The 86,989-nt window shown below is 47.5% G+C and carries 83 protein-coding genes, 3 tRNA genes and 8 pseudogenes; 34 read left to right on the top strand and 60 right to left on the bottom strand.

The window, feature by feature from the left end:
• Positions 1–110 precede the first annotated feature (110 nt).
• Positions 111–880, bottom strand: a pseudogene (locus HQ49_RS02175) (transposase); the annotation flags it as partial.
• Positions 881–1,096: 216 nt separating this feature from the next.
• Between HQ49_RS02175 and HQ49_RS02170 the strand changes: the two are divergent.
• Positions 1,097–2,650: an L-lactate permease gene (locus HQ49_RS02170; RefSeq protein ID WP_039418187.1), complete on the top strand. Its 1,554-nt coding sequence runs from the start codon at positions 1,097–1,099 to the stop codon at positions 2,648–2,650.
• Here the strand turns inward: HQ49_RS02170 and HQ49_RS02165 are convergent.
• From HQ49_RS02165 to HQ49_RS02155, 3 genes and pseudogenes are all read right to left on the bottom strand, one after another.
• Complete coding sequence (locus tag HQ49_RS02165) at positions 2,538–4,019, bottom strand: Y-family DNA polymerase (RefSeq protein ID WP_039418186.1); 1,482 nt, start codon at positions 4,017–4,019, stop codon at positions 2,538–2,540. The genes HQ49_RS02170 and HQ49_RS02165 overlap by 113 nt on opposite strands.
• Positions 4,020–4,032: 13 nt before the next feature.
• Positions 4,033–4,458, bottom strand: coding sequence for a LexA family protein (locus tag HQ49_RS02160; protein WP_018964559.1), 426 nt, complete (start codon positions 4,456–4,458; stop codon positions 4,033–4,035).
• 178 nt (positions 4,459–4,636) lie between these two features.
• Positions 4,637–5,397, bottom strand: a pseudogene (locus tag HQ49_RS02155) (DUF4300 family protein).
• A gap of 687 nt (positions 5,398–6,084) precedes the next feature.
• On the opposite strand from HQ49_RS02155, the gene topA reads away from it, so the two are divergent.
• The 10 genes from topA (at position 6,085) to HQ49_RS02105 (ending at position 16,130) form a co-directional block, all read left to right on the top strand.
• Positions 6,085–8,451 (top strand): type I DNA topoisomerase, encoded by a 2,367-nt coding sequence (gene topA / locus HQ49_RS02145; RefSeq protein ID WP_039418184.1) that lies wholly within the window; start codon positions 6,085–6,087, stop codon positions 8,449–8,451.
• Between the two features lie 3 nt (positions 8,452–8,454).
• On the top strand, positions 8,455–9,213 hold the full coding sequence (gene truA, locus HQ49_RS02140; RefSeq protein WP_039418183.1) for a tRNA pseudouridine(38-40) synthase TruA: 759 nt from the start codon (positions 8,455–8,457) through the stop codon (positions 9,211–9,213).
• A gap of 729 nt (positions 9,214–9,942) precedes the next feature.
• Positions 9,943–10,425, top strand: coding sequence for an HU family DNA-binding protein (locus tag HQ49_RS02135; RefSeq protein ID WP_012457775.1), 483 nt, complete (start codon positions 9,943–9,945; stop codon positions 10,423–10,425).
• Between the two features lie 35 nt (positions 10,426–10,460).
• Positions 10,461–11,903, top strand: a complete 1,443-nt coding sequence (locus HQ49_RS02130) for a hypothetical protein (RefSeq protein WP_235290034.1) — start codon at positions 10,461–10,463, stop codon at positions 11,901–11,903.
• 67 nt (positions 11,904–11,970) lie between these two features.
• A complete protein-coding gene (locus HQ49_RS02125; RefSeq protein WP_021662113.1) occupies positions 11,971–12,471 on the top strand; it encodes a hypothetical protein in 501 nt (166 codons plus the stop codon).
• A 216-nt stretch (positions 12,472–12,687) separates the two neighbouring features.
• Complete coding sequence (locus HQ49_RS02120) at positions 12,688–13,722, top strand: IS30 family transposase (protein WP_052073415.1); 1,035 nt, start codon at positions 12,688–12,690, stop codon at positions 13,720–13,722.
• Positions 13,723–13,829: 107 nt separating this feature from the next.
• Positions 13,830–13,904: transfer RNA gene (locus HQ49_RS02115), tRNA-Pro, on the top strand.
• Positions 13,905–14,029: 125 nt separating this feature from the next.
• A complete protein-coding gene (locus HQ49_RS02110) occupies positions 14,030–15,187 on the top strand; it encodes a tyrosine-type recombinase/integrase (RefSeq protein WP_039418199.1) in 1,158 nt (385 codons plus the stop codon).
• Positions 15,188–15,519: 332 nt separating this feature from the next.
• Positions 15,520–15,705 carry a type II toxin-antitoxin system HicA family toxin gene (locus tag HQ49_RS10545; protein ID WP_080745526.1) on the top strand — a complete coding sequence of 62 codons (186 nt, stop codon included), beginning with the start codon at positions 15,520–15,522 and terminating at the stop codon, positions 15,703–15,705.
• Positions 15,706–15,731: 26 nt separating this feature from the next.
• The gene (locus tag HQ49_RS02105) at positions 15,732–16,130 is read left to right on the top strand and encodes a helix-turn-helix domain-containing protein (protein ID WP_039418197.1); all 399 of its coding nucleotides are present in this window, start codon (positions 15,732–15,734) and stop codon (positions 16,128–16,130) included.
• A gap of 676 nt (positions 16,131–16,806) precedes the next feature.
• Here HQ49_RS02105 and HQ49_RS02095 read toward each other — a convergent pair.
• The 48 genes from HQ49_RS02095 to HQ49_RS01850 all read right to left on the bottom strand — a co-directional run bounded on the left by HQ49_RS02095 (position 16,807) and on the right by HQ49_RS01850 (position 59,012).
• Positions 16,807–17,052, bottom strand: a complete 246-nt coding sequence (locus HQ49_RS02095) for a DUF5053 domain-containing protein (protein WP_039418180.1) — start codon at positions 17,050–17,052, stop codon at positions 16,807–16,809.
• A gap of 87 nt (positions 17,053–17,139) precedes the next feature.
• Positions 17,140–17,388: a DUF5053 domain-containing protein gene (locus HQ49_RS02090; RefSeq protein ID WP_039418178.1), complete on the bottom strand. Its 249-nt coding sequence runs from the start codon at positions 17,386–17,388 to the stop codon at positions 17,140–17,142.
• Positions 17,389–17,660: 272 nt separating this feature from the next.
• Positions 17,661–18,002 (bottom strand): hypothetical protein, encoded by a 342-nt coding sequence (locus HQ49_RS02085; RefSeq protein ID WP_039418177.1) that lies wholly within the window; start codon positions 18,000–18,002, stop codon positions 17,661–17,663.
• Positions 18,003–18,727: 725 nt separating this feature from the next.
• Positions 18,728–19,204, bottom strand: a complete 477-nt coding sequence (locus tag HQ49_RS02075; protein WP_235290033.1) for a Panacea domain-containing protein — start codon at positions 19,202–19,204, stop codon at positions 18,728–18,730.
• 183 nt (positions 19,205–19,387) lie between these two features.
• A complete protein-coding gene (locus tag HQ49_RS02070; RefSeq protein WP_152569123.1) occupies positions 19,388–19,708 on the bottom strand; it encodes a hypothetical protein in 321 nt (106 codons plus the stop codon).
• The gene (locus tag HQ49_RS02065; RefSeq protein ID WP_039418171.1) at positions 19,690–20,310 is read right to left on the bottom strand and encodes a hypothetical protein; all 621 of its coding nucleotides are present in this window, start codon (positions 20,308–20,310) and stop codon (positions 19,690–19,692) included. Before HQ49_RS02065 ends, HQ49_RS02070 begins: the two co-directional genes overlap by 19 nt.
• Positions 20,307–20,951 carry an N-acetylmuramoyl-L-alanine amidase gene (locus HQ49_RS02060; RefSeq protein WP_039418170.1) on the bottom strand — a complete coding sequence of 215 codons (645 nt, stop codon included), beginning with the start codon at positions 20,949–20,951 and terminating at the stop codon, positions 20,307–20,309. The genes HQ49_RS02065 and HQ49_RS02060 overlap by 4 nt, the downstream gene beginning before the upstream one ends.
• Positions 20,948–21,238, bottom strand: coding sequence for a hypothetical protein (locus tag HQ49_RS02055; protein WP_052073413.1), 291 nt, complete (start codon positions 21,236–21,238; stop codon positions 20,948–20,950). Before HQ49_RS02055 ends, HQ49_RS02060 begins: the two co-directional genes overlap by 4 nt.
• A 14-nt stretch (positions 21,239–21,252) precedes the next feature.
• Positions 21,253–22,266, bottom strand: a complete 1,014-nt coding sequence (locus HQ49_RS02050) for a hypothetical protein (protein ID WP_039418168.1) — start codon at positions 22,264–22,266, stop codon at positions 21,253–21,255.
• Positions 22,266–23,714: a hypothetical protein gene (locus HQ49_RS02045; protein WP_039418167.1), complete on the bottom strand. Its 1,449-nt coding sequence runs from the start codon at positions 23,712–23,714 to the stop codon at positions 22,266–22,268. Before HQ49_RS02045 ends, HQ49_RS02050 begins: the two co-directional genes overlap by 1 nt.
• Entirely contained in the window at positions 23,711–25,771 is a 2,061-nt protein-coding gene (locus tag HQ49_RS02040) for a hypothetical protein (RefSeq protein ID WP_039418166.1), read from the bottom strand. Before HQ49_RS02040 ends, HQ49_RS02045 begins: the two co-directional genes overlap by 4 nt.
• 60 nt (positions 25,772–25,831) lie before the next feature.
• Positions 25,832–28,024 carry a hypothetical protein gene (locus tag HQ49_RS02035; protein WP_039418165.1) on the bottom strand — a complete coding sequence of 731 codons (2,193 nt, stop codon included), beginning with the start codon at positions 28,022–28,024 and terminating at the stop codon, positions 25,832–25,834.
• The gene (locus HQ49_RS02030; RefSeq protein ID WP_039418164.1) at positions 28,024–31,914 is read right to left on the bottom strand and encodes a hypothetical protein; all 3,891 of its coding nucleotides are present in this window, start codon (positions 31,912–31,914) and stop codon (positions 28,024–28,026) included. The genes HQ49_RS02035 and HQ49_RS02030 overlap by 1 nt, the downstream gene beginning before the upstream one ends.
• Positions 31,915–32,005: 91 nt before the next feature.
• The gene (locus tag HQ49_RS02025; protein ID WP_039418163.1) at positions 32,006–32,350 is read right to left on the bottom strand and encodes a hypothetical protein; all 345 of its coding nucleotides are present in this window, start codon (positions 32,348–32,350) and stop codon (positions 32,006–32,008) included.
• 20 nt (positions 32,351–32,370) lie between these two features.
• Entirely contained in the window at positions 32,371–32,757 is a 387-nt protein-coding gene (locus tag HQ49_RS02020; protein ID WP_152569122.1) for a hypothetical protein, read from the bottom strand.
• 15 nt (positions 32,758–32,772) lie between these two features.
• Positions 32,773–33,033 (bottom strand): hypothetical protein, encoded by a 261-nt coding sequence (locus HQ49_RS02015; protein ID WP_039418159.1) that lies wholly within the window; start codon positions 33,031–33,033, stop codon positions 32,773–32,775.
• Positions 33,026–33,268 (bottom strand): hypothetical protein, encoded by a 243-nt coding sequence (locus tag HQ49_RS02010; RefSeq protein WP_021664963.1) that lies wholly within the window; start codon positions 33,266–33,268, stop codon positions 33,026–33,028. Before HQ49_RS02010 ends, HQ49_RS02015 begins: the two co-directional genes overlap by 8 nt.
• A 247-nt stretch (positions 33,269–33,515) precedes the next feature.
• Positions 33,516–33,806 carry a hypothetical protein gene (locus HQ49_RS02000; protein WP_152569121.1) on the bottom strand — a complete coding sequence of 97 codons (291 nt, stop codon included), beginning with the start codon at positions 33,804–33,806 and terminating at the stop codon, positions 33,516–33,518.
• A gap of 295 nt (positions 33,807–34,101) precedes the next feature.
• A complete protein-coding gene (locus HQ49_RS01995) occupies positions 34,102–35,172 on the bottom strand; it encodes a type I restriction endonuclease (RefSeq protein ID WP_039418155.1) in 1,071 nt (356 codons plus the stop codon).
• Positions 35,173–35,317: 145 nt separating this feature from the next.
• On the bottom strand, positions 35,318–35,743 hold the full coding sequence (locus tag HQ49_RS01990; protein ID WP_052073412.1) for a hypothetical protein: 426 nt from the start codon (positions 35,741–35,743) through the stop codon (positions 35,318–35,320).
• Complete coding sequence (locus tag HQ49_RS01985; protein WP_039418154.1) at positions 35,736–35,972, bottom strand: hypothetical protein; 237 nt, start codon at positions 35,970–35,972, stop codon at positions 35,736–35,738. The genes HQ49_RS01990 and HQ49_RS01985 overlap by 8 nt, the downstream gene beginning before the upstream one ends.
• A gap of 242 nt (positions 35,973–36,214) precedes the next feature.
• Complete coding sequence (locus HQ49_RS01980) at positions 36,215–36,766, bottom strand: hypothetical protein (RefSeq protein ID WP_039418152.1); 552 nt, start codon at positions 36,764–36,766, stop codon at positions 36,215–36,217.
• Positions 36,766–37,659 carry a hypothetical protein gene (locus HQ49_RS01975; RefSeq protein ID WP_039418151.1) on the bottom strand — a complete coding sequence of 298 codons (894 nt, stop codon included), beginning with the start codon at positions 37,657–37,659 and terminating at the stop codon, positions 36,766–36,768. The genes HQ49_RS01980 and HQ49_RS01975 overlap by 1 nt, the downstream gene beginning before the upstream one ends.
• Entirely contained in the window at positions 37,656–38,540 is an 885-nt protein-coding gene (locus HQ49_RS01970; protein WP_039418150.1) for a hypothetical protein, read from the bottom strand. Before HQ49_RS01970 ends, HQ49_RS01975 begins: the two co-directional genes overlap by 4 nt.
• Complete coding sequence (locus tag HQ49_RS01965) at positions 38,540–40,000, bottom strand: hypothetical protein (protein WP_052073418.1); 1,461 nt, start codon at positions 39,998–40,000, stop codon at positions 38,540–38,542. Before HQ49_RS01965 ends, HQ49_RS01970 begins: the two co-directional genes overlap by 1 nt.
• A complete protein-coding gene (locus tag HQ49_RS01960) occupies positions 39,997–40,251 on the bottom strand; it encodes a hypothetical protein (protein WP_235290032.1) in 255 nt (84 codons plus the stop codon). Before HQ49_RS01960 ends, HQ49_RS01965 begins: the two co-directional genes overlap by 4 nt.
• 310 nt (positions 40,252–40,561) lie before the next feature.
• On the bottom strand, positions 40,562–42,331 hold the full coding sequence (locus tag HQ49_RS01955; protein WP_039418145.1) for a hypothetical protein: 1,770 nt from the start codon (positions 42,329–42,331) through the stop codon (positions 40,562–40,564).
• Positions 42,328–42,969 carry a hypothetical protein gene (locus HQ49_RS01950; RefSeq protein WP_021664950.1) on the bottom strand — a complete coding sequence of 214 codons (642 nt, stop codon included), beginning with the start codon at positions 42,967–42,969 and terminating at the stop codon, positions 42,328–42,330. The genes HQ49_RS01955 and HQ49_RS01950 overlap by 4 nt, the downstream gene beginning before the upstream one ends.
• Positions 42,966–43,289 carry a hypothetical protein gene (locus HQ49_RS01945; protein ID WP_021664949.1) on the bottom strand — a complete coding sequence of 108 codons (324 nt, stop codon included), beginning with the start codon at positions 43,287–43,289 and terminating at the stop codon, positions 42,966–42,968. The genes HQ49_RS01950 and HQ49_RS01945 overlap by 4 nt, the downstream gene beginning before the upstream one ends.
• The gene (locus HQ49_RS01940; RefSeq protein ID WP_039418144.1) at positions 43,252–44,556 is read right to left on the bottom strand and encodes a DNA-methyltransferase; all 1,305 of its coding nucleotides are present in this window, start codon (positions 44,554–44,556) and stop codon (positions 43,252–43,254) included. The genes HQ49_RS01945 and HQ49_RS01940 overlap by 38 nt, the downstream gene beginning before the upstream one ends.
• Positions 44,543–44,920: a hypothetical protein gene (locus tag HQ49_RS01935; RefSeq protein WP_021662592.1), complete on the bottom strand. Its 378-nt coding sequence runs from the start codon at positions 44,918–44,920 to the stop codon at positions 44,543–44,545. The genes HQ49_RS01940 and HQ49_RS01935 overlap by 14 nt, the downstream gene beginning before the upstream one ends.
• An 80-nt stretch (positions 44,921–45,000) precedes the next feature.
• Complete coding sequence (locus HQ49_RS01930; RefSeq protein ID WP_039418143.1) at positions 45,001–45,495, bottom strand: hypothetical protein; 495 nt, start codon at positions 45,493–45,495, stop codon at positions 45,001–45,003.
• Positions 45,495–46,148: a hypothetical protein gene (locus HQ49_RS01925; protein WP_152569120.1), complete on the bottom strand. Its 654-nt coding sequence runs from the start codon at positions 46,146–46,148 to the stop codon at positions 45,495–45,497. The genes HQ49_RS01930 and HQ49_RS01925 overlap by 1 nt, the downstream gene beginning before the upstream one ends.
• A gap of 56 nt (positions 46,149–46,204) precedes the next feature.
• Entirely contained in the window at positions 46,205–48,217 is a 2,013-nt protein-coding gene (locus tag HQ49_RS01920) for a hypothetical protein (protein ID WP_039418139.1), read from the bottom strand.
• 5 nt (positions 48,218–48,222) lie between these two features.
• Positions 48,223–49,170 (bottom strand): S49 family peptidase, encoded by a 948-nt coding sequence (locus HQ49_RS01915; RefSeq protein ID WP_052073411.1) that lies wholly within the window; start codon positions 49,168–49,170, stop codon positions 48,223–48,225.
• A 57-nt stretch (positions 49,171–49,227) separates the two neighbouring features.
• A complete protein-coding gene (locus tag HQ49_RS01910; RefSeq protein ID WP_152569119.1) occupies positions 49,228–49,617 on the bottom strand; it encodes a hypothetical protein in 390 nt (129 codons plus the stop codon).
• 65 nt (positions 49,618–49,682) lie between these two features.
• Positions 49,683–50,111, bottom strand: a complete 429-nt coding sequence (locus HQ49_RS01905) for a hypothetical protein (RefSeq protein ID WP_235290031.1) — start codon at positions 50,109–50,111, stop codon at positions 49,683–49,685.
• Positions 50,112–50,770: 659 nt separating this feature from the next.
• The gene (locus HQ49_RS01895) at positions 50,771–51,262 is read right to left on the bottom strand and encodes a hypothetical protein (RefSeq protein ID WP_039418132.1); all 492 of its coding nucleotides are present in this window, start codon (positions 51,260–51,262) and stop codon (positions 50,771–50,773) included.
• Between the two features lie 24 nt (positions 51,263–51,286).
• A complete protein-coding gene (locus tag HQ49_RS01890) occupies positions 51,287–52,090 on the bottom strand; it encodes a tyrosine-type recombinase/integrase (RefSeq protein WP_039418131.1) in 804 nt (267 codons plus the stop codon).
• Between the two features lie 57 nt (positions 52,091–52,147).
• Positions 52,148–56,146 (bottom strand): DNA primase, encoded by a 3,999-nt coding sequence (gene dnaG, locus HQ49_RS01885; RefSeq protein WP_039418130.1) that lies wholly within the window; start codon positions 56,144–56,146, stop codon positions 52,148–52,150.
• Positions 56,147–56,148: 2 nt separating this feature from the next.
• A complete protein-coding gene (locus tag HQ49_RS11635) occupies positions 56,149–56,301 on the bottom strand; it encodes a hypothetical protein (RefSeq protein WP_160224161.1) in 153 nt (50 codons plus the stop codon).
• Positions 56,298–56,513, bottom strand: a complete 216-nt coding sequence (locus HQ49_RS11630) for a hypothetical protein (RefSeq protein WP_160224158.1) — start codon at positions 56,511–56,513, stop codon at positions 56,298–56,300. The genes HQ49_RS11635 and HQ49_RS11630 overlap by 4 nt, the downstream gene beginning before the upstream one ends.
• A gap of 489 nt (positions 56,514–57,002) precedes the next feature.
• Complete coding sequence (locus HQ49_RS01875; RefSeq protein ID WP_039418127.1) at positions 57,003–57,182, bottom strand: hypothetical protein; 180 nt, start codon at positions 57,180–57,182, stop codon at positions 57,003–57,005.
• A complete protein-coding gene (locus HQ49_RS01870) occupies positions 57,179–57,619 on the bottom strand; it encodes a hypothetical protein (protein WP_039418126.1) in 441 nt (146 codons plus the stop codon). Before HQ49_RS01870 ends, HQ49_RS01875 begins: the two co-directional genes overlap by 4 nt.
• Before the next feature lie 277 nt (positions 57,620–57,896).
• Positions 57,897–58,103 carry a hypothetical protein gene (locus tag HQ49_RS01865; RefSeq protein WP_152569118.1) on the bottom strand — a complete coding sequence of 69 codons (207 nt, stop codon included), beginning with the start codon at positions 58,101–58,103 and terminating at the stop codon, positions 57,897–57,899.
• A gap of 5 nt (positions 58,104–58,108) precedes the next feature.
• Positions 58,109–58,288, bottom strand: coding sequence for a hypothetical protein (locus HQ49_RS01860; RefSeq protein WP_039418122.1), 180 nt, complete (start codon positions 58,286–58,288; stop codon positions 58,109–58,111).
• On the bottom strand, positions 58,278–58,559 hold the full coding sequence (locus HQ49_RS01855; RefSeq protein WP_039418120.1) for a hypothetical protein: 282 nt from the start codon (positions 58,557–58,559) through the stop codon (positions 58,278–58,280). The genes HQ49_RS01860 and HQ49_RS01855 overlap by 11 nt, the downstream gene beginning before the upstream one ends.
• A 240-nt stretch (positions 58,560–58,799) precedes the next feature.
• Positions 58,800–59,012: a hypothetical protein gene (locus HQ49_RS01850; RefSeq protein ID WP_039418118.1), complete on the bottom strand. Its 213-nt coding sequence runs from the start codon at positions 59,010–59,012 to the stop codon at positions 58,800–58,802.
• Positions 59,013–59,165: 153 nt separating this feature from the next.
• Here HQ49_RS01850 and HQ49_RS01845 point away from each other — a divergent pair, with 153 nt between their 5' ends.
• The 3 genes and pseudogenes from HQ49_RS01845 to HQ49_RS12495 all read left to right on the top strand — a co-directional run bounded on the left by HQ49_RS01845 (position 59,166) and on the right by HQ49_RS12495 (position 60,756).
• The gene (locus HQ49_RS01845; RefSeq protein WP_152569117.1) at positions 59,166–59,519 is read left to right on the top strand and encodes a helix-turn-helix domain-containing protein; all 354 of its coding nucleotides are present in this window, start codon (positions 59,166–59,168) and stop codon (positions 59,517–59,519) included.
• Between the two features lie 5 nt (positions 59,520–59,524).
• Positions 59,525–59,764 (top strand): hypothetical protein, encoded by a 240-nt coding sequence (locus HQ49_RS01840; RefSeq protein WP_039418116.1) that lies wholly within the window; start codon positions 59,525–59,527, stop codon positions 59,762–59,764.
• 273 nt (positions 59,765–60,037) lie between these two features.
• Positions 60,038–60,756, top strand: a pseudogene (locus HQ49_RS12495) (transposase).
• A 145-nt stretch (positions 60,757–60,901) separates the two neighbouring features.
• On the opposite strand, the pseudogene HQ49_RS11960 reads toward HQ49_RS12495, so the two are convergent.
• Positions 60,902–61,033, bottom strand: a pseudogene (locus tag HQ49_RS11960) (tyrosine-type recombinase/integrase); the annotation flags it as partial.
• A 285-nt stretch (positions 61,034–61,318) separates the two neighbouring features.
• On the opposite strand from HQ49_RS11960, the gene HQ49_RS01825 reads away from it, so the two are divergent.
• The 4 genes from HQ49_RS01825 (at position 61,319) to HQ49_RS01810 (ending at position 65,376) form a co-directional block, all read left to right on the top strand.
• Positions 61,319–62,548 (top strand): site-specific integrase, encoded by a 1,230-nt coding sequence (locus HQ49_RS01825; RefSeq protein ID WP_039418114.1) that lies wholly within the window; start codon positions 61,319–61,321, stop codon positions 62,546–62,548.
• 25 nt (positions 62,549–62,573) lie between these two features.
• Positions 62,574–63,776, top strand: a complete 1,203-nt coding sequence (locus HQ49_RS01820) for a site-specific integrase (protein ID WP_039418113.1) — start codon at positions 62,574–62,576, stop codon at positions 63,774–63,776.
• A gap of 6 nt (positions 63,777–63,782) precedes the next feature.
• Positions 63,783–64,145 carry a hypothetical protein gene (locus HQ49_RS01815; protein WP_006951737.1) on the top strand — a complete coding sequence of 121 codons (363 nt, stop codon included), beginning with the start codon at positions 63,783–63,785 and terminating at the stop codon, positions 64,143–64,145.
• 79 nt (positions 64,146–64,224) lie between these two features.
• A complete protein-coding gene (locus tag HQ49_RS01810) occupies positions 64,225–65,376 on the top strand; it encodes an IS256 family transposase (protein ID WP_039418112.1) in 1,152 nt (383 codons plus the stop codon).
• Positions 65,377–65,535: 159 nt separating this feature from the next.
• Here HQ49_RS01810 and HQ49_RS01805 read toward each other — a convergent pair whose 3' ends face one another.
• On the bottom strand, positions 65,536–67,233 hold the full coding sequence (locus tag HQ49_RS01805; RefSeq protein WP_039418110.1) for an ABC transporter ATP-binding protein: 1,698 nt from the start codon (positions 67,231–67,233) through the stop codon (positions 65,536–65,538).
• Between the two features lie 2 nt (positions 67,234–67,235).
• Complete coding sequence (locus tag HQ49_RS01800) at positions 67,236–68,981, bottom strand: ABC transporter ATP-binding protein (RefSeq protein WP_039418109.1); 1,746 nt, start codon at positions 68,979–68,981, stop codon at positions 67,236–67,238.
• 199 nt (positions 68,982–69,180) lie between these two features.
• Here HQ49_RS01800 and HQ49_RS01795 point away from each other — a divergent pair, with 199 nt between their 5' ends.
• From HQ49_RS01795 to HQ49_RS01775, 5 genes are all read left to right on the top strand, one after another.
• Positions 69,181–71,556 (top strand): TonB-dependent receptor, encoded by a 2,376-nt coding sequence (locus HQ49_RS01795; RefSeq protein ID WP_039418108.1) that lies wholly within the window; start codon positions 69,181–69,183, stop codon positions 71,554–71,556.
• A gap of 18 nt (positions 71,557–71,574) precedes the next feature.
• The gene (locus HQ49_RS01790; protein WP_039418106.1) at positions 71,575–72,756 is read left to right on the top strand and encodes a hypothetical protein; all 1,182 of its coding nucleotides are present in this window, start codon (positions 71,575–71,577) and stop codon (positions 72,754–72,756) included.
• A gap of 139 nt (positions 72,757–72,895) precedes the next feature.
• Positions 72,896–73,876, top strand: a complete 981-nt coding sequence (locus HQ49_RS01785) for a helix-turn-helix domain-containing protein (RefSeq protein ID WP_039418105.1) — start codon at positions 72,896–72,898, stop codon at positions 73,874–73,876.
• 91 nt (positions 73,877–73,967) lie between these two features.
• The gene (locus tag HQ49_RS01780; RefSeq protein WP_004371347.1) at positions 73,968–74,201 is read left to right on the top strand and encodes a hypothetical protein; all 234 of its coding nucleotides are present in this window, start codon (positions 73,968–73,970) and stop codon (positions 74,199–74,201) included.
• A 22-nt stretch (positions 74,202–74,223) separates the two neighbouring features.
• The gene (locus HQ49_RS01775) at positions 74,224–74,550 is read left to right on the top strand and encodes an RteC domain-containing protein (protein WP_080745524.1); all 327 of its coding nucleotides are present in this window, start codon (positions 74,224–74,226) and stop codon (positions 74,548–74,550) included.
• A gap of 87 nt (positions 74,551–74,637) precedes the next feature.
• On the opposite strand, the gene mobA is transcribed toward HQ49_RS01775, so the two are convergent.
• Positions 74,638–75,054 (bottom strand): conjugal transfer protein MobA, encoded by a 417-nt coding sequence (mobA, locus tag HQ49_RS01770; RefSeq protein WP_004371349.1) that lies wholly within the window; start codon positions 75,052–75,054, stop codon positions 74,638–74,640.
• Between the two features lie 696 nt (positions 75,055–75,750).
• On the opposite strand from mobA, the gene HQ49_RS01760 reads away from it, so the two are divergent.
• The 9 genes and pseudogenes from HQ49_RS01760 to HQ49_RS01725 all read left to right on the top strand — a co-directional run bounded on the left by HQ49_RS01760 (position 75,751) and on the right by HQ49_RS01725 (position 82,735).
• Positions 75,751–76,179: a DUF3408 domain-containing protein gene (locus HQ49_RS01760; RefSeq protein WP_015546404.1), complete on the top strand. Its 429-nt coding sequence runs from the start codon at positions 75,751–75,753 to the stop codon at positions 76,177–76,179.
• A gap of 34 nt (positions 76,180–76,213) precedes the next feature.
• Positions 76,214–76,390, top strand: a pseudogene (locus HQ49_RS11955) (glycoside hydrolase family protein); the annotation flags it as partial.
• A gap of 376 nt (positions 76,391–76,766) precedes the next feature.
• A complete protein-coding gene (locus HQ49_RS01755; protein WP_004371354.1) occupies positions 76,767–77,786 on the top strand; it encodes an SIR2 family protein in 1,020 nt (339 codons plus the stop codon).
• A 5-nt stretch (positions 77,787–77,791) separates the two neighbouring features.
• On the top strand, positions 77,792–79,540 hold the full coding sequence (locus HQ49_RS01750) for an ATP-binding protein (RefSeq protein ID WP_039418099.1): 1,749 nt from the start codon (positions 77,792–77,794) through the stop codon (positions 79,538–79,540).
• A gap of 95 nt (positions 79,541–79,635) precedes the next feature.
• The gene (gene dinD / locus HQ49_RS01745) at positions 79,636–80,505 is read left to right on the top strand and encodes a DNA damage-inducible protein D (RefSeq protein WP_015546407.1); all 870 of its coding nucleotides are present in this window, start codon (positions 79,636–79,638) and stop codon (positions 80,503–80,505) included.
• A 7-nt stretch (positions 80,506–80,512) separates the two neighbouring features.
• The gene (locus tag HQ49_RS01740) at positions 80,513–81,022 is read left to right on the top strand and encodes a hypothetical protein (RefSeq protein WP_036864955.1); all 510 of its coding nucleotides are present in this window, start codon (positions 80,513–80,515) and stop codon (positions 81,020–81,022) included.
• Between the two features lie 7 nt (positions 81,023–81,029).
• On the top strand, positions 81,030–81,623 hold the full coding sequence (locus HQ49_RS01735) for a DJ-1/PfpI family protein (RefSeq protein ID WP_394331879.1): 594 nt from the start codon (positions 81,030–81,032) through the stop codon (positions 81,621–81,623).
• Between the two features lie 13 nt (positions 81,624–81,636).
• Positions 81,637–82,362 carry a class I SAM-dependent methyltransferase gene (locus HQ49_RS01730; protein WP_004371360.1) on the top strand — a complete coding sequence of 242 codons (726 nt, stop codon included), beginning with the start codon at positions 81,637–81,639 and terminating at the stop codon, positions 82,360–82,362.
• A 10-nt stretch (positions 82,363–82,372) separates the two neighbouring features.
• The gene (locus HQ49_RS01725; RefSeq protein WP_004371362.1) at positions 82,373–82,735 is read left to right on the top strand and encodes a VOC family protein; all 363 of its coding nucleotides are present in this window, start codon (positions 82,373–82,375) and stop codon (positions 82,733–82,735) included.
• Positions 82,736–83,468: 733 nt separating this feature from the next.
• Here HQ49_RS01725 and HQ49_RS01720 read toward each other — a convergent pair.
• The 3 genes from HQ49_RS01720 to HQ49_RS01710 form a co-directional block, all read right to left on the bottom strand.
• Positions 83,469–84,545 (bottom strand): site-specific integrase, encoded by a 1,077-nt coding sequence (locus HQ49_RS01720; protein ID WP_039418095.1) that lies wholly within the window; start codon positions 84,543–84,545, stop codon positions 83,469–83,471.
• Positions 84,546–84,855: 310 nt separating this feature from the next.
• Positions 84,856–84,929: transfer RNA gene (locus HQ49_RS01715), tRNA-Asp, on the bottom strand.
• Positions 84,930–84,945: 16 nt separating this feature from the next.
• Positions 84,946–85,020, bottom strand: a tRNA-Asp gene (locus tag HQ49_RS01710).
• A gap of 457 nt (positions 85,021–85,477) precedes the next feature.
• Between HQ49_RS01710 and HQ49_RS10500 the strand changes: the two are divergent.
• Positions 85,478–85,696, top strand: a pseudogene (locus HQ49_RS10500) (transposase family protein); the annotation flags it as partial.
• A 131-nt stretch (positions 85,697–85,827) separates the two neighbouring features.
• Here HQ49_RS10500 and HQ49_RS01705 read toward each other — a convergent pair.
• Positions 85,828–86,261, bottom strand: a pseudogene (locus HQ49_RS01705) (transposase); the annotation flags it as partial.
• Positions 86,262–86,352: 91 nt separating this feature from the next.
• On the opposite strand from HQ49_RS01705, the pseudogene HQ49_RS10495 reads away from it, so the two are divergent.
• Positions 86,353–86,989, top strand: a pseudogene (locus HQ49_RS10495) (hypothetical protein); the annotation flags it as partial.

Here is an 86,989-nt window from a genome sequence, read left to right as displayed (position 1 = left end):
GCTCTTTTGCACCTGCTCAAAATAATAAGCGAAAAGCTAAGCGAGAGACCATCGATGAATGACTTCTCACTTGCAAATGCTTTTTAAGGGATGACTAATGACAATTCTGGGATAATGCCATCTTGAAGGTGATGAGTTTGCAGGTACGAACGATTTTCCCCGGAAGCATATCCTTTGTCCACCAAGACGACTGTGCCTTGAGGTATGTTGCTTTTTGTATCCGTAGTGATAATGCTTTTGCTTGTACACCCAACGGGCTTCTTCATCCGTCCCTTTACGTTTACGGACAACCTGTTTTTGATAATCCTCCTCTGCCTCTTTTTCCTCCTCGCTCCGATTGTCTTCCCTGTCGTCTGCGACTTCAATCGTAATGCTTCCATTGGGTTTATATGGCGTCTCCACAAGGCTTGCATCGACAAGCACCCTTTCCCTTACCGAAATGTGATGGCGGGAAAGTTGTTTGTTAAACTGCACCAATAGTTTGTCCATCAGGCCCGGCTCGGTCAGTGCCGAACGAAATCGACTGATGGTGCTGTGGTCGGGAGAAACCTCTTCCATTTTCAACCCCAAGAATCGGGAAAAGGTCATTGAATCATTGAATCATTGAATCATTGATGCGCTCCTCCGGAGCACAATCACTGAGGTTGTACCATGTCTCCGGAAGCAACATTTTGAATAAGAGAATCACGTCATAAGCCGGGTCACCGATGGCATTTTGTCGCTTCCTGTATTTCTTGTTGATTGGCGTCCGAATCGGACGCCAATCAATAAGCCTGTCAATCTGACTGAGGAAGTCGTTTTGTGCTTTGCGACAACGCTTTGAAAAGAGTGCGTCTGCAAACGTTACATGCTCATCGGTGTTCTTGGATTGGTATGCCATGGGAAGAATATTATTCTGTTTTTGACACTCAAATACACAAAAAACTTCCTATTACACAATGAATTAATAAATAAAATGCAGGCCAATTGCCGTGCAAAGGTCTCATTATACCGTCGTAAGGACTTTATTGTATGTCATTAATGGTGCAAGAGCAGAGCTTTTTTATTTTCTTTGTGTAGATATCAATTCAGAATACACGCTAAAAAACGATCGATTATGGACATTATTCTCTCAATTCTTCCCATCGTTCTTCTTATCGTTTTGATGCTCGGACTCAGAATGGCAGGCCACAAGAGTGCTGTCCTGGCTCTCGTCTGTGCAGCTCTGGTAGCCTTGTTCGCTGCTCCGGCGTTGGGATTCGCTCCTGCAGATTTTACCCGTGCCGGTGTCGGTTGGGCTTTTGTGGAAGGAGCCCTCAAAGCTATCTTCCCCATTTTGATTATCATCTTGATGGCTATCTACAGCTACAATGTGCTGCTGGAATCGGGTAGAATCGAGATTATCAAGAAGCAGTTTACCGGTATCAGCCGGGATAAGAGTATCCAAGTCTTATTGCTTGTATGGGGATTCGGTGGGTTGCTCGAAGGAATGGCCGGTTTTGGAACAGCAGTAGCGATACCGGCTGCTATCCTTATCAGTCTGGGATTCAAACCGGGATTCTCCGCATTGGTCAGTCTGATAGCCAATAGCGTGGCTACCGGCTTCGGCGCGGTAGGAGTACCTGTAACCACGCTGGCCAATGAGGTCGCAGCCAACGGTGTGGCGACAGCGGGAGAGATTCAGATCATCAGTGCGCATGTGGTCCTCCAGCTTTCGGTGTTGATGTTCATTATCCCGTATATCATTCTTTTCCTGACGGACAGGAGTGCTAAGAGTCAGCCCAAAAACATTATTCTTGCCTTGCTGGTCGGAGGTGTTTCATTGGCCGTACAGTATGCTTCGGCTCGTTATCTGGGAGCAGAAACGCCGGCCATATTCGGTAGTATTGCAGCCATTATCGTCATTATCGCTTTTGCGAAATTGACTGCCAAGAAAGATGACGAAGCAGCTGCAACTTCTCATGAGAAATATAGCCGCAAACAGATTTTCGAAGCATGGAGTGTCTATCTCTTCATCCTTTTCTTTATTGTGCTGGCCAGTCCGGTGAGTGGTCCCATAAGCGACTTCCTTAAGTCCAATCTGGTATCCAAAATAGCTTTGCCCATCTACCAAGAAGGCAAGACGTTCAATTTCGGCTGGCTTAGCAATGCCGGTCTTATGCTCTTCCTCGGAGCCTTTATCGGAGGTTTGGTGCAGGGCGTTTCGGCCCGAAAGTTATTTAGCATTTTGGGAAAGACTGTTGTCGGCCTGAGAAAAAGCGGTGTCACCATTATCAGTCTTGTCGCTATGAGCGCGATCATGACTTATAGCGGCATGATACTGGTTATCGCTACGGCATTGGCCGAGGCTACCGGTACGCTGTACCCTCTATTCGCTCCCCTCATAGGTGCTGTAGGTACATTTGTTACGGGTAGCGATACTTCGTCCAATATCCTGTTCGGTAAGTTGCAGGCAGGAGTAGCCAATCAGATAGGCGTGGATACACAGTGGTTAGCTGCGGCCAATACGGCAGGAGCCACTGGAGGAAAGATTATTTCTCCGCAGAGTATCGCCATTGCTACTGCTTCTTGTAACCAACAGGGCGAGGAAGGCAGCATCCTGCGCTCTGCCATCCCCTATGCTCTCTTCTATGTAGTGGTGGTAGGACTGATGGTTTACTTCCTGGCGTGAGGCTATAATTGTTCGTATAATCGGCGATTTGCAGTGGGTATTTGCATGAGGTCTCTCGATTGGTCTCTTCTTGCCGGCTGCTGATCGTCGATTCCTTTTCTCCGCTTTTCCGCTGATCGGGTAGAACGATGTCTATGACCTCATTTATATTGGTCGTATATCTGCGTGAACGATGCTTGACCGAAGAGATGCATGCTATGGCTTCTGCTTCCTGAGTGGCAATGGTCAGGCTCTCTTTCCCGAAGCGTCGGCGAATGGTATCCACAGAAGTCAGAAAACGCTCCTGCCGTATGCGATCGATTGGGTCGAAAAGATTGAGTTGATAAGCATCCGTGACCAAGTCGGACAAGATTACGCCCGCCTGTTTATAGGGTGTATTCGGCCGATAAATCTCTTGCAGTAGGGTGCGAATCTTCGGGAGTAGCTCTGATGGGTCGGCCGTAGCTACGGGGAGGAGCATTTCATTTTGGGCCGAATAATCGTTCTTCTGATCGAATCGGCTACAACTTATGAAGATGCTCAATCGGCGTGCTCGACTCTTCTCTTCGCGCATCTTCATACAGCAGCTATCGGCGAAGACAACCAAGTGTTTAAGAAGAGAGTCGAAATCTCGGCATGGTTGCCCGAAAGAGCGCGTGGTGCAGATACTTTGGCGGGGTTGAGGCAGTTTCATCTCTATACAGGCTTCGCCTCTAAGTTCCTGCCATGTCCTAACGCCCGGAGTGCCGGCCAAGCGATACACCTGACCTTCTCTCATCGAGGCAAAGTCTGCTGCCGTATTGATGCCATAATAGTATAGCTTGCGTGATAGTCTACGCCCAATTCCCCATACATCGCTTACGTCGAATGCTTGCAGAGCCTTTGCCCTCTTCTCTTCCGAATCTATGGCGCATACACCTCTGTAGCCTGCATACTTCTTGGCGTATTTGTCAGCTACTTTGGACAGGGTCATCGTATTGGCTACACCTATGCTCACCGGTATGCCCGTACATTGGTGGACCCTATCCGCTATGGTGTGGCATAGGGACATATAATCCTCCACCCCGTTTAGATCCATGAAGCACTCATCTATCGAATAGATAGACATCCGAGGTACAAGCTCCGATACAAGCGACATGATGCGTCGGGACATATCGCCGTAGAGAATGAAATTCGAGCTGAAGAAAGCCACATTGTGCCGACGAATCAAGTCCTGTACCTTGAAAAGAGGTTGTCCCATACCTATCCCCAAAGCTTTGGCTTCATTGCTGCGAGCTATGATACAGCCGTCATTATTGGAGAGGACGACTACCGGCCTGTTTCGGAGCGAGGGGTCGAATACCCTTTCGCAACTGACGAAGAAGTTGTTGCAGTCTAAGAGAGCATACACAACGGGGGGCTGATTATCTTCTTGTTTTATGGATACAGTAGGTTACGATCCCCCAGATAACGAAGTCGTTGTCTGCTGATACATGTATGGTAGGGTAGTCGGGATTGGCCGGTTCGAGGAGGATCTCCTCCGATTTGATGCGAATAGTTTTCAGTGTAAACTCGCCATCCAGAAAGCATACGGCCATATCGCCGTCTCGTGGTGCAAGCGACTTGTCTATGACGAGAATATCGCCATCGAATACATGCGCATCTTCCATCGAATTGCCCTTTACCCTTCCGTAGAACGTGCTGTATGGGTGCGTGATCAGTTCATGGTTCAGGTCTATGGCAATATCCATATAGTCCTGTGCGGGCGAAGGAAAGCCTGCGCGAATACCTTCGTCCGCAAATGGCAGAAGCAGAGAAGATCCGGTATCGGTTTGGAATAAATCAATCATCTATGAGCAAAGATAGCACAGAATATCTTTTCCCTTTTATCACGATACTGACAGCTTTGCACAGAGCTGTTTCCCTACGATTGGAGACGAAGGGAAAAAACTTTTGTGTGTCAGCTTAGAGGAATGAAAAAAACAGGAGACTATTAATTGAAAGAAAGGATCGTAATGAAAAAAGCAGCTAATCAGCTGCTTTCTTATCAGGATTGGGACGGTAGCCCTCCAGCAATTCGTCATTTTCCATCAGGAAAGGCGATGCTGTAGGTTGTCCCCATTCTACATCGTATAGCCTCATCAGGTAATCGTTCAGCTCAGTGCGATTACTGAACCGGATAGCCTGATAGGGTGCTTGAAACGTCAGCTTCTCGACGAAAAGTAGTTGGTCGCCCATCGGGATCAGTACACCCACATGTCCGACGAAGAGATAGCTCTCATCCGGTGTGATCGCCGAGTGCATCATCACGGAAATCAGCGATGCTTTGGCCTTGTCATCTTTGTGGATGAAACGGATACCGTGGCTCTGCCAATAGGCTTTCACGTTTTGCAGATGCTTGTCGATGTCCTTATCGTAAGGTGTCGGTATCGGAGCATAAAGGGTTCGGAATCCTGTCGCTCTATCGGGGAGAAAAGGGTGCGACCGCAGTTGTCGAGCGTTTCCTCGTCAAAGTTCAATATGGTCGAACGTTCATCGATCGGTTGGTCTATGGCGATAAAGTCGTGCAATAGATCGTAAGAGGTGATACGGCAATTGTATCCGAAGAAATTCGGATATTTCTTTTCCCACCGTGCTTCGATGGCCAGTTTGTCATAATGCGGCAGTATGGTATCCAGCACTACGAACCCCCTTTCTACAAGGCTTTGGCCTTCGATGGCTTCGTTGAACTGGTTCACGTTTTGCAGAAAAGAAGCAATGTTTTCCGGGGATATACCGGCGTCGATCATTGCTTTTTCCACTTCTTCCTGCGTCGGCTTGTCCAGCAGGTTCGAATAGGTAATTGTGTGGGTGGGTTGCGTAATTTCCGAGGCGTTGTTTTTTTGCTTGTCGCTTCGGCATCCCGAACTTACTGCCATTACAATCGCTATGGCAGCAGCTACGATACTCGTGCGAAAAGATGTGTAGCGCATAATCTTATAAGATAATGTGAGTACTACTTGACGATCTCAATTTCCTTCCGTTGCAATAATTCTTTCAAATTATCATTGGTAAATCCCTTGAAATGATGAGAAATATAGAAGCCTGATCTTCTGATTTCGGCTCTTGTCTTTTTCTGTTCGTCCCGACTTTCTTCCAGCCTTCTTTTAAGTAGCAAGGAAATCCTGTCGAATTGTTCTTGGGTGAATTTGTATTTTGCCATAAGTTGAGTCATTAGTTAGAGCTGATCATATTTCTTGATTGAGGAGGATAATTATGCAATAGCATCTGCCTGTAAAGATACGTTTTTTTAAGCGCTCAAGAACCGATCCATTGTATTGCCCTGTTGTATTGCATTTATGAAAGGAAAATAAATTCTCCTTTCTCAAACGTACTTTTATTATGATCCGGAGCGAGAAGAGAGTATCTCATTCATTTGTATTGCGATACGAATACATTACCTTTGCGCCCAAAATCACACCCCAGCAAGCAGAAGGATGAAAAACTTAGTCATCGTAGAGTCTCCGGCAAAAGCCAAAACGATAGGGCGTTTCCTCGGTTCGGATTATACAGTACTCTCGAGTTACGGACACATCCGCGACCTCAAGCCCAATAAATTCAGTGTAGATATACAAAACAACTACGAGCCGGAATACGAGATCCCTGCCGACAAACGGACAGTGGTCAAGGAACTGAAGTCCCAGGCCGACCAATCGGATTTCATCTGGCTGGCTTCCGATGAGGACCGCGAAGGAGAGGCCATCGCATGGCATTTGTACGAGGCGTTAGGGCTAAAAAACAAGCAAACGAAACGAATCGTATTTCACGAAATTACCGAGACGGCTATTAAAGCTGCCATCGAAAATCCACGAGATATAGACATCAATCTGGTCGATGCCCAACAGGCGAGGCGTGTCCTCGACCGTATCGTTGGCTTCGAACTTTCTCCCGTTTTGTGGAGACGCATTCGTCCTTCTCTTTCGGCAGGGCGTGTACAGTCCGTTGCACTGCGTCTTATCGTGGAGAGAGAGCGTGAGATAAATGCTTTCGTGTCGGAAGCATCCTTCCGCTGTACGGTAGAGTTTGTCCTTCCCGATGGCAAAATGCTGACGGCAGAATTGCAGAAACGCTTTAAGACGAAAGAAGAAGCCCGATATTTCTTGGAGCAATGTGTGGATGCCGACTTTCATATAACGGACGTTACGAAGCGTCCGGGCAAACGATCTCCGGCCACCCCTTTTACTACCTCGACGCTCCAGCAGGAAGCAGCCCGAAAGCTCGGCTACGGTGTAGCACAGACCATGCGCATCGCTCAGAAGCTGTACGAAGAGGGGCTTATCACCTATATGCGTACAGACTCTGTGAACCTGTCGGACATGGCCCTCGGTGCGCTCAAGAAGGAAATAACCGAACATTGGGGTGAGCAGTACTACCAATTCCGCAGATACAAGACCAAAACCAAAGGAGCACAAGAAGCCCACGAAGCCATCCGTCCTACCTATATACACAGGGCAGAGATAGACGGCACCCCCCAAGAGCAAAAGCTCTATCAACTGATCCGCCGCAGAACCATTGCCTCCCAGATGGCAGATGCCATCCTCGAAAAAACAACGATAACCATCGGAACCGACAAGTTTGCAGAGACTCTTAGCTCGCAAGGAGAGGTGATCGTATTCGACGGATTCCTCGGCGTCTATCGTGAGGATTCGGACGAAGAACATGGCACTGCAAATACCGAAGAGCAGCTATTGCCCTCTGTCAAAGCCGGCGATACGCTCTCTCTGCATCATGCAAAAGCAACGGAGAGCTTCACACAGCGTCCGGCACGCTATACCGAAGCAAGCCTTGTTCGCAAAATGGAGGAGTTGGGTATCGGCAGACCATCTACTTATGCCCCCACCATCCAAACCATACAGAATCGCGAATACGTAGTACGCGGCGACAAACCGGGCAAAACACGCGAATACATCCTGCTGGAATACCACAAGGGGAAAGCCATAACGGAAACGATCAAAACGGAACTGAACGGACAAGACCGGAACAAGCTCCTCCCCACCGATATGGGGCTTGTGGTGAACGACTTCCTCGTGGCCTCGTTCCCTCAGGTGATCGATTACAACTTCACGGCCAAAGTAGAAAAAGAGTTCGACCAAATAGCCGAAGGAAAACTCCAGTGGCAGAAGCAGATAGGCCGGTTCTACAATAAATTCCACCCATTGGTGGAAGAAGCGTGCGAGTTCGATCCCGACCAGAAGATCGGCGAAAGAATGCTGGGTACGGATCCTGTGACCGGAGAACCTGTGGTGGCAAAAATGGGACGCTACGGAGCGATGGTGCAGAAAGGTCACACGGATAAGGAAAACGGTGTCAAGGCCCAGTTTGCCTCGCTCCAGCCGGGACAGTCCATCGAATCCATCACACTGGAGGAAGCTTTGGAGCTATTCCTCCTGCCCAAGAAATTGGGACAATATGAGGATGCGGATGTAACGGTAGCCGTAGGACGCTTCGGCCCTTATATCAAGCATGCAGGCAAATTTGTAGGGCTGCCAAAAGATACGGATCCCCTTTCCGTTTCGCTCGACGATGCCATCAGGTATATCGCCGACAAACGCGAGAAGGAAGAGAAAAGCCTGATCAAAGGATTTGTGGAAGATCGGGAGATGGAGATCCGCACAGGGCGTTTCGGGGTTTATATCAAGTACAAAGGGAAAAACTACAAAGTCCCCAAGACGGTCGAAGATCCTGCGAGACTCACCCTCGAAGAATGTCTGAAATACGTGGAAGAGGGCGAGACGAAACCCACCAAGGGCAAGAAAAAAGCTCCGGCCAAAAAGACATCGGCCAAGAAGACTGCCAAGAAGTAACAAATGGCGCGCTTCTTCATCTATCTGGCATACAACGGCACCCGCTACAGTGGCTGGCAAACGCAGCCTAATGCCCCCAGTGTGCAGCAGACCGTAGAGGAAGCCATATCCACCATCGTACGCCAACCTGTCGGTATCGTCGGAGCAGGACGAACCGATGCAGGAGTTCACGCCCACGAGATGGTCGCACACGCCGATCTTCCCTGCGATACGCCGGAGGAAGCGGCCAATCTGACAGAAAGGTTCAATAAACTCCTCCCACGCGACATCGTCATATACCGAATGCTTCCTGTCAAAGCCGATGCCCACGCACGCTTCGATGCCGTCTCCCGGACTTACCACTACTATCTGACCGAGCAGAAAGATCCTTTTATGGAAGGCTTGATGCTAAAGACCTATCGCAAGCTCGACTTCGAACGCATGAATGAAGCGGCAGCTCTTCTTCCCCTATATATCGACTTCACGAGCTTCAGCAAACTGCATACCGACGTCAAAACGAACAACTGCCGTATAACGGAAGCCCGATGGATGCCGCTTGCGCAGACAGGCCAATGGGTCTTTTCCATCACGGCGGACAGATTCCTGCGCAATATGGTACGAGCCATAGTCGGCACGCTCTTCCATGTGGGGACGGGCAAGCTATCCATCACAGACTTTCGGGACATCATCGAATCGCAGGATCGTAGCCGTGCCGGCTCTTCGGCTCCGGCTCACGCCCTCTATCTGGAGAGGGTAGTCTACCCGCCGGATCTGTTTCTCTGACAGCATCCTTTCCCCGACTGACCATTTTTTTTCAGTACGCCCCATAGAGGTGAAGAATAAATGAAAGAATAGGACAGATTATATGGGATAAATCTTCTACCTTTGCTCGCAACGTAAATATATTCTTAATAAGAAATGACAAGTAAATATTTTCATACCGGACATGGGCGTTTTATGTCGACGATGTCCTTACTACGTATCCCTGCTTGTTTCGACCGCACTTCCCCAAATACCCCCCCCCCCCATATTTGTTAAAAACGGTATAATCCGTTTCGCTTTCGACAGTCGGCTTAAGGCTATATCGGCCTCTGCCCCTTGTCGAAATTTTTTCTTATCCATCCTTTTTCGATCGCATTTTACATCCTTTCGGAGCATACTTCGGAGGGGGTCGAGCTACGCCGTACAGCGACTCGGGCTACGCCGTAGAGTGTACCGAGCTGCGCTCTACGGCTTTTCGAGCTACGCTCTACGGCTTGTCGCGCCGGGCTCTACGGCCCGGCTCGGCCGTCTATACGGCTCCCGGAGCGGAACTCTACGGTTCGGCTCGCTACGCTGTAGAGCGTACCTCGCCGAGCCCTACAGCGTAGCTCGAAGAGCTGTACCGTACAGCTCGTCATCCCCTACGGCATACCGCCATGCTCCCTATGGTATAGCCCGTTATCCTCTTCGGACTGAGATATTCGGACAAAAGCCAATCCAATTTTTACTAACATAAAAAATAGAATTACTATGAAGTATTCAGTATCCAAACGAGTAGTTCGCTTAGGCAAAGATGCCGGCAAAGAACTCTACTATGCCAATCCCGTCTCCGTAAAGACTGCCACAATGAAAGATCTCTGCGACTTGATGGCCAAGAACACGACGGTCGGTCGTGCCGATATTTATGCCGTCTTGGAACAGCTGTCGGATTCGATCCGCTACCTCGTCGGTCTTGGGATGAATGTCGATCTCGCCGGGTTGGCCACTTTCCGTGGCACGTTCAAAAGCCAAGGCGTGGAGAACAAGGAGGACTTCAATCCTCGCATGCACATCAGCAAACCGGCCATCGGCTGCATCCTCAAGCGTTCGTTCAAAGAACTGAACGGCGTAACCTATGAGCAGGTGGAAGTGGCAAACAAAACCAATAGCAATACCCCAACGCCTTCGCAGCCCTCAAATACGGGTGATAATAGCGGCGGCGGCGAACAAGGCTCCACCGGAGGCGGGCTATAAACTATGGTAATAAATTTTCTAAATAAGTATAATGGATGAATAATTTGAAAAATAATATGAAACAACTACTCTCTCTTATTCTTTTCTCTATCCTTAGTTTTTATCCGAGTTCATTAGAGTCACAAACACGCTATGTAAGAGAAAATTCCATCACAACGATACAAGCGAGATTAGACACAGTATGTTATTTCCCTGATAGAGGAGACCTTTTCCCCATAACCGAGAACTCAGCTATCTTGGAATTTCAGTATCCGAAAAATGTTAACTCGCATGTCCTTATTCAGCTTAAAAGGATTTTTTTGCGAAATCCATGGGAAGTGACCGAAGAGAGTATTCCTAACTCGATCCTACAATTATCTCCCGAGCAAATCGTCAAATATAGATTACAAGAATCGAACGTTCTTAAATATGCTCCTTCCGGCGATTATAGCGATTTGTTGGACTTAAGTGTATTGACTGTACAGCATGACGGAGCGGATATGCTGACGGTAAGGCACCACATTAATATCAATCAAGCTCTTTACGATGCAGCTACATGGAATCATCGAACAGAAACCGAGAGTTGCGTGAGTATTGATAAAAAGACAGGTAAGATTCTGGATATATGGGATGTTTTCGATGTCAGGCAAAAGGAGAATATAATTGGCTGTATCAAAAGACATATTTCTTCTTCACAAGAAGCACAAGAAGCACAAGAAGCGATACAGTACTTATGCTTTCATAGAGCAGGAGGGCCTGTTTTGTCCCCATCAGATCCGTTTTATCAAAATCCTGAACTCGATCTATGTTTGAAATATCTTTTAAACGAACCTTTTAATCACAGCTTTAGTGTTGGTTATGGATATGAGGGTGTGATACTGACTCTTTCGGCCAGACTTTATACTCCCGATAGTGATTCTTCATACAAGATTGTGATTCCGTGGTATGCTTTTGAGATCCATACCGATCGTACGTCGAGGGACTTGTGCTCTTTTCTGACAGAGAAAGGGAAAAAATATATTGCTCCTCTCTTCAAGTTTTGTGCTGATGCCAGTATTGGACAAATACAAAAAGACGAGAGATATTCAAATCAAAGTAAAGGGCAAACTATAAGTCAAGAACAACTTCGTCGTACATATCGCGGACAATTGGAAGCTGCAGCATCGCAGATGACCCAAAAGCTTATGAGAGATATTTCACCACAAAGTGGAAAAGAAGCACGTTACGTCTTGGATTTAGAGAGTATCCACTATGACGAAGAAACCAATATGGTTTCAAGCAAAGTATTATTGATATGGCAAGCAAGAGAATTTATCGCAAATATCTCTTATGGAGAGTGTCAAGTATCAGGTACCCTTCAGGTATATATGCCTATTCGCACGATTGATTCTACAAAAGCAATCCTCAGAGTCGATAAATACAATGAACATTTGAAGAAAGTGTCCATGGAAAAAGACCGTGCCAAGTTAAATCGAGGAATAGTAATCGTTCTGAATTGATTTTGTAATCATTAAAAGAGTGGTAACATAGCAAATTTGTAAAAACGATAATTGACAATATCCGGATATGAAAAGATTTTATCTAATCACAGCCCTATCAGTTTTTTTTGTGATAGCGTTTACTTTCAATAGTTGTGATGTCCCCAATACTGTACAGAAAGGTCAGGGAACTTGGATTTCAAAGCAGGAACAACTTCGTCGCACATATCGGGGAATCTTGGAAACAGCGTCATCGCAGATGCTTAAAACTTTGATAAAAGAATTTTCGCCACAAAGTGGAAAAGATGCTCAATATCTCCTTGACCTAAACAATATATCCTATGACGACCAGAACAATATGGTTTCAGCAAAAGTATTATTGACATGGCAAGCAAGGGAATTTTTAGCTGGTATTCCTTATGGAGAATGCCAAGTGTCAGGTACAATTTATGTATACATGCCTATTCGTACTTTTGATTCTACCGAAGTTATTCTTATCCCTGATAGATACAATGCACATCTAAGAGATGTATCGACCAATGCCAAGTGTGCCAAGTTAGAGCGAGGAATAAGAATAATTCTGAATTAGTTGATACTTCTCTGGGGTATTCTGTTTTTTGAGAGCTTGGATGTTGTATTCAGGCTCTCTTTTTATTGAAAAAGCAATGGAGATGGACGGTTGGCATTATATCCCGGAGTGCGTCATTCATCGGCAAGGCGGGCTTCTTTGAACTTTGCTTTCTACCTCAAGAAGGAATGTGTACAGCCTGTGCATATTGTACTTTCCATTTTCTAACGCAACACTATGGTTATAAGAACGACAGGTGGCGGGCTAGCCCGCCACCTGTCAAAAATCGTTCATAGCTTTGATGTTGAAATGGAAAGAACAAAGTACAAACGACTCACTCTGGACAATAGAAAGACCATTGCTAATTGCATTGGACTCGGCAAATCTGTCACTGAAATTGCCCAAATTCTTAGTGTGCACAAAAGTACGATTTCTCGGGAGATACGTCGCTTAGGAGAGCTTCAGGACTACCGCCCCTTAAAGGCTCATAAACACGCTCTCGAAGCAGGTAGCTTCCGAAAGAGGAAGATTAAATTCACCCCCGAAATACGCAAGAAGGTCAATTTCTATATCGCCGTGGAGCAATGGTCTCCCGAACAAATCTCCGGGTATTGCACTCAAAATAGGATCCCTATGATAGGGAAGTCTCGTATCTATGAGTATATCCATGAGGACAAGAATATGGGAGGAGATCTATGGAAGCATACGCGACATGCTCTAAAAAAACGTAAGACCCCTAAACTTGTTACAAGCCCCAAGCGGCTCAATAAAAAGAGCATTGAGCAGAGAGATCCTATTGTGCAAAATAAGGGAAGAATAGGAGACTGGGAGATGGATCTTATTGTTGGGGCACATAATCAAGATGTCATACTGACAATGGTAGAAAGAGTGACCGGATACGGGATGATTCGAAAGCTCAAGCATGGCAAGAATGCCAAGAAACTAGCCATACTTGTCAGCAAAGAAATGAAGGGGGTAGCAAGAAGAGGGCTACTGAAGACCATTACCACGGACAACGGGACCGAATTCTCTATTTATGAAATCATTGAGAAGGCACTCAAAGTACCTGTATACTTTGCCCACCCCTACTGCTCTACAGATAAACCTCATGTCGAATTATTCAATAAACTCGTAAGACAATACATCCCTAAGAAGATGGATTTCAGGCAAATAAGTCAAGATATGTGTATCAAAATACAACACAAAATTAATCGAAGATCCAGAAAAGGGCTAGGATACCTAACGCCAAGCCAAGTTTTAGGACTAACTTAGATCAACAATGTTGCGATGGAAGGGGGAATGTGCAAATTCAAAATAATTTGTGAGGTTTTGAAAAAGATGCTACTTTTGCATCTGAAATCTGTGAGGAAGCAGTTTCTCGGGGTGTAGCGCAGTCCGGTTAGCGCACCTGCTTTGGGAGCAGGGGGTCGTGGGTTCGAATCCCGCTACCCCGACAAAAGAAAGCGTAACGGCCTTTAAGCCAATCCGTTACGCTTGTTTTAATGAAAAAGGACGGGACAAAATCAAGCCAGCGTCCCGGACAGTCGAGAGCGGCCGATGTCACAATATTTTTGAGGACATGGCTAACATAGATGAAATAATATCCTACACACCCGCAGAGTTGCGAGTGGGGAAGGAGACGTATGTGTCTCTATACGCATACGATCCGACAGCGGGCAAGCTGCGGAGGAAACGTTACAAATTGAATCATATCAAATCTGCAGCCGAGCGCAAGCGATATGGGCGCGACCTTTGTGTACGACTGAACGAGCAACTTCGAAATGGATGGAATCCTTTCCTCGAGGTGGAATCTGTCAAAGGGTATGCAAAGTTCGAAGAGGCAGTAACAGACTGGATCCGCCGGCAGCAACGTATGCTGAAGGATGATGTGATAAGAGAGGCAACATACGTAGAATACGAATCAAAGGTTCGGAACCTATTGCGCTACAACTCTAAGCGGAAGTTACCGATTACGTATGTCTATCAAATGGATGCACGATTCTTGTCCGAATTCTTAGAGCATATTTATATAGACAGGGGGAATACGGCAAAGACTTATAACAACTACCTGCGCGTGATCAGCGTAATGTGTAAGTATTTCCTCGAGCGAGGATACCTGAACAACGACCCGTCAGTTAAGATAAAAGCGATCAGCAAAAATAAGCTGCCGCCCAAAGGGCGCAACCAGATCAGTGTGTCGGCACTCAAGTGCATATATGAGTATTTAGTCGTTCGAAACAAACATTACCTGTTAGCTTGCTACCTGGAGTATTACTGCTTTATACGGCCGAAGGAGTTGAGCATGCTGCGCGTAGGCGATCTATTCTACAAAGACCGCGTGATAGTCATACGTCGTGAGGTCGCGAAGAACAGGAAAGAGCAATTCTCGACAATGCCGGATGCGGTACTGAAGCTGATGCTTGAGCTGGAAATACACAAGCATCCAAGCTGCTACTATATTTTCTCGGATGGATTCGCTCCAGGCCCGACACAGCGCAGCGAGAAAAAGTTCCGCGATGAATGGATAAAAATGCGACGGGCACTGATGTTGCCGGAGTCGTACCAGTTCTACTCGTTGAAAGATTCTGGCGTTACAGACATGTTAGATAAAAACGTCCCGACCATCGCCGTGCGTGACCAGGCACGCCACTCAAGTGTAGCGATAACGGAGATATACGCACAAAAGAGGAGGCTTCAAGCGAATGCGGATATAAAAAACTTCGAAGGGGAGTTTTAATGTGATTTTCGTAGTCGTCATTTTGTAACTTATTGATTTATAGCGAAATGTCATTTTTTTTCGCAACCATGCCGAGTTTTTGTGTTTTTGCCTACCCCTACCTCATTTTTTTCGTCCAACCGTCCAACCGTCCAACAAACTTGCCTATCGAAATTTGTAAGAGATTGATAATTAGGCGCTTACAAAATCCAGCATGTAGGACGGTGCGGATACGGCTGTTGGTTCTGTTGGACGGGCGTTGGAAAGCGCATGTGCTACAAAAAAATCTTGCGCCACCCTTTTGCTATTCAAAAAAATAGCATTATATTTGTAGTGTCAAAAGGGAAACAAATATGAAATACAGCGAACTACACAGAAAGCTTAAAAAAAAAGGGTGCTACCCCACAGGGAAAGAGATGGCTAAGCACCCACAATGGTACAGCCCGATAACCGGCAAAACGTTTTACACAAGCCATCACGAAAAAGAGGAAATCCCGACAGGGACACTAAGAAAAATAATCAGGGAGGCGGGGCTTTAAGTCCCCTCCCACAAACGAACAAAGGTATGAAAGAGGTTATAGCACACATCGAAAGCAATAAGAAAGGTTTCTTTTCTATTTATGTAGAAGAAGATTTACCTTATGGCATCATTGGCGATGGTTATTCAGTAGAGGAAGCAAAGGAAGATTTTCTTGCTGTATATGAAGCCAGCAGGGCGGATTACAAAGACAGGACAGGAGAGGACATTGAGTTCTCCTTCAGATTTGTAATGGATGCTTCGGCATTCTTACGACACTATAAAGGAGTGTTGTCATTAGCCGGACTCTCGCACGTTGTCGGTATCAATAAAGCTCAATTGTCACAATACGTTTGTGGCACTCGGAATCCATCGCCCAAAACACAGGAGAAGATAAAGCAGGCGATAACCGCCTTTGCTGAAGAATTGAGCCACATGTTCGCTTGACCTTTTGACAATTCTAAGTGACCGGCTCGCCCCCTCTGCGTCTTTGCGCAGAGGGGGTTTCTCTTTGAATCGAGTACAAAAAAACTCCCTCTCGACCTGCGAGAGGGAGTACCGGATTCGACCGTTATGTGTCCGGATACTATCCGTGCACTGCACAGTGCCGGGTCGCCATGTCTTCCATACGCTCGACAAGGCCGGGAAGAGAGGATGCACTACAGCGCAACCAGATACCGGCAGAGCGCAAGCTTACGCGATAAGTGGTACGCTGGGCGCTTGGACTATGCTGTATCTTGCAGCGGACTTTCTTTGAGTCGGGAAAGAGCTCGACGGTCTTGCATTCCATCCATTCGAGGATCGAGACCCGCAGGGCTGGCAACAGAAAAGCGGCTGCCATATACGCTGTTCACAGATGGTAGTACTCTACTCCGAAGAGAAAGCCTTTTTATCTTACGTATAGGCAACCGCCGTTATCATAAGGGCATAAAAAAATGCCCAAACGTTGTTGAGCAAATTGACCGCTTGCCCTGCGAAGTAGGTACAACTACTATCTGTGAACACCACAAACGTAAGTATAAAAACGTTAGGTTCCAAATGAAACGGAAAAAAGCCCCATGCCGAAGCTCTCAGTCGGCATGGGGCGGAGGTGTGATAAGGGCGGAGAGTTACCGCCCGAGAGCTATAGTTTATCTGCAGCGCAGCGGATACGCTCGGAGAGGTCGCACAGTGCTCCTCTAAGCTGTTCCTTCTCGGCGTCATTAAAGCCATTGGGTTTGCCGTTCACATCGATCCCATCCATCTTGTGGTATAGCCATGATGCGGACTTCCCAAAATAACGGTGAGCAATGCCCCTCCATGAGATGTCGACCAGTATGTCTTGCATCTGATCTTTTACTCGAATGTCTGTTGTTTGTTCTGTTTCCATATTTATAAAGAACCTCGCCCGATCTCTCCTATGTTTGTCGGGCGAGGTGGTGTCAATAAAACGATGCCTATGGGCCTGGAGAGTTAGTTATTCTATATTGTCAGACGCTCGGCGGATCCTATCAGCCAAGTCGCATAATGCACCTCGAAGTTGCTCTTTTTCTTCCAGCGTGAAGTCGCTAGCTCCACCATTACTATCACGACCGTTCAGTTTATGATGCAGCCATGAGCGAGATTTATTGAAGTACCGCCGAGATATTGAGGCAAATGACACGTCAAGAAGAATATCCGAGAGTTGCTGCTTGACTGTTGTTTTTTTTACGATTACCGTTTCCATTGTTCTTTTTGTTAGCCCCTCCGCCTTTCGGCAGAGGGGGAGTGTGACTGTTTAACGTTCGAGGAGTTCTTGTAGTAGGGTGTCGATGTACCACTCTAATTCTTGCGCCCCATTCGGGTATGCTCTGTGGTAGTTCCTGATTGCGTTGATTAACTCTTCTTCTTTTTCCGTTAGTTTCATAAGCTCTTTGTTTTATTGACACTACAAAGATAATCAACATTTGTATATTATGCAAGTTTTCAGCATTTTTTGTGGGTGTGAAAAAAAAGACATTAGCGAATAGCATGCTCTCTATGATGCCGGACGGACAAGGCTTCCATACGCTCGACAAGGCCGGGAAGAGAGGATGCACTACAGCGCAGCCAAATACCGGCAGAGCGCAAGCTTACGCGATAAGTGGTACGATAGGCACTTGGACTATGCTGTATCTTGCAGCGGACTTTCTTTGAGTCGGGAAAGAGCTCGACGGTCTTGCATTCCATCCATTCGAGGATCGAGACCCGCAGGGCTGTTAGCCGCCGATGGGCCAGAGCTGCATCGTTAGAAGGTGTGAGAGAATCGCGCAGGACTTGCTGCGCAATGCGGATGACGGGGGTGGGGTTTTTAGTTGCCATTTTCTTTAGCTTTTTATGACTTAGGCGAACAAAAAGAAGCGGTCGCCATATTACGCTGCTAAAGAAAATGGTCTACCCCGAAGAGCAAATTATTTCACGTAATAGGCAACCGCCGTTATCACAAGGGCATAAAAAATGCCCAAACGTTGTTGAGCAAATTGACCGCTTGCTCTGCGAAGTAGATTACTACCATTTTCCTTAGCACCACAAACATAAGCATAAAAACGTTAGGTTCCAAATGAAACGGAAAAAAGCCCCATGCCGAAGGCAAATTATACGTCCAAACCATATTCTTTAAGGACTGCAGGTCTGGCGAACTTGGATGAACGTATGGTCTCGATGATCATTTCAGTGGTTGTGGAATCCAACGTGTGCTTATGGTTACATGTTAGCAACTTCCTGGTTGACACAATGCATAAAGTAGAGCAATCGACGAAACTATCATGTTCAAGGAAGTGGTGTCCGTCTTCCTTGCGAAGAGGCATATGCAAATCCTTTTTTTCTGAAGGGATATGCGAATTGATCCGAGAATTGATAATTACCCCGACACTCCTTTCTTCGCAAGTACTTAGGCCGAGAAAAATATAAAATTTCTGAGGGTCTTTCTCTTCGGGTTTTACCACCATACCCGACACCTCCTCTTTGGGAACCAAGTACACCTTTCCCCGCATCAAAGACAACGAGGCAACCTCAAAAGGCATTGCCTCAGACAGTTTCGTCATATATTACGATAGAGCCAGCTCTACGGCCATGTGTTCTTCCAAATACTCAATCATCCCTTCCGAAGCCTTTGCGGAGCGAGCAATATCAATAAGTGGCATAACTTTTGATTTTCCCTCAGATGCTCGTTTCCAATATTCATCATGGCTCTTTTGTTTGAGAACCTCAAAAGGTAAGGAAGCATACTTTTTGATTACCTCATCGAGAGTCTCTCTATCCGCTTCGGATAGATAGTTTCTGTCAGCATTCCTCTTCCCAAACAAAATGCATTGAGCATCCTGAATGCCTTTTTTAATCACATTTTGGAAGTCATGATCTCCCTTTTTGAAGAAATCGTACAGATTGGTAGGAACCGGACCGTATGGTAGCGCATGAAAGTCATCTGCGACCAAAGGAATACCATATGTAGCAAGATGACGACGCTGCCCAAAGTACAATACCTTGCACAAGTGGTATATATCGACGCCTCCTGTAATCTCCAAGATGTACAAAGCCATCTCTATGAGGATTTTCTTGTCCAAACGATCCATATCAAGAGTAAGAGTAACTACATCAAAAAAAAGATATCCTCCACAAAACTATAAACTATTTCTCGTTTCTATGCGAAACTAACAAAAAAAACGGGGCTTTCTCTTAAGAACGCCCCGTAATAACGACAGAAAAATTTATCCCTTGCAGCCCCACACGCTGAAGGGTAAGAGTGTGAGGCGAACGCCCTCACAGTAGAGGAACTTGATGCCTCCTCTGCCTGTCACTTCTCGAACGTGCTGCTTCTTCAGAGCAGACGTATCCCCATCTTGACAGATAGCGTTGAGCTGCTTGATGATCTTTTCTTTCTGCAAAAGAGAAATACCCTTGAAATTAAGCCCATAGGCGAACGAAAAGACCTCGTTAAAATGCTTACGCGAGGCTTTAGATGCCTTGTGCATCTCGCTGACTGTGACAAAGTGTACGATCTCCGTCATGTCTACTTGCTTTTGCTCCATAGCTTTTTGAATTTATTGATTATTGTAACGCCCCAGCCCAAACGGGTGAGGATGATAAATAACAGGATGCTACTGACAACGATAAGCGAAACGGGGAAAGCATTAGCAGAGCGCGAACTACGCTTTCGAGTGTCGGAATGTTCTTTTCGGGTGTCCACAATCCGTTTGCGCTCGACCGACATAGCACTATCGATGCGGATCTGCAGGATACTGTCGAGGAACAACAGCGTAAGTTCCGACTTGTAGCCGGATTCGCTCGACTCTCTGCGCTTGAGTGTTGATTCAGCCGCGAGGTAAGTACCGAGGCTATCCCTATTGTACTGCCTCGTTACCAGCTCTAAGTCTACCGACCCGGCAATCCACGAGTGTACTGCAGATGCAGCACTGGAGGTCGTGACGCGCTGCTCTTGCGTTTTCTGCACCTCAACCTCGCCTCGAGACACATCGCTCACGAGGCTCTCCGTCCTGTCCAACTTTATGCGCTGCGAGGAACTACTCTTAACCTTACACCCCACCAGACAGAATGCGACAAAGACGGTCGCGCAAACGGCGACGAATGTCAAAAAAGCAACGAGATCGTGCTTGCGCTTCCTGCTGCTCATAATGATGACAAATAGTTAACGATCCCCTCTACATGCAAGCTCACGATCGCTCTTCGCCCTGAAGGTGACAGAAGGAATTCTACATCTGAACGGTTATCCTGAAAGAGATTCTCCGTGAGGACGGCAGCGCAGATCGTATTCTTCAGTATGTAGAAATTGGCCTCCTTGTCCTTATCCCCGTCCGTCAAGTCTATGCGAATCGGGGTTTGCTTGAGCGAGTATAAGCCCTGCTCCTTACCGGCGGCCTGTATCTTAGCGTATTCATGTAGATGCCTGCTCGCCGCATCGTACAGACACTCCGCCAGCCGGTCAGACTTGGTGCGTCCGGGAGTCGTGTAAGCACTCCACCCGCCGGCTTGCATCCACTGGCTGCCGTCTCCTGCGGCATCGACGTGTATCGACACGAGCAAGACATTTGCGGAGCCCAGCTCCTTGCACACGTCATTGACACGCCGCACACGAGTAGCAAGCGATACGTCTATATTCTCTCGCACAATACGATCGGCCTCGTATCCCCGTCGACGCAGCTCTGCAACCACCTCTTCCGCGATCTCACGCGTGTAGAGATACTCACGGAGTCGGCCGTTCGGAGATCGCTTACCCGGCGTATTTTCGCCGTGTCCGTTGTCAATCAAAATCATGCCTCTTTTTCCTCCTCTCCTGTTTCTCGCACGATTTCATCGCGAACCATCTCACGAAGGCTGGATCGCAACTGCAACAGCTTATATCTGTACGTATAGTCAATACCTATGAGCGCGCCGGAAAACGTCAAAATTTCCCCGAATGCAACAAGGATACTCTCGTGAATGATTCCGAGAGGCGGCACCCAAAAGGCGCTGAACAACAGCACAACACCGACGAAAATAAGACCGCACGCGAGGTAAAACTTCACGGTTCCGGAGGGTCTTCTGTTTGTTGTCTTTTTCATTTTGTTTGTATCAATTACAGACCTGTCGAACTGTCAAGATTCGACAGGATGGGATAAATAATTATCGATCCATTATCTTTTCTCACCTCGTAAATGCTTCTTCGGGGAATGGAACGAATACCTCCCACGACAGAAGCTCCTCGCAGGAGGATACTGCTCTGGGAATTGTTCTGTATGCGAAACTCAAATCCATCGGGTAGGGACGAAGGGACGTTCATATATATCGTTCTGCCTGTCCCATTGTATGTTATCCGAGCCATCTCCTCCGTCACGCTAAAATTATTCGAGGTAATATAGGTGCGAGGGATAATGACACCGTTAATCTTCGCCACCCAGGCAGTCGCGCCGGACACTTTCTTTTCCGCGAGGAGCAAGCCAGAAGCTTCTTCGTGCGACAGTTTCGCAGCGGCTTCCGACTGATTGACAACCAGCCAGTAGTGTTTGCCGCGAATTGCGACCGCGCGAAATGTCAAAACGATCTGCTCTCCACACGCAATCTCCTTGAGCGCATGTGTGCCGTTCGTGGACCGCGGGAAATACGCGGTACAGCCGGAGATGGACGAATGTGCAATCCCTCCACCGGGAGCAGTCGTTGTTGTAGTCTGCAGTATATCATGACTCCCGCCGAAGACGACCCCTCCACGGACAGAAGATGCCGTATTGCCATGATAATGTACATACACACAGCGATCGTATCCTCCGCAGTAGGTATTTGCGTAAGACTTGAATAGCGATAACTCGCGCCCTTCCATCACAGCCGGATCAGGCAGGATGAAAGGGCTATTTGCAAACGCAATATCGATTGTGTCGCAGACGTACGAGTTACCATTCTTTTGCATCGCCTTCGCCTCTATTTGCGAGATGAGAGAGAGGTATGCTCCCAGGGAAGGAACCTTTTGAGATAAGTGAGGAGTTCCAAAGCTATCCCACAGATCGTTGACTGACTGCCCGACCTGTACGAGCTGCTGAGCCTGCACAGCGTCAAGCTCAGCTACCAAATCCAATACGTTCGCCTGCTCGCTATGCATTATACATTCAAATCAAAATAGTAAGTACCCATTTCACCATCTCCCAGCAGGAGACGGACGTCTACAGACCCGGTCGCCGTCACGGTTTTTTTCAACGTATCCGGGCCGGACGTATTTTTTTTATACCACTTGATTGTTTTACCGGAGCCTTGCACTTGTTTTTCGACTCCTCCGATAGCCCAGCGAGGGACCAACGCCACGTACCCCCCAACGCCGTCCACGACCTTGCCGTTCCGAAAGTCGCCAACGCGGTCGACGAAAAGACGGACGTTGGAAAACTCACCGGCCTCTTTGGCATTTAAGACAAGAGTCTTTGCGCTTAGCGCTTCCGCCGCGGCAGAGCCAGCAGCGTCCGCCTTTTGCTGAGCAAGCGTTGCTTTGCTGTTTGCGTTAGATGCGGCGGTATTGGCCAAGGACGCCTTTTCGGCTGCCGATGCAGCCGCTGCATTTGCACCCGAAACAGCCACATTAAAAGCAGGGATCTTATCCGCAGCTGCATATTGATCAGAGTCCGATCCGTCAGCATTCTTCCACTTTCCGGTTGCAAGGTTGATCTGGGGTGTTACTTCCGCCTTGAAAGATTGATCAGCCTTCAGCTTGCTGGCTGCAAGTGTCGCCGTAGGCTCTTTTACCTTCTCTACAATATGGGCAGCGCTTTCAGTCACTTTCTGCTTGAAGTGATCTGCACTATCGTTCTCCTCAACTTTAAGAGTAAGCGTTGCAACGGAGACCGACAAATTAGAGAACTGCCCCCCTCCGATCTCATGCCATCCAAAATCGGCGGGGCTCTCCGGATCCCCTTTAACCGTTCGGTGAAATTTGTATTGAAACATATTGAGCCCTTGAGCGGACTGAGGGCTCTGTGCGTCCACTTTAATCGTGTAGATGTCTCCTTCGTGTTCAAGGCATTTATCTAAAGAATTCCAAAGCGAAGCGGGCTCGTTGGAATTAGTCGGGATAGCGTTTCCGTAATGATATTGTATCGCGTTGTCAATTATTTTCTTTTTGACAATAGTCATGTCTGCACTCAAAGCGCCGAGCGAAGACTGATTTCCCTCATTGACGGCTTCCTGCTCCGCTTTAAAAGCCTCCAAGCCCCCGATCTTACCCTCCGCCTGCTGTAGCTTTCCAGAGATCGATATCTGGGTCTGGTGAAGCCCCTGTATCTTGGACTTTTTGTCGGCTTCAAGTGCCGTCGAAGCATCGCCCAGAGAGGCGTTGAATGCAACGACCTCCGGCGCGGACTGATTCGAATAGTCTATTTCGTTGTTTGCGTCCTTGGTCACGATGGTGGACAAAGCCGTGTTTATCGCATTTATAAGCAACGTCTTGTTAGGCAGGGTTGAAGCTTCCAGCTCTTTTATTTTTGACAAAGCAAGAGAGGATGCAGAAAGAGATAGACCCGCGCCATCCTTGATAGACGCAACTATTAAAACTTCTGATTTCATATTCGTTTGTGCTTAAATGTTTCAATTATTCGGCGATCGTCCGCGTCTGAAGTTTCGAGCCAGAAGCGTAGCTTATCCTTATATGCGCGATTAAAAGAGACCTCGTGCTTGCCGAAAGCATAAGCCTCCCACTCCGCATCCGTCATGCCATCGTGGAATCCCGTCTTACTCTTACGCCGCCACACAAAATTTATCGCAGGATTCATTTCGAGCACCTGATCTGTGATATCTTTCCCATTGAATCTCACACCGACACTGATTTTCGCGGATGGCTCCTGCTGTAACAACAAGCCCTCGCTTGATCTTACGAAAATCGAAAGATTTTGCGCGGCGGTAATGGATTGGTCAATCGTGACAGCGGTCAGGTTCGTGTATGCTTGAGCCTGATTAAATGCCTCCTGCTGTGCCAGGGTTGCATAGCCGAGAGCGGTTGCATTGCAGTCCTCTCCCATCAGCGCGAGCTGCTGGAGCATTTGATCAGTAAGCTTATCCTTGAGCGACTTATGCGCGATGTATAGCACTTTGCCGTACCGACCAAGGGCGTCCTCGACGGCAACGATGAGGTCTTGAGCAGTATCGACGGCAAAAGGATGCTCAACGAAGTATGCACGCAATGCATCCAAAGAAGCCTGCGCCTCTCGATCCGCGTTTGTGAGAGCGACCTTCACTACGTCCACAACACTGCCGATTATCTGCTCCTTGGACGCACGCAGTGTCTTGAGCTGTGCGCTGAACGATGATAAGATCGCCGTGTTCACGGAAGACTGTATGCCGCTCTGCGCAAGATACCAGGCTGTGTAGTCCTTGATCAGCTTATCGATATAGCCCTTAAGCGATTCTTGCATGGAGCCGAGCAACTGATTATACCCGATGATGCCCCAGACATTATTATAGAAGCCCGCAAAGAATACCCCCTCACCCGCGGACAAGGGTGCGAGATCAGAAGGGTGAGGGGGTAAAGGAAAATCCACCGATGGCACCGACGGGAATGAGGACGGTGGCGCGTCGAGTATCCCGACGTTCAAAAAGTTTTCGCTGTCGGACAGCTCATACGTGAAGCTGTAATCGTAGATATTATCCGCAGTCGAGCTCTCGCTTCCAGACTCGGTTATAATGATCGCCTGCAGTACACCGTGCCGATAGCGATATCGGTATGGCGATCGCAAGAAGTCGAGCAGCCACAACCGCTCGCGGACAGAAATGCTGCCGGTGTTCTGCTTCCAACGTGCAGGCATCTCAACGTCGTAGGTATGAGTTTCATCTTGTCGAGACAGGGTCTTATCCTCCGAGTTGATAAGCATCACTTCTTCTCCAAAGAAGCGAGCCGTATCCATTCCGCCGAGGCCGTTCTGCCAAAAGAACCAACGCTCATCCTCGCCCTTAGCAGAGTCGAGGACGTACTGCATCTCTACTCCGCCGGAGGTGGTCACCTTGTAATAAGTAATGTAGTCGCCGTCAGCGACGTTTATCACTTTTTGGACAGCCGCCGGCGATACGTCGAACGTGAAGACGCCCGTGCTCGTCATCTGCTGCGATAGCCCTGCAGCCGAGATAGGATTAGTACCTCCATTCTTTGTATATACAGTATATACGACGCCATCTCCTGAGCGGAGGTAGAGAGTAAGCCATTCCGGCTGATTATACATCACATATTTCCTCCGAGGCTGCCAGGAGAGGGGATTTTTTCGCAGCCACTCCTCTACGTTGTCATCTACACCCGATATACCCCCGCGTATCACGCGGAAGAAGAGTGCCGGCTGATTCTCGCCCATAAGCCTGACCTTGACGTCCAGCAGCATGCGCTCCTGTTTGACGAGACGTGCGCCGGGCTCGAGCATCTGAAACTCGAAGTAAGGACGAAGCAAATCGGAGAGGTCGATCGTGACACGACCTCCGAAAGGGGTATAGCTCAATGGTATTGTAGCGACAGGAGAAGAGCCTGTAGATACAGCAACAGAAGCTGACAGGGTGGACTCATCAGTCTCCACCGTTATCGGCTTTAAGTTTCCGAGGTAGTGCACACCGGAAAGAGTGAAAGATTCAAGAAATCTGTACATGTTCGCGTCTCTTTACAACACAAAAAAACGCGCGCCGGCGTTGGCGGCAAAGGACAAGAATTATAGGGCCTTCACCTTCAGACAGAAATAAAGGACGAAATAATCCAGATGCGGTACGTTCGGCGGATTGTTCCCATTCCCACCACCCGGATCAGGCTCTATATTATCCGGGGGAGTAGTGGCTTCGGACGTCTTGATCTGCGAGACGGCATACACGTAGCAGCCACCTGTTGCGATCTGTTCAGGTGTCGGGGCAGGTACGACACGATCGCCACGCCGCTTGAAAGCTTCGGACAGCTGGTTGATAGCGTCTCCCCAGTAGTAAATAGTATTCGCCGGATAGTCGTTCCCCAGTCCTGTCGTTGGACCGGGGTCGAAGTCATGCCCTTCCGGGCACTCATACATATCGTCGGCAAAAAAGGTAACATGCGATACCGGAGCGTGCTCCGGCACAGGGCTGAAACGCCATCTCCGCTCGATAGACCATGAGTGCGTCGGGAGCTGCGACATAGCCGACTTGAGCGAACTGATGTAATCAACGCTCACAAGATACCCGGCGTCAAGACTGCTGAGGTGCGGCTTCATCGTGAGAGATCGCAGCTTGAGGGTGGTAATGGAGTCCGACTGGGTACTGTAATCGATCGACTCGGGCAAGAATCGATTGCCGCACACTATGATCGGAGTCGTAGCGGAGAGCGTCATCTTGTCTACACCTCTCAGTTGCACAGGCACCTCCGCCTCGGTCAACCCGTATCGCAAAAGTTCATCGTACTTTTTCCCAAACAAAGCGAATAGGCCTTGCTCTCCATGATAAAGGATAGACTTACCCGATTGCACATCGATCAACCCGCCCTGCCTCATACCTCCCGGTCCGACAGCAGGCAGGGCGAACATAATTGGAAGTTCTCCCTTGCGATCCTCTTTGTCCTCCTTGCCATCCGACAGACGGCAGAAGGAATTAAGCCAACGTCCCTCGCCAACTTGCGGTATCGCGACATCGCTGAAGGCTGTATCTGCCAGCGGAAGCTGCATCGCGGGCACAGTATCTCCGCAATCGACCACCTCGGGGTCGTAAGACTTGTGCTCATCTATATAGTCTGCAATAAGCGAGCCGACGGCAAGCAGCTTTCCAGTCATATCTCGCAGAACCATGTACCGGTACAGAATGCCTGTTCGCACATCTACACAGAGCCCGAATCGCTTTCTCAGCGTTTCTTTTAAGTTCTCGGTCTGCTCGAAACTTTCGTTGTCCACGCCTCGAGGAAAAGAGGGGCGGATATAGGATGCACTCTTGAGTTCCAGTCTTCGATACCGCACCGGATAGCTGAAGGTCGGCTTGCCGGCAAGTCGATCCGTCATATCGGTACTATCCCCCGACAACAAGCTATCGAAGTGGACGAACCGGACAGAGGTCGTGGATTCGTCCACGACCCATCGAGATAGGAACTTACCCTCCACGGCAGATAGAAGGTCGCTCACCGAACAGTCAGGGGCAAGCTGGAGCGGCGTTATATAGCCGTTTGCCACCGTGTCGTAGTTATGATTCAGCAACACCATATCCCGATAGGGGTGCTCGGACAAGGCGCCCCAGTCTACGACCTTATAGCCGTAGTGTTTGAATATGCGAGCAAGCAAGGGACGCAAGCGCAGGAAGGGCGTGAGCAGAAAGCCGGCAGGGATCACAGTCGTCTGACCATCTATGTCGATAGTGCGATCCTTATGTGCTGCAAATACCCGTCCCGTGTTGGCTATTGTCTCCCGGTATTCATTCAAAATATGAGCATCCGCAAGCAGCGGGAAGATGTCTATCAAGTCTTCATCCGTCATCTCGTTCTTGCGCGCGACGTCCTCAAGGTGCAGCATTGCAGCTGTGGCAGTGGTATAGTCGAGACGCGTGTACTGCTTCTCGATTACGGTAGACAGCTTCTCGGACTGCAGGGCGGAGTACATCTGTCCCATATTCAGTATGAAGTTGCACTCGTATCCCTCTGACTCGTTTGCTGAAAGCAGTGCCATTTTTGCCGGATAGAAAAAGACTCCATCCTGCAGCGTGACATCGAAGGAGGTCTTGATACTCCCCAGCCCGACATCGTGCGGGAATCCCAGCAGGCGGGCATTGTTAGGGGATGGCGGGAGCTGCACGGGGACGCTATGCTCTCCGTACTCAGAGAAGAACGGGTTTATGCGACTGATCTCGACTGAGAAGTCGACAGGGAGATCGAGTTGTTCTCCCGATTTCAGTTTGATAGTCATTACTTTTTCTTGGCTATGGATGAACCCTTGTCGACAAGCGCCTGCTTGCGCTGAAGCTCAGATAATACGACAGTCGAACGAATCCCCTCCCGACCTGCGCGCTCCATCGTATCGATGAATCGCTCCATCGCACGCACCGCGCGATCATTGCTGCCGACTGGCAGAGTCGCCGGTGGGGGCGTGTCTACTCGTGATGCGGATCCTGCGATATATCCGCCGGACTGGTGACCGACCAACTGCCGGCGCAGCACGGCAGACATATCGATAGTTCGGATCTGTCCGCTCAGCTGCGCGGCATCGAGCAGCCGGATTATAGGAGCAACAGTGGGGTTAGACAGGGCATCGTTGCTGGCCACCCACTCACGACTGCGACCAGCCGGCCCATCGCCGACAATCACCGTCGGGCGATCTACATAGCCGCGGCGGCGTGGCTCATGCAGGGCGCGGAAACGCTTGCCGTCCTGCTCGCGCTCTACATCTATATATCCGCCATCTTCGCGTCCACTGGCCACACGCATAGGCATGCCGGAGGTGGACGAAGAAGAGCTTCCTCCACCTCCCGGCTGGGCGTTCTTAACCTTCATCCTCTCTTGATTGGCAACAGCGAGCTGGAGCGTGCCGGCAGCAGACATGGCAACGGCTGCAATCGGTCCGGCAATAGGACCAAGTTCCGCCATAGCCCTCATAACTGCGACCGCTGTATTGGCAATGATTTCCGAAGCTTTGATGATGAAGTTTATATCCGCATATTTCTTCTGAATAGCAAGCTTCTCGGCTTCCTTCTTTTCCTCGATCTCGCGCAGCTTTTCCTGATTGCCTTGTGCTGCTGCGATCTCGGATGCATACTTCTGATCGACAGCGATCATTTCCTGCTCCTGCATGTAGCCTGCAGCGGCAGATGCGATTTCCGTCACCGCCTTCACGGAGAATTCCGTAAACCGCTTCCTCAAGTCTGCTTTCTTCTTTTGATACTCTTGCTCCTCGAGCAGCCCCTGGCGATGCTGATCACGAAGAGAGATCATCTCTTGAGCAAATGCGGCCAGCTGCCCGGCAAAGCCCATGCCCGCGATTGTTTGCAGTTTTTCAGCCTCGGCGTCGATTTCGATTTTAGCTTTTGCTTGAGCATATACGGCTGCCAGCTCCTGCTTCGTCTGTTCGTTGTCCTTATACTTCTCAAGCGCTTGCTTGTAGTACTCATCGAGTGCCGCCAGCTTCATCTTGTTCTCAAGCTCTTGCCCACCGAGACCGAACTGCTGCCGCATTTCATCAGGAGCTTTGCCGGCTGCAATGGACTGCTCGGCTTTTGCCTTTGCTTCTTGCTGCTTCTTCTGCACCTCTTTCCATGCCTTCTCGCCGATGGCGGCTAAGGATGCGTTAAGAGCGATACGCTTGTCGATGATGTCTTCTTCAGATTTGAGTATAGCAGCAGAGGCTTCATCGAGCGCTCGCTTCTTATCCTTGCCGTTCTTTATCTCAAGATTCTCAAGAGAACGATACAGCTCTCGATACTGCTCGAGGCGAAAGTCCGCAGAGGCTTTCTCCGTAGCAGCAACGATAGACGCATAGGTCTCAGCCGTAATCCGTCCTGCAGCTTTCTGCTTCTTGGCCTCCAAGCGGATACGCGTCTGCGTCTCTTCGAAGAGACGTATTTCTTCCACCGAGGCGCCCTTTATAGCCTCTATGCGATCTTTCTCCGTCTTTGCGACAGAGTCGCCGGTATCCTTAGAGGTGCGCCCGAGCTCACGCAGGCGGTTTATCTCCTTTTCGATGTTTTCGATTTTCTTGTTCTTAGCCGCTATCTCCGCCTCGGAGGTTTCCGGCATCAGCTTAGCCTGCTCCAGTAGCTCCTCTTGCACTTTGATCAGCGATACGGTTGCGGCCGCCGTCTTGGACGCACCGGAGGTGAGAGATTGGGTAGAGGTCGTGATCTCTTTGTCGAGAGCATCTATCACAGACTGATTCTTCTCCAGCTCTGCAGTAGTCTTTTCGAGAGCACGATTCGCCGCAGACAAATCGGACGCGAGCCCACTTGTCTGCATCCCGACTCCCAGCTGCCGCATGCCGGATCCGGACAGCTTGCTGTTCGCTTGGGAGCTGACGAGACTATTGCGCAGGTCGTAGTCGTCCTTCGCTTTCTTGACAGCCGCACGGTCTTTCTCTTGCTGCTTCTCCAGTTGCCGCTTCTTTCTGTAAGCCTCTTCCAGCTCCTCCTGAGCTGCCTTCATTTTTATTTGCTTTTCGAGCTGCTGTAGGTACTCACTTATCGCAAGGGTGTTGTGATTGATCAGTACGCCCTCTTCCGTGATCGTGGCGTTGTAAGACGGCATGATCTCTTTGAGCTTCTCGATTGCTGCACGACGAGCGTCGACGCTCAGCTTGTTGTTCTCGATCGTCTTCGATAGCACGTCCACCTTGGCCGCCTGCGTGTGAAACTCTTCCGTCGCCTTTTTGGAAACCTCCATCAGCGCTTTTTTCTCGGCCGTCAAGGCCTGCGAACGCCTGTACAAGGTATAAAGAGCCGCTCCTGCGGCAGCAACGCCTGCCGCCACCAAGCCCCAAAGGTTTCCCTTCATGGCGATGTTCAGCATCCTCATCGCGGCCTTGGCACGCAGGATGTTGCCCGTCAAGAGAGCATAAGCGGAAGAAGAAGCGATGACGGTCACACGCTTAGTCGCAAGCCAAAAAGTGTGTAGTTTCTCCAATACAATAGCCCGGCTTACCGCGGCCTTATACGCCACGATGGCAGAGGAGAGCGAATAAAACAGCAGCGTAATCTTTGACCAGTGCTTCTCGATCCAGGAGAGGGATCGATCGAGGGAGTCGACGAACCCCGACTCGATCTTGTTGCGCATATCTGAAAATTTGACGAGATAGCCCCCTATCCGCTCCTGCAAGTTCTGCCAGCGGACCGCGCGGCGGACATCCGCCTCAGCTGCTGTATCCAGGCTCTTGCCCACCTTTGCCATCTCCTCATCGACAATTTTGGTGACAGCAGCGGAGAAGTCGCCGGTGCGCTTGAACTCCTCATTGATCCGCACAGCCGACAGCCCCAAGTTGTCGAGGATGAGCACACTCTTGCGCCCAAGCCCCTTGACAATAGACTCAGAGAGATACTCCACGCTCTCCCCGGTATCTTTAGCGCGCTGCTGGGCAAATGCCAGCAGCTTACCCATGTGCTGAATAGGAATGCTCAAATTATCTGCTTGCACGGTAAACCTCCTCAAAAAATTGTCATTAAGTAGACCTTTTGTCTGCTCACGAAGCGAGGAGAGATAGTCCTTGTTGGCAATCCGGCTGAAAGCCTCATCGATACCCTGTGCCACGCCGGCGATACGGATACCTTCTCGCACGAAATCCCGAGCATTCCTCAGCCATGCGACTAATGCGACAATTCCCCCTTGCATAGACACCTGCAGCTTCACTGCACTTTTGATCGTACCACAGATAGAGTCATCCAGTCCTCGTGAGCCGGCTGAAACCCTGTCCATTTGTTTTCGAACCTCTTGTAGCCGAGTGTTGAGCTTCTTCCACTCCGCCGGATGCAGCGACTTACTCGTAGCATCCAACTGAGCAGTAAGCCTCTTCGCTTCTCTCTTGAGCTGCGAGTAGGACAGATGTGTCAGGTCTAACGACTTCTTGAGTCTATCAATCTCAGCACTATTTTTGGACATTTCCTTAGCCGCCTCTTTATATGCAGCTTTCAGATTCGTGTATGCCTGTGTCTCTTTCTTGCCCAGCATTTCGAGCTCGCGCATCTTAGCTGCGCGAGCTTTGTTTGCCTCGACAAGTTCCCGGTTAGCTTTACTGAGGCGGTGGATCTCCTGCTGCGCCTCCGTTGCATTTACGGACAGTATAAGGTTTAAGACATCATCTTTTTGCTTTCGTGCCATATCTCATTGCTTTGACAGAGGCGAAATTCCACAAAAAAGCCCCCATCCTAAAGGACAGGGGCAATCTGCAATTGGTGCGGTACGGAAAATATCAGCAACCCCAAAAGAGGGCTTTCACCAACGACCAGATAAACCGGAGCACAAAGATTGCTACTACGAGGACTACCACCCACAGAATAGACCAAGGCTCAGATACGCATATCCAAACCGCCGTCAATCCCAACAGAGGCAAGAGCAACCCTCCAAGCCAAAGGCCATCACGAACATCAAGAATCCACTCCAGAAATAAAAATACAGCACTCAAACCAACCGAAGCGAACAGGATATACAACAGCCCGTTCCAAAAGCTTCGGTCAGTAGCAAAGAGATGGTCTCCCAGCAGAAAAGTAACAAACAATAGTACGAGGATTCGAGCGGCAAAAAACAAATCTTTCATCTTTATCGTCTTTATGAGAATTATTTATCTGTCAGCTCCTCCAGCTCACGTCGAATGGAATCCTTGACGCCAGACCTGAGTCCGTATCGAATCTCAGGGATAACTTCTCGATAGAGTACGCCCCAAACCAGCCGATTGTAGAGCGGAGCTCGACCGGAGGAGCGATAAGCCGCACCCTTGGCATACTTGATGTCAAGGAAACGGGTATAGTCCAGCGTGCGCAGGGCGTAGCGTTCGCCCGGCTTCTCAACTGCAAGCGGCACACTCGCGAAGTGGCTACGCATATAACCCGTACCGCCTGTGTAGGAGCGAGCGGCAGCGCGCTCCTGCATCTTACTGATGCGATGGAACCCGCTACCGACTGTGCGATGTATGAACTCGCGTTTGATCATCGAAGAGGTTATCATACTGCTAAGATAGCTCTATTTCTCCTTCATCATCCAGAGAAAAGTCATCGACTGGGAGCCTCGATGCATCCCGAGGCAGAAGCCAGCCTCGGTGAGAGCGTCATGCACGATCGTGCATGACAGCCCTTTGAGCTCGGGGTTCTGTGCCTTGATGGCTGCGAGCACTTCCTCTGTAGAGAAGAAGTGCGTGGCATCCTCCGCATCAGACGGGCGGAAGCGCCTCAGGATTGCATCCATATACAGATGCAGATCCGGCGTGGTATTTTCCTCACTCATTGGGTACCTCCTTACTTAAACATTCTTCGACTAATGCGGTGACCATGCGCTGTATGTAGCGCAGATCGTCCGCGGTGGCATACTCCACTTCGAAGAAAAGACCTCCTGCGTTTTCCTCCTTATCCGGATGAACGCAACGCTTATCGTCCTGAATGGAAAAGAAATACAACGGTGTCTTCTTGCCGTTTACCTCGACGTCATAGCGCCCGGTGTAGAAACAATCTGTACGTATCATACTCTCCTTCCCTCTGTTTTCGTGAGTGGTGCGGAGAAAGAGATAGTACTATCTTCACCTTTGTGGCAGAAGTCGAACTTTGCTTCTCCCTTCGCATTTACGATAGAGTATACTCCAAGATTCAAATGAAACTCGACATCCGAGGAGTCATCAGGGATAGTAGCGAGCATTTCTTCCAAGCAGGCTCTGAGAATGTCCTTAGCGTTTTTCTGATGCGGTGTCGTAAACCGGAATTGATTTGTCGTTCTCATCGGGCACCTCCTTCCGGCATCAAAGATACGATGCGTACATCCATGCGGGCGCAATTTCCGCTGATGCGCAGGGTCATTTCTTCGTCATAGAAATTGATCAGATCGACATCGTAGCCCGACAGATCCTCTATAGCGAGGAAGTCTACGATGATCTCTTTAAGCTTCGCAACGATATGCTGCGTACTCTTGTGCGTCCGTTTGATTGACGCTTGCGGTTCCTGCGACAGCTGCGCAGCTGCAGCCTTCGCCGTCTTCTTGCCCTTGAGGGCAGTTCTTTTGTTTGACATATCGGTTGTTTTCATTGAAGGCGATGAAAAAAGCGGCATCGCCTGACCCGCTGAAAACAACCTTCACTGGCTTGCTCCGGCATTAACCAAGAGCGACGGGGGTGCGATACCGCAATTCTGTATCTGTGGTTAGGGTATAAAAACACCCGCCATAAAAGTGGCAGGTCATTACTCCCGCCAGTGAATGATTGTTTTCACCGCAAATGTATTGTTTCTTTTTGAAACCGCAAGCTTTTATATAAAAAAATCCCGTGTCACAATTGGCACGGGATTAAACATTTAAGTAGAATAATGACTACGACTCGGTCTGCTCAATAAGCAGAGCAAGAGATTTGGCAATTGCATCTTCATGTATATAGATGTCATCAAGGGATGACAACAATACCTTTACTTCTTTCTTCCCTTCCTCAAATGTAGCAAGATATTTGTTTGCTGTATTGAAGTAGAAACGACAGATCGGCTTCCGATTGTTATCATCGAGCAAGACTCCGAAATAAGACTGCGTATCACGAGATGCAACACGGTCGATACTGATATATTTTCGCAGAATGCCTTTTACAATCATATAAGCCTCTTGTTCTTCCTCCGTTGTTACAACAGCCGACGTCTCTACAGCATCCGACTCCTGAGCTTGCTCATCGGCATCTGACTCTTTAGTTTTATCCATAACCGTTTTGAAACGAGCTGTAATCAGATCATTGATGACTGACTTGAAAGACTTTTGCGTAAGCTCCTTGAATTGCTCAAAAATTTTTGCAGTGATAATCCCATCATAAACTTGCTTCGTAAAAAGTCGAACCAACTGCTCGGACGGATCATTCATTTCAGACAGAATCAAATCTTTTAGTTCTTTCATATACTTCAGCTCACTTGCTGTGCTGAGAATCTTTTCGATATCGAAATATGATTTATGGAACTGCTTCAACTCCTCAATCTGATGATCTCGAAGGTCAAGCATATTGACTTCAAGGAAAGGTTTCTCATCCATCTTGTTCGCTTGATCCAAATCGGTATAAAATCGGTATACAATACCATTGGTCAAGACCCCAAATTTAGCGGAAGAAACATGAAAGTAGCGAAGCAACTGATTGTCTGCGAGCGTAAGCGTATCCTTCCAGTGCTTACACTCAATCAATATAATCGGCTCGTTATTCCGCATGATTGCATAGTCAATCTTCTCACCCTTCTTTGTACCTATATCGCAGGTGTATTCCGGAACGACCTCCAACGGATTGAATACATCATACCCCATTGCCTGCATGAATGGCATAATTAGAGCGTTCTTGGTCGCTTCTTCTGTCTGAAGATTGTCTTTCAGTTTCTCTATCCTTTCAGATAGTTGTTTTAAGATGTCTCTGAAGTCCATAGTTTTTATTGTTTAGAAAAGGTAGACAAATATACATACAAAAGGTTTCCATCCGAAACACAAACGCTTATGCAAAAAATACGCCCGCTATCTCAAAAAGAGGTAGCGGGCGGTAATAAGAGAGTAGGGTTACGTTATCAGTAAGTCATTTCTTAGATTCATTGCGCTGCTGAGTGAAAGAACCCACAATAGTTGCAACGCCCAATGTTGCCATAATCCCGGCAAACCATGTTCTGTTTAAATAAAGTGCGTATGCACAGACCAAAAAAATTACGACGATCGCAAAAAAAGCAAACACCATACCGGTTACATTGATCTGTGTAGTTCTTTTCTCAGATCGAGAAACAATTTTTATTTTTTCTTTCTCCGCCCAATGCCTATTGGCTTGCTCCTTTTCTGCTGCCTTAAGAAGGAATTGAATAATATCTGGATTCAGCTTCTGATATTTTTCAAGTTCCTCGGCGGGTGGGAGTGGAGCTGCATCTACAGTGAGATCTGTTTGAGATTGTCTACTCAGCCCATTTTCTCCATTGTGCTCTACACTACGATGTGTAATTTTTCCTTTAGCCATTACATGAAGAGATGAGTTTCTGCCATGATCTTCTGACGTCTTTTTCTATAGAAGCTCTGTCAGAAGCCATATTGACAGCATCAGACATCTCAGACATATCCCGTCTAAGGAGCTCTTCTTTGTATTCTTTCACTTCTTTAGAGGAGGGGTTATACCGACCTCTGGATGCTTCGCCGAATACATGAAAAGCATTGACGATAAACCGCCACAGGTTTTGTAGGTATGCCATAATTTTGTCTCTGTTTATGACAGGCCGAGAAGGGCTCTCTACCTGTCCGTTTACTTTGATAACGCAAAAATAAACACTTTGTTTTATGAAACAAGAAAAATTTTTCGTCAGACACTACTCTCTGGAAAGGAGTAGAAGGGCCTAAATCCTACTCCTGCAAAGACTTTGACGCGCAGTAAACACTCAGAAACAGAGCGTCTGCAACTGTTCGAGTCGGTTATTCATACGCCTCAAGCCACACGCTACCGCATAGGCTTTGCACTCAGAGAATCGATGCCGTCTCGGCTGAACGTCATAGTCCATCCGACAGAGGATAGCCCCGGCGCCTCGAAGGGCACAAGCTGGTGAGCGCGAGCGAGACCTTTATAGTACGGATCGGATGGGCACCGGATTGCGAGGATGCGATTGCGGATATCCACCAACCGACGCAGGCAGTCATCCATGATAAGGAGCTGCTCCATCGGGTCTGCGCTGGCATCCCTGAGCGGAAAGGCTACAGTGACGGCCAAGGCGGCCTCATCACGATACTGACCGGGGACGGCAGCTTCATGTGTTATCTCGCCATAATCGACGAATAAATACGGTACAGACAGTATTCCTGACACGCGAGATCGCACCTTGTCGAGGTGGGGGCTGAAGATAAACTCATGGACTACATCAAGATATTCGATTGCCTCAAGCTGGTCACGGAGTTCGGCATAGCCGTCTATCGTGCTTCTGCCGGTGCTGAAGTTCTTTAGCACGCCGTCACGGCTGCTGAACTTTGCGAAATAAAGAAGTATCTCTCTAAACATTATTGCAGAATCTTAGCTACAGTTACAACATCCAGTCGCGACTTATCCGCGATCTCTACAATCTCCATACCCATTTCCTTCATCGAGCGCACCCCCTCGATGAGCTTCTGTCGCATCAGCTCGAGGTACTGTAAAATAGGAAGCTGCTCCACCTGATCGGCCGTCCCGATCCCATCCGCACAGAGGTGATAAAGCGAAGCTTCCATGCCGAGAGCGTATTCCGACTTTTCGGCATTAGGCGATTCGCCGGACCCTCGCAGGATGGCATACCTCGGATGGCGGAAAATGTAGGCTGCCAGGGCGGAAAACTGAAAAGAAACAGCTCGGATGACGCTCCACTCCTCCGCCCTCACTTGAGGGTAGAGGGTCGCGGAAAGTCTATGCACATCAGAAGGAGAATAGCTGCCAGGGCAATAGAGCGTAAGCACGAGGCGCAGCATAGACTCATCCCTGCTGTCCCCCAGGGCCTGAAGGGCATCGATAAAGCGCAGAGCGGCAATATCGACAGAGAGCATGCCGCCAGAGGTGCAAACGTCGTACCCGGGGAACGTTTGCCCGCCGAGCTGAACAGACGGGAACAGCTGCAGTGCGAATACAGGCTCCCGCAAGCGAGCTTCCTCCTTGTCCTCATTGTAGTCGAACAGGAAGTCTACCATCCTCGCGATAGAATACAGATTGCGCATGCTTTCTTCATTCTTGATGCGGGTCGGGTCGATGTCCAGCGCAAGGCATACATACATGGACTGCGCCACAATCGGGCTGATCATGCCCGCATGCCACCTATCGATAAGCTCGATGGTCCCAAGAAACAGACGCCGGTCGAGGAGCGACCAACGATTGGGGATGGTATATACCCCTGTCGGGGTCTCGATCGTTATCCGTGGGGTGTTCATGGCATGAGGATGATCTTGTCTTCCGCCGTTGCCCTGATACCCGAGCCGCCGGCGTTCGGCGTGTCCGATAGGGCGATGGATACAGTCGACAAAGCGACTGAAGCCTCCGAGCGCAGTCGACTTGCCATCGCCGCTGTTGCTGTCGCAGGGTCGTATCCAGTGCGGAGGGCTTTTTGCTCTACAAAGAGGTTACGGATGACAGCCGGCAGCTCGGTAACGTCCAGCCGCTCGAGCGCCAGCGCGACAACGAGCTTAGCAAGAGCCAGGCGCGCCTGAAGCGTCAGAGCTTCATAATTGACAATAGTCGGATCATCTGCCTCCTTTTCTTCAAGACGATCGAAGATGGCTCCGTGCTCAAGTAGTGCTTCTCGCTGAAAAGGAAGCGTTCTGAAGAAGAACAGATACGACAAGTCGATCGGATATAGGGAATCGAAGTCGGAACACGAGACTATGCGCACATTCTTCAGCAGAGAAGCCCACCGGCTACCCTCCCACAAACTCGCGTACTCCGCTTCGCTGCTGACAACAGACAAGATGGTATCCATCGCATTATAGTAGTTGTCAGTGTACTCCCTTCGCATGGAGTCAACCTCGTACCGGTACAGGTCTTTTTCGCCTGTCAGTCGCTTGTTGACGGAATCGAAGGTGATTGTCTTAAGCAAGAGGAGATTCGCAAAGGCGGAGCGGATGGCTCCCCCCTCGCGCGTTGTCTCCGCAGCAGTAAGCAGCTTGTCTAACAGCTGCCTACCAACGATGTCGGCAACTTGCTTCTCTGCATGCGGCAGCATGCCCTGCAGGTCGTGCAGAGAGTTGCCGGCGCTGATACCGGGTGCGTATAGCCGCAAGGCGGCCAAGTTGGGAAAAAGGGTCTGTATGTCCATTATTCTGATGCTTGATTAGACAAGCGATTTTCGGGGCTGACCTCGGACTGTTTAGCCGGGAGGGGGCGGAAGAAACCGATCCTGTACCCCTCCTTATAAAGGTCAGGGAAATTGATCTGTATCGCGAGATTAAATGGCTCGCAGCACTTCTCATCATCAAGTGTGAGCGTCATCAGATAAAGCAACAGATTGTAGTACGTATCAGCTCCGCTCTTGGAGATCATACCGGGCTTGCTGATCGAGGATATCGACGGATCCAGTCCGACCGAAGAAACGAGTACTTCATCGATGCGCTTATCGTGAGAGTCCAGTGCCTCTATATACTCCTTGTACTTTAGATCAATCTCCTCTATCTTCCAACGCTGCTCATTGCCAGAAGAGTCCATAAAGGAATAAGAGCTGAATGCCTTCCCCTGGTTGCGCGATCCGGACAAGAACTTCGAAATCTGACGAAGCTGGTTCTGTATCAGCGTGGACAAGTCCGACTCCTTATACTCCGTTCCAACGTCGACACCTTCAAAAGCGACAGGCGAGAGGTTCGCCTTGACCCTCTTCTCGTTCTCTTTGCATATCGTCTTTATCTGAGCTCTCTTCGCCTCCACCCATGCATTTGGAATTACGACGTGCACCTTGGCCGCCAATGCGTTCTCGAGAAAGCTGCCCACATAGATGGGAAGCTCGTTACTGGTCTTCAAAAACTCCTTGATCCCTTCATAGACTTCGTTTAGTCCATATACCTCGCCTGGGCTGCCCTCACGATGATGAGAGATAGCGGCAAACTTATACTTGTCTACCTCCTTCAGTCGCAGCAATGGATATATCTTGTAAGTGTTCGAAGATTGCCTGAAGTCGCCAAACGCCACAACTGAAAAGTCGGAGTACGACGTTGGCGTTCTGTCGCCCTCTTTCTTCGTCGTACCGAGCCGACAGAATCTATTATCGACAAACTCCAGTCCGGCTACGCGTGGAGCACCACCTGCGCCTGGCGATAAGGACATCCTCCACTTAACGAAATAATCTCGGAAGAAATAGTAGGACTTAATGCAAGAAGCGGCAAAGTCCGTATAGGACATATCAAGTCCATTTTCTTGCCAACTCTCCAGCCAGGACTGTATCTGCTCTTGTGCGACCCAGTTCTTGTTTACGCCGTCCTCTCCGTCCTCCCCGGAGCGGAGATATATACGCGGTCCACGTCCATACAGTAAGCGCACCTGCTTGCTGATCAGAGACGGCATCAAGCGATTCGCCTTTAGTGCCGCTTCGATCTCCTCGCACGAACGGTCATCAACACCCCGACAGAGTAATCGAAAATCTCCGACTCTGCGATAAGAGTCGCTCTTGCGTCCTGCCGACCGCGCCGGCGCAGAGGAAAAGACGGGATCATCAAGCCCATCGATACTGAACGCGATAACATCTCCATCACCGCTATATACACCGAACCGCCCTATCTGCTGTATCATATCCATTCCACTTTTCGTAATGCGAACCCGTCATGGGGAAATCCCATGTAGCGGATCAAAACCTTGTAACACATTTTATTATTACCGTCTTTGTCCTGAAATAAAAAGTAGTTTTCGCTACCGACTGAAAAGGCCTCATCGGGGAGCGATTTACGCACCTTACAACCTGACAAGACGCGCAGGGTTACCCCTGCACGACGCTGCTTGCGGCTGTATGGGTAAAAGGCGATAGAGAAGCATCCTTCTGGCACCTTCGAGAGCTCTCGAGCCCACTCGAGCGCTCTTATCCCTTTTATACATTCCACGATGCGAAGCTAACGACGCAACACGCGCTTCAAAAGGACACCCCCACCCCCTTCCCGTCACATTTCCCGCCGGTGGGGCGCAATGCGCCCTCAACGGAGGAGACAGCGGGGCGTGCAGATTTCTCGCGTTTGTTTTTTCTCGGATTTCAATCTGAAAGAACAAACAGCTCATTATCAGCGTATTGTACTGCTTTTCGGTGTCAAACAGTGCTTTTTTACTATGCGCACGAAAGATTATTGTGTCAATCGTTAGGGGTTATGCTATCGAATTGGAAGGTAAATCGGGCGGTAATTGGCTGTATTCCGCCGGCATTAGTCCGGAGTAGCGACCAAACAAAAGGTAGATAAGAGCGGACGGCAGCTGTGTTGTGAGTCCTGCTTGATGCCGGAGCTGCACTTTTCGCTCGCTTGATTTGTCCAGCTCGATGCGACCGTCCGTAGTCTTTTTCGGCGACAACATAATGGCAGAGCACAGGTTAGGACACATCACGTCATCAATCAGCACACGAGGCATAGAGTTGTTGTGGCTGAATATATATAACAGCAGCTTGTACTGCTGCCAATGGTATATAGTCGCCCGCCCTTCGTCCATGAGCTCGACGTCAAAACCATAGCTCTCCAGCTCGCGCTGCAGCAGCTTGGCATCTGTCGTTATCTGCTCCGCATCCTCGCGACGTTTATTCGCCGCACGGTCGAAGTATAGCAGTAGGCGTTTACTCTTTGCATAAGAGCCAAAAAAGCGATTGAATTCTGCAGCCATCTCGGCCTGCCCCTTCGGGGCGATAGTGAAGAACTCTTTGAGTAACCGCATTGTATCAACGCTCTCATTCTCTTGCCCTACCACCAGCGATGCGAAAGCACCAGGGTCATACCCGAGCAACAGTTCGCGATCAGGGTCGTAATATTTTAAGTGAGAAGCGTTTAGCTCGAAGTGATCTTTCAGATCCACCTTCAGTATCTCGTTATACTTAATACTATCCGAGAATTGGTGTTTCGAAGGTTCATACGCCGCGAAGAAGCGATCGACAACAGCGCGCCGACGAATTGCGCAAATCGCCGTGAGAAACTCATCGATATCCAGAGATTCCCGTTGTGTACGGAAGAACTTCGGACCTAAGATATCCTTATTGACAAAAGAAGACGCACGCGCGTAATACGTAGCATTTCTTCGCATTTCTGACAGGCGAGGAGTCCAGATAGCGAGTGCACGCTGGATCTTCTCAAGCTCAAGCCTGACAGCCTCCTGCAGGACTGGATTTTTTTCTGATTTGTTCTTCGATTCGATATCGCTCTGTCTGAACAGCAACTTGTTTACGTGATATGAGACCGTGGCGATTTCGTCGATAAGCTCACGGCTCATATTGCGTTCATACTCCTCAAACCAATTGTCTTCGCCCAAATCGACACGGGCGGTGTCTGAAACGCCCGTTATTCCCTGATAATAAGGAGATTGTCTCGCCCGCATGTCGGACCCACGCAAAGACGGGAAAAGGCGGGTCTTTAACTTCTCGCCTTTTTGGTGCTTCATTTCCTCGATGAAGGCATGCACACCCGATCTACCTGCGACAGACTCGGGTTGATCGCTTGATACCAGCTGGAGATGAAACCCGTTTCTGAATAATATACTATGCTTTGGATAGACAATGGGGTATCGGGGGCGGCGAAAGTGCCCAGGGATCTTTCCCTCACCAACGATATAGTCTACTCCATATTCGAGCATGGATCTACGACCGTCGTGAATCGGACGAGCGAACCACGCCTGGATGTTTGGCCAGATGTTCGTCAGTAGTGCTGCGTATGTCTTATGCACAAGGAACCCAAGTTCTCCCGGCATAGAGTTAGCGACTTTGACAATGCGAGGACCAAATACGCCTTCCGTTTTTCCTCCCGCTCGGGCGACCTCCATAATCTGCACGTTTGCGTCGATGAGGTTCGCTCTTATCTGCATGAGATTCATATAATATCCTTCACGGATATCCTCCTGCAGGGTCGGAGATTCGATAGGTTGGAGCTGTGTTTTTTTCATTCTGTTTCGAGCTCTTCAAATGTCGCGTCCTCGATATTTGCGTCATTCAATAGGCGTATCTTATCCGCCTTGTCGATTGGTAAATCTTCGAGGAATCGAGCATAAAAACCATCATTAGATTTCCTCGCGATAGCCTTGAGGTTCTTTGTCTCAAATCCAAGCTGCGTCAAGCTTATGTCCGGGGAGATAATAAATACAGGAGCCCACGCACTTTCTCTGTTGGCTGCCTCTGATGCGCGAACGCGGCATTCGTGCGCAGAGTCGTAGCAGCGCTTCGCGGTCTTAATATCGCCAGCGAGGATCGACAAAGAAGCAAGATCCTCATACTTATCTGCAAAATCGCTTTCCCAGATTTTTGTGGCGACATTGTTATCGATAGAGAAATAGGCAATTGCGTTATAAATACGAGATTTACAGGTACGTATGTCTACAACTGTTTTTTGCTCCGCCAGGATACGCATCCGCAGCTTGCCTGCCGCGCGCGAGATATTGCGCTCAGATCCGTATATCTCAGCAGCCCACTGAATTTGACGCACGAAGGCTTGCACCTCCGGCGTCATCGCGGAAGACTTTCCCGTCAACAGGAAGGCCTCCACGATGTCCGGATGAAGCTTGTGCAGCTGTTCCAATACCGTCATAGTCCGAATTTCTCTTTTTTCATGTCTGCGATTTGCCGCTCAAGCATACGGTCGTTTCGCAGTTTTATTGCATCCACATCTCCGCCCTCGGCCTGTTTGGACAAAGCTGCGTCTATATTCCACTCCCCGAGCACTTCTCCGTTTCGATATGCAGTATTTAACGGATCACCGTGCGTGCTCAAGCGAATGAGAAATATCGACCGCTCTTGTCCGCTAAGACCAAGCAAATCCGCGATTCTCTCGGCAGAGTAACCGAGAGAACCGAAGGTGCGGACTTTGGCACTATAATCCTGTTTCAGCAAAAGAGAGCTCTCTTCCATCTCGAATCAGTGTTATAGGGCTTTCCGGGAACAGCTGTCGATAACGACGAACAGAGGCGTCTACATATCCCGGGTCAATCTCAATCGCGTGACAAATACGATCGGTCTTTTCGCATGCGATAAGCGTCGATCCGCTGCCAGAGAAGAAATCAACAACAATATCCCTTTGCTTTGAAGAATTCTGAATTGGGTAACAGATGAGCGGGATAGGCTTCATCGTTGGGTGTATCGCATTACGGCTCGGGCGATCGAACGGCCAAATGGTTGTCTGCCTACGGTCCGAGTACCAACGATGCGCAGCCCCAGGGACCCATCCGTACAAGATGGGCTCATGCTGCCATTGGTAATCTTGACGCCCCATCGCAAAGGAGCTTTTAACCCATATACAGCACTGCGCGAATTTGAACCCTGCTTCAACAAACGCTCGACGGAAATTAGATCCTTCCGTGTCCGCGTGAAATACATAGATTCCCGCACCAGGCTTCATTACGTCTTTTATAGATTTGAATACTTGCCGCAAGAATGACAAAAATTCGTCATTCGACATATCGTCGTTATCGATAGTCATCATATCTTCCGTCTCACCGACGTAGGACACATTATAAGGTGGATCTGTTACACACAGGTCTGCCTTAGCTCCCTGCATGAGAGCATCAACAACGCGCTTAGACTGACAATCTCCACATATCAGCCTATGCTCTCCAAGCATCCAGATATCTCCCGTCTTACTTATAGCCTTGTCATAATCCGGAACTTTTATTTCCTCCTCCTCAAAGGAGTCTTCCGTGGCATCTGTGCTACCGACAACACCATAGTCGACAGATTCTATGTCGACATTTTCAAAAGCAACAGCCTCGAACGGGAGACTAAATGAATCAAGGGTCTCCTTATCGATTTCGTACTGCTGAAACAATAGCGTGTCCGGATTCATCGTTCCAAAAGAGGAATTGAATGCGGCTATCTCTTCTACTGCTTCTTTCTTGTTTTCTGCCTGAATCGGCTGAAATGGGATAGGAGGAATATTCCATCCTCTTTTTCTGAGCGCGAGAAGAGCCGCTTTTCGCTGGTGTGCGTCTATGATATACTTCTTCCCTTCAGGAGATTTCCAGACTGTGAATGCATACTTGAATCCCCTCTCTATAATAAGCATCTGAAGATTCCTCAGCTTCTCAGGATCAAGAGTTTTGAAATCCTGCTGAAGCTCTATAAATTCTGACACATCTGCAGTAGGCAGATTGCCCAAGTTGTAAACCTCAATCGTTTTCATCTGATAATATTTTATTGAAGACCTCCATTCGGGCGACATGCTTGTCAAGGAGGCGCTGGTTGTTTTCCTTCTCTTTTTTCTTTTTCGAATCTTTTATGTATCCACGATAACGCTGAACATTCTTGTTGCATCTGGCAAACTCTTGAAGGAATGCAGAAGGGTTGCTTTTTCGAAGCAACTCAAGATCACTGTATTCTTTTTGGTGGATTATAAGCGGATGCTCGCCAAGAAACTCCCCTGTAAGGTTGTAATTACGGAGCTCTTTGAACGCGAGGTTTTGCCGAATCTGGGTTTCCGCTAAAGCAATTATATCCTCCTCTTCTGGAGGAGAAGACTTGTCGATCCTATCTGACAACTCCCGCATCAGACGGTAATCGTTGATGCGGGAGTTATACAATACAGTAGCGAGCTGCACCTTAGGGTCTTCAAGGTTTCCCCACCTGATTAGTGGGTACTCTTCTTCCTTTTGTTTTTTTGAGGTTTCTGCTCGCTTTTTTTTTCCGCATTCAACTCATCCGAGAGGTCAGAGATCTGCCCCTCCAGCTCATCTACTCGCCCCTCCAGCTGATTAGCCTGGTCGGCGACTTCTGATAGTAACGAGTTATCTTCCGCAGGAGCCGGATTGTCCACATCCTCTGCATTGTCTTCTCCATCGACGTGAGTCGGAGCTGGGGTGGGATCCTCTACGCTTTCGGAATCACCATCTCCATCTACAGGAGCAGGATTCAGAATTGCTTCCCTTCTCTTTTCTACTTCCTCTCTTGTAATAATATCCAACAGCGCGTGCAAGACAATCTCATGTCGTTGACTGGCAGGACGAACACAGAGGGATTCGGGATGATCCGGAGACACAGCGCGAAGAATTTCACGGTCCGTGTCTGCGAAGCGTTCACGCAAGAGGTCTCTCACGTGAACGGCTTTGTCTTTGTAGTTATACATTACGCGCCATTGTTTTCTCCGCCCGTGTACAACACAGGCTGGTAGATACTTTCGTTTTCGAAGGTAACCACGCAGCTGCGGCTGTCATGATTATTCCGGTTGTCAAACTCCTTCAAGACCATCGGCTTACACACATCCCCAACGAGATATGCTTTTCCCTCCGGTCCACACTCCTCAAAAATTATGAGGAATTTTCCTCCAACGTGCTGCTCAAGGAACCTCAGCGTGTCCTCGCGGAAACCTCCGAGCACAGCTACAATTGTATTTGTGCCGGAGACAGTGATGTCTCCTTTAGACCCCTTGCTGGTAAATTCAGGAATCGCATGGCATTCTATGTTCGTGAATTTTGCGCCCTCCAGTAGTGGAATTTTTTTGATAGCCCCGGGCTTGGATTCATCGGCCGTAAATTTCTGCGATCGGTCGACGTCAGCGGATCTGATAAGTCGTAATCGATAACCCAGACTTTTCCCGGCTACCTCGATGTCCGGCACGTCTTTGATGTCTGCAATTGGCACAATTGCTGCGGATGTCAAAGAGATGACATTCATAAGATCTCCAAAGAATCCATGTGCCTGCAAGACAGCTCCCAGCACGAGCAGCGCGATGATGCCCAGCAGGGCAATCGCAAATTTTTTGATTTTGTTCTTCTTCATTTTTGTACTGAGTTTAAGACAGGGGGCAAGCATACACCTGCGCCCCTGTCAAAGATTTATCGTCCGCCGGGAACGTTCGGCTGGAGTTTCTGATTGATCGTTCTCTTACCATCCTGGCAACGCTCGAGCTCGACGAAGCCGTCCCCCTCGTCGTTGAGCGCAACCATGATGTAGTCACCCTCCTTTTTCGGAGTGAAGGCAGCTGTAATGCCGGCAAACTTTCCGCTCTTGGCGATCGTTGTCGCATTCGCAGTGTGAGCGCCACATCGCAAGATGTAAGCAGTACCTTTCTTAGCATTCTCAATGTTTGTCAGCGCTGTCGGAGCTGAGTTCTCGCCGATGAGGAAAATAAATCCCTTAGACGCGTTCGCTGTTGTAGCAGCCGGCTCAAGCTTCATGCTCGGCAAGTTCATGAAGATGCGCTGATGCGCAAACTCATTTGCTTTCAGAGCCTCGTAACTTTCGAAGGGGAATCCAACAAAAGCCGCAGCAGCTCCTTCCTTCCAGACTGACCAAGCGATAACCGCTTCCATCTCATCCTTCATGCGAATAGAGAACATCTCGCCCGGTACGTTCTCGAGTAGCTGGATGTTGCCCGGCTCTTGAACAAACATCAGAGTTAAGTTCTCCATATTCGGAACCCACTCGATGGCAAGCGCTGTGTCCGGCACTGTATTCATCAAGCTGCTCACACCGGAAAAGTCTGAGTCCAAATGGTATTTCTGACGAATATTCGCAGCATACCAGGGCTTATGGCGTTCGTTCAGGTAGAGACGGTAGTTGGCAATGTTCTGGTCTACGTCGATGACAGACTGAACGTCTTTCGCAAACTCGATCACCGCATCGAGCATTGTGTTCTCGGTGTAACCGTCATAAGCAGGATGCTCAAGCGGACGAAGCTTGTTCTCATGCATGTAGCGGAGGAGCGAATAAACAACGCCTGTTCCTGCGTTGAGGTAGTGACCTGCAACGCCATCCTTTGGCTTGAGATAGATCCCCATGATATGGCGATGATTCTGTTCCGAAGCCATCTGCAACATCATATTGACTATCATCCATTCGATCATGTTCCATTTGATCGGGTCGCTGCCGTTCGTATTGAGATATCCGATGTACAGCCTTTCTATCTCCTTCATTTGGGGGAAATAGAGCTTAGTCATCGAATCATCCACATAGCCCATTTCGGGCTGAAGCTTAACGCCTCCTTTGAAGACGCGTCCGGGCTGCCAAGCCTGTGACACCTGCTCGAAGAAGGCATTTGTCATAAGCTCTCGATCCTGAACGTTTGAGCGAACAGGGAAGATGTTTGTCACAGCTAAACGCTGCAAGACATGCGCAATAAGAGCATCTTGCCGAATAACGACATATTGATCTCCAAGTCCTGCTTTCGACAAATCGGACGTGTTCGTACTGAACTCTCCAGCTGCGAGTTTATTAGGATTCAGCATACCATTCGCCTTCAAGAAGGCATAACGCTCTGCGACAGTCTTGCCGTATTCGCTTACAGCGCTACGGAATGCAACACCATCGCGATCTTCATCGACTGCAGAGATAGCGGCATAACCGGGATTCTGAGCGATGCGATTCCACCGTTTATCCATCGAGAAAACAGGAGAGGCTATCCCGAACAAATATTTTTCGTTCGTCCCAGGACCGTGTACAGACAATGGCCGCGAAATAGTCTCTTCAGGTTTGTCGGGAGCCGCCGCCGCTGCCATCTTCGCAATTTGATTCTGCAACTCGGTGATCGTCGCAGTCTGAGAATCAAGCAAAGAGGTCATCTTCTTAACCTCTTCGACAAGACTCGCTTCAGGCGCTGGATCTGCATCATCAGCATTCTCCGCGCCGGGCGTTGATGCGTTGATGATATCCAATGCTTGCTTTCGTTCTTCCTCGAGCCGGCTGGCTTTCTGTGCATCCTGCACAGCAGCAGACAGATCGATATTGTACTTACTCTTCAGCTCAGACTCGATACGAGTCCATTCCTCAGATGTAAGCGTCCCGGCTCTCGCCTTATCGACGAGACCGAGTGCGGTCAAGACCGCATTCATCATCTCTTTGAAATTCATATTAGCTATTGGTTGAGAAAATTGAGTGCTTGTGTTCTGGTCCTAACGGAATCGAGATAAGCCAATCCGGCCCGATGTGCATCACGCAGACTCTGATCGAGAGTCTGTATGCCATCTATGAGACCAACTGTCAAGGCCTCTTCTGCTCTATAATCTTCACCACGCAATACCGGGTGATCATCCGTTAGCTTTGATAGAGCAGGACGCGCCGAGCGAACGGCATCGACGAACTGCTCACGGATGGGATTAAGCTCTTTGCGAATAAACTCCTCGGGCTTCTCTCTATACAAGGCGTCGAGGATTTTCTTGTTCTTGAGATCAGAGCCGGAGGCGTATAACTGCACATCTTTTATCCCCAGCTTCTCAAACAGCCCTTGCAGGTTGGTAAACTGGCACATGACACCTATTGACCCCACTGTACAATTCGGCGTCTCGGCCATCACCTGCTGTGCCGTACAGGCGATATAGTATGCAGCAGATGCGCATATTTTTTCAATATGCGCAAAAATGGGCTTCTCCAGCGAGATAAGAGTTTCGTATAGCCTGTCAAGATACCAGGCTTCTCCTCCTCCGGAGCTTACATGTATAAAGTGGGCGGCGATATTAGGATTGCCCTCTGCGCTCAATAGGTCGCGTACCATCCTCTTGCTCGAGAAGTACCAGTCGTAAGGATAATCCGAACGTACCAGCCCGGACACTCGATAGTAGGCAACAGAACCTTCAGGAATATCCTGACTCAAGCTATCCCCCGATACGACACTGATACCGTTGACTCTGGCAGCAATTGCCTCGGCATGCTTGAAACAGTCCTTGCTATATGAGTATTCGGCGCTGCGCGATAAAATAATATCCGCCAGCGCAGCATGAAACTCTCCGATATCTATCAGCCATCCACTCGGATTAAGCACCAGATCCAGAGATTCCCGTGAAATTTTAGATAAGTCGATAATCATACGCGCTTGTTATGATGCGAATGTAGACGCATAACAAGCGGTGCTAAAGGACTTTAATCAGCCGAATTGTGGGGAGATAGAGGCGTGCTTTAGATGCAAAACAGCCTTGTTAAGATGCGGAAGGATGCTTACCACTGCCGGAAAATGTTTATCTCCTATTATATATGTATCGCCCCTGGTGCTCTTAAGACAGACGATGCAACGACGGCGAATTTTGAATTTATCTAAGGTTGCAGGGGCGGGGAGGTCGATATTGATACGCTGATCTATCTCATAGCGAATCCCGTGTTCGCCTTTATTGATGCTACTTTCGATACTGAAATTGTCCGCATTAAAGACAAACGGAAACGACATGATCTGAGAAGATATCATCAGACTGTCGAGTGCCTTCGTTGCCATTTCCCCCAAGATGGCAACGCCTATCTGGGTACATAGTTCTTTGTGCATATATTCCGCGTTATTCTCTTTTATTCCATATCATTCTCTACAAGGGGACAAATAGATACGCTTGGTCAGCGTCTTTTTCGGTAGCTTCTGGTTTCGGCGGTGGGTCGCAAGGATCGTTTCCATCTGTAGTAATTTTTTCTCAGAGCTTCATCTGAGATGCTTTGAATATCGTATCGATTCATGAAGACCTCAATAGAGGCAATGTAATCGATGTTATAGCGATGCTTCTGCTCATCAAGATACTGATGCAGCTCAGCCCAGAATCTCACCTCTATCAGACTTTCTATTTGTGCGGCTGCCCGAACGCCAAGGTAGTTCCAATGGCTGGGATTTTTCCCCTCGCGACGGTGGGGTATGGCAATAGGGAGATTGCCATCATCGATGCCGGCATTCGCCGGTCTTTTGCTCGTGAGGTTGTATATCGTGATATACAGATCGTCCTTGTCAGGTAATCTCACAGCCTGAATTTCGGAATCCCAAAATTTTGCTCGCATATACTCTGCGAGATGGGGCTTAATGTTGATTTTCGTAACGACCATTTTCGTAACTACCTGTATTACAATGATATGCTATTTTTTTTCGCAACCATGCCGAGTTTTTGTGTTTTTGCCTACCCCTACCTCATTTTTTTCGTCCAACAGTCCAACAGTCCAACAAACTTGCCTGTCGAAATTCGTAAACGACTGAAAATTAAATACTTACAAAATTCGGCCTGTAGGACGGTACGGATACGGCTGTTGGTTCTGTTGGTCGGGCGTTGGAAAGCGCCTTTCCAACAAAAATAACCTGCGTCCAACAAAAACACCCACAAAACCAACGGCGACCAACAACGTCCAACAAACATACAAATAATATAACTATCTAACTACTAACTACTTACTAATTCCTTACTATTGAACAAATAGGCAATTTTAGGCGAAGTTGGACTGTTGGACGTATTTTTCTGGCGTTTCCCTGTTCAAGATGTGTTTAATGCGGGCTTTTTGTATAAAAGGGGTGCGGGGAATTTCGGCATTTTGGGCGCACGAAGAAAAAAAAATGTCCGCCTTCCGAACCTGCTTCGAAAAAGAAATGTCCAGCCGTCAACGAAAAAGCGCGCCTTTCAGGGGCGCGCTGTTCCGTTGACTAACGAGTTTTGATTACGAATCCTTTATCATAAGATTACGTCCGAGTTTGCAATCTCTTCGTACTGATCACGAGAGGAACCGGAGAAACTCCATTCCGATGCTGAAAAAATGAATCGGCCCGTTTTCTCCTGCAGGACTTCCCAGTCACAATATCTCGAGTTCGAAATCGTATTGATGCCAAAATCCCCGAGCTCGGGTTTTATGCCGTGGAAATCATCTTCGAAGGCCTTGATGATCTCTCGAGCGACTTTATATCTACGCGATAGACAATAAGTCTTATTGCCGAGATCCTTTACGTATATGGGAGGGTTCTCCAGCTCGGACTCAAATGTTAGCGGGTGCGAGATCATATACATGTAGCTAAAGCCGAAAACCCAGCAATAAGTGAGACTCCGGGGCTCTGCTCCAAATATCTCCGCTGCACGGGCGAAAGCCCGCGCCCTTTCGTTTGACACACTTTCGTACAGCTCTCGCAGTTTCTCTTCGAGGGCTGTTCCCTCCTTTGCTCTGATAATCATTTCGTTTCTTTTTTAAGAATTACATTACCATGTAACCACGTTGTCTACAATCGCCTGTTGTTCACAGGCTGTGCGGCGAAGATAGATCCGCGTGGTCTCAATGCTCTCGTGTCCCATCAGATCTGCCAGGAGGGCAATGTCATTGAACGCCTCCAGGAAGTTTTTCGCATATCGGTGTCTAAACGAGTGCGGGTGCATTACGTGAGGATTTATCCCCCATCGATGGGCAAAATACTGGAGCTTGTGGCGAATGGCTCTTGGCGTAATTTGTCTGCCACGGCGATCTGTAAAAAGATATCCTGAGCTTTTCTCCTCTCCACCAAGCCAAACCTCAGCTTCTCGCCGCAATTCGACAGGAATAAAGAGCCTCCTTACCTTACCGCCCTTGGTGTATAGGTCGAAGTATCCTATACGAATGTGTTCCACCTTGAATTGCACCAATTCGCTCACCCTCGCCCCGGTGGCTCCCAAAAAGCGAATGAGAAAATACCACATTGATTGCCCGGATTCTTTTAGTTCAGCCTTCAAAAAGTCATAATCGGCTTGGCTGATAACGTTTTCGAGATAGCTCTTCTGTTGTATCTTGAGAGATTTGAGTCGCAGCTGTCTCTTTCCGATGTGCTCTAAATATTTGTTGAGGGCTTGAATGCGAAGGTTTGCGGTTTTAGGTTTGAAGCGTTCGATCTGCTCTGCTTTGTAGAGCAAAAGGCTTTGTTTGTTAATGCTCTGATGCTTGCTGAAAAAGTCTCCAACGGCATAGAGATAAGCTGTTATCGTGTTTGGAGATAGATTGTCTCCCTCCAATTTTCTCTTAAATGATTCTATCATAACTCTTGTCGAAGTAAAACATCTTGCCTCCGCAGCAAGCATCAAGGATGGACTTCATCAGAACACCTCCTCCGGCTCTTCTTCTTCGAACATATCCCTGGCGAGGTCTATTTCGATAGTTTCTCTCAGTTGCTCGTAGTCGAAGACAACGCAAGAAGTGTTGTCGAACTTCGTCTTACGCACGCGGCGGGCAAGGTTACCGCCAACCATCAATGGTGGCATCATGCCGCCATTGATGGGGTCTTCCTGTTGGGTAGCATACCCTGCAGCCTCCGAGCTGCTAACTTCGACCGTTTCCTCCCACGTAAATCGCGTCGACGCAGATCGACCGATATAGTAAGGCGTTCCCTCCAGATACTTCTGCAGCGACCCGATCGGCAAATGCTCGCTACCAACCAGACGCGCATAATGGGGGAATATACTTGCCACCTTGAGATAGAGCAGGCGAGTGCCGTCAGGCACGGGCACCGACTCCGAGGTGCGGCCGCTCTTGACTATTGTAACCGCACCCGTACGGGGATGGTCTATCTTGTAATCCCGGCCGGGTACCACCTTGCCGTCGTTCAGCAAGGTCGCCACCGCTTGAAAGAAGCGGTTCACCTTATTACTCTTGGCATGCGACTCTACCTGCTTCACCACCTTCTCTACGGCCAACGGGAAAAACTGATCGTAGCTGAATGGCAGCTCCAAATCGGTGTGCCGCTCCAGCAGCCGCAGCATGGACAGGAAGAGGCTCACAGTATTTAGTACACGAGGAAGAGCCTCGCAGCTGGCCAGCTTACCTCGCACAGCATCGTGCAGCTCCTTGATGCAACCCTGCTGTATAGGGCGGAAGAACTCCTGCACCTTTGGTCGTATCGCAAGCACCTGGAAGAGGAGGTGATGAAGCCCTTGCGCCTCATAGGACTTCAGTCTATCGAACACTTCTTTTTCCGATTCGGTCCACTCTCCGTGCAAGGGCACGTCACAGATCACGCAGCGGTTTCCCAAAGCCCCGTCGTTGGTGTCGGGGGATTCCTGCCCCAGCAGGATGATCGCCGCATTGATTTGAGCTGTATCGACATCCTTGCTGTCTGCGCTCTTGCGTTTTTGTCGCCCTTCACCGTCGTAGGTAGCAGCCTTCAACGTCTCGATCTTCTCCGGAGGCAGGTCGTTTTTGAACTCGTCCAACATGACGGGTATGTTGCGGTTGTGCTCCAGTATGCTGCTGAGCGCGGGAATGGAGCCCAAATTCAGGTTAAAAAAAGACGCCTCCTCCGGCATGTAGAGTGCGCGGGTACTGTAGGCGATTTTCGATTTACCCGAGTTTGTGGGACCGACAAAAAATATGGCAGTAAACAGCCTGTCGAAGCTGAAAATATCAGAGCGGAAGGCGCTCATAATAGAGAAGAGTGTCGCCCATTTGCCGTTATCGTTCACTTTATAGACTTCATCCATTAAGGCTGCCCATTCGGCGAAGGTGATATCCGCCGTACGGGAAGGATCATACTTCAAATATTTACGCTGTCGGTCTCCTTCGGAGTCGTTAGATTTACGTTCGATCCGAATGCGGCTGAAGGTGGGGAGGAAGTAGCCCTCTCCTTCATGTTCTACAAGTCCGATCTCGTCAACCGGAGTAAACCTCCAGTCTCCGTCCACTTCGTGATAGAGGCCATTGCTAAAGGCGAAGAAGCCGAGGTCATTCCAACCGAGCGTCTCCAGCTCCGTACAGGGGCGGAACTTATCTGCCATCGAGTGCAGGATAGACTTGAGTCGATCCTGATTGCCATTCGTAAAGCACAAGCCGCCCCTCTCCCAAATACGCGCTTCGAACTGCGTAATTCCGAGCATCTCTTTCGAGATAAAATCCATATAGAGAAATCCTGCATGGTTAGCGACGCTCAGCTCCACGATCCGCTTGTTTTTCTGACTCTCGTCGTGCATGATATGCACGAGCGGACGCATGAAGAAATTGCCCACGCGGATGAAGCCCTTTCCCTTGTCGGAAAACATGTATCCGATATCACGAGTGCCCTGTTTGTTCCGAAGCGGAAAATATCCGAAGCGTTGGTACTGCTTGCGCATCTCATCATCTTCCATCACATAAGCCGGTACCTCGTCCATATTGATGATCACGGCGTTGCCTTCCTCGTCCTCGATGGCATTGCTGCGCTGCCGAGCCTCGTTGCGACGTAACCGGATGAAGGGATCGGCAATGGACGTAAGAGCTTGCTTCGTCACATCGAGCAGGCGGGCGTAGCGCGTCATGTTGGCAGCACGCATCGTTTCGTCCGCATAGCTGATCTCCTCGGCACAACGCTGCAGCACGATGTTGCGGGTGTTCTCCGATGCTTCGTGGAAGCCGGAGTACAGACTGATGTAGTACTCCGTCCACCCCATCTCGCGAAGCGTCGACACCAGATGTCGGTGCTCTTCCCCGTCTTCTGTGACAGTCTCGTATTTATTCTCCCGCTGCAGGATCGTCAGGTCGAATCCTGCACGTGCCATCTGTCGCAGCGTCTCCAGCTCGGCGGGCTCTTCGAGCTCCTCTCCTATGCTTATCTCTATCTGCGTGCGCAGGCGCTCGGTGATGGTGCGCAGGTCCTGCAGCTCATACGTTGATGGCGTGCCGGAGACGAGCAGGGCGGGCGTGCTGTTCCACTTCTCGCCGTAGTCCTCGGCCGTCCACGTCAGCTCCACGGTCACTCGCTTGCCCTCTGCCAGCTCGCGGAGTTCATCCATGCCGATGAAGGCCTTGCCGGTGGCTTCCGGCAGGGCCCGTTTGGGGCGCGACTGACGGTGCCGGCGCACGGCGTCGGTGAGGTCTTCCCCGGACGTCTTGCTCTGGCGGGCAAGCGTCTTGATGAGCTGACCGGCCGTGATGCTGTCAGAGACCAAGGCGATCAGTCGGCAGAGATCGCCGATGGCGTCCGCCTTGGCCATCGCGTCCACATCGTCGGCCTCGCTCTTGTGGTAGAGGTAGGTGATCACATCCTTCGAGCTCTTGAGCATCTTGGTGCGCTCTTTCTCCGATGCGGTGAGGAAATAAGTGTCAGGATCATGCCCTCGAGGCAGGTCTATCACGCGCACATTCAGCCCCGCCTCGAGCAATACTTCGGCATTGCGCTTCGTGGCCTTGATGCCGGCTTCGTCTCCGTCATAGATGAGGGTGACGTTCTCGGTGAAGCGTAGCAGTAGCCGAGCCTGCTCGGGGGTCAGTGCCGTGCCGCTGCCACAGACGGCATTGCGCACGCCTATGTCGGCCATGCGCATGACGTCGATCTGCCCCTCGACGAGGTAGACCAGCTGCTCCTGCACGATGTGCCGCTTGGCCTGCCACAGGCCGAAGAGCACCCGCCCTTTCGAGAAGAGGGGGGTGTCGGGGCTGTTGAGGTACTTGGCCTCGCTTTTGCCGTCGATGCAGCGTCCGGTAAATCCCGTGATGCGCCCGCTGGGTGTGTGGAAGGGCCACACGATGCGGCCGCTGAAGCGGTCGTATAAGTGACCGCCATGCTCGCTCCGCCCGATCAGTCCGGCATCCAACATCACAGCATCGGCATGCTGCGCGAGGCGCGCCTGCTGCAGCAGATAGTCGCGCCCGCTCGGGGCATAACCGGTCTCGTACAGCGCGAGCGTCTCGGCAGAGATTTTACGCGACGCGAGGAACTCCTCTGCAGCCGGGTCAGTCACAAGGGAGCGATAAGTGTCGCGAGCGAAAGACAGAGCAGCCTCGAGCGATTCGCGCTTGCGCTGCCGCTCCAGGTCTTCGTCCGAAAGCTTCGCCCCCGGCATCTTGATGCCTGCTCGAGTGGCGAGTATGCGCACGGCCTCCGGGAAGGATACGCCTTCGTGTTCCTGTAGGAACGAGAAGACGTTGCCGCCCTTGCCGCAGCCGAAGCACTTCCATATCTCCTTGGTGGGAGATACCATCAGCGAGGCATTGTTGTCGGCGTGGAATGGGCAAGTGCATTTGTAGTTGGCTCCGGCCCTACGCAAGGCTACATGCTCGGCGATGATCTTCTCTATCGGCGAGGCAGCGCGTACGCTGTCGATGATATCTTGTGGTATCTGCGTCATCGCTATGCCTCCTCGATTGACATGGCGATGCGCTTGTTTCGCTCGCTGAGTTGCTCGAAGCTCATCAGCAGGAGATTGCTGCCGTCTTGATAGGCAACGTCTTTGCAGCAGGTGCCGATCGACCCTGCTACGGGCACATATTGATTTCCGTTCATAGGACTACTGTATTGGCGTGGTGGATACAATGCACCGCTCCGGCGCGGCTCACCGCTCGGGAGAAGGCTGTAAGGGAATAGGTGGAGAAGCTCAAGTAAACGCCGTGGCTGCGCACCGAAGCGCAGTAGCGCATACGACCGCGAGGCAGCTTGCGCAGGCGGCAACGTGTCTTTGTAGCTTCGGGGAAGGCTGTGCGGACCGACTGGTCCATCCAGCTCTTGATAGACTGCCTCAGCGTGGAGAGGCGGAGGCGAGCGTTTTCGTGGCTCGGGCACGTGCCTGCAGTGGGTGCAATACACCCTGCGCAAACATTTTTTTCTGTGTAAGGCATTACAGAATTGTGTTTGTAGGGCTGTAAATAAAAAGAAGGTACAGCCTTTCCCTCTGCCTTACACTCACGCGGAGCAGTGGAGCCATTAAGCTGCCACGAGGGGGTACTGTACCTATAGGTACTGAGATGCGGATATAAAAAATCCGCTCCCAAATCAGAAGCGGTATTCCGCTCCGCGTTTATGTAAGGCACTGCAAACATAACCAGAAAAATCGGAATAACGCAATACGAAGTCATTTTCTTGGGCTACTGAAGTAGATCAAAAGCGAAAATCGCAGGAATATCAATGCGACCTCGAGACGACAGAACATCTCAGAGTCCACCCTCCTGATGCATACGGTCGGGAGCAACGCCCACGACGGGAATTTTTCAGGCCTTGTCGTTATCATCCTCGACCAATTCTCTGAATAGAAACTCTAAGGCTGCACTCCAGCCTGCTCGATAATCTGTTTGCGCTGCATCGACGAAGTGCGTCGGTATCTGCTTCTTTTTGCGATAGGCTTCGAAGGCTTTATCCATCGCGGCACTAATTTGTTCTGCTGTTATCATCTGTTATTGTTCGTTTGTGGATTCTCCTCAGAGATGAAATCCGGATTGTCAAAAAGGGACTGCTGAAGGGCTCCGATAAACTCTACCCCTGTTACGCCAAGCTCCTCGGCGACTTTCTTGCACACGTCTACAGACGCGCGCACCTCGCCTCGATACATCTTCCAGAACAGCACCTTCTTGATACCCGTTCGATCGTAGAATCCCTGCGAGGGTGTGAAATATTCAGGGTGCCCGTTGTACTTCGCATTGATGATCGAGAACAACGGATTCTCCTTATCCGGAACCACCGACCGAAGCGTGATCCGCATTCGGTGCATCTTGAGCCTGATGGCGGTTTCGCTGCGCTTCAATCTGCGCACGAGCTCGCTCATCTGCATTGACCCGGCATTTTTTCTCAAGAAATCCTCTTCGGCTTTTAGCCACGGGAGCGTCATCATAGCGTACAAAGTGTTTTATCTCGTTGTCGAAATATCCGCCATGGCCCTCTGCGAGGTATAGCCACAAGACGGATATGAATCGTTTTTTTGTCTCTGGCGTGCACTTGCTCTCGATGTCGAGGGGCACGTAGGGAGGATGTCGAAGGACGGCGGCGTACACCCGATCGACGTAAGCGCGAAACTCCTCCTTGCCCATTTCGGCTGCGAGTTCGTCGATGTCCGCGAAGCTCGTCGGGAGTAGCCGCCGGTTTCCTTCTTTCCCTACCACAGGATATTGCTATGACACATGCGTGTCAATGAGTGTTTGTATTCTATTGCGATACTCTTCGAAGCGTTCGAAAGGGAGCCATACGACAACTGAGTATTCCGTAAAAGCATCTATCTCGATCCGCTGGTCGATACTCAAGATCGCCGGCTCCAGGATTCTAATCTGCCGGATGACAGATGCAGCACCCGGGCGGCGAATGATCGCTACTTTTTTCATTCCTCTCATCCGACGATCTCCCGTTCTATCTCTATCTTCATCCGCACGAGTTCGGAGTCGGGTGTGAGACCCTGCCTCCTATACTCATTTATATGCATACATACAGCCTCGATCAGAGACCCGACCGTGTCAGTGGATATACCCATTATATTGAGGCCGCCTTGTCCATCTTGCTCAACACACATGCTCTTCCTTTTTAGAGACACATCTTGATACCATTCTATTTATTTTCTCGTATCCGCTTACAGCTTTAATCATAGCTTCAGCGAAGCTTGAATCGCTCATCATACTATAAAGAGTAAGCCTGGTCAACATCTCGTCGGATCCTCTCACTGAGACCGTACAGGTCTCCTCATCTGCATACATGAAGAGGACACATCGTCCTTTTAACTCATTGGGAGGAAGCGTATCTACAACAGCTGCAATCCCTTTCACTTTTTCTTCTATTCCACCCATCTTTTCTTGCCTGCAGTAAGCCAGAGGGCAGGCGCCCCTTATTGTTTTTGTAATCGAGAGCGACCTAAGTCGCGTTAGTGGCAAGGCGCAGAATCGAACTGCGCACGTAGTTCTGGAGGCAAAAACCCGAAAAAACCTCGACAGGTCGACCCTAATACACCTGCCCCGTACTTGCCATTGTCGCCCTGTACCTTCACAGGCATTTAGGCGACTCTTCTATGAGAAAACTACTTACAGTATTCACCGCTGTGCGTACTCCTTCGCTGATAAGGCAACCTTGTCGGGACTGCCATCTGTTTGCCGTCCCCCTCGCTCGAGTGCAGCGCGGCGGATAGCGATAGCCTTATCGCCACCACGCTTGAAGTTCAGCGCAGCCCTAACGAACTGCACCGAAACGCCGAATTCTTCGCTCAATGCCAACTTTACGGAGGGATCTGTCATTATTCTGACCATATTTTCTTAGCTTCATTGTGCGGTTTCCGCACGAAACACATTGCAAATATAGAACATGTTGCGAAAACTCGCAACATTTCGCTGCGAATTTTAGCAGACATGGTGCGAAAGGTGGATAGTACTGCTTTTTTAATCACTATAATTTTAATAGCTATGAGTAAGACTATTGACTTTGAGAAGAAGGTTATCGAGAACATCTTCAAAATCGCTTATGAAAAGGGCTATAAGGAGCAAGTGATAGCCGACGCACTGAACCTTGACCGTACAGTATCCAGCAAAATCAAAAGCGGAGCCAAGGTGCTGCGCATATCGATGCTGCCGGATATCGCACGTGCCCTCGAGGTCGATGTAGTAGATCTCTTTACTTATCCCGAGAAGTACACTAAAGAGATCGGTACAGACACGCTCGAAGAGCAAGTATCTGTAACCTTCCATGTGCCAGCCTCAAAGCGCAAGGAGCTGCTTGAGATGGTGTTAGTTAAAGAGAGTAGAAAACCAACAACTTAAAAGAAATGAAAATGATTTTATTCAAGAGTGCTAACCATCTGAATGAAAAACTCGACACAATCGGCAAGCCACACGAAAGCGCCGTTTCTGAGTCTGCAATCGTTAGCGTAGAGAAGGTTGAAAGCAAAGAACACAAAAATGGGCTTGCAAGGATTAAGCTTATAGACGGGTCGTATCTACGTGTAAATGAGCCAGATTTCGATGCCGTTTTAGCTCTTTTACGCGGGACAGATACGGGGCAATAATCCCTCTTTCGGAAAAAAAGCCCCGCTGATAATCAGACACTTAAAACAATCAACTAGGCCATCGGCTGTCCCGCTACCCCGACAAAAGAAGGGGCTGTGTCAAAATTCATTTTTGGCGCAGCCCTTTCTATTTTGGTTTGGGGTTGGTTAAGCCACCGGTTTTAGCCTTTGAGGGATATTTTTGAGACCATTGCACGGCACTTTGCGTCTTTTGGGGGTTGTGGTTGTTGTATATATCACTGATAAATAGCATATTTACACATAATTAACTGTATCAACATGGCAACTAAACCAACCGAACCGGCTCCCAGCTTTCTACAAGTATATACTCAGGTTCGTCGCGACCGGATGAAGCACTCCTTTCTACGCCAAATCAATGCTTGTGTTGATTGGCGAGGTATCCGCACCCTGCTGAACAAGAAGTACACCAAGACTCAGAATGCCGTAGGTAACCCCGCCTACGATGCCTTGCTGATGTTCAAGATTCTTTTGCTAGAGACTTGGTATGGTTTGAGCGATTATGAGGTTCAGGAGCGTATCAATGACTCTCTGCTTTTCAGTGAATTCCTTGGCTTAGACCTTGGCTTCCCCTCTCCTGATCATAGCACCATCAGTCGCTTTCGCACGGAACTANTTTGCCCGAATCGGTAGAGAAGTCAGAGTTGTCATTAGGGGTAAGTGTATTAGCAGACAAGGGCTACTGTAGCAAAAAGAATTCGGAGTGCTTGGCTCCTCGGGGCTTGGTTGATGGCATCATGCTCAAGTCTAGTCGGAGGCAAGTCCTTAGCGAGAGTCAGAAGTTTTTCAATCGTATGATAAGTAAGACGAGGTGCTTCATAGAACGCACCTTTGGCAGTATTCGTCGGTGGTTCTTGGGCGGACGATGTCGCTACCGAGGGTTAGCCAAGACACATACACAGAATGTCCTTGAAGCTATGGCCTACAATCTCAAGCGTATGCCGGGGCTGCTTGTGCTTCAAGCAGCCAGATAGGCAAAAAAATCCCCGACCCTGTGGGAAATAACCCACAAGGTCGGGGTAAGGGGGAAGAAGAATACCACCGCTGAGAAACACTGCCTCAATAGGCAAAAATGACTTCAAAGAACATAGTCATATAATCCTTGCATTGTGCAATGGACTCTTTATTGGTGATACGGGCGTAAATCTGCGTCGTTTTGATATTGGTGTGTCCCAGCATCTTTGACACGGATTCGATGGGAACGCCTTTGCTCAAAGACATTGTGGCAAATGTATGTCGGAAGCAATGGAAAATACCTACCATTTGAGAATTTGGAAGAATGTAGAGAATAAACCGATAACGTGTTGTGAATTAGTCGATTTTCTATATTCTGCGAGTATGATAGGAAAGCAGTTCAACACGGAATATTGAATCCTTTCGGTTACCAAACCGTTATCCGTTGGTTTCCCTAGTGTGGTGAGGTAACGGAAAAAGGAAAGGTTTTTCTGACATGGGTTATATCTCACTGTTCCACAATGTTTTGCTTATCAAAGAACGCTTTAACAACGGGTAATTTTGCCCATAAAATTAAAGCGTATGAAAATAGAAAAATTCAAGGTGTTGCTCTACCTCAAAAAGAGCAGACCCGACAAGTCGGGCAAAGCGCCCATTATGGGACGTATCACCGTCAATCGTTCGATGGTGCAATTCAGTTGCAAAATCTCCTGCACATCCGACCTGTGGAATCCTCGTGAAAGCCGTCTGAAAGGTAAGAGCCATGAAGCCGTGGAGACCAATGCGAAGCTGGACAAGCTGATGCTCTCCATCCATACGGCATTCGACACGCTTGTGGAAAGAAAAGCAGACTTCGATGCGGAAGCCGTCAAGAACCTGTTTCAAGGAAGCCTTGAAACGCAGATGACCCTGTTGGGAATGACGGACATCGTCTGTGAAGATTTGAGGAAACGCATCGGGATAGACCGTGCAAAGGGAACTTACCCTGCCTATATCTATACCCGGAGAACCTTGGCGGAGTTCATCGACAAGACGTTTCGCACCAAAGACATCGCTTTCGGTCAGATAACGGAACAGTTCATTCATGACTATCAGAGCTTCATCTTGGACGAGAAAGGGCTTGCCATAGATACCTGCCGGCACTATTTGGCTATCGTCAAGAAAATATGCCGTAAAGCCTACAAGGACGGTTATGCCGACAGATGTTTTTTCGCTCATTTCAGTCTCCCCAAACAAAAGGAGAAGACACCAAAAGCCCTAAGCCGGGAATCCTTCGAGAAAATCCGTGACTTGGTAATCCCCGAACATCGCGCCTCCCACATTTTGGCAAGAGATCTCTTTCTCTTTGCCTGCTATACGGGAACAGCCTACGCCGATGCAGTTTCCGTTACGCGTGACAATCTGTTCACGGATGACAATGGCGAGCTGTGGCTTAAATACTGCCGCAAGAAAAACGAGCTTCGTGCCTGTGTCAAGCTGCTGCCCGAAGCCCTTGACCTGATAGAGAAGTACCGGGATGATGCTCGTCCGACCCTCTTTCCAATGCTGTACCATCCCAACCTTCGCCGTCTGATGAAAAGCCTTGCGGTTCTTGCGGGCATTAAGGAAGACCTGACCTACCATGCCGGCAGGCACTCATTCGCATCGCTGATTACCTTGGAAGCCGGCGTTCCTATCGAGACCATCTGCAAGATGCTGGGACACTCCAACCTCCAGACCACACAGGTATATGCAAAGGTCACGCCCAAGAAACTCTTCGAGGATATGGACAAATATATCGAAGTGACAAAAGATTTGAAACTTGTATTATAACACCCCATAGATAATAAATGAATTTATGCGTAGCACATTTTCTTTACTACTCTATATCAATCGCAACAAGGTACGTGTGGATGGTACAACTTCCGTACTTTGCCGAATCTCCATCGACGGGAAAAGCATGACGATAACCACGGGTATTACTTGCAATCCCAAACAATGGAATGCAAAAAAAGCAGAGACTGCGGACGTGCGGACGAACAACCGCCTGAAAGAGTTTCGAAAGTATGCGGAGCGGCTCTATGATGAAATGCTCAAAGAGCAGGGTGTGGTCAGTGCCGAACTATTGAAAAACAGGATAGCAGGTCAGGCGGTCATTCCTACCCATCTGCTCCAAATGGGAGAAAGGGAACGGGAACGCCTTGCCGTCCGTTCCAAGGAAATCGACTCCACTTCGACCTACAGGAGTTCTCGGTATTACCAGAGCTATATCCGTGAGTTCTTGGACTCGAAAGGCAAGGCGGACATTGCCTTTTCGGACATCACCGAGGAATTCGGACGGGAATATAAGGTCTACCTGAAGCGGTACAAGAACTTCGGGGCATCGCAGACCAACCATTGCCTTTGTTGGCTGAACAGACTGATATATCTTGCCGTAGACCATGAGATTATCCGTGCCAATCCTTTGGAAGAGTTGGAGTATGAGAAGAAACCGCCCTCCAAACGAATGCACATCAGCAAAGCGGAACTCAAACAACTGCTAGAACTGAAACTGCCCGCCAATGACCCATTGAAGGAATTGGCTCGCAGGGCTTTTATCTTCTCCTGTTTTACGGGACTTGCCTATGTCGATACCCAACTGCTGTATCCACACCATATCGGGCGGACTGCCGACGATAGAAGATACATTCGCATCAACCGTAAGAAGACGAAAGTGGAGTCATTTATCCCTCTGCATCCGATAGCGGAGCAGATACTTGATTTGTACAATACGACCGATGACACGCAGCCGGTCTTCCCTTTGCCAAGCAGAGACATGATGTGGTTTGAGATACACGAACTGGGCGTCATTATCGGACGCAAAGAGAATCTGTCCTACCATCAAGCCCGGCACAGTTTCGGATCGTTCTTGATTTCCGAGGGGATTTGTACGGAGAGCATTGCCAAGATGATGGGACATGCCTCCATCACCAGCACGCAGACCTATGCGAAGATTGCAGAGAAGAAGATTGCAGAGGATATGGATAAGTTAATCGAAAGAAGAAAAAACAATGAATATTGAATTACTATGAAAAGAGAATTCATAACCATTGAGGAGAATGGGAACGTACACGTTCCTACGACTTCCATTTGGATGTCGGCTTGCGAAATAGCCGATTTATTCGGCGTATTCTCCGGCAAAGTAAACAGCCACATCAAGTCTATCTTCAAAGAAGGATTACTCAGAGAAGATGAGGTGATGCAAACGCTATTGTTTAAGGGTGGTGCAGTGGATTTATATAATATTGAAATGATAACGATGCTGTCATTTCGTTTTGCTTCTCCACAAGCCAAAAGTTTCCGTAAATGGATAATCAGAAGACTGACCGAAAAGAAGAGAACAAGTCCTCCGCTACTTGTGTGTTATGGCAAAGGTGGATGGTACAGTTGAATATGGATACTGTCCTAAAAAAGTGTGTAAGCCCCATAGCTCTTAACTTTGTGGTAACAAGAAAAACAAACTAAGAACAATGGAGCTTACAACATCACAAAAGTCGGCATTTATTTCGGAAATGCTATCATCGGAGTCAGGTATTAACGAACTTATTCGTGTATTATTGAACACCTTCTCCAAGCAAGAACGTTCTCTTTTTGTCCAAGAGCATAAAGGAGAACAGTGCAATGGTTTCCGTCCCCGTCGATGGCGGGGCTATGGATGTAGCTTTGAGCTTCGCATTCCACGTACTCGTTCAGAGAGTTTCGAGCCCCTAATTTTGGGCATTCTTTCGCATCAAGAAAGCGAACACGCCCTTCTCTTCCATGAACTTTATACGCGAGGACTTTCGTGCGAAGATATTGGCGCCGTGTGCGAACGCCTCTATGGTCATCACTATAGTAAACAGCAAGTTAGCTTCCTTTCCAACACGAGTAAGGCAGAGATATCCAAGTGGTTAGAACGCCAATTGTCTCCTCACTATTTGGCAGTGTACATTGATGCAACGTTTGCCTTTACTCGGCGAGAGGATAGTGTCTCTAAGGAGGCTTACTACACGATGCTCGGTCTACTTCCTGATGGTAGTCGCGAGGTGCTTTGTGTGGTGAATCATCCCACAGAGGGAGCGTTGAATTGGGAGATGGAGTTGAAAGCACTCAAAACTCGGGGCATGGAACGGATAGATCTGATTATCTCAGATGCCTTACAGGGTATTGAACGCGCTATTTGCTCGGCTTTCCCTCAGTCAGCCCATCAGTTATGTGTTGTCCATTTCAAACGACAAGCCCTTAATGTTGTGTCTAAAAGGGATAAAGCTCAGATGACACAGGAGTTGGATGAGTTATTCCCTATTCGAGATATAGGACTTACTCCCATCAAGGCATTTGAGAAATTGTGTACATTTGCAGAGCGTTGGGGTAAGAGTTACAGGAGTTTCCTCTCTCTGTCTTCCCCTCGCAATATAGGCTACTTCACCTATCTGAGATTCCCAGAAGAAGTTCGGCGTATGATTTACTCCACGAACTGGGTGGAGCGCCTCAATCGCAGCTATAAGCGTACGTTACGTATGCGCGGAGCTTTACCCTCGGCTGATGCCGTCGTATTCCTCTTAGGATCTGTTGCCCGAGAGATGACAGAAAGGACTTATGCTAGGAGGTTGCCCTACTTCCAAGAGTGGAGTATCAAATAAATGGATAAAAACAAGAAAACCACAAAGTTTTTACCACAGGGGCATGCCCCTGTGGTAAAAAAGCAACAACTACGCTTACACACTTTTTCGGACACTACCTGAATATGAGAACAGGCAGTAAGATAAATGCGTCTTACTACCTGTTCTTTTTTAGCGATCTTACTGCATTGCCAGCAGTTTGCAATACATTCCTCCTTTGGCTTCGAGTTTGGCGTGTGTGCCTTTTTCTATAAGCCGTCCCTTGTCCATCACGACAATCTGATGGGCGTTACGGATGGTTTGCAAATGATGGGCAATGACCAAGACCGTACGATTTCGGATAAGGGCGGACATCGCTTGCTGTATTTTGTGCTCATTGACGGGATCGACATTGCTCGTTATCTCATCCAAAAGGAGAATGGGTGCGTCTTTGAGAAAAGCACGAGCGATGGAGAGACGTTGCTTCTGTCCGCCTGACAGCCCCAAGCCGTTTTCTCCGATCTTTGTTTCGTAACCATCTGGCAGATTGATGATAAAGTCATGTATCATCGCCCTACGTGCTGCTTCTTCGATTTCTTCCTGCGTAGCATGTTGATTGCCCACTTTGATATTATTGGCAATGGTATCTGAAAAGAGAATAACATTCTGCATCACCACGCTGATTTTACCGAGTAAATAATCATAGTCCATTTCTCGAATGTCTAAACCACCGATACGGATACTGCCGGTCTGCGGTTCCCAGAAACGGAGTAACAGGTTAGTAATGGTTGTTTTGCCCGAACCCGACGAGCCAACAAGTGCCGTTACCGTTCCTTCGGGAACATGGAACGTGAGGTCGCTCATCTCAAAACCTTCTTTTTCGTAGTGGAAACCTATGTTTTCAAACGAGAGGTCGAAGCGTTCCACCGTTTTCGGTTGGTCGGGATTGACGATAACGGGAGCATCCAACAAGCGGGAGATACGTCCGTAGCTGTCCTTTACCTTAATGTAGCTCAGCCAATGGCTCTCCATATTGACAAAAGGTTTGTAGAACTCTTTCGAGACGATTACAAACATCAGGTATGCGAAAAGAGAAAGTTCGCCACGCTGCGTCCACCAAAGACCGAGCGTAGCCATCAGTGCAAAAGCCAGTTCTATGAAAAAGGCATATCTGCCCACACTTACCGCCGCCAGTCGTGAGGTCTCCTTGCTGCTCTCCCCGAACTCACTCACGGAGCGGTCAAGCCTGTCACGGAACATTCCTTTTCCTCCGAACACTTTCAGCACGGGTATGCCCTTGACGTATTCCACGAAGAGACTGACCATATCCGCCAGATTGTCTTGTGCCTCCTGCTGTGCTTTCATTCCCGAGCGAATGCCCCGATACAGAGAAAATAGGGCAATGGGGAGAATGGCTACCATTGCCAATCCCATGCGCCAATCCACACAGAACAGCCCGATACCAAGAATCAGAGCTACAATGAAGTCGGCGGACATCCGTGTCCATAGGTGTCCTACTACCATCTCCATATTATCCACGTCTTTGTGTATGACGGTGCTTATCTCTCCCAGACGCTCATTGGTATAGAAACCGAGTGAGAACATTTTCAATTTCAAGATGATTTTCTCACGAATGCGTTCCACGAGGTCGAAGCCGGCAAAATGCTTGCTCATATCGGCTATGGCATTGGATATGGTTTTCAAAACCAGCAGACCACTGAGTATCCACGCTGCTGAAACGAGTGAAACGCTTTCGCCCGATATATAGCGGTCGATGAGAAACAAGACAGTGAGCATTATCGCTGTGCCACAGAGGGCATAAATCACAAAAAACAGTGCGGAGACAATCAGATGCCGCACTCCGCGGGCGGTCAGTTCATTCAGTATATTGCGTACCATTCTTATTCCTCCTTTTCTTTTAGTTGCCATTTGCTTACCTGCTCCTGCGTTTCTGTCATATTGCGGTATAGCGGGCAGTTGTCCATCAGTTCTCGGTGTGTTCCCTTCGACACAACCTGCCCTTTGTCCATCACAACAATACGCTCCATATCCTGAATGGTATTGAGACGGTGGGCGATGGTAATAACGGTCTTGTTGCGTTGCAACTCGTCCAAAGCTTCTTGGATAAGTTTTTCATTCTCTCCGTCCAATGCGGCGGTGGCTTCGTCGAGAATGACAATCGGCGAGTCTTTGAGTAACATACGCGCAATGGAAATACGCTGTTTCTCCCCGCCGGAGAATTTTACACCTGCTTCGCCCGCCAACGTACCATAACCATTAGGCAACCCTATGATAAAATCGTGTATGCGGGCACGCCGTGCGGCTGTTTCTACCTCCTGTTGCGTAGCAGTGGGCTTGGCGATACGGATATTGTCCCGAATGCTCGTGTTGAAAAGGAACACCTCTTGCTGCACCATCGAGAAGAAATCGGCAATGTTGCGTTCGGAGAGTTCCACAAGGTTCTCTCCGCCTAATCGGACAGTTCCCGATTGAGGCTGCCAGAAACCCATCATCAGGCTTGCCAATGTGCTTTTTCCAGAACCTGATTCGCCCACAATAGCTGTATGACTGCTTTTGGGAAATTGCAGACTGACATCGCATAACGCACTGTCTTTCTTATTCGGATAGGCGAATGTCACGTGTTCGAAGCGGACATCTGTCTGCATAGCGTCCGTATCCTTATCCGCCGTGTCCTTTGCCGGCACTTCGGTAATCGACTGCACCTTTGCCAGCGATTGCCCATAGACGATTCGAAAATGTTGGAATGTTGCCAACTTAGCGAAGGAAGACGAGAACAATCCTCCCAATATCAGGGCAAGAATGAAACGCGATATAGTCAGTTCGCCCGAACTCATCAGCCATAGACCGACAAGTGTCATCACCACGATACCGCCCTCCAAAAACATCGTGATGAGCGTCATCGGCACGGTAACGCTGAACATACTCCGCTTTACCCAATGAATATAATCGCGCATACCACCAAGTACCCGTTCCGTGCGTGTTTCCTCGTGGCTGAATGCTTTGATAACCGGTATTGTAGCCACATATTCCAAAAGGTCTTCCGACATTTTTTGCGTACTTTCCATAAAGTGGCGAAAGCTCTTGCCCCAAAGCGTTTTGACCGCCATCTGCAAAAGAAACGCCAGCGGAAGAAGCGATACGAGCGACAACCCCAGCCGCCAATCCAATACCATGACAATTCCCCAGAGTAAGGTTGGGAAAAGCGTTGCCGAGAGGATTTCGGGCAGTCCGTGTGCCAAATAAATCTCGATTTGCTCCACGTCGTGATTGATGATATTCACCAAATCGCCCACCTTACGCTCCTGAAAGAAACCGAGTGGCAACCGTTGCAAGTGGTTTACAATGCGCAACCTCAACCGTGTGAGGGCATTGTAAGCCGAGCGGTGCGCCCGCCAAATCGAAGTTCCGTAGAACACACCCCGAAGCAGGGCAAACAGCACCATCGCCACTCCTACCGTCCATACCGCCGTGGAAGAGAGTGTTCCGCTCATCAGCCTGTCCACCGCCCATACCACAAGCAATAGGGGCAGCGTGCCGAAAACAAGATGCAGTATGACAACTGCATTGGAGAGCAGGCTGCGGCTCTCCCGTTCCTCATCGAGAGGCTTGACTTTTTGTTTATCCATATATCTGTCGTTTTGATTTTCTAAGATGCAAAAGTACGGAGACGCACAGGGGTAAAATAACCCGAATGAGCATAATACTACCCGAAAATGACAGTTCGGTATACATAAAACTCAACAGGGGTATAAGTATGGATGGTAGGGATATTTCTTTATTCGATAGGCGCGTAATTTTGCACGAGTTCTAACAAACAGATAAGATATGCCAATCAGCTTAATGATCCATTTATATAAGAGACTACTCGTTATCAGCTTTCTATTGTTGTGGTCTTATCCTATGTTTGCACAACTATATTCTACTGAAATTAAAGTTGTCGATGCAGAAAATGGAAGCAACATAGAATTTGCCACGGTGCAATGGAAAAGTCTGGGAGATACAACATACAAGAACGGTACGACCACCAACAGAAAAGGAGTGGCGAAATTAAATACACCTGCCTCTCAAAAAATTGTACTTAGGGTAAGTTATGTGGGTTATCAGATGATTACCGACACGATTACTGCAAATGGGAAACGTCATATCATAAAGCTATGTCCGGAATCAACGGAGTTAGCAAATGTAGTGGTCTTCGGGAAAACAAAAGCACAGATTATCAGAGAGTCACCCGAAGCGGTTGCAGTGATAAATGCAAAGGAGCTGCAAGGTCGCTCCGTATCGCTGGAAACCATCTTGAATAAGACCATCGGCTTGAAAGTCGGGCAGACCGGTGGTTTGGGGAGCAGTTCGAGGATTATCGTCCATGGATTGGAAGGAAACCGCATTCAAATCTTATGGGACGGAATACCTATGAGTACTTCTGACGGAGCTTTTTCTCTTGATGAGATTCCAATAGACATTATCGAACGGATAGAGGTCTACAAAAGTATTATCCCTGCCCGTTTTGGGTGCGATGGATTGGGCGGCGCCGTTAATATCGTTACGAAAGAGTTCAGTACGGACTATTTGGATGCCTCGTATGAATTAGGTTCTTACCAAACACACAAAGGAAGCGTCTTCTCTCGCAAGAACTTTCCTAAAAGCGGTGTTCTGCTCGGTGCGGGAGGTTATTATACGTCTGCAAGGAATGATTATTCTTTTAGAGTGCCCGAAAGAGAAAACTTGTTGGTGAGGCGAGACCACGACCGTTTTCGTTCGTATATGTTGAAAGGGAAAATAGCTTTTACAAAACTCAGGTTCGATGAAATCAGTACCGAGTTCGGGTACTACAACCGTTTCAATGAGATTCAAGGTGTCTTGAAAAACATCCAGCATGCCGAAAATCAATCGGGTATATTTATGCTGGAAAACAAACTGATAAAAAGCGGAATGCTGAACAACCGACTTAACTTCGAGTCCCATTTTTCCCTTTCACATACGACGAACAATTTTGTGGATACGGCACGGGTTAATTACGATTTTGAGGGAAACATCTATCCGAGTCCGAATGGACAGGGAGAGACGGGAGACGTTCCACACAACTCAAACGACAAAGGTTTGGAAATCAACGAACGTATCAACTTCGATTACAGATTGTCCGCCAATCACAGTCTAAACCTGAACACACTCATCAATTACGCCCGAAGACAACCAAGCGATGACATTGCAAGTCAGCACGCAGGGTTTATTATCGGAGGATTTCCCCGCAAAAAGACCAGTATTGTTTCGGGCTTGACTTGGGAGGCGAAACTATTCGACAGGAAACTGACGAATATGTTCTCTGCAAAGTATTTCCGCCTCCATTCCGAGATAGAGGACTTGACCTCGTACGAAATGATTGAAGCTCCGAAGAAAAAGAGCAATACGACATCACAAATCGGATGGATAGAGGCGGTGAAGTTTGAACCGTTCAGAGACTTTCATTTGAAGGCTTCCTACCAAAGGGCTATACGCCTCCCCAATTCGCAAGAGCTATTCGGTGACGGTATCATCACCTTCCCTGCTGCCAGGCTGAGACCGGAGAAAAGCCATAACTTCAATTTAGGCTTCTTGATCGACAAAAACGACGTACTCGGGCTGTCGCGATTGCAATTTGAGGTAAACGGCTTTTATATGCAGGTAAATGATATGATAAAACTGATGAAACAGCACATGGCAGCCGGATATGTGAATGCAGAAAAGGTGCATATCAAAGGTATAGAGACCGAGTTGAAACTGGATATAACGCCGACGCTCTATGCCTACGGAAATCTGACTTATCAGGATGTGCGCGATGCCTTGGAGTATTTACCCGGCACCCAAGCCCCCAATCCGACAAAAGGATTGCGACTGCCTAATATTCCTTATCTGTTCGCCAACTTCGGGGCGGAATATCACAGCGACCGATTGTTCAAAAATTGGTATATCAAGGCTTTCTGGGACGGGAAATTCACCGAAGAGTTCTTCTACTTTTGGGAACTTACCGAATTGCAGAAACGGCGTATCCCTTGCAGTTTTACTCATGATATAGGTCTCTTACTGACTTACAAAAAGAAATATTCCATCGCCTTGGAATGCCACAACCTGATGAATAAAGAGGTGTGGGATCAGTACCGCCAACCATTGGCGGGACGGACATTCCATCTGAAATTCAGGTATGTCTTCTCGAAAGGTATTTTATAACTATAAACATATATAATAATGAGAACAACAATTTTCAGTCGCATAGCTCTCTCCGCTATGCTGGTCGGCTCCATAGGGCTGACGTCTTGTGATAAGAACGATGACCCCAAACCTACGCCCAACGAGGCGCAACAGCATTTTGCCTTTGTGCATTATGTAGACAAAAGTGCTTATGTCGGTACATTCAGCGATTTAACTCCTCAAGCAACCGACAACAAGAAAACTTTTGAATTCGGTTTCGGATGCTATCTCTTCGCAAAAGGAAACACGGTACTTGTGCCCGAAGGGAAATTCGGAGATAAGGTACATAAGTTTACAAGAGGAGCTCACGGCGAGCTTCTAAAAGCAGGTACGATGACTTTCGAACAAATGGCTCAACCCGGGGAAATCAACTTTATTGACGAACAGCGGGCATACGTCGCTTTGCACGGACGTGGCAAGATTGCGTTAATCAACACCATGACATTGCAAAAGGAGGATGAAATCGACCTCTCGCCTTATGCCGTTCAAGACAATAACCCCGACCCCGGTTGCAATGTCATCCGTGATGGAAAAATGTACGTTGCCCTCAATCAACTCAATTCGCCTCATACTTCCGTACCCGGTACGGGTGCAGAGGTTGCTATTATCGACTTGAAGACGAAAAAGACGGAAGTTATCAAGGACAACCGCACAAGTGTTGTCGGATTGTTCCGCCATTCCGACGCATTCATAGACGAGCGGGGCGACATCTACTTTTACAGTGCGGGCAACAACTTCAACGTTGCCAACAAAGAGGGATTTCTTCGTATTCGCAAAGGAAGCGACAAGTGGGATGCCGACTACCTGTTCAACCTATCGAAGACAACCATAAAAGGAATAGGCAAGACAGGGCAGTACATGATTAAATTTTACTACGCAGGCAATGGCATAGTGTATAGTTGTGTGAAAGTAACAGATACGGAGTTCGGTATACTGAACAAAGATTTTCAGCCCGTGAAAATTGATATTTGGAATAAAACCATCGAAAAACTCGATTTGCCCATGACCGACAGTAACGGCTCTTTTGCCATAACCCGCTACAAAGATTTCATCGTCTTCGGAATGACGTGCAATAACGGCACGGGCTACTATACCTACAACACCAAGACGGGCGAATGCTCGCAAACACCCGTTGTTACTGCCGTGGGAGTACCTTCAAGTTTAGTCGCGTTTGAGTAAATCCATATCGCAAGAGTATTCCCTCAAAAAGGAATACTCTTGTTTTTTATAGAGCATGTGATTCAACAAGGACAAAAGTATAAGAAAATCTTCTTTTTTATCCTTGTTTATTTGTAAATTTGCAGAAAGGTATAATGATATGACCATAGAATTTTGTGCAATCAATAAGCCAGAAGACTGGATCGAGATGGTTGCCGAGCAATTCGGCACATCGGTAACGAACGATGGTTTTACCGTTCCGCCCTCAGTGGGCAGCGGCTTTTTCAAGCAATACTATCCGTTGCCGTGGCTCACATTGACCTATATCAGTTTCATGTCGTATGAACCGATGACAATGGTGCGTCGCTCGGTGGAAAACTCGAAATGGATTCCCGTGATGTTCTACATCAATGAACATAAGCACGAACAGATTATCGGCACAAGCACAAAAACGGTCGGAGTGGACACGCTCGACGGTATCTTTATGCCTTCGAGCAATATCCCTACGGAATGGACTTTCGATTCCAAACGGCAGTATGAAAACATCACATTGACTTTCAACAAGGATTGGATAGAGCAAATGGATACGGCTTATGAAACTTACATCGGTCGGCTTCTCCAATCTGACAAGGCTTTTTATTTGTTTGAGACTATTACGCCTGCAATGCAGCAAGTATTGGACGGGATCAAATCAATTGTCGAAAGCAATACACCTTTCTCATCTCTCCATTTACATGGAAAGACAATAGAATTGCTAACGATGTACCTTGAAAAACTCGAAAAACGTTCGGAAGTAAAATCTCTTGCCAATCTGAACTTGAATGATGTAGAGACTGTTTTCCGAGTTCGTCGCCATATTCTTCAAAGTCTCAATAATGTACCGAGCATTCCCGAACTGGCACGTGAAGCAGCAATGAGCAGTTCCAAACTGCAAAAATGCTTCAAACAGGTTATCGGCAAGGCAATTGCCGAGTATGCCCTATCCGAAAAGATGGAATGGGCAAAACGTTTGCTTTCCACTCGTCTTTACTCTGTATCCGAAGTAGGCTATAAAATCGGATATGCCAATCTCAGCCACTTCACGGAGGCTTTCCGCAAATATCACAGGATAAATCCCAAGCAATATCTCGACTCTTTGTGAGTTTTATGCAATAGGGATATTACTTGCCGTTTGAGGCTTATTTTACCCTGAACAATCTTCAGAACTTTGCCTGCAAAAACCATCAGGCAATATGAAAAGACTTATTAAAAACGCATCTTTTGAGATGCTATTCTCTAATAAAAGTACGGAAGCAACCGATGACCTTATCAGAGAAATCATAAAGTTGGGGAATAGTGAAGAAAATCTTGTTTCATTGTTTCGCACATTGAACTTTACTCGATTCCATTTAAGAGGTATGGTTGAAAAAATAGGTATAACAACCGAAATGGGGAAAAAATGTATCGGAACTGCTCTGTGTTATTGACACAGAGTTGCTATTGTTGAGGATGCGAATGCAGGGGCTTCTTCCTGCTTTGCCAGTCAGACCTGCGAAGAAACTCCGTTGGACAGGCAGGGCAACAGACTTGGTCGAACTACTCTATGCACTCGATACCTATGGCTGTATTAACGATGGTGAAATTGGTATAGAAGAATTGGCAGATGCCTTTTCTGAAATCTTGGGTATAGAAATCAAGAACTGCTACAACGTCTATATGAACATGAAACACCGCAAGGATGACAGTCGCACCTATTTCCTTGATGACCTCCGAGAGAAAATGAACAAACGAATGGTTGAGAGTGACCTGAAAGGCGGAAAATACAAGAAACGATAAATGCATTCAAATGCTTAATCAGGCTTCCCTCTCATTTCGGGAAGCCTGATTTTTGTTCATTAAGGAATAATAATGCACAGTAAAAGGCTATTGCCGATGTTGCCATTTCTCCTGAAACTCACGGGTGAGTTGTACGATTTCACCTCCAATTATTGCCAATTCAAACGTCATTTTCTCCAACTTGGCAAGCATCGCAAAGGCTTTTTTCTCAGTAAAGTTGCTCTTCAAAGCGACAACTGTCTGGTTGTAATTCACTCCGACACTGCGAAATTGTCCGTACAAAGTCGTCAGTTTTTGATAATAGTCAAGCAAGGAACGATCCACTTTTATCACTCGGAAAGTCTCGTTAAAGACCCTTGCCTTGATGAATAGTGACAGACTTGGCACACCGCTTTCCTCTTTCATCGTGAGGAAATGAGCGTATTCCGTCGGCGTGAAATTGACCGAAACACGCTTTTCTGTCTTCTCTTTGGAGCGTGCGCTCCGAATTTTCTTCATTTTCATTTCTTACTTTGGATTTTAGTGTTTCACGGCGTAACCGGCATTCAGAATGTGGCATTCTCTCCTCCAAGAAAAAACGACTTCGGAGTTTTTTCAGCTCTCTGCAAGAGCAAGGGTTTTATGCTGCAAAAACGGAGTCGTGCTGCATAAAACATACCTTGCTATTTGCCCGATGCAAATAAGTCTGTCCATGAAGGACGAAAACGAATCACTCAAAAAAGAGCACTTTATGTCTCGAAAGCTTTGGCTTACCGCTTGGGTGCAAAATTACTAAGCGTCATGTCTAACTCCGTTACCTCATATGAAGTCACAACTATCCAAATTAACGCCACAAGTACGCACTAAAGGAAATCACGCTGATTACAGCATCTCCGAGCCATATATTTGCACTGTCGAATATGTCGGTGGAGGGATGCGTCTTCGATAACATCACGTTTCGATGAGCGATATAGGCAAGGGGGGATATCAAAGAACATATCCTTGATTCTCTCACTCGAACGTTGGGATGTGCGAAAGCAGATACAATCGAACGGTTGTCCTGATAAGCGAAAATGGAACACCCTGTAGGAATACATAAACAATAAGGGGATTCTATCCACAGCAGTTTCAATCTTCGATAATGGGCGGATTCTTTCGGAGAGGGGAATATGCCCGTATTGAAACAGATAATAGAATGTATCACAATTAAAACAAAAAAATATGACAGAGAAGAAAACCGGAACGATTGATTCCATTGCCATTCGAGAACTTATCTCGCAAGGTATTCCCATGAAACAAAAAGAGAGTGAGATGAAACGCTCTCTATCAGAAGAGCAGTGTGTCGAATCGAAACGTCCAAATGACGAACCAATATCAAAGGATTTTTCAAAAGTCCCAAGAAGAGAAAGGCGAAAGGCTGACGAGGGCGATTATGAGTCGCTTTTCATCTGTCGCAATACTTTGAAAAATCGCAAGACCATCTATATTGCCAAAGAGTTGCAAGACACGCTGGCGGAAATAGTCATGTCGATGAGAAACAGAGATGTGACCATTGGTATCTATGTGGAGAACATTATCCTTCATCACCTTGAGACCTACAAAGATGAAATCAACAGATTGGCTGAAATGAAATTTAGGAAACTGTTGTAAATTCCTATCTTCAGCTGTTTTAAATGGAACTGTTCTTCTGCTTGCCGTCCTTTCCTACAATGTCGGGACGGGCAGGTTGCTCGGATACGGCAAGCATCCCAAGAGTAGATTGCTGCGGAAGACAGAATCGGGAGACAGGAATTTCTACCGTGAATTTGTCTCTTTCTGCCGATACAAGGGCAAAGTCCTCAGAGGACTTGTCAAACGATGAAATGTGGAGTTTGCCCTGATCTATGTACTCTGATGCCCAAATACACCTCTTGCGCCATTTTTATGCTCCGCAAGAGGCATTTTCTTGCTGTTTTATTCGCCTTTCTCATTGTGAATGAGTAACTTTGTGGCAAACTCTATAATATACAAATTCTGAGACAGAAATTTACTTTAATCACATTGGGAGTAAAAGCTTTTCCAAAGGCATTGGCTTTCTATGAGGGTTTGGGATGGAAGAAGTCGGAACAACGTGTAAGTGAACAACTCTATCCCTTTACGGTAAAGTAATTCTTTCTTCTATAAGAAAATTTTGAAAGAATATATGGAGTGGTTATTATCTGAGATTATACACAAGAACATAAATCAAAGAAAGCTATATGGATTTTGATGCATTGTTAAAACAACTTCAGGATTGGTCTAATAAAGTCCCATTGCTCGTATTAGGTAGTGGTGCTTCTGTTTCGTTTGGATTGCCTTCAATGTGGACACTTGGCGAACACTTGAAACACACATTAGACTTTGAAGAGGATCCAGATAGAAAACAATTTGAGGCGTTTAAAAGAAGTCTTGAAGAAACAAAGGATTTAGAGAAAACATTGTTAGAAATACAACTCAACGATACCGTTCTAAAATCTGTACTTAAAGCAACTTGGGAACGAATCTCTGAAACTGACCTAAAAGCATACAAACAATTTGTTTTGAATGGAGAGGGAGTGCCATTGGCAATATTAATGAAACATTTGCTTTCAACGACTAATAGAAAACTTTCCATAGTTACTACCAATTATGATCGTATTGCAGAATATAGTGCAAGTATTGCAAACGCTTTTATCTGTACAGGATATGCTCACAACTATATTGGACATTTTTCAGACAGCATTCATACGAATGCCTTGGCAAATATAAAAGGATATAGCGGACAGGTTAATATATGGAAGGTCCATGGATCATTAGACTGGTTTGAAACACCGAATAAAGAAAACATTCATTTGCCACTATGTAAAAATATTCCACAAGGCTATAAGCCATTGATTGTAACTCCCGGACTTAGCAAGTATGCTGAAACACATAAAGAACCATATAGAACTATTTTTACACAGGCAGATACAGAAATTCAAAACGCAAATGGATTTCTGTGTATTGGTTACGGGTTCAATGATGAACATGTTCAACCAAAACTCATTCAACAGATAAAATCAAAACCAATAATTGTAATCACAAAAGAATTAACCCCAAAAACAAAAGAGGCAATAATTGATGGAGATTGTAAGAATTACATACTTATGGAAGAAAGCCGTGGCAACCACACAAAAATATATTCTTCAAATCAGGGAGAACATACAATTGAAGGCGTTAGCTATTGGCAACTTTCAGAATATATCAAACTAATAAAATAGGAAATATGGCAATTTTTGATTTTGAAGATAATGCTTCTATCGGAACTGTTTTTAGCGTTGACACAGCAACGCTTATCGTAAAAGTTGAAGAACTTGATAAGTTAAGAAAGTTACAGGTTAATCATTTGGTTGCAATCAAAAGCTCAAAAGCTGGACAATATTTAATTGGAATTATAAATCGTATAACTCGTAAGGCTACTGATGATGAGCAACTAGTAGGTGAAGATTTAGGATTGAATAATTTTCTTTTTACAGAAAATATTCTGAAAGTGAACTTAATTGGGACATTGTTAAATAAGCACGGAGAAAAAGAGAATGTGTTTAAAAGAACGCTTGATACTGTTCCAGAAATAGAGGCCAAATGCTTCCCTATAGACGGAGAAAACATTACAAGGTTTATGCAAACTATTTCCACGAAAGAGAAATATCAAATACCTCTTTCTATTGGGAAATATTCTATAGATGAAAATGCAGAAGCATTTTTGGATGGAGATAAACTATTCCAACGGCACGCAGTTATTGTAGGAAGTACTGGTTCGGGGAAATCGTGGTGTGTTGCCAAAATTATTGAACAGATTGCTAAATTACCAATGGCAAATTCTATCTTGTTTGACATACACGGAGAATATAGTGGAGAGAATTTTAAGGCAGACGGAATACAGCATTTCAGAATTGCCAATCCTTCTGATTTAGGGAAAAAAGGTAATCTTACAAACGGCATTTTGATGTTGCCTTATTGGTTATTGACTTACGAAGAGATGTTAGCAATGTTGCTTGACCGTAGTGATAGCAATGCCCCCAATCAAGCAATGCTATTTTCTAAAACCGTATTTACAGAAAAACAAAAATATCTTGATGAAGTGAAAGATACTGTTTTCAAAGATAGTATTACTATTGATAGCCCTATCCCTTATAAATTAGAAAAGGTGCTTCAAGAATTAAAACGCCTTGACGAAGGAATGGTTCCTGGAGCTGCAGGAAAAGAAAAGCAAGGTCCATTCTTTGGAAAGTTGACAAGATTTATTCAACGACTTGAAGCAAAAAAAGACGATAAACGTATTGGGTTTCTTTTCCAAGTTTCAGATGATGAATTACAGTTAAATTGGTTAAATGATCTTTGTAGTGCTTTAATGCATGGTTCAGAACTTAATGGTAAAAAAGCAGGCGTTAAAATTATTGATTTCTCGGAGGTTCCATCAGATGTTTTGCCATTAGTAATTGGATTGGTTGCAAGAATTATTTTCACCGTTCAACAATGGACAACAAAAGAAAATCAACATCCAATTTGTCTGCTTTGTGATGAAGCTCATTTATATATTCCTGAAAGAACCAGTCAAGATGCTGTTTCTGAATTAAGTTTGAAAAGTTTTGAAAGAATTGCAAAAGAAGGAAGAAAATATGGCGTTAGTCTAGTAGTAATAAGTCAAAGACCAGCAGAGGTTAATAGAACAGTTTTAAGTCAATGCAACAACTTTATCTCATTACGGCTTTCTAATGCAGAAGATCAAACCGTAATTAAAAGACTTTTACCCGATAATCTTGCCGGTCTAACAGAAGTTCTTCCAATCTTAGATATTGGAGAAGCATTGGTAGTAGGAGATGCTTCTTTGTTACCGACAAGGATTTTAATCTCAGAACCAATAATTAAGCCTGACAGTGCAACTATAAAATTTTGGAAAGAATGGAGTAATAAGTGTGCTAAACAAGATATTGCAAATGCAGTAATTGGACTTCGCAAACAATCCAAGTTCTAATATAAAAATCATATTGTATTTAGAGGTTTGCTGATGTTATTTTTTTTGTTATCAACCCCCATACAATTGAAGGATTCACAAGAAAATAAAAAACAATGGATAAGAATAGTATATTACAATATAAATCAACTTTTGACGGCATTGTTCGGCATATAGAAAGTGATGATGCCAAAGATCAAATCGAGGTTTGGTTTGCACGAGAACTGCAAACGATATTGGGCTATGCTCGCTGGGAGAATTTTCTCGTTGCCATACATCGGGCAGTCGCCTCGTGCAAGTCACAGGACATCAATGTAGATGACCATTTTCGTGAAGTCACGAAAATGGTAGATTTGGGTAGTGGTGCCAAGCGTGAAGTTTCTGATTTTATGCTTACTCGTTACGCTTGTTATCTCATTGCTCAAAACGGAGATCCAAAGAAAGAAGAGATTGCCTTTGCCCAAAGTTATTTTGCTGTTCAAACACGGAAGGCTGAGCTGATAGAAGAGCGACTAAACTTGCTTTCTCGCTTGGAAACACGGGACAAATTGAGAGCAGCAGAAAAACAATTGTCGCAAAATATATATGAACGCGGTGTGGACGATAAAGGTTTTGGACGAATACGCTCCAAAGGTGACACGGCTCTTTTCGGGGGGCACACTACGGAAGATATGAAAAAACGGTTGGGCGTGAAATCCAATAGACCGCTGGCAGACTTTCTGCCCACTCTTACCATTGCTGCTAAAAATCTCGCCACGGAAATGACCAATTACAATGTAGAAAACAAAGACCTTTACGGAGAACCGTCCATCACTCGAGAGCATATTCAAAACAATCAAAGTGTGCGTGCCATGTTGGGAAACCGTGGTATCAAACCAGAAGAATTGCCTGCTGCAGAAGATATAAAGAAGTTGGAACGCAAGGTTACTCGAGATGAGAAGAAAATAGAACAAGCTTCGCAAAAACTTCCGAAGAACAAGAAATAAAAATGATATGAATGAATTTATAACAGCATTGTGTAGTAATGCAAGGAATGGACGAATCCCCGAAGAATATGATTTCTTCGGAGGTCTGATAGGCGAATGGGACATTATTTGGAACGACCATTTGGAAGAAGCCGAACCGAGACGAGTAAAGGGTGAGTGGATATTCTCCCGAGTTTTGGATGGTATGGCAGTACAAGACCTCTTTATCGTTCCCTCTCGTGAGGAACGCCTACGAAACAAACAACCCGATGCAGAATATGGAACGACGCTTCGCATTTTCAACCCTAAGACTATGGCTTGGGATATATTCTACGGTTGTATGGGAGAGGCTATCCAATTGACAGCCCGAAAGGTCGGCGAAGAAATTATCCTAACCGAAAATACGACAGAAAAAATGAGGTATGTATTCTCCGATATTACGACTTCTTCTTTTTTGTGGAGAAAAGAACGAATGAATGAGAATAACGAATGGCAAACCGTGGCGAAAGTAACGGCAGATAGAAAACAAAATAAATGAACTGATGATGAAACAGAAAGTTTTATTTATCATATTGAATGAATACACAGATTGGGAAGGGGCATTTCTCTCCACGGCTCTTCATGTCGGCGTGATACTGGGTGGCGAAATAAAATACGAAGTGCATACCGTTGCTCCGACCTTGGACGCTGTCCGTTCTATCGGTGGTTTTAAGACCTTACCCGATTATTCTTTCGAGAATATGCCGAAAGATTATGCAGCCTTAGTGCTTATCGGTGGCAATTGTTGGGACACACCCGAAGCAAAACTTGTCGTCCCTTTGGTACAAGAAGCTTTGGATAAAGGTAAAATCGTCGGAGCGATATGCAATGGAGCTTCGTTCCTATGTTCGCATGGTTTTCTGAACAAAGTAAAACATACAGGCAACGGTCTTGACCAACTCAAAAAATGGGGCGGTACTAGTTACATTAACGCAGAGAATTATGTGGAAGCACAAGCCATCAGTGATAAGAACATCGTTACGGCAAAAGGTGTAGGACATTTAGAATTCACTCGTGAGATGCTTCTATTGTTGGAAGCTAATACTCCCGAAAACATTGCTTCATGGTATGATTTCTATAAAAACGGATTTGTGAGATAATAAATAATTTCATATGGAAAAGAACTGGGAGAAGAACTTATCCGTATATATCGAAAGAACGATTAGTCCTGACGGAAGAGACACGTTTGAGTCCACACAAGCATTGAGTGAACAGATGTTTGAATTTGCGACGGTCAAGAAAGGGAACAAGGTGATGGATTTGGGATGTGGTTGGGGAAAATCTTTGCAGCCATTCGTTCCTCATTTTATATCCGCTCTCGGAATAGATACGAGCCAAGAGAATATTGCACAGGCAAAGGATGCTTATAAGCACTATGATAATGTTTCGTTTCAGTGTGGTAGCATTCAAAATTTGGAACTGTCGGCTGAAAGCGTGGATTTAATCATTTCCTCGCTCGTTCTGCATCAAGTGGAATGGAATGAGCAGGAAAGACTGTTTGAAACCGTGAAGCAGGTGCTGAAAGCAGAGGGTGAAATGGTAATGGCAGATGAAATCATCTTGTTCAATCCGGACGCATCTCCCGAAAAGTTCAATGAAGTCTATCGCTATCTGTTGGAATATACCACCCCGAAAGAAGTGTATGAAAATCATATCAAGCCATATCTGCAAGAGGGACATATCTATACTTGGCAGGACATGAAAGAGAATACGCCTCCTGAATATTGGTTCCACTCTATCGAAGATTTGAAAGCGACATTGAGGAAAGTTCGTTTGAAGCTTGTGGAGGTTCAAGAAATAACCCCGTTTTTCGGTCTGCTCAAAATCAAACATCAATAATATCAAAAGAATGAAACCAAGAAAGATATACGCTTGTTGGATTTATGTAAGTGATTTACAGAAATCAAAGCAATTTTATCAGGATATAGGCTTTGAGGTGAAACTGACAGATGGAGATTGGATTGAATTTAATTTTGGAGAAACCTCATTTGCCATTCTTCAAAGACCGGCACACAAAGGTGATGTAGTTGCAAGCAAAACAAGAATTATGTTTGAAATTGACGACATCGAACTTATATATGAGGAATTAAAGAACAAAGGAGTAAAGACGATCGGAGAAATAAGAACAGAACCTTATGGAAAGTTACTTACCTTTGAAGACCCCGACGGGCATTGGCTGGAATTTTACCAAAGACTTCCTTTTAGTGATTAAAAGGAATATGAGTATTTGATAATGGCTTCTTGTTACTTTTGAGCCGTCTCAACTCACTGTCAAAAGTAACGAGGTGTTTCTCATCGGGGTTTCTTTGCTCCGTCTGTTCTTCTTGAACGGTTACCTGTTCCATCCTTACTTCAGAATAAATCATCTTGTCTGATTTTATGCGGATTCCAGAGGAGAGGGAGTTGAGTTTCCATTTTCTTTTTACCTGCTTCTCGCATATCCGACCTTTTTTTGCGTCTTTCCGTCGGGTCGGTCGTTTTCGTTTCAGTGGCGTAAAAAGGTAGGGCTTAGGACAAACAAGGTTTTACGGCGAGAATACTACCTGCAATGAAATGGAAGTGTGGAGATTGTCGTCTAAACGGCTTGCCGCCTCGACCTTTTTGTCCGTAAAAGCCCGGAACTACCTTTGCCGCTGACAACGAACAACCGATCCCGACATGATATATGGGCATAAGTAGAGGATTTGCAGACAGAGAAGCAGGGCGAAAACAGAAAACGCAGTTTTCGGAGACTACATTTATCATAAGAATAGAATACCCGGAAAACAAAAAGCAGCCCCAATGGACAGCCTTACGAAAATAACTCAGAGAAAATTCTTTTTTCTCACGATATACTCTTATCTTTGCAACAAACAAAGTGGTTCTTTGAAATGGCAAAACAAGGTAGAGTATAGAAGCTCGCTGGTTTCCTTATCGTTACCTCCCTTTATTGATAAACAATATAATCAGTTGATTATTTGACATTTATAGAATTTCCTATGCTTTGCCATGTGAAAGGAAAGGGGTTTGCGGATATTGCACAAATCGGCTATCTCTTTCAGATAGGCATTCATCTTCTGATTGGAGAGAATCGGCAAGAGATGACCGTTTTTCCGGACAGGAGCATATTTCTCGATAATCCTCTTGGGGATGTCGAGCAGGATGATATTGGTGGCTACCCTTGTTTTCTGGCGTCTGGTCATGATCCATTCACGTCCGTCCAATTCAACGATGTTATCCTCGGTTAAATTGGACACATCAATATACGCCAGGCCACTGAAACAGGAGAATATGAAAATATCGCGAACCAAATCCAATCTGGGTATGGATATTTCTTTTCCAATGATTCGCTGAATTTCTTCATCGGTTAGAAACCCTCTGCTGGAATCTTGCGTATGAAACCGCTTGTTCACAAATGGGTCATGAGACAGAAATCCATGCCTGCGCCCATAAAGAGTAATGGTTTTGAAAAGCTTCAAGATTTTGGTTGCCGTATTCGGACAACAATGAGCTACAGTTAGCAGATATATCTCAAAGTTATGAATGACCAACGGGGTAAGCTCTGAGAATTTGAGATCCGTTCTGTTGTACTTCGCTTTGAGGAATCGGGTAAAATGCCGTTTGCTGTTTTCGTATTTTTGTAAAGTGGCAGCCGTTTTATTGATTCCCACCTGTGCCCGGACATCCTCGTTATGTTTATCGAAAAGTTCCATTATACTGTTTAATGTATCCGTCTGTCCGCAGTATTCCGATTTGATCCTCTCCGGCGTCAAATCATCTACTGTTACTTCCAAACGTTTGTAAATGGTCAGAATATCAGCCCTGATTTCTTCGATCTTTCGATTGACTTCAAGTGCTTCTGCACTATGTCCTTTGACTTTTTCTTTTTCTGAATCCCATAATTGGGCATTGACAGACAGGCCTGTAGATCCCAGTGACAAACGCTCCTTATTCAGATAAATCCGAATGAGGATGGGCGTCTTACCTTCTTTGTTGATGTAATTGCTGCGCAAGTAAAAAACTGAACGAAATTGACTCTTCATTTTGCTCCAAAATTAGTGTAACCATACGGCTACAAAGTTCGACATATGATTTTGAAACAGAGTGATTTGTCAATCATCTAAACATCGTCTTAGCGTCGTCTGTGGTTACAATTTTCAGCCCCTTTGTTTTTTGTAACCAAAATAGAACCACCAGAGGCATATTTACGGAATATACGCCTATTCCGAACCTCATCCGACGTGTGGGGTGGCGACAAAGAAAAAGCGCCTTAATTCGTTGGAATTAAGACGCTTTTGGATTCGTTTCTAAAATTGCTTCAGATGACCTATAGCCTATCTTTCAGCTATTTAGCGGTATGGACGGGACTCGAACCCGCGACCCCCTGCGTGACAGGCAGGTATTCTAACCAGCTGAACTACCACACCGTTCTTACTGTACTACTCAGGNGGACGGGACTCGAACCCGCGACCCCCTGCGTGACAGGCAGGTATTCTAACCAGCTGAACTACCACACCGTTCTTACTGTACTACTCAGGGAAAAACCTTAGGAAACTCCCTTTTTGCAATGCAAAGATAATAAGATAATCTTTCCGTACAACTTTTGCAGGGCAACCGCATCGAAAAATTTCGAGAAAATACTAGTTGCTAATTTTCAAATGATTGCATTTTGGAGATTATACTCAAAGATAACGAATGCATTCAAAACTATGGTTGATAATCAGGTACTTACCAGGACAATCGCATTTGAGCTGTTAACACACTTATAAACCTAACGATTACTACGTCCGGTTATCAAAACAAGTACGCATTAATGTACTAGAGTCCCAAGTTATAGAAGAAAGAGGTCAAGGATACAGTATAAACTTTCAAATGCGATAGCCCTGAGGTACTTACATTTTGATGCGGTTGCCCTGCAACTTTTGGGTGGTAAATTACCAGGGCACCCGCATCAAAATAGAGCTATCTTCGGGTTATGGATGTACAAGGCTATTTTTCTAAGGTAGAAGATCTACGTGTAGTGGGTCGTTACAAGCATAAGTTAAGCGATATTCTAGTTTATAGCACTTGCGAGTTATCTGTGTGGAGGCGAGGATTATGAGTCCATGCATGAACTTTGCTTAGAGCTTAGAGCTTAGAGCGTGGAGAATCGCTTCGCCCACTGGTTGAGTTACCTAATGAGACCTTTGAAAAATGAGGTAGCTATTAATTCATCCCTATTCAGAGTCATTTTCTCATTGGTAGGAGAGTAACTGTCGAGGATGAAATAGCTCCCCTTTCCCCCTGTCGGGCTCAAAACCGAGCCGGACCGGGGAGATCTTTTGCTTATTTGACACATTTGGATATAATCAGCCCCGGTGTTCGATATAGGTTAAAGGCTATGCTTTCGAGTATGTTCTGCGTATGCGTTTTGGCAAGTCCTCGATATCGGCAACGTCCTCCATTGAACCCCCGGCGGATGCTACCGAAGGTACGTTCTATGGCACTGCGAATAGGACTTATGGCGCGGTTAAAGAGGTGTTGTGATGGACTCAACGGACTGTTACGATACGCCCTGTGCATAATGCAATCCCGTAAATGGTGCTTGGATAAAAAAGCACGGTTCTCTTCCGTAGCATAGCCTTTATCGGCATAGACAGCTGTGCCGGCCGGGAGTTCCTCTTGGCTCAACAGGGGATCAATTCCTTGAGATCATTTCGATTGGCCGGGGTGGTGATGACTTTCCGGATGATCCCCTCCGTGTTTGTCATCACATGACGTGTACTGAAAAAAGTTGACAGTTGGCGGGATGCAACCAGTATCCATTATGGGCAAACATTTAAGCAACTTTGAACGCCTTGCCATCCTAGAGGTCATCAAGCCTACAAGCTACTTGTTGAGTTGGCAGAAGAAACCTACGGCATCCGGATACGAAAAAACTCCGAAGCCAAGTAGTTCAGCGTTTATCAGAGCCGGAGCGTAGCCATCCTATTGCTCGGCTCTGCGAACTGCTTGGCTTCAGTCGTCAGGCCTTTTATAAACGTCATCTCAACGATTTAGCTAGGCACGAGGAGGATGTTCTGTGCAGTAGTATCATCCAATATTGTTGGCACTTAAGACANAAACGTCATCTCAACGATTTAGCTAGGCACGAGGAGGATGTTCTGTGCAGTAGTATCATCCAATATTGTTGGCACTTAAGACAAGCAGAGCACCTACCCCAAGCCGGCTTCCGAGAGCTCATGGTGCTTTGTCGGCAATACTTCGGCCCCAAGTTCACGCTTGGCCGCGATCGCTTTTGCGCCCTGCTCAGACGCCATGGTATGATGCTGCGCAAACGGTCTGTGCGTCCTCGGACAACCAACTCTCGGCATAGGCTCTACAAGTATGAAGACCTGCTCAATACGGAACCTAAGTTTGTGCCTCAAAGGCCGGGGGAACTCCTCGTAGCAGACATCACCTACGTGGCTTACCAAGATGGGTTTGCCTATCTCTCCCTACTGACCGA

Source organism: Porphyromonas gulae (assembly GCF_000765945.1).
Taxonomy (GTDB): Bacteria; Bacteroidota; Bacteroidia; order Bacteroidales; family Porphyromonadaceae; genus Porphyromonas; species Porphyromonas gulae.
This window is presented reverse-complemented; position numbering and strand designations above follow the sequence as displayed.

Bases quoted from the DNA above. Each gene is read 5' to 3' on its own strand.
- HQ49_RS01740 (WP_036864955.1), top strand. From the start codon at position 80,513: ATGAATGAATTTATAACAGCATTGTGTAGTAATGCAAGGAATGGACGA.
- HQ49_RS02170 (WP_039418187.1), top strand. From the start codon at position 1,097: ATGGACATTATTCTCTCAATTCTTCCCATCGTTCTTCTTATCGTTTTG.
- HQ49_RS01985 (WP_039418154.1), bottom strand. From the start codon at position 35,972: ATGGCATACCTACAAAACCTGTGGCGGTTTATCGTCAATGCTTTTCAT.
- HQ49_RS01755 (WP_004371354.1), top strand. From the start codon at position 76,767: ATGGATTTTGATGCATTGTTAAAACAACTTCAGGATTGGTCTAATAAA.
- HQ49_RS02045 (WP_039418167.1), bottom strand. From the start codon at position 23,714: ATGAAATCAGAAGTTTTAATAGTTGCGTCTATCAAGGATGGCGCGGGT.
- HQ49_RS01980 (WP_039418152.1), bottom strand. From the start codon at position 36,766: ATGTTTAGAGAGATACTTCTTTATTTCGCAAAGTTCAGCAGCCGTGAC.
- HQ49_RS10545 (WP_080745526.1), top strand. From the start codon at position 15,520: ATGAAATACAGCGAACTACACAGAAAGCTTAAAAAAAAAGGGTGCTAC.
- HQ49_RS11635 (WP_160224161.1), bottom strand. From the start codon at position 56,301: ATGAACGGAAATCAATATGTGCCCGTAGCAGGGTCGATCGGCACCTGC.
- HQ49_RS01955 (WP_039418145.1), bottom strand. From the start codon at position 42,331: ATGAAAAAAACACAGCTCCAACCTATCGAATCTCCGACCCTGCAGGAG.
- truA (WP_039418183.1), top strand. From the start codon at position 8,455: ATGGCGCGCTTCTTCATCTATCTGGCATACAACGGCACCCGCTACAGT.
- HQ49_RS01860 (WP_039418122.1), bottom strand. From the start codon at position 58,288: ATGTGTGTTGAGCAAGATGGACAAGGCGGCCTCAATATAATGGGTATA.
- HQ49_RS01840 (WP_039418116.1), top strand. From the start codon at position 59,525: ATGAAAATGATTTTATTCAAGAGTGCTAACCATCTGAATGAAAAACTC.
- HQ49_RS01965 (WP_052073418.1), bottom strand. From the start codon at position 40,000: ATGATACAGCAGATAGGGCGGTTCGGTGTATATAGCGGTGATGGAGAT.
- mobA (WP_004371349.1), bottom strand. From the start codon at position 75,054: ATGAAAATGAAGAAAATTCGGAGCGCACGCTCCAAAGAGAAGACAGAA.
- HQ49_RS02050 (WP_039418168.1), bottom strand. From the start codon at position 22,266: ATGCATAGCGAGCAGGCGAACGTATTGGATTTGGTAGCTGAGCTTGAC.
- HQ49_RS01910 (WP_152569119.1), bottom strand. From the start codon at position 49,617: ATGCACAAAGAACTATGTACCCAGATAGGCGTTGCCATCTTGGGGGAA.
- HQ49_RS02125 (WP_021662113.1), top strand. From the start codon at position 11,971: ATGAAAAGATTTTATCTAATCACAGCCCTATCAGTTTTTTTTGTGATA.
- HQ49_RS02130 (WP_235290034.1), top strand. From the start codon at position 10,461: ATGAATAATTTGAAAAATAATATGAAACAACTACTCTCTCTTATTCTT.
- HQ49_RS01760 (WP_015546404.1), top strand. From the start codon at position 75,751: ATGACAGAGAAGAAAACCGGAACGATTGATTCCATTGCCATTCGAGAA.
- HQ49_RS01915 (WP_052073411.1), bottom strand. From the start codon at position 49,170: ATGATTATCGACTTATCTAAAATTTCACGGGAATCTCTGGATCTGGTG.
- HQ49_RS02120 (WP_052073415.1), top strand. From the start codon at position 12,688: ATGGTTATAAGAACGACAGGTGGCGGGCTAGCCCGCCACCTGTCAAAA.
- HQ49_RS01890 (WP_039418131.1), bottom strand. From the start codon at position 52,090: ATGATAGAATCATTTAAGAGAAAATTGGAGGGAGACAATCTATCTCCA.
- HQ49_RS01975 (WP_039418151.1), bottom strand. From the start codon at position 37,659: ATGAACACCCCACGGATAACGATCGAGACCCCGACAGGGGTATATACC.
- HQ49_RS01730 (WP_004371360.1), top strand. From the start codon at position 81,637: ATGGAAAAGAACTGGGAGAAGAACTTATCCGTATATATCGAAAGAACG.
- HQ49_RS01800 (WP_039418109.1), bottom strand. From the start codon at position 68,981: ATGGATAAACAAAAAGTCAAGCCTCTCGATGAGGAACGGGAGAGCCGC.
- HQ49_RS01870 (WP_039418126.1), bottom strand. From the start codon at position 57,619: ATGATGACGCTCCCGTGGCTAAAAGCCGAAGAGGATTTCTTGAGAAAA.
- HQ49_RS01855 (WP_039418120.1), bottom strand. From the start codon at position 58,559: ATGGGTGGAATAGAAGAAAAAGTGAAAGGGATTGCAGCTGTTGTAGAT.
- HQ49_RS02000 (WP_152569121.1), bottom strand. From the start codon at position 33,806: ATGTCAAACAAAAGAACTGCCCTCAAGGGCAAGAAGACGGCGAAGGCT.
- HQ49_RS01865 (WP_152569118.1), bottom strand. From the start codon at position 58,103: ATGAAAAAAGTAGCGATCATTCGCCGCCCGGGTGCTGCATCTGTCATC.
- HQ49_RS02030 (WP_039418164.1), bottom strand. From the start codon at position 31,914: ATGGCACGAAAGCAAAAAGATGATGTCTTAAACCTTATACTGTCCGTA.
- HQ49_RS01775 (WP_080745524.1), top strand. From the start codon at position 74,224: ATGCGAATGCAGGGGCTTCTTCCTGCTTTGCCAGTCAGACCTGCGAAG.
- dinD (WP_015546407.1), top strand. From the start codon at position 79,636: ATGGATAAGAATAGTATATTACAATATAAATCAACTTTTGACGGCATT.
- HQ49_RS01895 (WP_039418132.1), bottom strand. From the start codon at position 51,262: ATGATTATCAGAGCAAAGGAGGGAACAGCCCTCGAAGAGAAACTGCGA.
- HQ49_RS02160 (WP_018964559.1), bottom strand. From the start codon at position 4,458: ATGATTGATTTATTCCAAACCGATACCGGATCTTCTCTGCTTCTGCCA.
- topA (WP_039418184.1), top strand. From the start codon at position 6,085: ATGAAAAACTTAGTCATCGTAGAGTCTCCGGCAAAAGCCAAAACGATA.
- HQ49_RS02035 (WP_039418165.1), bottom strand. From the start codon at position 28,024: ATGACTATCAAACTGAAATCGGGAGAACAACTCGATCTCCCTGTCGAC.
- HQ49_RS02015 (WP_039418159.1), bottom strand. From the start codon at position 33,033: ATGAGTGAGGAAAATACCACGCCGGATCTGCATCTGTATATGGATGCA.
- HQ49_RS01950 (WP_021664950.1), bottom strand. From the start codon at position 42,969: ATGACGGTATTGGAACAGCTGCACAAGCTTCATCCGGACATCGTGGAG.
- HQ49_RS01845 (WP_152569117.1), top strand. From the start codon at position 59,166: ATGAGTAAGACTATTGACTTTGAGAAGAAGGTTATCGAGAACATCTTC.
- HQ49_RS02010 (WP_021664963.1), bottom strand. From the start codon at position 33,268: ATGATACGTACAGATTGTTTCTACACCGGGCGCTATGACGTCGAGGTA.
- HQ49_RS01815 (WP_006951737.1), top strand. From the start codon at position 63,783: ATGAAAAGAGAATTCATAACCATTGAGGAGAATGGGAACGTACACGTT.
- HQ49_RS01825 (WP_039418114.1), top strand. From the start codon at position 61,319: ATGAAAATAGAAAAATTCAAGGTGTTGCTCTACCTCAAAAAGAGCAGA.
- HQ49_RS02135 (WP_012457775.1), top strand. From the start codon at position 9,943: ATGAAGTATTCAGTATCCAAACGAGTAGTTCGCTTAGGCAAAGATGCC.
- HQ49_RS01875 (WP_039418127.1), bottom strand. From the start codon at position 57,182: ATGATAACAGCAGAACAAATTAGTGCCGCGATGGATAAAGCCTTCGAA.
- HQ49_RS01935 (WP_021662592.1), bottom strand. From the start codon at position 44,920: ATGCGGGAGTTGTCAGATAGGATCGACAAGTCTTCTCCTCCAGAAGAG.
- HQ49_RS01925 (WP_152569120.1), bottom strand. From the start codon at position 46,148: ATGAAGAAGAACAAAATCAAAAAATTTGCGATTGCCCTGCTGGGCATC.
- HQ49_RS01970 (WP_039418150.1), bottom strand. From the start codon at position 38,540: ATGGACATACAGACCCTTTTTCCCAACTTGGCCGCCTTGCGGCTATAC.
- HQ49_RS02090 (WP_039418178.1), bottom strand. From the start codon at position 17,388: ATGGAAACGGTAATCGTAAAAAAAACAACAGTCAAGCAGCAACTCTCG.
- HQ49_RS01795 (WP_039418108.1), top strand. From the start codon at position 69,181: ATGCCAATCAGCTTAATGATCCATTTATATAAGAGACTACTCGTTATC.
- HQ49_RS01790 (WP_039418106.1), top strand. From the start codon at position 71,575: ATGAGAACAACAATTTTCAGTCGCATAGCTCTCTCCGCTATGCTGGTC.
- HQ49_RS01810 (WP_039418112.1), top strand. From the start codon at position 64,225: ATGGAGCTTACAACATCACAAAAGTCGGCATTTATTTCGGAAATGCTA.
- HQ49_RS01805 (WP_039418110.1), bottom strand. From the start codon at position 67,233: ATGGTACGCAATATACTGAATGAACTGACCGCCCGCGGAGTGCGGCAT.
- HQ49_RS01785 (WP_039418105.1), top strand. From the start codon at position 72,896: ATGACCATAGAATTTTGTGCAATCAATAAGCCAGAAGACTGGATCGAG.
- HQ49_RS01820 (WP_039418113.1), top strand. From the start codon at position 62,574: ATGCGTAGCACATTTTCTTTACTACTCTATATCAATCGCAACAAGGTA.
- HQ49_RS02025 (WP_039418163.1), bottom strand. From the start codon at position 32,350: ATGAAAGATTTGTTTTTTGCCGCTCGAATCCTCGTACTATTGTTTGTT.
- dnaG (WP_039418130.1), bottom strand. From the start codon at position 56,146: ATGACGCAGATACCACAAGATATCATCGACAGCGTACGCGCTGCCTCG.
- HQ49_RS01945 (WP_021664949.1), bottom strand. From the start codon at position 43,289: ATGGAAGAGAGCTCTCTTTTGCTGAAACAGGATTATAGTGCCAAAGTC.
- HQ49_RS02040 (WP_039418166.1), bottom strand. From the start codon at position 25,771: ATGTACAGATTTCTTGAATCTTTCACTCTTTCCGGTGTGCACTACCTC.
- HQ49_RS02095 (WP_039418180.1), bottom strand. From the start codon at position 17,052: ATGGAAACAGAACAAACAACAGACATTCGAGTAAAAGATCAGATGCAA.
- HQ49_RS02105 (WP_039418197.1), top strand. From the start codon at position 15,732: ATGAAAGAGGTTATAGCACACATCGAAAGCAATAAGAAAGGTTTCTTT.
- HQ49_RS02055 (WP_052073413.1), bottom strand. From the start codon at position 21,238: ATGAAAAAGACAACAAACAGAAGACCCTCCGGAACCGTGAAGTTTTAC.
- HQ49_RS01905 (WP_235290031.1), bottom strand. From the start codon at position 50,111: ATGCGAGCAAAATTTTGGGATTCCGAAATTCAGGCTGTGAGATTACCT.
- HQ49_RS01780 (WP_004371347.1), top strand. From the start codon at position 73,968: ATGAAAAGACTTATTAAAAACGCATCTTTTGAGATGCTATTCTCTAAT.
- HQ49_RS11630 (WP_160224158.1), bottom strand. From the start codon at position 56,513: ATGGACCAGTCGGTCCGCACAGCCTTCCCCGAAGCTACAAAGACACGT.
- HQ49_RS01920 (WP_039418139.1), bottom strand. From the start codon at position 48,217: ATGAATTTCAAAGAGATGATGAATGCGGTCTTGACCGCACTCGGTCTC.
- HQ49_RS02070 (WP_152569123.1), bottom strand. From the start codon at position 19,708: ATGGAGCAAAAGCAAGTAGACATGACGGAGATCGTACACTTTGTCACA.
- HQ49_RS01850 (WP_039418118.1), bottom strand. From the start codon at position 59,012: ATGGTCAGAATAATGACAGATCCCTCCGTAAAGTTGGCATTGAGCGAA.
- HQ49_RS01930 (WP_039418143.1), bottom strand. From the start codon at position 45,495: ATGTATAACTACAAAGACAAAGCCGTTCACGTGAGAGACCTCTTGCGT.
- HQ49_RS02060 (WP_039418170.1), bottom strand. From the start codon at position 20,951: ATGATTTTGATTGACAACGGACACGGCGAAAATACGCCGGGTAAGCGA.
- HQ49_RS01720 (WP_039418095.1), bottom strand. From the start codon at position 84,545: ATGAAGAGTCAATTTCGTTCAGTTTTTTACTTGCGCAGCAATTACATC.
- HQ49_RS01750 (WP_039418099.1), top strand. From the start codon at position 77,792: ATGGCAATTTTTGATTTTGAAGATAATGCTTCTATCGGAACTGTTTTT.
- HQ49_RS01990 (WP_052073412.1), bottom strand. From the start codon at position 35,743: ATGGCTAAAGGAAAAATTACACATCGTAGTGTAGAGCACAATGGAGAA.
- HQ49_RS01940 (WP_039418144.1), bottom strand. From the start codon at position 44,556: ATGAAAACGATTGAGGTTTACAACTTGGGCAATCTGCCTACTGCAGAT.
- HQ49_RS02110 (WP_039418199.1), top strand. From the start codon at position 14,030: ATGGCTAACATAGATGAAATAATATCCTACACACCCGCAGAGTTGCGA.
- HQ49_RS02020 (WP_152569122.1), bottom strand. From the start codon at position 32,757: ATGATAACCTCTTCGATGATCAAACGCGAGTTCATACATCGCACAGTC.
- HQ49_RS01995 (WP_039418155.1), bottom strand. From the start codon at position 35,172: ATGGACTTCAGAGACATCTTAAAACAACTATCTGAAAGGATAGAGAAA.
- HQ49_RS02085 (WP_039418177.1), bottom strand. From the start codon at position 18,002: ATGGCAACTAAAAACCCCACCCCCGTCATCCGCATTGCGCAGCAAGTC.
- HQ49_RS02065 (WP_039418171.1), bottom strand. From the start codon at position 20,310: ATGAGCAGCAGGAAGCGCAAGCACGATCTCGTTGCTTTTTTGACATTC.
- HQ49_RS01725 (WP_004371362.1), top strand. From the start codon at position 82,373: ATGAAACCAAGAAAGATATACGCTTGTTGGATTTATGTAAGTGATTTA.
- HQ49_RS01735 (WP_394331879.1), top strand. From the start codon at position 81,030: ATGAAACAGAAAGTTTTATTTATCATATTGAATGAATACACAGATTGG.